The organism is Fictibacillus fluitans, assembly GCF_030418125.1.
GTDB classification, from domain to species: domain Bacteria; phylum Bacillota; class Bacilli; order Bacillales; family Fictibacillaceae; genus Fictibacillus_C; species Fictibacillus_C fluitans.
This window is the reverse complement of record NZ_JAUHTR010000005.1, coordinates 55417-170759: the sequence shown is the minus strand read 5'-3', so window position 1 is coordinate 170759 and position 115343 is coordinate 55417. Positions and strand designations below refer to the sequence as shown.

Annotated in this window: 108 protein-coding genes and 1 riboswitch (2 of these 109 only partly in view); of the genes, 71 read left to right on the top strand and 37 right to left on the bottom strand. The window is 45.3% G+C overall.

Annotation, left to right across the window (positions count from 1 at the left end; genetic code table 11):
* Positions 1-26, bottom strand: partial view of a hypothetical protein gene (locus QYB97_RS11470; RefSeq protein ID WP_301166141.1) — the 5' portion only. It extends 457 nt beyond the left edge of the window; only the first 26 of its 483 coding nucleotides appear in the window; it begins with the start codon at positions 24-26; its stop codon lies off the left edge, out of view.
* Between the two features lie 37 nt (positions 27-63).
* A complete protein-coding gene (locus QYB97_RS11465; protein WP_301166140.1) occupies positions 64-936 on the bottom strand; it encodes a hypothetical protein in 873 nt (290 codons plus the stop codon).
* A gap of 251 nt (positions 937-1187) precedes the next feature.
* Here QYB97_RS11465 and QYB97_RS11460 point away from each other — a divergent pair, with 251 nt between their 5' ends.
* The 4 genes from QYB97_RS11460 to QYB97_RS11445 all read left to right on the top strand — a co-directional run bounded on the left by QYB97_RS11460 (position 1188) and on the right by QYB97_RS11445 (position 7017).
* The gene (locus QYB97_RS11460; RefSeq protein WP_301166139.1) at positions 1188-2369 is read left to right on the top strand and encodes a YecA family protein; all 1182 of its coding nucleotides are present in this window, start codon (positions 1188-1190) and stop codon (positions 2367-2369) included.
* Positions 2370-2515: 146 nt separating this feature from the next.
* Positions 2516-4444 (top strand): BglG family transcription antiterminator, encoded by a 1929-nt coding sequence (locus QYB97_RS11455; protein ID WP_301166138.1) that lies wholly within the window; start codon positions 2516-2518, stop codon positions 4442-4444.
* Positions 4445-4595: 151 nt separating this feature from the next.
* Entirely contained in the window at positions 4596-6524 is a 1929-nt protein-coding gene (locus QYB97_RS11450; RefSeq protein ID WP_301166137.1) for a PTS fructose transporter subunit IIABC, read from the top strand.
* 97 nt (positions 6525-6621) lie between these two features.
* Positions 6622-7017: a VOC family protein gene (locus QYB97_RS11445; RefSeq protein WP_301166136.1), complete on the top strand. Its 396-nt coding sequence runs from the start codon at positions 6622-6624 to the stop codon at positions 7015-7017.
* Between the two features lie 534 nt (positions 7018-7551).
* Here the strand turns inward: QYB97_RS11445 and QYB97_RS11440 are convergent.
* On the bottom strand, positions 7552-8424 hold the full coding sequence (locus QYB97_RS11440) for a LysR family transcriptional regulator (RefSeq protein ID WP_301166263.1): 873 nt from the start codon (positions 8422-8424) through the stop codon (positions 7552-7554).
* 169 nt (positions 8425-8593) lie between these two features.
* On the opposite strand from QYB97_RS11440, the gene QYB97_RS11435 reads away from it, so the two are divergent.
* The 3 genes from QYB97_RS11435 (at position 8594) to QYB97_RS11425 (ending at position 12626) form a co-directional block, all read left to right on the top strand.
* Positions 8594-9823 (top strand): MFS transporter, encoded by a 1230-nt coding sequence (locus QYB97_RS11435; RefSeq protein WP_301166135.1) that lies wholly within the window; start codon positions 8594-8596, stop codon positions 9821-9823.
* Between the two features lie 313 nt (positions 9824-10136).
* Positions 10137-10514 carry a VOC family protein gene (locus tag QYB97_RS11430; RefSeq protein WP_301166134.1) on the top strand — a complete coding sequence of 126 codons (378 nt, stop codon included), beginning with the start codon at positions 10137-10139 and terminating at the stop codon, positions 10512-10514.
* A 210-nt stretch (positions 10515-10724) separates the two neighbouring features.
* Positions 10725-12626, top strand: coding sequence for a hypothetical protein (locus QYB97_RS11425; RefSeq protein ID WP_301166133.1), 1902 nt, complete (start codon positions 10725-10727; stop codon positions 12624-12626).
* 101 nt (positions 12627-12727) lie between these two features.
* Here QYB97_RS11425 and QYB97_RS11420 read toward each other — a convergent pair whose 3' ends face one another.
* Both QYB97_RS11420 and QYB97_RS11415 read right to left on the bottom strand, forming a co-directional pair.
* Entirely contained in the window at positions 12728-14752 is a 2025-nt protein-coding gene (locus QYB97_RS11420) for a Na+/H+ antiporter (protein WP_301166132.1), read from the bottom strand.
* 118 nt (positions 14753-14870) lie between these two features.
* A complete protein-coding gene (locus QYB97_RS11415; protein ID WP_301166131.1) occupies positions 14871-15407 on the bottom strand; it encodes a GNAT family N-acetyltransferase in 537 nt (178 codons plus the stop codon).
* A gap of 287 nt (positions 15408-15694) precedes the next feature.
* On the opposite strand from QYB97_RS11415, the gene QYB97_RS11410 reads away from it, so the two are divergent.
* From QYB97_RS11410 to rbsK, 8 genes are all read left to right on the top strand, one after another.
* Complete coding sequence (locus QYB97_RS11410; protein ID WP_301166130.1) at positions 15695-17104, top strand: sugar porter family MFS transporter; 1410 nt, start codon at positions 15695-15697, stop codon at positions 17102-17104.
* An 87-nt stretch (positions 17105-17191) separates the two neighbouring features.
* The gene (locus QYB97_RS11405) at positions 17192-18031 is read left to right on the top strand and encodes a phytanoyl-CoA dioxygenase family protein (protein ID WP_301166129.1); all 840 of its coding nucleotides are present in this window, start codon (positions 17192-17194) and stop codon (positions 18029-18031) included.
* Positions 18032-18178: 147 nt separating this feature from the next.
* A complete protein-coding gene (locus QYB97_RS11400; protein WP_301166128.1) occupies positions 18179-18709 on the top strand; it encodes a hypothetical protein in 531 nt (176 codons plus the stop codon).
* A gap of 147 nt (positions 18710-18856) precedes the next feature.
* Complete coding sequence (locus QYB97_RS11395; RefSeq protein ID WP_301166127.1) at positions 18857-19360, top strand: GNAT family N-acetyltransferase; 504 nt, start codon at positions 18857-18859, stop codon at positions 19358-19360.
* Between the two features lie 173 nt (positions 19361-19533).
* Positions 19534-20583, top strand: coding sequence for a LacI family DNA-binding transcriptional regulator (locus QYB97_RS11390; RefSeq protein ID WP_301166126.1), 1050 nt, complete (start codon positions 19534-19536; stop codon positions 20581-20583).
* A gap of 93 nt (positions 20584-20676) precedes the next feature.
* Positions 20677-22017 carry an L-fucose:H+ symporter permease gene (gene fucP / locus QYB97_RS11385; RefSeq protein WP_301166125.1) on the top strand — a complete coding sequence of 447 codons (1341 nt, stop codon included), beginning with the start codon at positions 20677-20679 and terminating at the stop codon, positions 22015-22017.
* A 71-nt stretch (positions 22018-22088) separates the two neighbouring features.
* Positions 22089-23102 carry an aldose 1-epimerase family protein gene (locus QYB97_RS11380; RefSeq protein ID WP_301166124.1) on the top strand — a complete coding sequence of 338 codons (1014 nt, stop codon included), beginning with the start codon at positions 22089-22091 and terminating at the stop codon, positions 23100-23102.
* 12 nt (positions 23103-23114) lie between these two features.
* On the top strand, positions 23115-24035 hold the full coding sequence (rbsK, locus tag QYB97_RS11375) for a ribokinase (protein ID WP_301166123.1): 921 nt from the start codon (positions 23115-23117) through the stop codon (positions 24033-24035).
* A 59-nt stretch (positions 24036-24094) separates the two neighbouring features.
* Here the strand turns inward: rbsK and QYB97_RS11370 are convergent, their stop codons facing one another.
* A complete protein-coding gene (locus tag QYB97_RS11370; RefSeq protein ID WP_301166122.1) occupies positions 24095-25120 on the bottom strand; it encodes an LVIVD repeat-containing protein in 1026 nt (341 codons plus the stop codon).
* Positions 25121-25323: 203 nt separating this feature from the next.
* Here QYB97_RS11370 and QYB97_RS11365 point away from each other — a divergent pair, with 203 nt between their 5' ends.
* The gene (locus QYB97_RS11365; protein WP_301166121.1) at positions 25324-26343 is read left to right on the top strand and encodes a LacI family DNA-binding transcriptional regulator; all 1020 of its coding nucleotides are present in this window, start codon (positions 25324-25326) and stop codon (positions 26341-26343) included.
* Between the two features lie 140 nt (positions 26344-26483).
* Here the strand turns inward: QYB97_RS11365 and QYB97_RS11360 are convergent, their stop codons facing one another.
* Complete coding sequence (locus QYB97_RS11360) at positions 26484-27431, bottom strand: homoserine kinase (RefSeq protein WP_301166120.1); 948 nt, start codon at positions 27429-27431, stop codon at positions 26484-26486.
* Between the two features lie 204 nt (positions 27432-27635).
* Here QYB97_RS11360 and QYB97_RS11355 point away from each other — a divergent pair, with 204 nt between their 5' ends.
* The 7 genes from QYB97_RS11355 to QYB97_RS11325 all read left to right on the top strand — a co-directional run bounded on the left by QYB97_RS11355 (position 27636) and on the right by QYB97_RS11325 (position 36318).
* The gene (locus QYB97_RS11355; protein WP_301166119.1) at positions 27636-27941 is read left to right on the top strand and encodes a hypothetical protein; all 306 of its coding nucleotides are present in this window, start codon (positions 27636-27638) and stop codon (positions 27939-27941) included.
* A 143-nt stretch (positions 27942-28084) separates the two neighbouring features.
* Positions 28085-28939 (top strand): amidohydrolase family protein, encoded by an 855-nt coding sequence (locus QYB97_RS11350; RefSeq protein ID WP_301166118.1) that lies wholly within the window; start codon positions 28085-28087, stop codon positions 28937-28939.
* Positions 28936-29763: an SDR family NAD(P)-dependent oxidoreductase gene (locus tag QYB97_RS11345; RefSeq protein ID WP_301166117.1), complete on the top strand. Its 828-nt coding sequence runs from the start codon at positions 28936-28938 to the stop codon at positions 29761-29763. The genes QYB97_RS11350 and QYB97_RS11345 overlap by 4 nt, the downstream gene beginning before the upstream one ends.
* Positions 29756-30181 carry an RbsD/FucU family protein gene (locus QYB97_RS11340; protein WP_301166116.1) on the top strand — a complete coding sequence of 142 codons (426 nt, stop codon included), beginning with the start codon at positions 29756-29758 and terminating at the stop codon, positions 30179-30181. The genes QYB97_RS11345 and QYB97_RS11340 overlap by 8 nt, the downstream gene beginning before the upstream one ends.
* Before the next feature lie 102 nt (positions 30182-30283).
* Positions 30284-31624 carry an L-fucose:H+ symporter permease gene (gene fucP / locus QYB97_RS11335; protein WP_301166115.1) on the top strand — a complete coding sequence of 447 codons (1341 nt, stop codon included), beginning with the start codon at positions 30284-30286 and terminating at the stop codon, positions 31622-31624.
* A 202-nt stretch (positions 31625-31826) separates the two neighbouring features.
* Positions 31827-35243, top strand: coding sequence for a glycoside hydrolase family 2 TIM barrel-domain containing protein (locus QYB97_RS11330; RefSeq protein WP_301166114.1), 3417 nt, complete (start codon positions 31827-31829; stop codon positions 35241-35243).
* 19 nt (positions 35244-35262) lie between these two features.
* A complete protein-coding gene (locus QYB97_RS11325) occupies positions 35263-36318 on the top strand; it encodes an NAD(P)-dependent alcohol dehydrogenase (RefSeq protein WP_301166113.1) in 1056 nt (351 codons plus the stop codon).
* A gap of 118 nt (positions 36319-36436) precedes the next feature.
* On the opposite strand, the gene QYB97_RS11320 is transcribed toward QYB97_RS11325, so the two are convergent.
* Positions 36437-37966, bottom strand: a complete 1530-nt coding sequence (locus QYB97_RS11320) for a malate:quinone oxidoreductase (RefSeq protein ID WP_301166112.1) — start codon at positions 37964-37966, stop codon at positions 36437-36439.
* Between the two features lie 418 nt (positions 37967-38384).
* Between QYB97_RS11320 and QYB97_RS11315 the strand changes: the two genes are divergently transcribed.
* The 6 genes from QYB97_RS11315 to QYB97_RS11290 all read left to right on the top strand — a co-directional run bounded on the left by QYB97_RS11315 (position 38385) and on the right by QYB97_RS11290 (position 46663).
* Positions 38385-39395, top strand: coding sequence for a LacI family DNA-binding transcriptional regulator (locus QYB97_RS11315; protein ID WP_301166111.1), 1011 nt, complete (start codon positions 38385-38387; stop codon positions 39393-39395).
* Positions 39396-39502: 107 nt separating this feature from the next.
* Positions 39503-40816, top strand: coding sequence for an ABC transporter substrate-binding protein (locus tag QYB97_RS11310; protein WP_301166110.1), 1314 nt, complete (start codon positions 39503-39505; stop codon positions 40814-40816).
* Between the two features lie 62 nt (positions 40817-40878).
* Entirely contained in the window at positions 40879-41778 is a 900-nt protein-coding gene (locus QYB97_RS11305; protein ID WP_301166109.1) for a carbohydrate ABC transporter permease, read from the top strand.
* A gap of 132 nt (positions 41779-41910) precedes the next feature.
* A complete protein-coding gene (locus QYB97_RS11300) occupies positions 41911-42687 on the top strand; it encodes a carbohydrate ABC transporter permease (RefSeq protein ID WP_301166262.1) in 777 nt (258 codons plus the stop codon).
* A gap of 15 nt (positions 42688-42702) precedes the next feature.
* Entirely contained in the window at positions 42703-44046 is a 1344-nt protein-coding gene (locus QYB97_RS11295; protein WP_301166108.1) for a GH1 family beta-glucosidase, read from the top strand.
* Between the two features lie 52 nt (positions 44047-44098).
* Positions 44099-46663 carry a carbohydrate binding domain-containing protein gene (locus QYB97_RS11290; protein ID WP_301166107.1) on the top strand — a complete coding sequence of 855 codons (2565 nt, stop codon included), beginning with the start codon at positions 44099-44101 and terminating at the stop codon, positions 46661-46663.
* A 56-nt stretch (positions 46664-46719) separates the two neighbouring features.
* Here QYB97_RS11290 and QYB97_RS11285 read toward each other — a convergent pair whose 3' ends face one another.
* Positions 46720-47178 carry a hypothetical protein gene (locus QYB97_RS11285; RefSeq protein WP_301166106.1) on the bottom strand — a complete coding sequence of 153 codons (459 nt, stop codon included), beginning with the start codon at positions 47176-47178 and terminating at the stop codon, positions 46720-46722.
* Between the two features lie 217 nt (positions 47179-47395).
* Between QYB97_RS11285 and QYB97_RS11280 the strand changes: the two genes are divergently transcribed.
* From QYB97_RS11280 to QYB97_RS11245, 8 genes are all read left to right on the top strand, one after another.
* On the top strand, positions 47396-47875 hold the full coding sequence (locus QYB97_RS11280; RefSeq protein ID WP_301166105.1) for a histidine kinase: 480 nt from the start codon (positions 47396-47398) through the stop codon (positions 47873-47875).
* A complete protein-coding gene (locus tag QYB97_RS11275; protein ID WP_356948178.1) occupies positions 47811-48137 on the top strand; it encodes an ATP-binding protein in 327 nt (108 codons plus the stop codon). Before QYB97_RS11280 ends, QYB97_RS11275 begins: the two co-directional genes overlap by 65 nt.
* Positions 48134-48838 carry a response regulator transcription factor gene (locus tag QYB97_RS11270; protein WP_301166103.1) on the top strand — a complete coding sequence of 235 codons (705 nt, stop codon included), beginning with the start codon at positions 48134-48136 and terminating at the stop codon, positions 48836-48838. The genes QYB97_RS11275 and QYB97_RS11270 overlap by 4 nt, the downstream gene beginning before the upstream one ends.
* On the top strand, positions 48831-50207 hold the full coding sequence (locus QYB97_RS11265) for a hypothetical protein (RefSeq protein ID WP_301166102.1): 1377 nt from the start codon (positions 48831-48833) through the stop codon (positions 50205-50207). Before QYB97_RS11270 ends, QYB97_RS11265 begins: the two co-directional genes overlap by 8 nt.
* Positions 50208-50271: 64 nt before the next feature.
* Positions 50272-51183, top strand: a complete 912-nt coding sequence (locus QYB97_RS11260) for an acetamidase/formamidase family protein (RefSeq protein ID WP_301166101.1) — start codon at positions 50272-50274, stop codon at positions 51181-51183.
* Positions 51184-51188: 5 nt separating this feature from the next.
* On the top strand, positions 51189-52550 hold the full coding sequence (locus QYB97_RS11255) for an APC family permease (protein ID WP_425589793.1): 1362 nt from the start codon (positions 51189-51191) through the stop codon (positions 52548-52550).
* 96 nt (positions 52551-52646) lie between these two features.
* Complete coding sequence (locus QYB97_RS11250; protein WP_301166099.1) at positions 52647-52931, top strand: hypothetical protein; 285 nt, start codon at positions 52647-52649, stop codon at positions 52929-52931.
* A 43-nt stretch (positions 52932-52974) separates the two neighbouring features.
* The gene (locus tag QYB97_RS11245; RefSeq protein ID WP_301166098.1) at positions 52975-53148 is read left to right on the top strand and encodes a hypothetical protein; all 174 of its coding nucleotides are present in this window, start codon (positions 52975-52977) and stop codon (positions 53146-53148) included.
* A gap of 14 nt (positions 53149-53162) precedes the next feature.
* Here QYB97_RS11245 and QYB97_RS11240 read toward each other — a convergent pair whose 3' ends face one another.
* The 5 genes from QYB97_RS11240 to QYB97_RS11220 all read right to left on the bottom strand — a co-directional run bounded on the left by QYB97_RS11240 (position 53163) and on the right by QYB97_RS11220 (position 59956).
* Entirely contained in the window at positions 53163-54041 is an 879-nt protein-coding gene (locus QYB97_RS11240) for a metallophosphoesterase family protein (RefSeq protein ID WP_301166097.1), read from the bottom strand.
* A 102-nt stretch (positions 54042-54143) separates the two neighbouring features.
* The gene (locus QYB97_RS11235) at positions 54144-55658 is read right to left on the bottom strand and encodes a SagB family peptide dehydrogenase (RefSeq protein WP_301166096.1); all 1515 of its coding nucleotides are present in this window, start codon (positions 55656-55658) and stop codon (positions 54144-54146) included.
* A 23-nt stretch (positions 55659-55681) separates the two neighbouring features.
* Positions 55682-57622, bottom strand: a complete 1941-nt coding sequence (locus QYB97_RS11230) for a TOMM precursor leader peptide-binding protein (protein WP_301166095.1) — start codon at positions 57620-57622, stop codon at positions 55682-55684.
* A complete protein-coding gene (locus QYB97_RS11225; protein ID WP_301166094.1) occupies positions 57619-59505 on the bottom strand; it encodes a bacteriocin maturation protein in 1887 nt (628 codons plus the stop codon). The genes QYB97_RS11230 and QYB97_RS11225 overlap by 4 nt, the downstream gene beginning before the upstream one ends.
* 145 nt (positions 59506-59650) lie before the next feature.
* Positions 59651-59956, bottom strand: coding sequence for a hypothetical protein (locus QYB97_RS11220; RefSeq protein WP_301166093.1), 306 nt, complete (start codon positions 59954-59956; stop codon positions 59651-59653).
* Between the two features lie 193 nt (positions 59957-60149).
* On the opposite strand from QYB97_RS11220, the gene QYB97_RS11215 reads away from it, so the two are divergent.
* The gene (locus tag QYB97_RS11215) at positions 60150-60908 is read left to right on the top strand and encodes a ZIP family metal transporter (RefSeq protein ID WP_425589792.1); all 759 of its coding nucleotides are present in this window, start codon (positions 60150-60152) and stop codon (positions 60906-60908) included.
* A 55-nt stretch (positions 60909-60963) separates the two neighbouring features.
* On the opposite strand, the gene QYB97_RS11210 is transcribed toward QYB97_RS11215, so the two are convergent.
* From QYB97_RS11210 to QYB97_RS11200, 3 genes are read right to left on the bottom strand one after another with little or no spacing between them, the layout of a single operon-like run.
* The gene (locus QYB97_RS11210; RefSeq protein WP_301166092.1) at positions 60964-62400 is read right to left on the bottom strand and encodes a M20 family metallopeptidase; all 1437 of its coding nucleotides are present in this window, start codon (positions 62398-62400) and stop codon (positions 60964-60966) included.
* A gap of 13 nt (positions 62401-62413) precedes the next feature.
* Positions 62414-63727: a M20 family metallo-hydrolase gene (locus QYB97_RS11205; RefSeq protein WP_301166091.1), complete on the bottom strand. Its 1314-nt coding sequence runs from the start codon at positions 63725-63727 to the stop codon at positions 62414-62416.
* A gap of 30 nt (positions 63728-63757) precedes the next feature.
* Entirely contained in the window at positions 63758-65299 is a 1542-nt protein-coding gene (locus tag QYB97_RS11200) for an AbgT family transporter (protein WP_301166090.1), read from the bottom strand.
* A gap of 517 nt (positions 65300-65816) precedes the next feature.
* On the opposite strand from QYB97_RS11200, the gene QYB97_RS11195 reads away from it, so the two are divergent.
* Positions 65817-66245, top strand: a complete 429-nt coding sequence (locus QYB97_RS11195) for a cytidine deaminase (RefSeq protein ID WP_301166089.1) — start codon at positions 65817-65819, stop codon at positions 66243-66245.
* 38 nt (positions 66246-66283) lie between these two features.
* Here the strand turns inward: QYB97_RS11195 and QYB97_RS11190 are convergent, their stop codons facing one another.
* A complete protein-coding gene (locus QYB97_RS11190; protein WP_301166088.1) occupies positions 66284-67585 on the bottom strand; it encodes a helix-turn-helix domain-containing protein in 1302 nt (433 codons plus the stop codon).
* Between the two features lie 189 nt (positions 67586-67774).
* Between QYB97_RS11190 and QYB97_RS11185 the strand changes: the two genes are divergently transcribed.
* Positions 67775-68560: an SDR family oxidoreductase gene (locus tag QYB97_RS11185; protein WP_301166087.1), complete on the top strand. Its 786-nt coding sequence runs from the start codon at positions 67775-67777 to the stop codon at positions 68558-68560.
* 128 nt (positions 68561-68688) lie between these two features.
* On the top strand, positions 68689-69438 hold the full coding sequence (locus QYB97_RS11180; RefSeq protein WP_301166086.1) for an SDR family oxidoreductase: 750 nt from the start codon (positions 68689-68691) through the stop codon (positions 69436-69438).
* A gap of 121 nt (positions 69439-69559) precedes the next feature.
* On the opposite strand, the gene QYB97_RS11175 is transcribed toward QYB97_RS11180, so the two are convergent.
* The gene (locus tag QYB97_RS11175; protein WP_301166085.1) at positions 69560-69739 is read right to left on the bottom strand and encodes an anti-repressor SinI family protein; all 180 of its coding nucleotides are present in this window, start codon (positions 69737-69739) and stop codon (positions 69560-69562) included.
* Between the two features lie 264 nt (positions 69740-70003).
* Between QYB97_RS11175 and QYB97_RS11170 the strand changes: the two genes are divergently transcribed.
* Both QYB97_RS11170 and QYB97_RS11165 read left to right on the top strand, forming a co-directional pair.
* The gene (locus QYB97_RS11170; RefSeq protein WP_301166084.1) at positions 70004-71338 is read left to right on the top strand and encodes an MFS transporter; all 1335 of its coding nucleotides are present in this window, start codon (positions 70004-70006) and stop codon (positions 71336-71338) included.
* 12 nt (positions 71339-71350) lie between these two features.
* A complete protein-coding gene (locus tag QYB97_RS11165; RefSeq protein ID WP_301166083.1) occupies positions 71351-72784 on the top strand; it encodes an amidase in 1434 nt (477 codons plus the stop codon).
* 85 nt (positions 72785-72869) lie between these two features.
* Here QYB97_RS11165 and QYB97_RS11160 read toward each other — a convergent pair whose 3' ends face one another.
* Entirely contained in the window at positions 72870-73487 is a 618-nt protein-coding gene (locus tag QYB97_RS11160; protein WP_425589791.1) for a GntR family transcriptional regulator, read from the bottom strand.
* Between the two features lie 208 nt (positions 73488-73695).
* On the opposite strand from QYB97_RS11160, the gene garR reads away from it, so the two are divergent.
* The 3 genes from garR (at position 73696) to QYB97_RS11145 (ending at position 77416) form a co-directional block, all read left to right on the top strand.
* Positions 73696-74622 (top strand): 2-hydroxy-3-oxopropionate reductase, encoded by a 927-nt coding sequence (gene garR / locus QYB97_RS11155; RefSeq protein ID WP_301166082.1) that lies wholly within the window; start codon positions 73696-73698, stop codon positions 74620-74622.
* A complete protein-coding gene (locus QYB97_RS11150; protein WP_301166081.1) occupies positions 74594-76030 on the top strand; it encodes a four-carbon acid sugar kinase family protein in 1437 nt (478 codons plus the stop codon). Before garR ends, QYB97_RS11150 begins: the two co-directional genes overlap by 29 nt.
* 63 nt (positions 76031-76093) lie before the next feature.
* Positions 76094-77416 (top strand): gluconate:H+ symporter, encoded by a 1323-nt coding sequence (locus QYB97_RS11145; protein ID WP_301166080.1) that lies wholly within the window; start codon positions 76094-76096, stop codon positions 77414-77416.
* Positions 77417-77544: 128 nt separating this feature from the next.
* Here the strand turns inward: QYB97_RS11145 and QYB97_RS11140 are convergent, their stop codons facing one another.
* Positions 77545-78705, bottom strand: a complete 1161-nt coding sequence (locus QYB97_RS11140) for an ROK family transcriptional regulator (RefSeq protein ID WP_301166079.1) — start codon at positions 78703-78705, stop codon at positions 77545-77547.
* A 178-nt stretch (positions 78706-78883) separates the two neighbouring features.
* Here QYB97_RS11140 and QYB97_RS11135 point away from each other — a divergent pair, with 178 nt between their 5' ends.
* Entirely contained in the window at positions 78884-79873 is a 990-nt protein-coding gene (locus tag QYB97_RS11135) for a Gfo/Idh/MocA family protein (protein WP_301166078.1), read from the top strand.
* 33 nt (positions 79874-79906) lie between these two features.
* Positions 79907-82057 carry a glycoside hydrolase family 52 protein gene (locus QYB97_RS11130; protein WP_301166077.1) on the top strand — a complete coding sequence of 717 codons (2151 nt, stop codon included), beginning with the start codon at positions 79907-79909 and terminating at the stop codon, positions 82055-82057.
* 45 nt (positions 82058-82102) lie between these two features.
* Here the strand turns inward: QYB97_RS11130 and QYB97_RS11125 are convergent, their stop codons facing one another.
* On the bottom strand, positions 82103-82261 hold the full coding sequence (locus QYB97_RS11125; protein WP_301166076.1) for a hypothetical protein: 159 nt from the start codon (positions 82259-82261) through the stop codon (positions 82103-82105).
* A gap of 2 nt (positions 82262-82263) precedes the next feature.
* Positions 82264-82695 (bottom strand): MarR family winged helix-turn-helix transcriptional regulator, encoded by a 432-nt coding sequence (locus QYB97_RS11120; protein ID WP_301166075.1) that lies wholly within the window; start codon positions 82693-82695, stop codon positions 82264-82266.
* Between the two features lie 308 nt (positions 82696-83003).
* On the opposite strand from QYB97_RS11120, the gene xylA reads away from it, so the two are divergent.
* From xylA to QYB97_RS11055, 13 genes are all read left to right on the top strand, one after another.
* Positions 83004-84335, top strand: a complete 1332-nt coding sequence (gene xylA, locus QYB97_RS11115) for a xylose isomerase (RefSeq protein WP_301166074.1) — start codon at positions 83004-83006, stop codon at positions 84333-84335.
* A 90-nt stretch (positions 84336-84425) separates the two neighbouring features.
* A complete protein-coding gene (gene xylB, locus QYB97_RS11110; RefSeq protein WP_301166073.1) occupies positions 84426-85925 on the top strand; it encodes a xylulokinase in 1500 nt (499 codons plus the stop codon).
* Positions 85926-85979: 54 nt separating this feature from the next.
* Positions 85980-87134 carry a Gfo/Idh/MocA family protein gene (locus tag QYB97_RS11105; RefSeq protein WP_301166072.1) on the top strand — a complete coding sequence of 385 codons (1155 nt, stop codon included), beginning with the start codon at positions 85980-85982 and terminating at the stop codon, positions 87132-87134.
* Between the two features lie 15 nt (positions 87135-87149).
* Positions 87150-88268 carry a Gfo/Idh/MocA family protein gene (locus QYB97_RS11100; RefSeq protein ID WP_301166071.1) on the top strand — a complete coding sequence of 373 codons (1119 nt, stop codon included), beginning with the start codon at positions 87150-87152 and terminating at the stop codon, positions 88266-88268.
* A gap of 2 nt (positions 88269-88270) precedes the next feature.
* Positions 88271-89065, top strand: coding sequence for a Nif3-like dinuclear metal center hexameric protein (locus QYB97_RS11095; protein ID WP_301166070.1), 795 nt, complete (start codon positions 88271-88273; stop codon positions 89063-89065).
* Positions 89066-89281: 216 nt separating this feature from the next.
* Positions 89282-90247 carry an ABC transporter permease gene (locus QYB97_RS11090; protein ID WP_301166069.1) on the top strand — a complete coding sequence of 322 codons (966 nt, stop codon included), beginning with the start codon at positions 89282-89284 and terminating at the stop codon, positions 90245-90247.
* Positions 90248-90262: 15 nt separating this feature from the next.
* Positions 90263-91135: a carbohydrate ABC transporter permease gene (locus QYB97_RS11085; RefSeq protein WP_301166068.1), complete on the top strand. Its 873-nt coding sequence runs from the start codon at positions 90263-90265 to the stop codon at positions 91133-91135.
* Between the two features lie 71 nt (positions 91136-91206).
* Positions 91207-92832, top strand: a complete 1626-nt coding sequence (locus tag QYB97_RS11080; protein WP_301166067.1) for an ABC transporter substrate-binding protein — start codon at positions 91207-91209, stop codon at positions 92830-92832.
* Positions 92833-92923: 91 nt separating this feature from the next.
* Positions 92924-93643, top strand: coding sequence for a YesL family protein (locus QYB97_RS11075; RefSeq protein ID WP_301166066.1), 720 nt, complete (start codon positions 92924-92926; stop codon positions 93641-93643).
* A gap of 55 nt (positions 93644-93698) precedes the next feature.
* Positions 93699-95795 (top strand): alpha-glucuronidase family glycosyl hydrolase, encoded by a 2097-nt coding sequence (locus QYB97_RS11070; RefSeq protein WP_301166065.1) that lies wholly within the window; start codon positions 93699-93701, stop codon positions 95793-95795.
* Between the two features lie 16 nt (positions 95796-95811).
* Positions 95812-97467, top strand: coding sequence for a glycoside hydrolase family 43 protein (locus QYB97_RS11065; protein ID WP_301166064.1), 1656 nt, complete (start codon positions 95812-95814; stop codon positions 97465-97467).
* Positions 97412-98113 (top strand): polysaccharide deacetylase family protein, encoded by a 702-nt coding sequence (locus tag QYB97_RS11060; RefSeq protein WP_301166063.1) that lies wholly within the window; start codon positions 97412-97414, stop codon positions 98111-98113. Before QYB97_RS11065 ends, QYB97_RS11060 begins: the two co-directional genes overlap by 56 nt.
* Before the next feature lie 24 nt (positions 98114-98137).
* Positions 98138-99184, top strand: a complete 1047-nt coding sequence (locus tag QYB97_RS11055) for an aldose epimerase family protein (protein WP_301166062.1) — start codon at positions 98138-98140, stop codon at positions 99182-99184.
* Positions 99185-99220: 36 nt separating this feature from the next.
* Here the strand turns inward: QYB97_RS11055 and QYB97_RS11050 are convergent, their stop codons facing one another.
* Complete coding sequence (locus QYB97_RS11050) at positions 99221-99658, bottom strand: Lrp/AsnC family transcriptional regulator (protein ID WP_301166061.1); 438 nt, start codon at positions 99656-99658, stop codon at positions 99221-99223.
* Between the two features lie 123 nt (positions 99659-99781).
* Here QYB97_RS11050 and QYB97_RS11045 point away from each other — a divergent pair, with 123 nt between their 5' ends.
* Entirely contained in the window at positions 99782-100189 is a 408-nt protein-coding gene (locus QYB97_RS11045; protein WP_301166060.1) for a carboxymuconolactone decarboxylase family protein, read from the top strand.
* A 30-nt stretch (positions 100190-100219) separates the two neighbouring features.
* On the opposite strand, the gene QYB97_RS11040 is transcribed toward QYB97_RS11045, so the two are convergent.
* Positions 100220-100735 carry a DinB family protein gene (locus QYB97_RS11040; protein ID WP_301166059.1) on the bottom strand — a complete coding sequence of 172 codons (516 nt, stop codon included), beginning with the start codon at positions 100733-100735 and terminating at the stop codon, positions 100220-100222.
* 130 nt (positions 100736-100865) lie between these two features.
* On the opposite strand from QYB97_RS11040, the gene QYB97_RS11035 reads away from it, so the two are divergent.
* Positions 100866-101339, top strand: a complete 474-nt coding sequence (locus QYB97_RS11035) for a GNAT family N-acetyltransferase (RefSeq protein WP_301166058.1) — start codon at positions 100866-100868, stop codon at positions 101337-101339.
* Between the two features lie 78 nt (positions 101340-101417).
* Here the strand turns inward: QYB97_RS11035 and QYB97_RS11030 are convergent, their stop codons facing one another.
* The gene (locus tag QYB97_RS11030; protein ID WP_301166057.1) at positions 101418-102221 is read right to left on the bottom strand and encodes an SDR family NAD(P)-dependent oxidoreductase; all 804 of its coding nucleotides are present in this window, start codon (positions 102219-102221) and stop codon (positions 101418-101420) included.
* A 117-nt stretch (positions 102222-102338) separates the two neighbouring features.
* Here QYB97_RS11030 and QYB97_RS11025 point away from each other — a divergent pair, with 117 nt between their 5' ends.
* Entirely contained in the window at positions 102339-102866 is a 528-nt protein-coding gene (locus tag QYB97_RS11025; RefSeq protein WP_425589795.1) for a GNAT family N-acetyltransferase, read from the top strand.
* Between the two features lie 40 nt (positions 102867-102906).
* Here QYB97_RS11025 and QYB97_RS11020 read toward each other — a convergent pair whose 3' ends face one another.
* Positions 102907-103968: a DmpA family aminopeptidase gene (locus tag QYB97_RS11020; RefSeq protein WP_301166055.1), complete on the bottom strand. Its 1062-nt coding sequence runs from the start codon at positions 103966-103968 to the stop codon at positions 102907-102909.
* Between the two features lie 130 nt (positions 103969-104098).
* Between QYB97_RS11020 and QYB97_RS11015 the strand changes: the two genes are divergently transcribed.
* Positions 104099-104554 carry a DinB family protein gene (locus tag QYB97_RS11015; RefSeq protein ID WP_301166054.1) on the top strand — a complete coding sequence of 152 codons (456 nt, stop codon included), beginning with the start codon at positions 104099-104101 and terminating at the stop codon, positions 104552-104554.
* A gap of 60 nt (positions 104555-104614) precedes the next feature.
* The gene (locus QYB97_RS11010) at positions 104615-105013 is read left to right on the top strand and encodes a GNAT family N-acetyltransferase (RefSeq protein ID WP_301166053.1); all 399 of its coding nucleotides are present in this window, start codon (positions 104615-104617) and stop codon (positions 105011-105013) included.
* An 18-nt stretch (positions 105014-105031) separates the two neighbouring features.
* Here QYB97_RS11010 and QYB97_RS11005 read toward each other — a convergent pair whose 3' ends face one another.
* The gene (locus QYB97_RS11005; RefSeq protein ID WP_301166052.1) at positions 105032-105352 is read right to left on the bottom strand and encodes an AbrB/MazE/SpoVT family DNA-binding domain-containing protein; all 321 of its coding nucleotides are present in this window, start codon (positions 105350-105352) and stop codon (positions 105032-105034) included.
* An 844-nt stretch (positions 105353-106196) separates the two neighbouring features.
* Here QYB97_RS11005 and QYB97_RS11000 point away from each other — a divergent pair.
* Positions 106197-107096 carry a DMT family transporter gene (locus QYB97_RS11000; protein ID WP_301166051.1) on the top strand — a complete coding sequence of 300 codons (900 nt, stop codon included), beginning with the start codon at positions 106197-106199 and terminating at the stop codon, positions 107094-107096.
* A 252-nt stretch (positions 107097-107348) separates the two neighbouring features.
* On the opposite strand, the gene QYB97_RS10995 is transcribed toward QYB97_RS11000, so the two are convergent.
* The 7 genes from QYB97_RS10995 to QYB97_RS10970 form a co-directional block, all read right to left on the bottom strand.
* Positions 107349-107930 (bottom strand): LOG family protein, encoded by a 582-nt coding sequence (locus QYB97_RS10995; protein WP_301166050.1) that lies wholly within the window; start codon positions 107928-107930, stop codon positions 107349-107351.
* Positions 107931-107952: 22 nt separating this feature from the next.
* Positions 107953-108333, bottom strand: a complete 381-nt coding sequence (locus tag QYB97_RS10990; RefSeq protein WP_301166049.1) for a VOC family protein — start codon at positions 108331-108333, stop codon at positions 107953-107955.
* 76 nt (positions 108334-108409) lie between these two features.
* Positions 108410-108688, bottom strand: coding sequence for a DUF3784 domain-containing protein (locus QYB97_RS10985; protein WP_301166048.1), 279 nt, complete (start codon positions 108686-108688; stop codon positions 108410-108412).
* 22 nt (positions 108689-108710) lie between these two features.
* Positions 108711-109082, bottom strand: a complete 372-nt coding sequence (locus QYB97_RS10980) for a DUF2178 domain-containing protein (RefSeq protein ID WP_301166047.1) — start codon at positions 109080-109082, stop codon at positions 108711-108713.
* Between the two features lie 22 nt (positions 109083-109104).
* The gene (locus tag QYB97_RS10975) at positions 109105-109317 is read right to left on the bottom strand and encodes a helix-turn-helix transcriptional regulator (RefSeq protein WP_301166046.1); all 213 of its coding nucleotides are present in this window, start codon (positions 109315-109317) and stop codon (positions 109105-109107) included.
* Between the two features lie 92 nt (positions 109318-109409).
* The gene (locus QYB97_RS25200) at positions 109410-109643 is read right to left on the bottom strand and encodes an alpha/beta fold hydrolase (RefSeq protein WP_356948177.1); all 234 of its coding nucleotides are present in this window, start codon (positions 109641-109643) and stop codon (positions 109410-109412) included.
* A 65-nt stretch (positions 109644-109708) separates the two neighbouring features.
* Positions 109709-110188 (bottom strand): DinB family protein, encoded by a 480-nt coding sequence (locus QYB97_RS10970; protein ID WP_301166045.1) that lies wholly within the window; start codon positions 110186-110188, stop codon positions 109709-109711.
* Positions 110189-110330: 142 nt separating this feature from the next.
* On the opposite strand from QYB97_RS10970, the gene QYB97_RS10965 reads away from it, so the two are divergent.
* From QYB97_RS10965 to QYB97_RS10955, 3 genes are all read left to right on the top strand, one after another.
* Positions 110331-111239: a LysR family transcriptional regulator gene (locus QYB97_RS10965; RefSeq protein WP_301166044.1), complete on the top strand. Its 909-nt coding sequence runs from the start codon at positions 110331-110333 to the stop codon at positions 111237-111239.
* A gap of 73 nt (positions 111240-111312) precedes the next feature.
* A riboswitch (Lysine riboswitch) is annotated at positions 111313-111503 on the top strand.
* 95 nt (positions 111504-111598) lie between these two features.
* The gene (locus QYB97_RS10960; RefSeq protein ID WP_301166043.1) at positions 111599-113050 is read left to right on the top strand and encodes an amino acid permease; all 1452 of its coding nucleotides are present in this window, start codon (positions 111599-111601) and stop codon (positions 113048-113050) included.
* A 119-nt stretch (positions 113051-113169) separates the two neighbouring features.
* The gene (locus QYB97_RS10955) at positions 113170-113730 is read left to right on the top strand and encodes an MEDS domain-containing protein (RefSeq protein WP_301166042.1); all 561 of its coding nucleotides are present in this window, start codon (positions 113170-113172) and stop codon (positions 113728-113730) included.
* Between the two features lie 50 nt (positions 113731-113780).
* Here QYB97_RS10955 and QYB97_RS10950 read toward each other — a convergent pair whose 3' ends face one another.
* Together QYB97_RS10950 and QYB97_RS10945 are read right to left on the bottom strand one after the other, a co-directional pair.
* Entirely contained in the window at positions 113781-114317 is a 537-nt protein-coding gene (locus QYB97_RS10950; protein ID WP_301166041.1) for a hypothetical protein, read from the bottom strand.
* Positions 114318-114645: 328 nt separating this feature from the next.
* Positions 114646-114945 (bottom strand): DUF2500 domain-containing protein, encoded by a 300-nt coding sequence (locus tag QYB97_RS10945; RefSeq protein WP_301166040.1) that lies wholly within the window; start codon positions 114943-114945, stop codon positions 114646-114648.
* Positions 114946-115091: 146 nt separating this feature from the next.
* Between QYB97_RS10945 and QYB97_RS10940 the strand changes: the two genes are divergently transcribed.
* Positions 115092-115343, top strand: the 5' portion of a protein-coding gene (locus tag QYB97_RS10940; RefSeq protein WP_301166039.1) for a hypothetical protein. Its footprint extends 201 nt past the window's final position; 252 of the gene's 453 nt are visible here — the first part of the coding sequence; its start codon is at positions 115092-115094; its stop codon lies beyond the right edge, outside the window.

The window sequence follows — 115343 nt, the reverse complement described above, 5'->3', positions numbered from 1 at the left end:
CAAGTACATATTGCTGGATCACACATATTTATTCATCCTTTCATTTTAAGAATCCATTAATATTTATTCTGTACCGCTGCAGTGCTCAGGACATCCGTCAGCATTTCCTTCATTATAGGAGGCGAGCAATTGTTGAATGTCAGAAGCCCCTGGATCATTTTGAGTCGGATTAGTTAAGAAGGTATCCGCATTATTGATATACATGGTAGCAAGAGGACAGCCTGCCCCGTTTAATACGTTTAACTTAGCGGTTAATAGCTGTGTATACAGCTGTTGATATTGTGGTGATGGACCACCTGGGACATTCCCGCTTAAAACACCAATCAGATTTTGAGAGGTCACGGTTAAACTGAATGCCTGGCTGTCAGCACCAAGAACAATTTGGCCTCCGGCTTGGGATAGCAGTTGTTGTGAAACTTCAGGGTGGTTGGCATAGTAACCCCGGGTCAATACACAACTTGGATCATCGGATGGAGGGCAGTTAAATACCGGATCTCCCGTGATAGTAAGAGTATGCTGAGCCGCATCAAAGGTAATGACGATATTTTCTAAGGATAAAAGCGTACAAAAACTAGCAGGGCAGGTTTGGGGGCTGCAGTAATAGCAGGTTTGGGTGCCAATATCGATATTAAACTGGAAGGTAAGAAACGGCGGGAGGGTACAGCCCGCCTGGTCAAAAACGGGGACTTGCAGGATAAACTGCTTTTCGCCAGTGAAGGTAAGTGTATAGACAGTAACAGGGCACGTGATTTCTGAAGCGGGATTACCAGGGCATACCTGAAAAGTTACGGATTGATCACAGGAACCTGATGAACAAGTAATGTTGGCACAGCTAACAAAAATTTCTGGTGTGCCGATCCTGCTTACGCAAGTAGGAACATCAAACGTAATATCAACAGGCTGCAGTGGTGTGTTGTTACAAGGACAAGTAGGCAATAAATCAACTCCTTTCACTAGATTACTAGTATTTTATTCATTCATTTACTTTTGTAATAGGTGAATATAATAGTCATATGGTTATTTTTAACGTTAACTGGAAGAAAGTGATATATTCATAGATTTGGAACGGCAACCAGTCTTAAATAGGTTGTTTTTTTTTTATATCATGGCTTTCAAGATGTATCTATCCCGCAATGTTATAATGGCATCAACAATAAAAGGGACTTGGACAGAAAGAAGGGATACCTATGAACAAAGATCCGGAGAATCTACTAAAGGAGTTAATACAGCACGAAGTAAAAAGAGGAAATGCGATCTGGAAAGAGATCGAGGACACCAGTACGCTGGAAAAGATGCTGGTTGCTTTGACAAAAGCGGAACTGGACGGGATTCGTAAGTTGTATGAATTTAGTGGAATAAGCTCTTTGAACAAAACAAAACTTGCCCATGAACTAGCACAACTGATTCCGGCTCATTTTGACCAAATATTATATAAGTTGGATGAGGAGAGGTACAGTTTTCTGAAAAAATTGCTAAAAAATGGCGGTTCGATTCCGGCAACACCGCCATATGAAATCGATAAACTGATCTCGCTGAAGAAGTATGGATTGGTCTTTCCAATCATGGAAGATGGCGAAAGGTTTATTATTATGCCCGCTGAACTGATGGACCGTTTTCAAGAACTGGATGGAACCGAATTAAAAGCATGTATTCGAAGAAATACGGAGTGGATCACCCTTACTCAAGGCATGCTTTATTATTACGGTGTTATGGAACACAAGGATATTATAAACAGCCTCCGGAAGCTTACAGGTAAAGAAGTGGAAGTTGACGACTACTTTGAGGTTTTGCGTGCTTCAGAGGATTATTATGGCGAAATCGAAATGACGTACTTTGGAATCAAGGACCTTGTGATTGAAGATGCGGATGAAGTGATAAAACAGCAAGAAATGCGTCCCGACCTTGATTACTGCCCTTTTACGAAGCAGCAGCTGTTGAAAGCAGGAGAGCCTGAATATGTAGAATGGACACCTGCGATGAAGGATGTGAAGCAGTTTATACAAAACAATTATGATGTCCCGTCCGACGAAGCGGATGCTATTCTTGGAGATTTTAGCGATCAGATTAAAAGTGGCGGCAGCCTGAACGATATCATTCTTTTTATCCAGGAGGAATTCGAATTTCCGAATGCAGCAGCTTTTCAGGAGATGGTTGATAAAGCTGTGAAACTATACAACACGACACCTCAGTGGGCCTTGAAAGGGTATTCCCCGGCAGGGCTTGGAAAAGGCCAAGAAACATCCGAAGCTGCTCCGGATGTAACGTATGGCTCTAATGTGGTCCCATTTCGTGCTCCTGATAAAACAGGCCGTAATGAACCTTGTCCGTGTGGGAGTGGGAAAAAGTATAAGAAGTGTTGTGGGAAATGATTTATAGATGGTAAGCAGAAAGCATTCAACTACGAATGCTTTTTTCTTTTAAGCAAATATGCAACTGCGTTTGTTGGCGGTGATTTGATTCACACATTAAATATCGTTAAACTAGCTCTATAAGTAAAATGGAGCAGGTGCGGAAGATGAATGCCAGGCAAAAGGAACTACTGAAAATGTTGCTCGTTGAGTATGGAGGTGTACTTCATATTAAGGAGCTGGCCGAACGGTTGGCGTGTTCAGAGAAAACGGTGCGGAACGATCTGGACAAAATAGAAGAGTATTTAGGTGAATATGCGGATTCGCGCTTGATACGGAAGCCTGGCTTAGGCATCGCAATTGAAAGTGCGGAGGAAGATCGTGCTGCGCTTTTAAGCACGCTTCTGTCAGCAGAATCAAAAACGAATGAAGAACGGCTGTTTGAGATTGCTTATGAGCTGTTAACGAGTGAAAAGACGGTTACTCTGCAGCATTTTGCTGATCGCTATTATGTCGCAAAAGCGGCTGTAAAAAAAGATTTGGAAATTATTACAGATTGGCTGCAGCGTTATGAACTGGAACTCGTTTCAAAACCGAGGATTGGCCATGTTATAGAAGGAACCGAATTGAAGAAACGTAATGCGCTCGCCCACTTGTCACAGCTTCATTCGTCGAGACTGGATAGGAAGAATGCGGTGCTCGATCTGTTTCAGCCTTATGAAATCATGTTGGTCAGAAAAGCGCTCCAAAGCATGAGCTTGGAGTTTTCCTTTGCTTTTACGGATGAAACGATGGAAAACCTGCTGGTACATGCCTTGATCATGATCAAACGGACACGGCAGCGATCGCGTGTTTTTGTTCATAAAACGGAGATGGCAGAGACAGCCGACCAGCAGGAATATGAGTATACGAGCTATTTATTTGATCTGCTGAAGAATGAATTCGGCTTGTCCTTTCCAGAAGAGGAACGGGTGTATTTTACATGGCATCTTATGAGCAGTAAACGGTTGGGAGAGGGAGACAGCCCAGACGTGCAAGTGAATCCTGCAACATCAAATCTTGCTGCATCCTTGACTGCAAAGATGGAGAGATTGACTTCTTTTCATTTTAAGGACGATGACATCCTCATGAATGGTCTTGCTCTTCACCTGCATTCAGTGCTGAATCGCCTAAGCTTCGGGTTCCCTATTACAAATCCCCTGCTTACGAATATTAAAAAGATGTATCCTTTTATGTTTCATATGGTCATGCTTGCGCTCGAGGAGATAAAGAAGTCTTTTGACGTTGAGGTTCCGGAGGACGAGGCGGCTTATCTCGTACTTCACTTTCAGGCGGCTGTCCAAAGGCTTGAGCAGAAAAGCGAAACAAAGAAAAAGGTCATCATTGTCTGCCATATGGGGATTGGCATCTCACATCTTCTGGAGGCAAAAATAGAGCAGCAGTATCAGGACATCGAAGTTCTTGCCTGTGTGGGCAGAGGTGAGTTGGACAACTATTTGAAAAAGGAGAAGGCGGACTTTATTATCTCAACCATTCCTCTTGATAAAGCAGCAGTAAAGCACATTGTCGTTTCACCGCTGTTTGGGCAAGAGGATAAGAAAAAGGTAAGCCAGTTTGTTGAAGAGCTGGAACAAAACAAGAGAGATGATCCTGGCCATTCCGCTTTTTCTCCTTTCTTGCACGAGGATCTTGTCTTTTTTAATGTACGAAAAGAACACCGCTATGAGTTGGTAGAATTTTTGGCACAGGGGCTTTATAAACACGGATACGTGAGCAAGGAATATATTCATAGTGCAGTGAACAGAGAACGGAAATCGGCTACCGCTATTGGAGGGGGAGTGGCCATTCCGCACGGAAACCCGGAAACGGTGAAGCGATCGGTGCTTGCTGTGGCCATTCTGGACAAGCCCATGGAATGGGGAAACGAACAGGCATCGCTCATCTTTATGCTGGCTATAGCCAAAAAAGATCATGGAGCAATCCGCGGAATTATGGGAGAGATTGCTGCCTTAAGTGAGAGCCCGATCACAGTCTATGCGTTATCAGGAGCAAGGGATTATCATGAGTTTGCAGGAATACTTGAGAGCGGGAAGTAAGGGGAAAGGCAGGGCGTGCTACCAGCGTGTCCTGCCTTTTTCATGCAATCGGCTCTTTTTACCACAAGCTGCGGTAAAAATTGAAGAGATTAACTCGATATGTAAGCGTTATTATAAAGGTAAGCGATTACAATAAACAGGAGGAAACAGCATGGGGAAAATACTAGCGATTACAGCTTGTCCGGTTGGGATTGCCCATACGTACATGGCCGCCGAAAATCTTCAAAAGGCAGGCGCGGCCCTGGGTGTTGATATAAAGGTTGAGACACAGGGTTCCATCGGAGTAGAAAATGCATTGACTGAACAGGATATTGCCGAAGCGGATGGAATTATTATCGCGGCGGACAAGGAAGTTCCGAAAGACCGTTTTGCTGGAAAACGGGTCATTGTCACTGGGGTTCAGGACGGAATCCGTAAACCTGAAGAACTGATCAAACGCATCCAGAGCGGGGAGGTGCCGGTTTATAAAGCGGAATCGGCGTCAAGCCGGGGTACTAAAAAGACCAATTCAAAGGAAAACCAGATTTATAAGCATCTGATGAACGGGGTTTCGTACATGATACCTTTCATTGTCGTCGGTGGGCTATTGATCGCCATTGCTCTTACACTTGGCGGTGAACAGACACCTGGCGGAATCAAGGTTCCGGACGGGACCATCTGGAAGCAGATTGAAAGTCTTGGCAGCACCGCCTTCATGTTTATGGTTCCAATTCTGGCAGGTTTTATTGCCGTGAGCATTGCGGACCGGCCGGGATTGGTTCCGGGTATGATCGGCGGTTATATTGCTGCTACCGGAAGTTTTTATGGAAGTGATGCCGGAGCAGGATTTATCGGCGGAATTATTGCCGGATTTCTGGCTGGATATGTAGCTCTTGGAATTAAGAAAATCAAGGTGCCAAAAGCGGTTCAGCCCGTTATGCCCATCATTTTTATACCAATATTATCAAGTGCGATTGTCGGCTTACTATTTATTTATGTTATTGGAAAACCAGTTGCCGGTGTGTTTGAAGCCTTAACGGGCTGGCTCTCTGGAATGCAGGGCGGCAGCTCGATTGTATTGGCCATGATTTTGGGTGCGATGATTGCGGTTGATATGGGCGGTCCATTTAACAAGGTTGCGTTCTTGTTCGGATCAGCCATGATTGGAGAAGGAAACTATGAGATTATGGGGCCGATTGCTGCCGCCATCTGCATTCCGCCGATTGGTCTTGGAGTGGCAACGTTAATCAGCAAACGCAAATTTTCACAAATGGAAAGAGAAACAGGAAAAGCTTCCTTCACCATGGGGCTGTTCGGAATTACAGAAGGTGCCATTCCTTTCGCGGCACAGGACCCGCTGCGTGTCATTCCCAGTATAGTTGTCGGTTCCATGACAGGTTCCGTTATTGCCATGTTGGCTGGAGTAGGCGACAGGGTGGCACATGGAGGACCAATCGTAGCTGTACTGGGTGCCGTTGATCATGTAGCGATGTTCTTTGTGGCTGTGATTGCTGGTGTTGCTGTAACTGCTTTACTGGTTACTCTATTGAAGAAAAATGTAGAAGCTGCACCGGTAAATGAAGAGGAAGAAGTTGTTTCACCTGTAAGTGAGAAGGAAGAAGAAACTTCACAAGAGGTTTCCATTCGCCAGTTAACAGATATAACCAACCTGGAATTGATAGAAACGAGTCTGTCAGGCAGTACGCGCGATGATGTAATGGATGAATTGATTAACATGCTTGATGCAGAGGGAATTTTATCCTCGAAGGAAACGTACAGACAAGCCATTTTAAAACGAGAAGCAGAAAGCTCAACGGGATTAGGAATGAACATTGCGCTTCCCCACGGAAAAACCAATGCGGTAACACGGCCGGCGGTAGCCTTCGGGATTAAGCGGGACGGAGTCGACTGGAACAGCCTGGACGGTACAGACGCAAAACTAATCTTTATGATCGCAGTGCCAGAACATGCTGCCGGTGACGCACATTTAAAGATCCTGCAAATGCTGTCACGAAAACTGATGGATGATGGATTTAGAGAGGAACTCATAAAGGTAACCTCCAAGGAAGAGGCATTTAAGCTGCTGGGGACGATTCACTAAAAATCCTGTCCTTCATTTAATCTCGAGCGGATAGGAAAGTATAGAATACCCGCCGAATAAGTACTTGTTTGAAGTCTTTATGAAACGGGAGGGTATTATGGGAAAAGTGGTTCATTTTGAAATTCATGTAAGTGACATGGAACAGGCGAAGAAGTTTTATGGAGAGGTGTTCGGATGGACATTCGAGGACTGGAGCGAATACGCAGGAATGCCTTACTTTGGAGCAACCACAGGCAGCAGTGATGCAATGGGGATCAATGGAGCTTTAATGCAGCGTCAAGGCCCTCCGCCAGAGCAGAATCAGGCGTTGAATGGAATGGTTGGCACCATGGGTGTGGCGGACTATGATTCTACGGAAGCGAAAATTCTGGAGAATGGCGGCAAGGTGGCCATGCCGAAATATGCCCTCCCAGGAATGGCGTGGCAAGGGTACTACCTCGATCCTGAAGGGAATATCTTTGGCATTCATCAACCGGATCAAAATGCGAAATAAAATCATAAAGAAAAACGTAAAGGGAGTTCAGTAAGCTGAACTCCTTTTGTTTTTGGGATTGCCTATCCGGCATATTTGCGTTAAGGTTGCATCCCTAGTATGTGGATAAAATGTAATTATCCGTACATCTTATACTATTGAATGCAGGCGTCTATTAACTTACTATTTCATATCTAAATATGCACTCCTGATAGTTTCTGAACATAGAATAAATCAAGGGGTGATAATAATGTCATTACACCGAAGAAGGTTGGTGAAAGCTAGAAAGCCGGTTAATATTATTAATTTCGGTACAACTTGTGATGAGCAGTGTGAGATAGATGGACGTGCTTGTGGTAGAGCGTGTTGGGGTAACCTAGCTTGCCTCGGAAGGTGTGTTGCTATAACTGATAGATGTCATGAGGAATGTAGTAAAAGGCGCCCAAACAGTAGCTACTAAGTAGGTTGATAAAGAAGAACAATAGAAGAATAAATGAGCACGACATTTGCGTGCTCGTTTTTTACTTTTCGTTTGATATACTAGCCTGGAAATTTTCAGAGCTGCTCCAACACAAACTGCTTAAATTTCTGGGTGGCAGGTGATACATATCTTCCTTCCACCCAGGCGATTCCGATGGTCCGCTGGCAGTGCGGGTTCTGAATAGGGATTTTTACGATCTTGCTTTGATCGGTGCCTTTTAAATTGGGGAGGATGGAGATGCCGAGCCCAGCAGCAACAAGTGCAGCGGCGGTGTCCGCCTCCTCACCTTCGAAGGTGATGTTCGGTGTAAGGCCGGCTTCCTGAAACAGCTGCTCCACCGTAATCCTTAGAGAAAATCCTTCTTTTAAATGGATAAATGATTCGTCTGCGATTTGTTCCAGCGATATGGATTCATGATGTGCATATTTGTGATCTTTTGGAACAATGACATACAATTCCTCATCCCAAAGCGGCTTCCACTTGATGGGGGATCTGCTTTCCATTGAGGCAATGAGGCAAAGGTCAAATTCACCTGCCAGCAGCTTGGCAATGAGCTGGTGGGAAGGACCTTGACCGAGCCGGAAATTTACCTTTGGATACGATTGGCGAAAAGCGGAAAGTAAATCAGGAATTCGTCCGGTGCTTAACGTATGCAAAAATCCAATGGATACTTCTCCTTGATTGGGATCGAGCAGATCTTGAATCTCCTGTTTTCCTTCTTCAAATTCCCGCATGATGTTATCCACGCGTTGTAAAAAGAGCTGTCCATATTTATTTAACCGGATGGATCGCCCTTGGCGTTCGAATAAAGGCACGCCGATTTCTTCCTCAAACCGGGTAATTGAACGGCTGAGGGCAGGCTGGGTAATGGATAACGCTTTTGCTGCACGGGTCACATGCTGCATCTTTGCCAGTGTTCTAAAATATTCAAATTGCTGCCATTCCATGGATAGCACCACATTCCCCTAAATTATATATTACATAAATGCATGAAAAAGATAATTATAATGAATTATACATCATAATTAGGGAGTGCTACTATAGATATAGAAGATAATTTAAAGGGATGATAGAGATGCAACAAGGTGAATGCCATAGTAATGAGATGGTGACAGAATGAGCTACATTCAAAAAGGAACACCGCTTTTTCGGAAAACCAGCATGGCGTTCTTTGCCGCTGGTTTTAATACATTTGCGATACTCTACTGCGTACAGCCTATAATGCCCGAATTCTCCAAGGAATTCAGCATTTCACCAACAACCGCAAGCCTGTCACTTTCCGTAACCACGATTGTGCTTGCCGTCAGCATGTTGATCTTCGGGTCATTGTCAGAAGTATGGGGACGAAAACCGATTATGGTCATTTCCATGCTTGCGGCATCTGTATTTTGTATTCTTACGGCATTCAGTCCTAATTTCCATGTTCTGCTGATTCTACGAACCATGGAAGGAATTGCTCTGGCCGGGCTGCCTTCCATTGCCATGGCGTACCTGGGGGAAGAGATTGAACCAAGAAGTCTTGGGGCAGCAATGGGGCTCTATATTTGCGGTAATTCGATCGGAGCGGTATTTGGCCGGGTCTATTCCGGCTTAATCAGCGATTTCTTTGGCTGGCATATGGCCATAGCGGGAATCGGCATCATCAGCTTAGCCGCCACTCTTATTTTCTGGAAGAGTCTGCCTGCATCCCAAAACTTCAACGCCCGCCAGCTGCAGGTTGGAAAGCTGGGGAAAACGATGGTTGACCATTTGAAAGATCCAGGATTGGTTTGCCTGTTCTTCATGGGATTTTTACTCTTGGGAAGCAATGTGGCGATGTTTAACTATATCGCTTATGTATTGCTTGGCAAGCCCTATTCGCTCAGCCAAACCGTGGTCGGCTGGATCTTTTTGATCATGATCATTGGAATGTTCAGCTCCGTCTGGACAGGAAAATGGGTGGACCGCCACGGAAAACAGCGAATACTCTTTATCAACTTGCTCATTGCGCTGGCCGGAGTGGCGATGACACTGGATTCTCAATTGCTCGTTAAAATCCTCGGGCTCGGATTTTTTACGTACGGTTTCTTCGGCAGTCATGCCATCGCGAGCAGCTGGGTCGGGCAGCGTGCGACTCATGATAAAGCACAGGCCTCATCACTTTATCTGTTTCTCTACTACACTGGTTCAAGCGTGGGAGGAACACTCGCCGGATTCTTCTGGAGCGATTTTGGCTGGGGAGGCGTGATCAGCATGACAGCGGGCTTTCTCGCAATCGGTATGATGCTCTGGGCCGCTGTTTCTAAAATTGCGCATAACGGAAAGAAAGTCAGACGCCATGTCGGCAGCGAAAGTATGCAGCATTAAGCATCCGTTGATTCGGGTGTTTTTTTTATAAAAAATAGCAGCCGTGGCCGTTATTTAAGGGATTTATCTCATTCATGATAATCGCTAAGAAAATCTCTAATGTTTAATTAAAGTATAATATTTCCATTATGTCGAAAATTCTTTTTGGACTAATTTATAAAATAACAAGATTTTAGAGGATTATGACTAAAATTGTTGAATATAGTTTGCAGCAATGTCTGTGGACAAGGGAGGATGGTAAAGGGGAGAATAACTTGTTAATGCACTATTGAATCAGTGTTGGAATGAATATAAAGGGAGAGTGGAAAAGAAGATGTTCAGTAAACTAGGTGAAGTGATGCTGTATGTCAACGACCAGGATCAAGCAGTGAAGTTTTGGACGGAAAAAGCAGGATTCACTGTCATCTCAGAGGGTGAAAGCGGTCCAATGAGATGGATTACAATTGCTCCCAGTAAGAATTCAGAAACCACAATTGCGTTGTTCAACAAGGAAGTTGTAGGAAAAATGTCACCAGAGCTTAACCTCGGTACACCCTCTTTAATGTTCTTCACAGAAAACCTGGATGAACTATACCAGAACTTATCCAGCAAAAACGTACAGGTCGGAGAACTTGTAGAAATGCCTTCAGGCAAGGTGTTTAACTTCGCGGATGATGAAGGGAATTATTTTGCGGTGATGGAGAATGACTAACTAGGGAAATAATTAAGGTTAACGAAAAAAAATGTATTATTGTATTAATAATAAGAGTATTTGGGAAAACACCTATAGTACATGGGTGTTTTTTTTATCGATGAAAGATGTACAATTTATACCAATAGAGTACTTAGTCGGGAGGAGTGGGAAGAAGTATATTAATCTGCAATAAAATTTTTTAGACGTCCCATTAAAGGAGGAATATAGTTGGATTTGTCCATAATTAATATTGGTATTATATTCCCTATCCTATTACTTCCCTTTTTAATACTGCTAAGTCAGCACCCTAATAAGATTATTAGAAGTGTCGTGAAAGTACTTACACTATTAGTAGTGTTTTCGTTAATAGCAGTCATTCCACTATATAGCTTATTTCAAGTAGGAGCTAAAACTCTAATTATTCCATTAATCCCAATAGTTAGTAGATTTGCAGTTTGGATTATAACGAAAACAAAAATATTCAGTTTTAATTTAACAGATATTATATATAATCTTCTTTTATTATCGATAGCCTCTGTAGGATTTAGTTTACTTTCCATTGCTTACGAACAAAAAATTCAATATACATTGCTGGTTATTTTAGCACTGTGGCTCTCCCTATTTGTAGAAACTGGAAAATACATACTTATGGCAAATTTCGCTGGTCTTGTTACCCCGGCTTATTTGATTTCTCGTTCAGCAGATGCAACCGCTTTTTTACTTTTTATATATATTATAGGGATGGTGATTATTAGATTTTTAGATAAAATACTTTCTCTATCAGCGAGAGCTAGAACAAATGTTGAGCGTACCTTAATTGTCATTATTCTTTTAGGCACCTATCCTATAATGATTCAAAGGAATTTTACTTTTCCTTTACAAACTATACTTATACAACTCGTAGTCTTTATAGGGTTGTTTCTTATCTATTTTTTATTAACATACATAATTGAAAAAATTAATATGCATTTTGTTTTTCAGCACTATATACCACCAATTATCTCCGTAATCCTTGTAATATTAATAATGAGTTTTAAAGAAAATGCAAATATTTCCAATACCTTTAGTCTGACTTTTTATTTTTTAGTATTAATCTTTACTTTTTTTGCATGTTTAAGGATATTGTCGCCTATAAGTAAAAAGGGTGAAGATAGGAGTTATTTCAACAATGAAACTATCTTAGAAGGATTCCAATTTTACTTCGGTAAAAATTTCGGAAATAAATTGTTTAGACTTATAATGGGTAGTAATCCTCACTTGATACGACCTGCTTTTTCATATTCTATTTTTGCGATATGTATAAGCGCTGTCTCTTTTGTTTTCTTTAAAAATCATAACTTTAATACTTTGTCTGAAAGTGTCATTAAAAATTATTATTTTTATACATTATTATCTGTCTTAACAGCTGTAAGTTTTGTTAATTCAATATCAAATGTAGTTGAAAAGAAAGATGCAACAGGACTAAAACCAGAAGAGGCAATTAAGTATAGTACATCTATTTCTTTTAATTATCTTTTAATACTTTTACCTTTTTTGTGGATAGAGTATAAAGAATTAAGAGAGTTGAATTTACCCTTGTTATTAATTTGCTTATGCTATGTTTTATTTATAGCTTTAAGTGCAAACTTTTTATTGTTTTTGGATTTTTCAAAAATCCACTTAAACGGTTTAGCCTTAACAAGGGGATTTCTTTCTTTAACTATGATAGCCATTCCTTATATTTCTTTAATGGTTGCATACATACATTTTTTTAATAATGACCTTTTAGAAAGCCTCAAGATTGTATATTTTACTTTATTACCTTTAAGTCTATTTTTAGCCGTGCTATCAAGGCTGTTGTCTTATGATATCTTACTTTTGAGTAAGAAGTCTCAAGTAACCTCGTTAATATTGCTTCTCCTTTCTATTTTAAATCTTCTCTTTAATAAAGCATTCGTACTTGGGACTATGTCCTCTCTAATTTTATTTGGAGTAAAAGAAGATATAGCGATGAAAGTTACTCTGTATTTCCAAATATTTAACATTATGAACGTAATTATTATTATTATTATTATGGTTCCTCTATCAAGAAGACCCAAAAAAAATCTATTAGACTATGCAAAGCAATATAAAGGTGGATTAAGTAAATAAACATATATTTCACTTGAGTTTAAGCACTGTTTTCTATACTAAGTTTTAGTTTTAATAAAGAGAGTAATCATATTAAAACAAATATGATTACTCTCTTTGTATTAATGAAAATGCACACTATTCTCTTCCATCCAATAGGCTTCCCTGATATTAATTTGCCTTCGAATGTCCCGAATCACATCAATCGTCACATCGCCTTTCTCGTACAGGTCCTGGATTTCATCACGCTCGGCCTGGAATGCTGCAATCTGAAGATCGCGCTGCATGCGGGCGAAATGGGTGGATTCCTCGCTCTTTTTGGCGATATTGTATTTTACAATCAGATCGTTATATTCGCCCATGACATCGAGAAAGAGATGACGGTTTTCAGGATTCATATTCGTTTTTAAATAGTGAATGGCTGCTTTGGCCATGTTGACCTTTAAACCAACCAATCGTTTTCTCCGCTTACGAATTTGTTTACGCTGTGCGCTGTTTTTGGGAATGAAAAATTGCAGCAGCACATATGCACTGCGCTTGAAAAGGATCCAAACGAACAGCCGGCGGTATTGCATGCGGTTCGTTTGGGCCAACCGTCTGCGCTGCAGATGTTCCTCAATCAGAATGGCCGTATCCCGGTCAACTTTTCCTGCTTTTTTTAAATTCTTATAATAACGGCTTTCTGCTTCAATCGCCATCAAACGGACCTTGCTTTCAAGGCGTTCGATTCTCTCTGAGCTTTTGGAGCTGATTTCGTTGCGCATGTTGTTGTATGTGCTAATGATGGATACAGCAGCTTCCCGGTTTTCGTCCCTGTAGGAATTCTGAACGGAATGTATAGCCGCCTCAAACATCCGGAGTGTAGCTTTGCGCTTCATCTCATCCTTAACTCCCTGCGAATCTCCCTTCTCGCTTTTAGCCAGAATGGGCAGGAAAATGCTGGCGAGAATTAAGGTCACCAGAATAACACCGGCTGCAATGAAAATGATAAGCGACCGGTCAGGAAAGTTGCCCCCTCCTTCAATGGTAAACGGAATGGTAAATGCACCGGCAAGTGTGACTGCACCCCGCACCCCCGAGAGGGTCAGGAGACCAATGGATCGTAATTTCTCCATGTGTTCCGTACTTTTTTCCCTCCACCCGCGCCAGGTGATTAAGATCCAAAGGAATCGGAGTACCAGGAGGGCAAACGAGATGATAAGAATGTACTGGGTTACTCTCCAGTTATTAAACAAGGGATTCTGGAATATTTCATTAAGCACACCGGGGATCTGCAAGCCGAGAATAACAAACACCAGACCATTTAGGATATAAATGAGGACGGTCCATGTACTCCGCGAAACTATTTCAAGTGATCCAGCGGGCAGGCGGTTACGGTCCTGGCTAATGGCATGGACAATTCCGGCGGCAACTACGGAAAGGATACCTGAGAGGCCCAAATGTTCAATGACAAAATAGATAATAAACGGAGTCAATAGCTGGATCAGCATATGAATCGTAACATCATCCATGCCGAGCCGCCGGATAAAGGTTCGTATTTGAATGATAATTAGAGCCAGAAGGGCACCACCGAGAAAACCGCCCAGCGATATAACAAAGAAACTGCCGCTCGCCTCTGCAATGGAAAAGGCACCAGTTACTGTAGCGGCCACCGCAAATTTAAACGCTACCAATCCGGACGCATCATTCATCAATCCTTCGCCTTCTAGAACATGCATGATATGCTCCGGCATTTTTACCCGGCTGGAAATCGAGCCAACAGCAACCACGTCGGTAGGAGAGAGAATAGCCGCAAGTGCAAAGGCGGCCGCCCAGGGAATGGACGGGATGATCCAATGTATCAGACTGCCGATCACAAATACGGTTAGAAAGACAAGGCCAAGGGCCAGCAGGAGAATCGGTTTACGAAGCTTCCACAGCTCTTCTCTCGAAGCGTGTCGCCCATCATGAAAAAGCAGGGGTGCGATGAAGAGGATGAAAAACAGCTCCGGGTTCATAGGAACTTCTATGCCTAACGGCAGCAGAGAAAGTGTTACACCGAGCGCAATTTGAATCAGTGGAACAGGTATGTATGGAGTAAAATGATTGATAAAACTAGCCAGGCCGATCAGGGCAAGCAGGCTTAAAATAACAAGAAAAAATTCCATGCGTAACTCCTTTCATCTACATTTTGCACCATAATGAAAGATTTAAAAAATATTTTCATCTTTTTAAGAAATACCCTTCAAATAAACCGTGTAACCCCAAGGGAAAACAAAAAAGCACCTAAACAGATGCTTTTTCCCCGAGTTTTTCCCATTCCTCCGCCAAAATGGCGTAATAGTATTCATCCCACCAGCCGTCTCCATGAGGGATGCACTTCTTAAAATAGCCTTCTCTTCGCATTCCCATCTTCTCCATTACACGGTAAGATGCTGGGTTTTCCGGCTGGCAGGTGGCAATAATCCGGTGCAGCTTCAAGGTTTCAAAGCCGTAATCCAAAACGGCTTGTGCGGCCTCGGATGCATACCCCTTATTGTGGTACGCCGGATTGAACACCCAGCCAATCTCGTATGTATGGTTGCCAAAATATCTATGGAACACCATATGGCCGATAAATTCATTCTCTTCCCGCAGCATTACCGCATATTTCTCCGGATTGTCTCCACTGTTCTCCTCGATAAATGCTTTGGCGTCCTCTTCGGTAAAAACCCCCTCCGGAATATATTCCATGACAGCAGGATTGGAGGTATAGTCATAGACTGCTTGCCAATCGTCTGTGGTTAATCTTCTAATCTGAAGCCTCTCTGTCTGAATGTCCATTGTATCCTCCATATAAACTGATCTTCTGTCTCTTCTACATTCAATGAAGGAAACAAATTTCCCTTTTTCAGTTATCTCAAAAAGGTGGTTGAAATAGTAAGTGTAAGCATTTATTATATATATTATTAGAATATTACAAGTTTTATTATAATAAAAATCGTAATAAAGGGAGGCAGAATATAGAGGTATAGCAGGAAAGTTGATTTTGTTTCATTCTACAATTTATAGAATAATGTAACCGCTTTCTATATAAGGTTCATTTACCTTTAAAATGAGGAGGAACGTTCATGGCAATGTCCATAGAGGTTGAATCATCTGCACAAAAGAAATTGGATAAGCATGTCGGAGCCAATGTCCGTTTTATTACACTGGTTTCCATTGTGGTTGCCTTCGGCGGTTTGATGTTTGGGTATGATACGGCTGTGATCTCCGGAGCGATCGGATTTTTGGATCAGCGTTTTGCGCTTAGTCCTTCCATGTCCGGATGGGTTGTTTCCAGTCTGTTGCTGGGTGCTGCGATCGGTACGGCAGCGGGCGGGTATTTAAGTGACCGCTTTGGCCGGAAGAAAACATTGATTTTATCCGGGATTTTATTTGGTATTGGAACGGTCGGTTCTGCATTGCCAAATAGTGTATCCCTTTTGGTCTTAACCCGGATTCTCGGCGGAATCGGTGTGGGGATGTCTGTCTTTATCTCGCCGCTGTATATCGCAGAAACCGCTCCGGCTCATCTTCGCGGCCGTTTGGGGTCCATGTCGCAGCTGGCAATCAGTATCGGGCAATCGTCTGTTTTTATCGTCAACTACATGATTGCCCAAAGCAGTACCGTTCAATGGAACGTGGATGTAGGCTGGCGCTGGATGTTCGCGCTCGGGGCCATTCCGGCTGTCGTTTACGTCATTTTGATGCCGTTTGTGACCGAAACACCAAGGTGGCTGGCAGCGAACGGAAAAAGAAAAGAAGCACTGTCTGTATTAAACAAGATTAACCGGGACGAAGAGGTTTCACGAAAAGAGCTGGAAGAGATCGAAACATCCATCCGGCAGCACAAAGGAACTACTTTTAAAGACGTATTTAAAAAGGAAAACAAAAAAGCGCTCATTGTCGGTGTTGTTATTGCTTTTATGACTCAGTGGGCCGGGATTAACGCGATTATGTATTATGCTCCCGAAATCTTTAAAAAGAGCGGAGCGAGCCTGGGATCATCATTCCTGAACACCGTTTTTATGGGAGTCGTCATTGTTGTGTTTACGTTTGTCGGTCTGTATCTGATGGACAAGGCAGGCAGACGAAAATTGTTCTTGATCGGGTCACTCTTAATGGCATTGGCACTGTTCCTGATCGGCCTCAGCTTTAAGACCGACACATCAGGAACGATGGTTCTCGTCTACACCTTGTTCTATCTGGCGGTATTTATGGCTACAGTCGGCCCGGGAATGTGGGTGCTGTTATCGGAAATCTTCCCGACGAAAATCAGGGGACAAGCCATGGCGGTTTCTACGATCTCACTTTGGATCGGAGATTACCTGGTGGCCCATTCCTTCCCGGTGTTCTTAAAGGAAATTGGCGGAATGCCTACCTTCTGGTTCTTTGCACTAGGTTCTTTCTTGATGTGGCTGTTCACGTATAAATACGTGCCGGAGACAAAAAACCGGTCACTCGAGGAAATTGAGCAGCTGTTCCAGGCAAAATCCTGACTTTCTAAAACTTGAAAGGAGTGATGCGTGCCGCTTTGGGTAGTACCACACAATAACTAAACTTTAATTTTTAGAGGAGGAATAAGAATGAGCACACAAGTGAAAGAAATTCAAAATTATGATGTTGCTGAAATTATGGGTGGATTATACGGAGCAGGAACCATTGCGCAAAAAGGAGCTTTCAGCCGGGAATGGATCGCGCAGCTTGGGGAGGATATTGAAAAGCTGTATGAAGAAGCACTAAAACGTCCTAACGGTGCCATTGGCCGCGGGCCGAAGCGCCATTACGTCGAAATCCATCCGGAAGACCTTCGTGGTTTTGTTGATCTTGTCACACATCCATGGGTTCAGGCAGTATGTGAAGCTGTTCTTGGACCTGACTATAAAGTGGTTGAGATTGGGTTTGACGTTCCGAACCCGGGTGCGGTCAATCAGCCGTGGCACCGTGATTTTCCGTCTCCGGAAGACACGTATAAAGGAAGAAGAATCAATTCATTGGCGTTTAACCTGACAACGGTCGATGTGGACCCTGATATGGGGCCATTCGAGATTGCGCCTGGTACCCAATGGGATGATGGAAGTGATTTTGATCACGAGATGTTCCCGGACAAAGAGAATTACAGCCGTTATGAAGAACGCGCCCAGCGCAAAATGCCAAGCATGGGTGACATCTCTGCCCGGTCTGCGCTTACCATACACCGCGGTACCGCCAATAACTCAAACAAATCACGGCCAACATTGGTGCTGGGAGTGGATGCCCCTACTGCCAATAATGCCGAACGCCACGACCTGCAGCTCACAAAGAAGTTTTACGAAACGCTGCCAGAGTCGTTAAAAAAACATATAAACTGTCGCCTGGTAGATGAACTGGAAGTCATAGAGCAGGCGCATGATATTGAACTGCTTAAAATGGGCGAGGCGGAGTAGGAGAGAATAGAGGGGAGGAAGCTGACTGGTGATCGGTCAGCTTTTTTTTTGTTTATAGGAGTTTCCTGCTGTTATTTCTTGCCCAATCACAAATATAGGGTTGTACATAAACTAGTGTATGTGTATAAACAGCAAAGAGGGGCTCGCATGAAATGTATTGAAAATCAATTAAAAAAAGCTAGACCCGGAACAGTTTTGTCGATCGTCTCCAACGGGATCACTCAAACCATAATATTTGTAAGGAAAACGAACCAATGTGTTATTGGCACAACAATGGATGGGCGCATTGTATCTATTAATATAGCAAGCATCGAATTAATTTTGTTTCCTTTTATCGACACCAATCCTGTTCCTTCTCCTCCTGTATGTAGTCAGTATATAATAGACACAGTTTTTCCTGTTTCTATCGATTGCCAGGGAAGTTTTAGAGTGTCTGCTCGTTGTACTGATACTTCAGACTCTCCACCATTAGCAGGTGTTATTTTTTCTTTTCAAAGCAGTCAACCTTCTGCAATTACTTTTACTCCTAATCCAGCTGTTACGGATGCAACAGGGCTGGCTGTAGGAACAATAAGAAGTACAACCACAGGAAACATATTAATTTCGGGGGAAGCTAATTATAACGGCATAATTAAATCATTTATTTTTGGCCCGGTATCCGTGGTTCAATGTCCTTAGGATTCTTCCATAAGAAGTGCATAAAAGATGTGAAAAGAGGGTTATCGTTAATCTAACCCTCTTTTTCTAATGTAGTCCCCATATAAAAATGATATTCTTTTGGAAGATATATTGTATTGAAAAATCTTTTTCGAAAGGTTGATAACCATGCTAAAACTAAGATCATTCGAAACTTCCGATATTAAGGAACTCCACCGCTGGTCCAACGATTCACGTTCCATCTTAATGGTAGGCAGAACCCCGCTGACATATGAACAGGTCCTTCAGGAAGTAGAAGGGAAGCGGAGGAACAACGATTTATTGCTTGGAATTGAAAATGAAGAACAGCAGCTGGTTGGGTGGGTATTTCTTAAAGATATCGATCATGGCCATGGAAGGGCTAGCATCGGAATTCTGCTAGCTCCGGAAGCAAGAGGGAAGGGCTACGGGAAAGTTGCCATGGAACAGATGATTGATGTCGGCTTCAAGCAGCTTCGACTGAATAAAATCTACTTAACAACGAGGGGAACCAATGAACAAGCCATTGGCCTCTATCAAAAGATTGGTTTTACGGTAGAGGGCCAGCTTAGACAGCACGCGTATGTGGACGGCCAATATCTCGATACATATTTTATGGGAATCCTGGCTTCTGAATGGAGTACGAAGGAGTAGGGAAAGCGTTTTCAAAAAACTCTTGCAAATTCTAATTTTGCATGCTAGATTATATCCAAGAACAAAAATCTAAACGTTTACATTAATTGTTCAAAACCGGCATCAAGGATTTCAGGCATAAATCTATTTTTTTGTAAGAAAATCTAAACGTTTACATTTAGGAGTTTTGTCCAATGGAAGGGAAAGCAAACATTCAGGATGTGGCCAAACGGGCGAATGTATCGATCGCTACTGTCTCTCGGGTCATCAATAACCAGGGCGGTGTGCGCAAGCAGACGGAGGAGCGGATTCTGAAAGCCATTCAGGAGCTGGGCTATATCCGTAATGCGGCGGCACGGACGATGAAAAGCAAGGATACGAAGACAATTGGTGTCATTGTCCCGGACATCAACAACCCGTTCTTTCCTTCCGTAATGGCTGGGATTGAACAGAAGGCCCGGGAAAAAGGCTACTTCGCGATCCTGAGCAGCACGAATGAATCGCCGGTGGTCGAGCAGGAGATTCTGAAGAACTTCATCGAGCGCGGAGTAGACGGGGTCATCATCACGACAGCGAATGAAAACGGCGATCACCTGAAGCAGGTTCTTGAGCAGGGAATACCGATGGTCGCGGTCGACCGGAGCATTCAGTATTATGACGTGGATACAGTGCTTGTTGATAACGTTAAAGGCTCCTACCAGGCGGTTCAGCACATGATTCTTCAGGGCCATGAGAAGATCGCCATCATCTGCGGTCCGCAAAATACAACTCCGGGCCGTGAGCGGTTTATTGGCTACAAAAAGGCGCTTGAGGATTACAACCTGAAGCTGGACGAACGCTACATTTTTCAGGGAGACTTCGGGGAGCGAAGCGGGTACCAGGGGGCTCATCAGCTATATTCGCTTGAAGACCGCCCAACGGCCATTTTTTCATCCAACAACTTAATGACCATCGGATGTGTGAAGGCGATTGGTGATCTCGACTGGAAGCTCGGGGAGGAAATTTCGTTTTTCGGATTTGATGATGTGGACATTGCCACCTTCATAAATCCAAAGCTCAGCGTGGTTTCCCGGCCCATGCACGCGTTAGGGGAGCTGGCCTTTCAGCTTCTGCATGAACGGATCCAATTTAAAGATCCGGTGCCAAAGCGCGAGTACAAGCTGTCTCCGGAGCTCATCATCCGGGAATCCTGCCGGCTGCGCTATCCGAAGAGCTCACCTGACGGACAATCTCTTAAAAAGTAAACAAGGTACAGAACTGGTCATTCTGTACCTCTTCTGGAAAGTATTATGTAAGCGCTTTATTATGAATCTATTTGAAAAAAAGGGGATGTACACATGAAGAACAGCAACCTGATTCAAATGCCGGACGGCTATTTAAACAAAACACCGATTTTTCAATTTATCCTGGTCTCATTGCTTTTTCCATTATGGGCCGTGGCGGCAAGTCTGAACGATATTCTGATTGCTCAATTTAAACATGTGTTTGAACTCAGCGATTTTGCGAGTGCTTTTGTTCAAAGTGCGTTTTACGGCGGTTATTTTATAGTGGCCATACCGGCATCTATGGTCATTAAGAAAATGAGCTACAAGTTTGCGATCATGACAGGGCTTCTCTTTTATATCGTAGGCTGCTCGTTGTTTTACCCTGCGTCAAACATGGGGACGTACACGATGTTCCTGTTCGCGATCTTCGCCATCGCGATTGGCCTGAGCTTTCTTGAAACAGCGGCCAACACTTACAGCTCTATGATTGGACCGAAGAAATACGGCATTCTCCGCCTGAACATTTCCCAGACGTTTTATCCACTGGGGTCTATCGCAGGAATCCTGCTTGGAAAGTACCTTGTGTTCCAGGAGGGAGCAAGCCTTGAGTCCCAAATGGCAAACATGTCTGCGTCGGAAGCTCATGCGTTTGGTTTGAAGATGCTTCAGCATACCCTTCAGCCTTATAAATACATTATTTTCGTTCTGGTCGCCATGTTCATTCTGTTTGCGATTACGAAGTTCCCAATTTGTAAGCCGGTGACCAACCGTGCAAAAAACGGGGAAAAAGCTCCGGGAATCGGCCAGACGCTCAAATACCTGGCAGGCAACAAGCGATTCAAAAAAGGAATCGCGGCCCAGTTTTTATATGTCGGCATGCAGGTGACGGTCTGGTCGTTTACGATCCGTCTTGCACTTGATTTGAACCCGAATTTCAACGAACGTACAGCATCCAATTTCATGGTCTACAGCTTTATTGCCTTTTTCGTTGGAAAATTCATTGCGAACTTTCTGATGACACGCTTCTCGCCGTCCAAGATTCTGTTCAGCTATGCTGTTATCGGATCCGCATTATTGGCGTATGTGGTGCTCGTGCCGAACATGACAGCGGTTTATGCGGCAATTGGGGTAAGCATGCTGTTTGGTCCTTGCTGGCCGACGATTTATGCAGAAACGCTTGAAGTGGTGGACAAGAAGTACACCGAAACCGCAGGAGCGATCCTTGTTATGGCAATTGTCGGCGGTGCCGTAATTCCGGCTCTGCAAGGCTATGCGTCTGATGTGTTCGGATCCATGCAAACGGCATTCCTTGTATCCATGGCATGCTTCGTTTATGTCGGCATCTACTTCTACGGCGAAATGAAAAAGTCAGCGGTGAAAAAAACAGACAAAACAATTGAGTTAGCACAATAAACCATTAAACCTTGTCAGGCAGCCGATCTGGCTGCCTTGATAAGGTTCATCAGCAGAAAGGGATGCTAGACATGAGTGGAATCATTGAACTACAGCGGGAGTTTTTTAAAGAAAACAAAAAAGTGATCTATCGTGACGATGAGTTTACAGCAAGCCTGTTCCGCTATCCTTCTGGAGTGGAAGCGATCGAGCTGACAAACTCGCGGGGTGTGATGGTCGTGCTGCCATATATGGGGCAGATCATCTGGGACCTGGCGTTTGATGGCGTCGATCTGAAAATGAAAAATATGTTTTCACAGCCAAAGAATGTGCGTGAAATTGTGGATACGTACGGATGCTTTTTGTTTCATTCCGGATTGATTGCCAATGGCTGTCCGGGACCGGAGGATGATCACAAGCTGCACGGAGAAATGGCATGTGCCCAAATGGATCGAGCATGGCTTGAAGTTAGCCACCAGGGAATTACGGTAGGCGGCGAATCCGAATACGTAAAAGGATTCGGCCATCACTATCTGGCATCACCGAGTGTTAAAATGGACAGAGGTGAATCATTCATTGAAATCGGAATGACGGTGAAAAACCTTTCTGGTGCCGAGATGCCGCTGCACTACATGTGCCATACCAACTATGCGTATGTGGAAAACGGCGTTATGAATCAGAGTATTCCGGACGATGCCCTAGTTCTTCGGGAATCGATTCCGGCACATGTAAAGCCGACGGAACAATGGCTTGGATATAATAAAAAACTGCTGAGCGGGGAAGAAACACTGACTGTGCTGAACCAGCCGGAGATGTATGATCCGGAGATCGTCTTTTTTGCTGACAGACTGGATCAATACGGAGAAGAAGTGGAATTCGAGATGCAGTCTCCGGACGGTACTGTCTTTTTCACGAAATTTTCTACAGCAGAATTGAACTATGCCACACGCTGGCTTCTGTACAACAGCGATCAGAAGGTGGGCGCGTTCGTATTGCCAGCCACCTGTCGTCCGGAAGGGTTTAAAGCGGCGGAAAAAGCGGGAACGCAGATTAAGCTTGGTGCCGGAGAAGAACGTTCCTTTACCGTTATTACCGGAAAGAAATAGGGAGGAAGAATAATGGATATTGCAGTGATTGGTTCCAACATGGTGGATTTGATTTCATACATTGATAAGATGCCAAAAGAAGGAGAAACGCTTGAAGCGCCGGACTTCGAAATAGGCTGCGGAGGAAAAGGATGCAACCAGGCGGTAGCCGCAGCCAAGCTCGGCTCCGATGTGATGATGGTGACAAAAGTCGGAGATGACCTGTTTGCCGATAACACGATTAATAACCTGGAGAAGTACGGCATTGATACGGAATATACCGTTAAGGTTCCAGGTACGTCCAGCGGTGTCGCACCGATCTTTGTGGATCCGGATTCCAAGAACCGTATTCTGATCATTAAAGGCGCGAACAAGCATCTTTCACCCCAAGATGTGGATGGTGCAGCAGAAAAGCTGAAGCAATGCGGACTGATCGTTTTGCAGCTGGAAGTGCCGCTGCCGACCGTTTACCGCGCAATTGAATTTGGGAACGAGCAAGGCATTCCGGTCATCCTGAATCCAGCACCGGCTTCTAAGGAACTGGACTTCGAGTATGTGTGCAAAAGCGACTTTTTCATACCGAATGAAAGCGAGCTGGAGATTCTAACAGACCTGCCAGTGGAAACCGATGAACAGATTCGCTCGGCAGCCATGACGCTGGTAGAGCGTGGAGTTAAGAATGTCATTGTCACCATGGGCAGCCGCGGAGTGATGTGGGTAACGAAGGACGATGTCCAAACGGTATCCTCACACAAAGTCGATGCGATCGACACAACAGGTGCCGGCGACGCCTTCATCGGCTGCTTCTCCCACTATTACGTAAAGACCGGTGATGTTCTTGAGGCTATGAAAAAGGCAACTGCCTTTGCTGCGCTTAGTGTGACCAAGCGCGGTACGCAGACTTCTTATCCCGAATTGGAAGAAGTGGAAGAGTTTTTGAAAGAGAGAGTATAAAGAAAAAGGAGTGAACAGTCTTAACTTGTCACTCCTTTTTCTTTTAAATAGTATTCTTTTTATAAACTCGGGTAAATTACCATTCCTTCATTAGAAACAGGAATATCACCAATGTTAACAGGATTAGCCGGGTCGGAAATAGCATATATAGCGATTGAAGGGAGAAGATCTCCTCCTACGTAAAGTACAGAGTCAATAGTAGACAGAAAACTTGCTCCGGCTTCTACAGGAATATCGCCGACTTTTTCGGGTGAAATAGGATCAGTAATATCATATATGTGAACATTAGGGCTGCCGTTGTCACTTACATAAAGCACATTTTGGAAAACCGCCATACCTTGTGGATTGGTTACTTCTCCACTTCCAAAAGAAACCATAAAAAGGGGGTGCTCCTTACTAAGGATATCATAGACAATTATTCTGTTATTCTCAGCATCTGATACATATAGATAATCTCCGTTAACAATTTGTCCCGTCGGTAAAAGTGTTTCATTTCCACCGAATAATCCTGCGAAGATAGCCGAGTTTGGATTTGAAATATCCCAAAGAAAAGGAGCAGTATATAGGGTATTACCAGAAACTGCCGATCCGGATATTGAAAAAATGCCAAAGCTTTGATCTCCTAGTCCCATTAATTGAGGATTTAGGGGATCGGATAAATCATAAATTCGTAATACGTTATTATTTTCATCAATTGCATAGAGTGTATTTCCTTGAATGGACATTGAGCGTAACACTGCTCCAGGAGTAGGGATCTCTTTTATTTTTATAGGATTTCTGGGATTGCTTATATCATATATGTTCAGTACAGGAGTTCCTGAATCAGTGCTTGAAACATAGAGGAATCGACTTGGCAAAGCGGGAGGAGCAGGGGGAGAAGCAGAAGGCGCTGGCAAAAAGGTAATAGATCTTATGCTTTCTATCTGTATTGTTACAATGCTTCCGTCTAAACCAGCACCAATTAAACAACTATTATTTTGTTTTAGAAAAATAATAGTTTGACTTATTTCCCCTGTGTTTATTGTTAATAGTGTTCCAGGGGTTATTTTTCTTATTAAACAGTTTATTCGTTCGGTATTTTCCATGGCAAACCTCTCTTTACAGTAAAGCGTTTATATCATTTTATGTAAAAACTAGTAGATACGTTTGGACATTTTAATTAACCGATTTAATAAATAAGAGATTTAAAAGCGAGCAATTTTATTTAGAACTGCTACTTCGGCAGGATGAAAATTTGGTAAACTATCTATAATAGATACAACGGGAAAACAGAAGGCAGGTAAGTAATGTGACGACGATATACGATATTGCCAAACGAGCGAATGTTTCCTCGATGACTGTCTCAAGGGTTATCAACAATAAAGGAAACATCAGTGAAGCTACTAGGAAAAAGGTAGAAGACGCGATCAGGGAATTAAACTATATACCGAATTCTGCTGCGCAAAGCCTGAATTTGAAGAAAACGAAGCTGCTTTCTCTCGTGATTACGGACATCACCAATCCCTTTTTTACCAAAGTGGCGAGAGGGGCTATAGATAAAGCTAACCAGATGGGCTATCAGCTCATTCTTTGCAATACCGATGAAGATTACGAGAAGGAAAGCGAGTACATTGATGCGCTCATTGCCAAGCGGGTGGACGGGGTTATTATTGCGCCAACTGGTGATGCATCGCTTAAAAATTTAAAAAAGCTGATGAAGAACCGAATCCCTTTTACGTTGATTGACCGCAAGATTGAAGATGTACCATGTGATATGGTGCTTGGGGACAATTACGAGGGAACTCGGTTTCTCCTTCAGCACCTAATTAAAAATGGCCACCAGCGAATCGCGATGGTTCATGGACCGTTGAGCATTTCGACGTCGAAGGAACGGTATCAGGCGTATGTGGAGACGCTGAAATTAAATGACCTTACTGTTAATCCTTCCTTTTTGATTGAAGATCATTACAAACAGGAAGATCAATTAGCCGGCATTAATCATCTGCTTGAACTTCCGGAGGACGAGCGCCCTACCGCGTTCTTTGCCGTCAACAACTTTATTGCCATTAAACTCATTAAGCAGCTGCGCCAGGGAGGTCTGCGGGTGCCGGAGGATATGGCTGTCGTGTGCTTCGATGATCTGGAGCTGTTTATCGAGCTCGATCCTTTTTTAACCGTATCCTCGCAGCCTGCCTATGATTTCGGCTATATTGGCACACAGCTCGTCATTGAACGGGTGGAAGGTGACAGTCCCACCGGTTACCGATCCATTAATTTAAAGCCCGAATTGGTGATCAGAAAATCATCAGGAACTTCTATTAAAGAATAGGCAGCAAAATGTTTAAAATCTACACTTTAATATTTTTCCGCTAGGGAAACCCAAGAGATATAGGGTTTCCCTTGATTTAGTTAATTTCTTAAAAAGCTCTTATTCTTCTTTATTTAGCTATACTGTTAAGGTAAGCAGAATCAGGAAAAAAGGGCTTTATAAAAGTTCTCCCTACCTAACTGGTCAAGATAGTCAATCTTTCTTTTTTCATAAAAATCTTCAGCATCTCCTCTTTCAAAAAACCAAATACTATCAATTAAGATGCTCAATTTATATACGTCAAATAAATGTTTTTGTTCGACCTTCCTTAATGGTCTGTTCTTGGTGTATTCTTCTATAATCTTTTTTGCTTCGGTTAAATTAATCACATCGTATTTATCGTATGTCCAAGCCCAGGACTCGATTAATCCAACAAGGTCAAAAAGAAGATAGGTGTAATTCGCATCATCAAAGTCAAGCAAAGCAACCAATTTTTCATTATGATAAAGAATGTTTGAAGAGTGAAAGTCGCAATGGCAAATCCCCATTGGTAAGGATTGAGGAAGCTTTAGTGAAAGCAAACCTTTATTTATCCAATCAAATTTCTTCTTTGAATGCAGGGAGTTACTTCGCTTTGATGCTGATTTCGCTTGTTCCCGGCAAAACTCTACTCCATAATTCCACCGGCTTTCCATGTGAATAGGCAAATAACATTGTGTAATCTTGTGCAACTCGGCAGCCGTTTGAATAACCATTCTTTTTTGTTCTTCGTTTGGCTCTTCGATATGATAGCCTTCTATGTAATAATAAACCGCAAATGGTTTCAGATTATGGATACCTACCAGGCTTCCAGCATTATTAATAGAAGGTGACGTGCAGGGGAAATTGTTCTCCTTTAAAAAATTAAGCAAGTCTACTTCAAATAAAACAGAATTCTTTCTGCGATTTTCATAATATCTGAATACAAAATAGCCTTCCGTTGTTTGAACTTTATAGTTGGTTTGAACGGTCCCTTGTGAAATAGGCTCAGATTTAATGTAATCACCAATATTGTAATTGGCAAAAATATGGTGGAATTCTTCGTTGATAAATACTGTTTTTACAGCCATACCTTACTCCTCGTAATATATTGTGTATTCTATATCTCATTATATAGCATTATCTTTTTGTTGCATTTGGCAACCGGGATTTTGGATAGGCAGCAAATGGAATAGTGAATTAATATCCTTCTTTTTCCAATAAAAGAATTTACGAATGTGTTAAATTACCGTAAAATGGAAGAAGTGTAAAATACATTTTATAGGAGGATAACCTTGGCGCTTTTAATGGTGATTTCACTTACCGTCTTGCTTTTCATTAACTGGATTCCCTATGCTCTGCAAAAAAAGTTTAAAGTCCGCTATTGGGTGTCTGGCATTGTGATTACGTTGATCGGTCCAACCATTGGTTATGTTGCTATCAAAATCTTTTTTCATCTTGTTGCAAATGTTGAAAAACAAGCGTACGATGCTTACTTTGCTGGATTTGGATTAGGGTTACTTTTTACACTTAGCGGTATCGTCTATATTCTTGCTTCCATATTTTCAACAATTGTAAAAAACAGGCGTGTGAGCCAGTAAAAAGCCAGGTGCAAACCTTGGCTTTTTTTCATGTTGTATTACTGGTTATTTAACACTCAATAATTAATTGACAATTCTAAATATTTTTGGTTATATGTAATGTTACCGGTAACAATAAGTATGCAATTTAAGGAGGCACACATATGATTGATAGCCATCAGCATTTTTGGAAGCTGGAGAGAGGCGATTATGGCTGGCTAACGGAAGACATGGAGGTGCTCTATCGGAATTATCTGCCTGAAGACTTGGTTCCAATGCTGGAACAATTCAATATATCCGGAACCATCGTCGTTCAAGCCGCACCTACATACGAAGAAACCCAATTTCTCTTATCCCTGTATGAGCGTTATGAATGGATCAAAGGGGTGGTCGGCTGGCTCGACCTGTCGTCGCCTTCTTTCCCAGAGCAACTGGAAAAATTGTTGAAAAATCCGGGAGTGGTTGGTCTACGTCCGATGCTGCAGGACATTGAGCAAAGTGACTGGATTTTGCAGGAAAAGGTAGTAGAAAATGTGAAGATTCTTCACCAGAAGGGCCTGCTGCTTGATTTGTTGATTAATAAAAAACATATTCCGTTTGTGCTGGAATTGTTGAAAGCGCTTCCCGACTTAAGGGCGGTAGTGGATCATATGGCCAAGCCAAACATTGCGCAGGGTGAGCTGTCTGGCTGGAAGGAAGATATGAAATCCCTCGCCGAATACCCGAATGTTTGGTGTAAAGTCTCGGGATTCATGACAGAGGCGGTTCCGTACGAATGGAGAACAGAGGATTTTAATCCTTACATCCAGCATGTTGCAAAGGTATTTGGTCCGTCCCGACTGCTGTTTGGCTCCGATTGGCCTGTCTGCCTGTCAGCGGGAAGCTATGGAGATACCATTGACATCATCAATAAAAACCTTCCGGATTCTCTCACTACCGACGAGAGAGAACGTATTTTCACCGAGAACGCCAAGAAATTTTACCGTCTAAATACCACCACAGAGGAGAGTTTACGATGAGCAAATTCACCAACCGCACCGCACTTGTCACAGGGGGAAGCCAGGGAATTGGGGCAGCTATTGTAAAGCGGCTTGCCGAAGAAGGAGCTAATGTTGCAATCAACTACTTTTCAACAAGTGACCTTGAAAAAGCGAATGAAGTAAAGCAGTACGTGGAAGAACAATTTGGTGTCCGCGCACTGGTTGTTCAGGGAAATGCCGGCATCAAGCAGGATGTCGACGAAATGATCAGTGAAGTGGAACAGGAACTGGGACCAGTCGATATTTTGGTCAACAACGCCGGAATCGCCCCGTTTGAACCGTTTTTAAGTCTTTCGGAAGAAACGTGGGACCGAACCTACCAGACGAATGTGAAATCGATCTTTCTAACGTCACAGCGGGTGGCGAAATCGATGATTGGAAGAAAGTACGGGAAAATTGTAAATATCGCTTCAACGGCCAGTGTACTGGTCACAAGCCCGGTCGTGCCGCACTATATCTCCTCTAAAGCAGCTGCCAGCCATTTGACTAAAGCACTTGCGATTGAACTCGGCAAATATAACATCAACGTTAATGCCGTTGGTCCAAGCACGACCGCCACACAGATGTGCGAGGAATATCTGGCCGACCCGGAAATACTGGAGAAAGAAATTGAAGCCAACCCGATGAAACGGCTGGGAACAGAAAAGCAAATTGGGGATGCGGTTGTCTTTCTGGCATCAGATGAGGCCATGCAAATTAACGGCCACTTACTGATGGTGGATGGAGGATTAACGGCCAAAGCGGCACAGCCTGAGGATCACATGGATCATGAGCAGGAGGCAGGGGGATTATGCCGTGCTTAAAGGAATACCTTCTATCCTTTCTCCTGAGCTGATCAAGGTCCTGATGGAAATGGGGCATGGTGATGAAATTGTCATTGCTGATGGGAATTTTCCAGCGGCAAGCCACGCCCGCCGGCTGGTTCCCGGCTATGGCCACGGTGTCTGTGACTTTTTGCGTGCCATTTTGGATTTGTTCCCGCTTGATACTTATGTAGAGACTCCGGTTCTTTTGATGGACCCGGTGGAAGGGGACGACAAGAATCCGCCGATTTGGAAGGAATTCGAACAAGTTGCTGAAGCTGCTAGCGGAGAAAAGGTGTCCCTTAAAAAGCTGGAACGGCATGAGTTCTATGAACGGAGCAAGGGGGCATATGCCATTCTGGCGACAAGCGAAAGCGTGCCATATGCCAACATCATTTTGAAAAAAGGTGTTTTATAAACAAAGCGAAGGAAACAGGCACTGAATCGGTCGGTCAGTGCCTTCTCTTAATAGAGCTATGTAAGCCTTTACATTAATTCTTGAACAGAAGGGGAGTTACCCATGAAAAAAGATTCCATTGTTCAGTTGCCTGATGGCTATTTAAACCGCACTCCTGTCTTTCAATTTATTCTTGTGTCGTTACTGTTTCCGATGTGGGCAGTGGCAGCGAGTTTAAATGATATTCTTATTGCCCAATTTAAGCATGTGTTTGAACTCAGCGATTTTGCAACGGCTTTTGTGCAAAGCGCCTTTTATGGCGGCTACTTTCTCATTGCACTTCCCGCTTCCATGATAATTAAAAAGAAAAGTTACAAGTTTGGTATTATTACAGGACTGCTGTTTTATATCGCAGGCTGTTCCTTATTTTATCCTGCCTCACACATGGCGACGTACACGATGTTTTTGCTTGCGATATTTGGGATTGCCGTTGGTCTGGGCTTTCTGGAAACCGCAGCCAATACGTACAGCTCCATGATTGGACCACGTAAACACAGCATCTTACGATTGAACATCTCACAAACTATTTATCCTATTGGAGCGATATCCGGCATCCTTTTGGGCAAATATCTTGTTTTCCAGGAAGGAGCGAGCCTGGAGAGCAGGATGGCCAATATGTCTCCAGCCGAAGCGCAGGCCTTTGGATTAAATATGCTTCAGCACACACTCCAACCCTATAAATATATTATTTTTGTACTGATTGCCATTCTTATTCTATTTATCTTTACAAAGTTTCCTGCGTGTAAGCCAGCTGCTGAGGATAAGACAAATACGGTCGGTTTTAAAGAATCTCTTAAATACCTTGGTGCCAATTCACGCTTCCGCAAAGGGATTGGAGCTCAGCTATTGTATTGCGGCATGCAGACCGCCGTGTGGTCGTTTACCATCCGTCTGGCGCTGGACATGAACTCAGGGATCAATGAGCGGGCAGCTTCCAATTTTATGGTGTACAGCTTTATCTGCTTCTTTGCCGGAAGGTTTATTGCCAACTTTTTGATGGCACGGTTCAAGCCGGCCAAGGTGCTCTTCTGCTATTCTATACTTGGAGCTCTAACGCTCGCTTATGTCGCATTTGTGCCGAACACCACCGCCATTTATGCTGCCATAGGAGTAAGTCTGCTGTTTGGACCATGCTGGCCAACGATTTACGGAAACACGCTGGAAGTAGTCAAGGACAAAAAATATACCGAAACGGCAGGTGGATTTCTCATCATGTCCATTGTGGGAGGAGCCATCATTCCGGCCGTTCAGGGATATGCCTCTGACTTATTCGGTTCCATGCAGACGGCTTTCCTTGTTTCCATGGCTTGCTTTATCTACATTGGCTTCTACTTCTATGGTGAAATGAAGAATCATGAAACGGTTCAGAGAAGCACGAAATCGTCCGTAAAGCTGGCCCGGTAAAAAAGCATCCATTATACAGAATCAAACAGGTTCATTTTTTCTGAGCCTGTTTTTTTGTTATTTTAGTGAGGAACAACTCTTGTAATCTAGCTGAATTTCGAATAGTATGAATACTATAGTTTGTTTAATGAGTAAACATAGTGGTCCGTCACCTAGAGATTTAAACGAATGTTTAACAATAAAAAAGGTGGGTACCTCAAGCATGAATAAGAAAACGCTTTTTAATGATGGTTGGAAATTTGCGAAGAGTCGTTTGGACGCGGAGAGTGCCGAAGGATTGGTGTTCGAACCAGTGGATCTTCCTCATGACTGGCTCATTTATAATACGCTGAATTTGTATGAGAACAGCATTGGCTGGTATCGGAAAACATTTCAGTACAGTAAGGCAGAGGATCAGGTGCTTTTGTACTTTGACGGAGTTTACATGGATTCTGCTCTCTATGTCAATGGGCAGTGGATCGGGGAATGGAAGTACGGCTATTCGTCGTTTGAGCATGATATCACGGGTGCACTTGTCGAAGGGGAAAATGAGATACTCCTGAAGGTCATTCACCAAAGCCCGAACAGCCGGTGGTATTCGGGAGCGGGAATTTACCGGAACGTCTGGCTGAAGCGGCGCGACAAGAACCACATTGTGACTGACGGCGTTTATATTTCAACCAGACAAAACGAAACAGGGTGGGAAGTAGAAGTCGAAACAGAGATCAGTGTTTTCGACGATTTGGAAATCACCCACACCCTGATGTACAAGGAACAAACGGTGGCAGAGGCCAAAGGGAAGGTTTCGGCTTCAAATGACTCGCGCGCTGTAAATACACAAACCCTTTCTGTGGAACAGCCGTTTTTATGGAGCACCGATGAACCTCATCTGTATCAGCTCATCACTCAGGTCCGGCACCAGGATAAACGAATGGAAACTCAGGTACATCATGTCGGCTTCCGAAGCATCATGCTTGATTCTGAAAGTGGTTTCCGTCTGAATGGCCAGAGGATGAAGCTGAATGGCGTGTGCGAGCATCATGACTTGGGGGCATTAGGCGCTGCCTTCAACAAAACGGCGTTGAAGAGGAGATTTGGGCTGTTAAAGGAAATGGGGGTCAACGCGATCCGGACGGCCCACAACATGCCTGCCAAGGAATTAATGAACCTAGCCGATGAAATGGGCTTTCTGGTCGTAACCGAAGCTTTTGACATGTGGGAGCGGTCGAAAACACCGTACGACTATGCGCGGTTTTTCAAGGAATGGGCGCCAACTGATGTTAAGAGCTGGGTAAGAAGGGACCGGAATCATCCGAGCCTGATGATGTGGAGCATCGGCAATGAAATTTACGATACCCATGCGGATGAGAGGGGTCAGGAAATCACGAAAATGCTGAGTGACCTTGTGCAGGAGCATGATCCCAAAAGGAATGGCGCAGTCACCATCGGGTCCAATTACATGCCTTGGGAAAACGCGCAAAAGTGTGCGGATCTCGTGGAAGTCGCAGGCTACAATTATGGAGAAAAATACTATAATCAGCATCACCAGGAGCATCCGGACTGGATCATCTATGGAAGTGAGACGGCCTCTGTTGTGCAAAGCCGTGGCATTTATCATTTTCCATACAACACTTCGATTCTCGCGGATGATGATGAACAATGCTCGTCACTTGGCAACAGCTCCACAAGCTGGGGTGCCAAGTCGGCCGAAGCGTGCATCCTGGCGGAACGGAATACTCCGTTTTCTCCCGGACAGTTTTTATGGACCGGCTTTGATTATATTGGGGAGCCGACACCTTACCATACGAAGAACTCGTACTTCGGGCAGCTGGACACGGCCACGTTCAAGAAGGATTCCTATTATGTCTATCAGGCGGCATGGACCGATTACAAAAAGAGCCCCATGGTGCATATCTTCCCGTATTGGGATTTTAGTGAGGGGCAGCTGATTGATGTGCGGGTTTGCTCCAATGCGCCAAAAATCGAACTGCAACTGAATGGCACAACTGTTGGGACGTATGAGATTGATCATGAAAACGGGACTCAGCTGTCGGGCTGGTGGCAGATTCCGTATCAGGAAGGCGAACTGAAAGCGATAGCCTATGATGAAAATGACGAAATCATTGCGACTGATGTGAAATCATCCTTTAAGGATGCGCATCAAATCCGTTTAAATCCCGATAAAAACGAGCTGATGGCTGACGGACAAGACCTTATTTTTGTGGGAATCAGCATGGAGGATGAAGCTGGCCATCCGGTAGAGAACGCGAATAATCGTGTTCAGGTGGAAGTAACGGGTGCGGGCCGTCTTCTTGGCCTCGATAATGGGGACAGCACCGATTATGATCACTATAAAGGAAAAAGCAGAAGGCTGTTCAGCGGGAAGCTTATGGCCATAATCGGCTCCACACTGGAACCGGGGAACATTAAAGTCGAGGTTTCTTCTCAGGGGATGGAAAGCCAGACGGCCACATTTGCCTCCCACCCTATAAAAAAGGAAGAAGTGGTTAAAGGGATTTCCGCCATGACAAAAAACCAGGAGAGGGAAGTAGTCATGGGGAGTTTAGATGAAATTCCACTCCGGAAAATCGAAATACTCAGTCCCTCCGGTCAAATATTGGACGCAGGAAGAAGGATACTTGATGCAGAAGCAAGACTTTATCCGGAAAACGCTTCTTACCAGGACGTTGAGTGGAGTGTTGTAACCGCAGGCGGCATTCCTTCCAATACTGCGGTCATTGAAGCAAGCGGTTTATCGGCAAAAATTAAAGCCCTGGGGGACGGGGAGTTCCGCGTACGCTGTACAAGCAGCAACGGCACAGAGAAGACGAAACTCATCTCAGAACTCGAGTTTAGTGCCACTGGTTTAGGCACGGCCTATAAAGATCCTTATAAATTTATATCTGCTGGTCTCTATGATTACCACAGGGGAGAAGTAACGAGCGGTAATGAGCGGGGTGTAGCTACCAGCCGGGATGGGGAAACTCAGGTAGGTTTTCGTGATATTGATTTCGGTCCTCATGGCTCAGATACGATTGTACTCCCGATTTTTGCGCTGTCGAGTGAACCCTATGCTCTTCAAATTTGGGAAGGCATGCCGGAGGAAGAGGGCAGCGAGCTGCTGGCGGATGTTATCTATCAAAAGGAATCAAAGTGGAATGTATATCAGGAGGAAACCTATCATCTGTCCAAAAAGCTTCGAGGCATTACATCACTTTGCTTCGTGCTCCGGCAGAAGGTGCACATTAAAGGCTTTTCTTTTGAAAAAACCAGCCGTGCATATGAACAGCTCTTTCCGAATGATTGCGATTCCATTTATGGCGACACTTTTACAAAAGGTGAAACGCGTATCACAGGAATCGGCAACAATGTCTCCCTCGTATTTGAGGAAATGGATTTTACAGGCGAAGGTGCGAAACGGCTTGTGATTAACGGCCAGTCGCCGATCGATAAAAACACCATTCATATCAGGTTCGAGAATGCGAAAGGGGAAAGCCAGCAGATGGTGGAATTCTCAAACTCCAACGAATATGAAGAAAGAGTGTTTGAGCTGGAGAAGGTAACCGGTATGCAAAAGGTGACGTTTGTTTTCCTTCCGGGAAGCAACTTTGATTTTGGATGGTTCCGGTTCCAACAATAATTAAAAGGAGGAGATGGATATGGCAAACGCAACGATGGATGCAGCAGTGCTTACCGAACTGAAAAATATTGAGCTTAAAGAGCTTGGTGTTCCGGCACCAAAAGACAACGAGGTACTGATCCGGGTGAAGGCCGTAGGGTTGTGCGGATCGGATATCCATTACTACGAGCACGGCAGAATCGGAGGCTATGTCGTCGAGAAGCCGATCATTCTCGGTCATGAGGTTTCCGGTGATATTGTGGCCGCAGGGGAGAAGGTACAGAATCTGAAAGAAGGACAGCGCGTGGCAATCGAGCCGGGTGCAACTTGCGGCGAATGCGAACACTGTAAAGCGGGCCGCTATAACCTTTGTCCGGAGGTGGAGTTTCTCGCCACTCCGCCGTATGACGGAGCGTTCTGTGAATATGTGGCGATGCGCGAGGATCTTGTTTTCCCGATTCCTGAGGGGATGAGCTACGAAACCGCAGCGCTCGTTGAGCCGTTTTCTGTAGGTGTTCATGCCATTACAAGAGGAAGGCTTGAGGCGGGCGAGTCCGTGATTATCATGGGGATGGGCCCGATCGGAATGGTGACCGCAGCGGCAGCCAAAATGGCAGGAGCCCGGCAAATTATTGGGGTCGATTTGGAACAAAGCCGCCTGAACACGGCGAAGGAGATGGGAGTTACCCATACGATCAATCTGCGGGATGACGATTTGTCTCTGAAGCTTAATGAATTTACGGACGGCCGGGGTGTGGATCTGGCGATTGAAACAGCAGGCAGCCCGAAAGCCGTTCAGGGAACCATCGCATCTGTCCGCAAAGGCGGAAGAGTGGCAATCGTCGGCATGTCCCCCCAGGATGAAGTACCGATGAACGTGGCACAGATCATTGATAAGGAAATCGACATCATGGGAGTATTCCGTTATCACCACACCTATCCAAAAGCACTCGAGATGCTCTCAGAAGCCGAAATTAATATTGAAAACATCATTACGGACAAATACAGTATGAACCAAACCGCCGATGCGTTTGAAAAGGCGATTCACGACAAAACGAACACACTTAAGATCATGATTTATCCGAATGGAGAATGATTGAAGAAGGCGCTGTCTGTCAGCGGCAGCGCCTCTATTAGTGTTTTGAGTCGATAAAAAAACCTCCAACCCCAAAAGGGATCGAAGGTTTTATGAATCTGCCATTAAACGGTTTCACTTAATAGACTGTTTCGGTTGTTTTTTCGTCATTAAAAGCGGGTTCTTTTTTTTTAAGACCGAGTGACTCGGCCGTAGATTGATGAATTTTTCTCAGCAGATCGGGATTCTCCATCAAGGAAAGACCATAGGATGGAATCATTTCTTTGATCTTCGGCTCCCATTCCTTCTTGCGGTCAGGGAAGCATTTGTTGATGATTTCAAGCATAACGTGAACGGCTGTGGAAGCACCCGGAGATGCACCGAGCAATGCTGCGATGGTTCCGTTGGCACCAGTGACCACTTCTGTACCGAACTGAAGTGTACCTTTGCCGCCAGCTTCTGTATCTTTGATGACCTGTACACGCTGGCCTGCCACAACTAGATCCCAATCTTCAATTTTAGCGTTCGGGATAAATTCACGAAGCTCTTCCATACGCTGTTCTTTGGAAAGCAACACTTGCTGGATCAAATATTTGGTCAGTGACATTTCTTTTACGCCTGCCGCCAGCATCGTTAAGATGTTATCCGGCTTAACGGAAGTGATCAGGTCGAACATGGAGCCGGTTTTCAAGAACTTGGGTGAAAAGCCGGCGAATGGTCCGAACAGCAGTGATTTTTTGTTGTTGATAAATCGTGTGTCCAGATGTGGAACGGACATCGGAGGAGCACCCACCTTGGCTTTTCCGTAAACCTTTGCGTGGTGCTGCTCAATGACTTTCGGGTTGTTACATACCATGAAAATACCGCTTACCGGGAATCCGCCAATATGCTTTCCTTCAGGAATGCCGGACTTTTGCAGCAAGTGAAGGCTTCCGCCGCCCCCGCCGATAAAGACAAACTTTGCTTTATGGCGTTCAACGGTACCGCTGTCATTATTCTTAATTTTCAGTTCCCAGGATCCGTCGCTCGTACGCTTCAGATCATTCACACCATGTCCGTAGAGGACGTCAACATTCTTCGTTTTTAAATGATCAAAAAGAATGCGGGTTAACGCACCAAAGTTAACATCCGTTCCGGTGTCAATCTTGGTAGCCGCAATCGGTTCGTCCATTTTACGGCCTTCCAGGATAAGTGGAATCCATTCCAGAAGCTTCTCCGTATCTTCTGAATACTCCATTCCCTGGAACAAAGGGTTCTTTGACAGCGCTTCAAACCTTTTCTTCAGGAACTCCACATTTTTCTCACCTTGCACCAGGCTCATATGAGGCAATGGCATGATAAATTCTTCGGGTTTCTGAATGAGCTTGCGCTTTACCAGATGGGACCAGAACTGCATGGATACCTGAAACTGTTCATTTATGTTTATTGCTTTACTAATATCAATGGATCCATCGGGCTTTTCAACCGTATAGTTAAGCTCGCACAGTGCAGCGTGTCCTGTTCCCGCATTGTTCCATTCGTTAGAACTTTCCTCGCCTGGTTTTTCGAGCTTTTCAAACACTTTAATATTCCATTCCGGTGCTAATTCCTTCAAGAGAGTTCCTAATGTCGCACTCATGATTCCGGCGCCAATTAAAATGACGTCAGTGTTAGTTTCTCTGTTGCTCATTTATACCAACCTTTTCGCCTAATATTTGCAGAAAAGTTGCAGGTCTCACACCAAGCCAAGGTGCAATCGGATCACACACTTTCCCGTCTTAATGAAAACGATATCATCACGAATTACAATAATTAATGGATTGAACTATCTCTATTATATGACAAATATTAATTATTTGAAAGCTGGTAGAAAGTGAGAAGTGCAAATAATTACAGAAAAACCGATGATTTTTATCGTTTTTTATGAAAAAGTCCGTTTCTATCGTAAAAAAACATTATTTATACTATGCAGTCCATGAAATAATGATCGTTTGCAAAGGCGCAAAAAACTGACAACTTAAAATTTTTAAAAATAACAGCTTGATTGTTAAAATTTCATCGGCTATAATTTGATTAACGAAAGCGCTTTCGATTTAGAGGGGTAGATAATGATTACGATTTATGATGTTGCAAAAAAGGCTGGTGTTTCCAGCACTACCGTATCAAAAGCTTTAAATAACTATCCCGATGTGAGTGAAAAGACACGGAAAGCCATCTTGGATGCTGCGGAAGAAATGGGATACATGCCTAATTCCCATGCTCAATCGTTATCCACTAAAAAGACATGGTCTATTGGAGTCATGTTTACAGAGGACAATGAAGTGGGAATGATGCATCCGTTTTTTAACGCGGTAATCGAGAGTTTCCGTAAGCATGCTGAACAAGAGGGATACGATCTCATCTTTGCCTCAAGAAATTTGAGAAACCGGAATATCAGTTATTTGGAACACTTTTTGTATCGTGGTGTCGATGGCGTTATTATCATATGCTCGGATCAAAAGGATCCTTATGTAGTGGAAATTTTGAACAGCAAGATTCCTCTCGTGGTGATTGACATGAAGGGGATCAACAGCAGCACAGTCTTTTCGGATAACGAGGCTGGAGGAGAGCTGGCTGTGGACCATTTCTATTCACTTGGGCATCGTAAAATTGCTCATATCGCTGGATCTTCTGACTCCTTTGCAGGAAGAGCAAGAATCACAGGCTTTATGAATGGAATCAAAAAGCACAATCTGCCGCTCCCTGATGGGTACCTGGTTGATGGAGGAATGTTTTCCATTATTGAAGGCCAGCATGCGATGGAGAAGCTTTTGGATCTGGAAGATCGCCCTACAGCGGTATTTGTGGCGGGAGACCAAATGGCGATTGGAGCTATGGAAGCGGTCAGGAACAAAGGACTTAAAATACCTGAAGACATATCGATTATCGGTTTCGATGACATCGAGATGGCGAAATATGTGACTCCGGGATTAACCACCATTAAGCAGGATACGGAAGCGCTTGGAAAGCAGGCTGGACAGTTATTGGTCAGCCAGATGGTTCAAAAAAAGAAAAAAATCAAGTCGGAGATTGTTCCAGTAACGTTAGTTGATCGAAATTCGTGCCAACGCTTAATTTAAATTTTTTTCGGGCTTTCCGAAAGCGGTTTCGTTAACAAGTGCAATTTTTTTTAGTGAAAATCGAAACCGCTTTCGAAAAAATAAAATATGAAACTAGGGGAGTAAAGATGAAAAAGATAACCAGTGTTCTTTTATCATTTATTTTACTGTTAGGGGTTCTTGCCGGCTGTTCTGGTTCGCAAAGTGCGAATGGATCAAAGGATGGTAAGAAGGTGGATTTACGGATTTGGTCGTTCACGGACGAATTGAAAAAACCAATTAAAACCTATGAAAAAAAGAATGGATTAAATGTTGAACTAACGATTGTACCGATCGCGGATTATCCTACCAAGCTTAAACCGGTACTGGAGAGCGGGGTAGGCGCACCGGATGTATTCACGGGTGAGCTTGCGTTTATCAAACAATGGGTGGATGCCGGGTACTGGGAGAACCTGTCGAAGTCTCCTTACAACGCCGACAAGCTGTCCGATAAATATGTGCCTTATGTGTTTGATTTAGGTAAAGACAAGGACGGAAATGTGAGAGCGCTTTCCTGGCAGACGACTCCTGGAGGCATCTACTATAAGCGAAGTATGGCAAAGGAAGTGCTTGGAACAGATGATCCACAAAAGGTTGGCGAAATGATGTCATCCATGGATAAGGTTTTCCAAGTGGCTGATAAGATGAAAGCGAAGGGCTATCGTATGTTCCCTGATGAAGGATCCATTCGCTGGTTCTCACAAGGTGATTCTCCTGAGCCATGGGTGAATGCCGAGAATGAGCTGAAGCTGACAGATAAAAAGATTGAATTTATGGATTATGCGAAAAAGATGAAGAAAGACGGATATACAGCAAATGCGGCAGAGTGGTCTCCTTCATGGTTCGAGTCCATGGACAAGCCGGTCAAAGTGAAGGAAAACGGAAAAGTAACGGAAACGAAGGTATTCTCTTATGTTCTTCCTACATGGGGATTACATAGTGTATTGAAAACCAATGTGAAGAAATCCGTTGGGGACTGGGCGGTAACAAGCGGACCAAGCCCTTACTTCTGGGGCGGGACATGGCTTGGAGTCTACAGTAAGTCCAAGAACAAAAAAGCGGCATATGACTTCGTGAAGATGATGACCCAGGATGATAAATTCTTGAAAAGCTGGGCTAAAGAGACGGGGGATGTTCTGTCCTATCAGCCTGTGACGAATGCGATCAAAGATGATTTCAGCGACAAGTTCCTTGGCGGGCAAAACAATTATCAATTTTTCCTGGATCAGGCTCATAGCATCAAGCCGGGCATTGTAACCAAATACGATCAGCAGCTCGATACGTTTTATGGAAATGCGGTTAAGCAATATACAGATGGCAAAAAGTCCAAAAAAGCGGCAGTTGCCGAGTTTTATCAAAAAGCGAAAAACGCCTATCCGGAATTAAACGTACCAAAAGAATAGAGAGTGGTTTACGAGCGGCGTAATTCCCATTATGCCGCTTGATTACAAAGAGGGGGAGTAAGGTGAAGAACTTAAACAAGTACGGTTACTTCTTTATCGCGCCGTTTTGGATTGTCTTCCTGGTTTTCAGTATTTATCCCGTGGCATTGACCTTTTATTACAGCTTCACTAATTATTCTGGAACGGGATCAGCTGTGGTCGTAGGGCTGTCCAACTATAAACGGCTGTTAACGGACAACTATTTTGTGGATGCATTTTTTAATACATGGAAAATATGGGGGATCAATTTTGCTCTTCAGATCGGAATCGCGTTGATTTTGGCAGCCATCTTTTCAGACATGAGAATGAAAATGAAGGGACAGGCTTTTTTCCGGGCGATATTCTATCTGCCTAACCTTATCACAGTAAGTTCCGTTGCTTTATTATTTGGTATTTTACTGGATTGGCAGCACGGATCATTAAATGTTGTATTAATGAACTTAGGATTCATAAACGATCCCATCGATTGGCTGAATAAACCGGCAACCGCTCAAATTTCGGTCTCGCTCATCTTGACCTGGATGTGGTTTGGACACTCCTTCATTGTCATCATGGCAGGAATTTCAGGAATATCCAAGGATTATTATGAGGCCGCTCTTATTGATGGCGCGAACCGCTGGCAAACATTGACGAAGATCACCCTTCCATTGCTAAAGCCGATTTTATTGTACATCATGATCACTTCACTTATTGGAGGTCTTCAATTGTTTGATCTTCCTATGCTGCTGACGGATGGCATCGGTTCACCGGACGGCTCGTTAAATACGATGGTTCTGTATTTATACAACCAGGCTTTCAAGTACAACAATTATGGGTACGCATCGGCAGTAGCTTACGGGCTGTTTATCATTACGGTAATTTTTTCTGCGATTGTTTTTAAATCGATGTATGGAAACCAAAGAAAACAAGCGGGGCAGGTGTAAAAAATGAATTCGAGAGTAGAACCGAATAAAAGCATAAGTGCCAGTTGGAAGGCCAAGCCTCTTCCGATCCCTGCCTCCCGGAACAGGAAAGGCAAAGTGATAAAAGGGCTCATTTATACTGTACTCACTCTTATGGCAGTCGTTTGTTTTGTTCCGTTTCTAATGATGCTCATTAATGCCACTCGCTCCAATGAAGCCATTTTGACCGGGTTCACCCTGGTTCCGGGCACTTCCCTTTTGGAGAACTATCGAACGATGATGGAGTATGTGAACATTTGGAACGGGTTTAAAAATAGTCTTTTTATTTCTGTGCTTGTTACTGTTCTGTCAGGATACTTTTCAGCTCTGACGGCGTATGGATTTGCTTTCTATACGTTTAAAGGAAAAAACGTCCTCTTTGTATTTATGCTGGTCATGATGATGGTCCCTGGACAGTTGGGGCTGATCGGGTTTTATGAATTATCGAAAACACTCGGTATTCTTGATACTTACATTCCATTGATTGTTCCATCCATTGCCAGCCCGTTTGTTGTGTTCTTTTTACGGCAGTATGTACAGACCACACTTCATCCGAGCTTAATTGAATCAGCAAGAATTGACGGAGCGAGTGAGTGGAGGATCTTCCACACCATCGGCATTCCCATGATGATGCCAGCGGTTGCCACCATGTCCATTTTTACGTTCATAGGCTCGTGGAACAACTACATCATGCCATTGGTTTTGATTTTTTCACCAGAGAAATATACGCTGCCTGTTTTAATGGGCTTTTTAAAAGGATCGCAGGTCGCTCAGAACCTCGGTTCCATGTACCTGGGAATTGCAATCTCTGTTGTGCCGATCATGATCGCCTTTCTATTCCTATCAAAATATATCATTAACAGTATTTCAGCAGGAGCCATTAAAGAATAAGGAGCAGATTACTCAATGAAATTTACAAAAGATTTTGTCTTCGGAACCGCTACATCATCCTACCAGATTGAAGGTGCTCATCAGCAGGATGGAAGAACCCCATCGATATGGGATTTATTTTGCAAGACGCCCGGGAAGGTGTTTGAACAGCACAATGGCAATATCGCTTGTGACCATTACAACCGTTTCGAGGAAGATATTCAGATCATTAAAGAACTCGGCGTGGATTCCTACCGCTTTTCAATCGCCTGGCCGCGCATTTTCCCGAGAGAAGGAGAGTATAACCCTGAAGGCATGGCATTTTACATAAATCTTGCCGAGCGCTTGAGAGAGGAAGGGATCAAGCCTGCTGTAACCCTGTATCACTGGGATTTACCTCTGTGGGCTCATGAAAAAGGGGGATGGACGAACAGAGAGAGCGTTCAATGGTTCCTTGATTATGCAAAAGCTTGCTTTACTGCTTTGGACCATGTCGTTGATTCATGGATCACCCATAATGAACCATGGTGTGCAGGATTTCTGGGATATCATCAAGGGGTGCATGCGCCAGGGCATACCAATCTGGAAGAAGCTCTTAAAGCGGTTCACCATATCCTTCTTTCTCACGGAGAGGCAGTCACAATGCTGAAGTCGGATTTCTCCTCGGCTACGCCAATAGGAATTACCCTGAATCTTTCACCCGTATACGCCATGACCGATTCAGTCAACGATCAGCTTGCGGCCAACAATGCAGATGGGTACTCGAATCGCTGGTTCCTGGACCCTGTATTTAAAGGGGAGTATCCCGCCGATATGATGAATTTGTTTGCAAAGTATGTTCATTCGTATGATTTTATCCATAACGGGGACCTGGCGGCTATTTCTGTTCCATGCGACTTTTTCGGCATTAACTATTACAGCCGTGCACTTGTGGAATTCAGTGCAGCCACTGATTTTATGTACAAAGGGGCTTACTCTGATTATGAAAAAACAGGGATGGGCTGGGATATTGCACTCAACGAATTTAAGGATTTGATTGTCAGACTTCGCAGGGAATATACCGACCTTCCTATCTACATTACTGAAAATGGAGCGGCATATGACGATCAGGTAGAAGAAGGAAAAGTCCGTGATGCCCTGCGGACACAGTACGTCGAGCAGCATTTACAGGCGGTTTCTGAGCTGAATGAGCAAGGGATGAACATTCAAGGGTATTATTTGTGGTCCTTGCTCGATAATTTTGAATGGAGCTTTGGCTACGATAAACGGTTTGGGATCATTTATGTAGACTTTGAGACACAGGAACGGATTTGGAAAGACAGTGCCTATCGCTATGCAGAGATTATAAAAAACAAAGCGATATTACCGGTTAATTCATAATAAACAAGACACCTTAGTCAGTCACTCGAAGAAAATCCATGGAGGTTATCGAATGCAGAAATTTTGGATGATCGTTCTGACAGGATTGATGATGATGGGGATGTCCGGAACCGTTTATGCCACAAAAGCAGAGGCATCTGCGTCGTTTCATCCGGCTGCCATAAAAGGCAAAGATCAGGGTACCACCCGGATTTATGTGCCATTTAAATTGTCACAGCAGCAGCACTTAGCTGCGAAAATATCGAACAAGCCTTTTGCAAAAGTGAAAAAAGGGGATGCTGTTCCTGCAGACCGAACGGTAAGCAACCCGTATCGGCCAGGTGCCAGCCTTTCTGGTGTTGATGCGAAAATCAACAAATACGTTGGCATTTATCTGCTGAACTCATCCAACAAAGTAGAAGATTTCAAACAAATTATCTTGAAGAAAAGCCAGATCAAGAACGAACACTGGAATTTGGTATGGCAGGATGAGTTTAATGACAAGGTCATAGATGAGAAGAAGTGGAACTTTGTTCAAGGCGGAGGCGGATACGGGAACAATGAGCTTCAGCATTATACGAACCGGCCGGAAAACGCACGCCTTGAAAATGGTTCTCTTGTTATTGAAGCACGAAAGGAATCATTTGGAGGCAACGATTACACGTCGGCAAAGCTGACTACTCAGAACAAGGGCGACTGGACCTATGGCCGTTACGAGATCCGGGCTAAGCTTCCTAAAGGCCAGGGGATGTGGCCTGCCATCTGGATGATGCCGACGGATTATGATCTTTATTCAGGCTGGCCGGCCAGTGGCGAAATTGACATTATGGAAATGCTGGGTCATGCGCCCAACCAGGTTCATGGCACTCTGCATTATGGCATGCCATGGAAGTATACAGGACAAGACTATACGCTTCCTGAGGGAGTAAAGGACTTTTCAGAAGACTATCATACGTTCACCCTGGATTGGGAGCCCGGTGAAATCAGCTGGTATGTGGACGGTATTCTTTATGCGAAACAAAATGACTGGTACAGCAAAAATGAGAATGCTGCAGCACCTTATACGTATCCTGCTCCTTTTGACAGGGATTTCTACATGCAGCTGAATTTGGCGGTTGGAGGGAATTGGCCGGGATATCCGGATCAATCCACAGAGTTTCCCAACAGGATGCTGGTAGACTATGTTCGAGTCTATGATTTGGATGGAAAATACAGAGAACCCGGGGAACGCCCGGTGACGGAAGATCCGGCTGTTGAGCTGCGCCCTCCTCTTGATGATGGGAACTATATATATAATGGAGATTTTACTACTTCACTCGATGATTGGAAGTTTCAGCCTTTTGAACCGTCCGATTTGTTTGGTGGAGAAGGAAATGCTGCCGTTGATAACGGTTCAGCCAAAATCAGTATTACTAAACCAGGGGACGCTGTGCATGCTGTCCAATTCGTTCAGCCGGACATGCCGATTGAACGGGGTGAACGGTACAGACTGAGTTTTGACGCGCGTTCAGAAGGTAACCGCACGGCGGTTATTAATATTTCGGGGCCCGAACGTAATTACTCCAGATACCTATCTGATCAAACGCTCTCACTGACCAACTCTATGAAGTCCTTTTCCTATGAATTCTCGATGGAAAATGAAACGGATCCGCATGCCCGTTTGGAATTTAATCTAGGACAGGCGTCAGCACTTCCTGTCTGGATTGACAACGTCAAGCTGGTCAAACTTCCAAAGGACCCAAATGCTCCGAAAAAAATACTGCCAAACGGAAACTACATTTATAATGGTACATTTGACCAGGGTACAGACCGTCAGGAGTTCTGGGAATTCGCAACTGAACGAGGGGCAAAAGCAAAAACGGAGGTAGGGGCAGCGGTTTCAGAAAGAAAACTTAATGTGAAGATCAAAAATGCCGGAAAAAGTGCGGATGCTATCCGATTGAGCCAGGACAAGCTCAATCTTGAAAAGGAAGCAGCCTATTTGCTCACCTTTGACGCGAAAGCCGACTCAGAAAGAAACATCGGGTTCAGAGTTGCGAATGAAACGAGAGACACGTTCTATACGAAAACTACTGATATTAAGCTCTCATCGGAAATGAAAAACTATCAAGTCCTGATTCATCCGTCGGAAAGCCAACAAAAGAGTGTCATAGAATTCCTATTGGGCGGAAACAAAGCAAATGTCACGATGGATAACATTCAAATGAAAAGGATTGCTGCTCCGGTTGTACTTGATTCAACCCATCAAACGATTGAAGCCGAACATTATCAGGACATGTTTGGTGTGCAATCAGGGGAATCCAGTGTGGGCTGGATCGACGAAGGGGATTGGATGCAGTATGCTGTCGATGTTAAAGAAGCAGGGGACTATACAGTAACCTACCGGGTGGCTTCCGGCAGAGATGGAGGAAGCATTACTCTCTTGACGAAGAAAGGAAACCAGTTTAGCGGGGATCTTCCAGCAGGTGAAATTAATGTGGTGAATGCTGATGACCACTCTACTATAAAGGTACCTCAAACTGGAGGGTGGGATTCTTGGCAGACTGTAACAAGTACTATCAGATTGGAAAAGGGGATACAAACGCTACAAGTCTATGCCCCAAATGTGAATCTGGATTGGATGAAATTTAATCAATAGACTGGTCTTTAAAACCTTGTAAGCTGCGGCTTGCAAGGTTTTATATGGTTAAGGAGTCATCTCTTTGTACGACTTGCCAACACGTTTGATGCGGACAAACTGGCAAGGAATAAAACAAGTCCGGGTAACAAAACATTTTGAGTGGTAAAGTGATCAGTAAGATAAAAAGCGACTGTGCTAAATAGGAAAATGAGATAGGCGTAAAACAAGGCTGTTTTTGTGTATTTGTAGTACAAGGGAGAAGATGGTTTGATTGTATTAGAACCAGTGTTTGGTTCAATCTTGCGGTTTATAAGAGCAGGCAACAGGGTAAATCCTGCAACTAGTAAAAGAATCCCAAGCAGCATGACTGTAGTAAACTGAAAAAGGTCAACCAAATTAAGGGTGTAAATACCAAAAACAAAGAGGATATATGCCCAAAACAAACCGCCCATTGCCGCTTTCTGTCTCTCTTTTAAAGACAGTTCATATTCCGATAGATCTTCTGTAGAAACCGATTCGCTTTTACGTCCCATGGTTTAATCCCCCTAAAAAGAGATAAGATATCTTCTTACAAAGTACCACTAAAAGGTAATAAGTTAACCTTTAATTATCATAATTGGTAATAAATTACTAAAAACCTTCTATTTGATTTCAAGAGAGCTGCCCATGCAGCTCTTTGTTTTATATTCCAGGCAATCTATACGATACAATAGAAGATAAAAAGACCCTATGCGGGAGGAGGGGGAGCTTATGAGCGAAGCGGTTTTTACACTATTGATATTAGGTGGAATCGGCTTGCCGGTGGCTGCTTATGTAACGCTGCTGCTGCTGGATTTCTTTGAAAAGGAGCTGGATTATCTCCAAATCCAGAACAAGCGGATTGAGATGGAGAAGGAGCTTCAGCGTGTGGAGTACCTGCAGCTTAACCAGCAGATTCAGCCGCATTTCATGTTTAATTCGCTGAACGCCATGCTGTCGCTGAGCCGTCTTGGCCGGACGAAGGACGTCAGCCACGCGCTTGAGGAGTTCTCCCAGTTTCTCCGCTATAAATATGTGAATAAGGAATCGCTGGTCGCTTTTGAAGAAGAGCTGGCCTATACCTCGCACTATCTTTCCATTCAGAAAATCCGTTTTGGCAAACAGTTAAACATTCGTTTAACCATCGATGATCAGGCGAAGCGCACACCTGCCGCCTTATGTGCTGCAAACGCTGGTAGAGAACGCTTTTAAACACGGGCTGGAAAAGAAAAGAGGAGAAAAGGAGCTAAGCATTGCATTGGAACGCATGGGAAGCTGGGTGGAGCTCCGGGTAAGCGATAACGGCCCGGGTCCGGCTGATCCAGTGAGCCAGAACGATGGCATGGGCTTGGAGAATATCAGAAAACGGCTTTCTTTAATCTACGATCTTCATACCGAAGTCAGCTTATTAAGAAGAATGGAGGACACTGTCGTGCGGGCAGTGTGGCCATATACACCGGAGGGAGAAAGATGAACGTTCTCATTGTGGACGACGAACCATTGGAAATTGAACAGCTGCATTATTTGATCCAGGAGCAGTATCCTGCGTGGAATCTGTATGGGGCGGAAGATGCGGCGCAGGCCAAAAGGATGCTTGAGGAGCATTCCATCGACCTGGCGCTTCTCGACATCCACCTGCCCGGGGAATCGGGGCTGGATTTATGTGTCTATATTAAAGAGCAGTACGAAACCGAATGCATCATGGTAACGGCCTTTGAAGATTTTCAGTATGCCAAACAGGCTCTTCAGCTTCATGTCTTTGACTATATCGTCAAGCCTGTCATCAGCAGGGAGTTCTATCTGGCGCTGGAGAAATTCGTGAAAACATTTGGGTATTTAGAGAAGGTTTCGCCTTCGATCGAGAAGGTCATCCAACTGATCCATAACGGGTATGAAACGAAGCTGAACCTGAAAGAACTGGCCGATAAAGTGCACATGGCACCGAATTACCTCAGCCGGAAGTTTTCGGAGGAAGTAGGGATGAACTTTCAGGAGTATGTGATTTCCTACCGAATCACCAAAGCAAAATCATTGTTAAAGCAGCAGCCCGGCTGGTCAATTCATCAGGTTTCCGAGAAATCCGGCTTCACCAGTCTGCATCATTTTAGCTCTACATTTAAAAAGATCGTTCAGCTTTCACCAAGCCAGTACCGGGAGAGCCTGCAGCATGATTGAGTGGTATGTTCCTTTGTCCATTGCCGCAGCGGTGATCATTTTCAATCTGAACCACGTGGCTGAACACTCTACACCCGGCGATTATTTCTTGAGCAGGCAGGAGCTGGGGCTAAAGCGAGGCACGGTTTTGTTATGGATGAGCTTTTTTGGCGGGTTTTCCCTGGTTGCTCCCGTGTTTGTGATCTATTATTTTGGCTGGCCTGCCGGTGTGGGCTACGGCCTTTTTCTGCTGCTTTTTCTTTACATTCTATTATCCTGGCTTTTCCGGCAGGTTGGGAATGATCCATTTCAGTCTGCAGGTCTGCTTGGACACTATCAGGCCAGACTGACAAAGAAAGGGTATGCCTTCCTTCTGCCCCTCGTTATTTTGGCCAACATGGAGGGACTGCTGCTTCAGCTTGGACTGGCACAGAAGGTGTTTACACTTTGGTTTCCCGACCTGTCAAAGGGGGCATTTTTGGCTATCCTCCTCGGTTTTTGTTTTGTGATTGCCGGTCTCGGCGGCATGCTTGCGATTTTCAGGGCGGGCTATAGCCTCCTTTTGGTCTGCGGCTTGTCCTTTTTGTTCATACCGCTCTATTCCTATTTGGGGGATGGAATTCAAGCTGTGTTTCATTCCTATCAATTTTTTCTAAAGATGAGGGAAGCACAGCCGGTCGAAATGGTTTTTCTGCTGATTGTTGTTCCGTTTGCGCTGATGGGAATTCTTATGACCCATTTGTTTCAATGGCAGGTCATTCAGTCGATTAAACCGCAGTACCGATCCCAGGTGCGGAAGCTTTCGGTTGCCTGTTTTTCCTCCATTCCGATTTCGATTGGTATTTATGCGATCTATATGTTGAGTAAGCATCCGGCATTCACTTTTATAGAATTTGTGCAGCACATTGTTGAGGTACCTGGCCCTCTGATTGCCATGCTGATTGTGGTGTGCTGGCTGGCGAGTGTGGTCCACTCTGTGTTCATTTCCATTTTTTCGATGGCCGTTCTGTTTATGAAAAGCATTCCGGGGCAGCGGTCTCCCAGAAACAGAATCCGGAGTCTCTATTTGCGTTCCGGAATTCTCTTGTGTCTTGTCTTTTGTTTTCATGTCTGGTTCATGCAGAATGTGCAGTTTCTTTTTATGGCCTATGTGCTTCTTTACTTGATCGTCTCCACCCCGCTGGTATTTATCGCTAAAAGCAGGGGGAGAGTATCTGGATGGACTACCGGCAGCCTGCTCCTGTTTTGGATGCTGGGCCAGATTCTATATGGGGTAACCTCTCAGCCTTATTGGCCCATGGCCCTTTGTGCATTGATTTCTTTTCTGACTGGCGGATCTGTTTATCTCAAGAATAAGAAAAAGAGTGAATATTTCGCAAAAAGAGGTTAGTAAATCGCAAATCCATTTATCTGAATACTTGTACAATTAGTAAAAATGGATGGGGGGAATACAAATGCCAGAAACATTGACAAAGCAATCCTTTATTTATGAAATGAGCAAGGAGCATAAACCTTCTTTAGTCGTGAAATCAGGAAGTCAAGTCACGATTGAGACGTACGATTGTTTCCTGAACCAGATTACTTCGGATGCGACAGAGTATTCATCCATTGATTGGAACCAGATCAATCCGGCAACAGGTCCAGTGTATGTGGAAGAAGCGGAGCCGGGGGACATCCTCGCGGTAACCATTAATAAAATTGAGCTTGAAGACCAGGGCGTGATGGTCACAGGACCCGGACTTGGCGTGATGGGTGAACGGATATCCGAGTTTTCGGTTAAAGTGGTTCCCATTAAAGACAATAAGGCGATTTTTAACGAAAATGTCCAGCTGCCGTTAAATCCAATGATCGGAGTCATTGGTGTCGCACCTGAAGATGGCGCGGTCTCCTGTGGGACGCCCGGCAATCACGGCGGAAACATGGATACAGTGTTGATTACGGAAAATGCCACGGTGTATTTCCCTGTGTTTCATAAAGGTGCTCTCTTTTCACTAGGAGACCTGCATGCGGCCATGGGTGATGGTGAAATAGGCGTTTCCGGCATTGAAATCCCTGCCAGGGTACATGTGACGCTGAAGGTGATGAAAGGTGAATCCATTCGGACACCGGTAGTTGAAAATGAGGATGGAATGGCTTTTCTCGTTTCCAAAGAAACGCTGGATGAAGCGGCAGATAAAGCGGTGGAAGAAATGGTGGATTATTTGCTTGGCAGAACAGATCTCTCTCTTGAAGAAATTACAATGCTGCTAAGTGCGGCTGGCCAGGTGCAGATCAGCCAGATTGTTGATCCGCTCAAAACGGCACGCTGCTATTTATCAAAAGAAGTGCTGAAAAGTCTGGGCATTACGTCTGTGTTTGAGGGGTGATGGGTATGGAACCGAGTACAGCTGCAAAGGCAGATATCCAGACGCCTTACCGCCAGGAACTGAAGCGGTCCCTGTCCTTTTGGGATCTGTTGATTTACGGCATGGTGTTCATGGTGCCGATCGCACCGTTCGGAATTTACGGTTCAGTCGTTCAAGGCTCCAACGGCATGATTGCCCTTGCGTATCTGATCGGAATGGTGGGCATGATCTTTACAGCATTAAGCTACGCCCGCATGTCCGAGGCCTTTCCCATTGCCGGATCGGTTTATTCCTATGCACAGCGTGGAATCAACGACTCTGTCGGATTCATTGCGGGATGGCTGATCCTGCTGGATTATATTTTTATCCCGGCGCTTCTTTACCTGGTGAGCGCGTCGGCTCTTCACGATATGGTGCCGCAGATCCCTTTGTTCGTCTGGTCCCTTATTTTTATCGTAATCAACTCGGTGATCAACATCCGGGGAATTGAATTTACGGCGAAGGCCAACAAGATCATCGTGGTTCTTGAGCTGATTATACTGGCTATCTTCCTGCTGGTGGGAGTCATGGCCATCGCCAAAGGTGTAAACGGGGCTGAGCTGACGGTCAAGCCATTGTACGATAAAAACCACTTCAGTCTGGGAGTCGTCATGGGAGCTGTTTCCATTGCGGTCTTGAGTTTCCTTGGGTTTGATGGAATCTCCACCCTGGCCGAGGAAACGAAGGATGGAAGCAAATCCATCGGTAAAGCCTGTATTTATGCGCTGCTCACGGTAGGTGCGCTGTTCATTATCCAAACATGGGTAGCGGCGCTCATCTGGCCGGACTTTAAAAGCTTCAGCAACCCGGATGTGGCTTTCTATCAAATCGCCGAGGTGGCTGGCGGAACATGGCTCAAGTATTTGACCATTCTGGCAACCGCCCTTTCATGGGGAATCGCCAATTCACTCGTTGCGCAGGCGGCCATCTCACGCATCCTGTTCAGTATGGCCCGTGACCGTAAGCTGCCGTCATTCCTGGCCAAAATCCATCCGAAGTACCAGACGCCTTATCTTGGGACGATCGCCATTGCTGCTATTTCCATTGTGGTGACAGCATTCTTTGCCTCCAAAATTGGCATGCTGTCTTCCGTTGTGAACTTCGGGGCGCTGTCGTCCTTCTTGTTCCTGCATCTATCGGTCATCAACTATTTCATCAGGAAAAAGAAGAGCACCGATTATGTCCGGCATCTCATCCTGCCAATCGTAGGATTTGTTGTTATCGGCTATGTGTGGATTAATCTGGACCTGCTTTCCAAGAAGCTCGGCTTCATCTGGCTGGGGATTGGAATAGTCTACTTAATTGCCTTAAAGCTGATGAAGAGAGATACAGGATTAAAGCTGGAATAATAGAAAAGGAGCATCTCCAGATTAATAGGGGATGCTCCTTTTTGGTTTAACATTAGTTTATTATGGTAATATTTAGAAAAACGAGAGGGGATATTGATGGGTACCTTCTTTCAGAAAGACAAAAATCCTGGGTCAAAGGTTTATTCAAGGTTTGCTGGCGTCGCGTGTCTCGCCGCTCTCTTTTTCTTTATTATTGGATGGTTTAATGAAGGTTATGATACACCAATCATGAATGCAATTGGAACTGCCTGTTTAGGAGTTGCTTTTTTGTTTTTCGCTTTATGGTACAAATCCAAGGGAGATAAAATGAATGTTTATCTCTTTATATTTACTTCACTCATTTGGTTTTGGTTAGCGGCTGACCGCATTTTTGAGGGTTAAGATGTATATAATTTAAAGAAGGTTCAAGAAGGAGGCTGGGACTATGTGGCTATTAATCTTGCTGGTGGTCATCATCGGGTTTGCTATTTTAATAGACTGGAAACGCAAAAGAAATAGCAACCACCCACAGCCGCCGACGCATCCTGGTGGCAAGCCGGGAGACAGCTCGAATTATATGTTGGGGGATAATAAGTATACAGATGGCGGGGGTTCTTAACCCGCCATCTTTTTTTATAAACCCGGCACCCTGACAGGAACAAAACTGAAGGTAGGGTTTGAGGTGTTTAATCGGTCGTAGGTGACCACGTAGTAGTTCGGACAGGCTGGGCTGCTCGTGACATTTCCGCCACAGCCGGTAATGAGGTATGGAATCGTTGCGGTCATCCCGCCGAGATTCCGCTGGATCGTGTACCGGTAGGAGGTGTGGCGATGATGATTAAAGATGGCTTTAACACTTGGCCTGATGACATTGAAAAAGGCGTTGGTCTGCGTGGTGGAAAGCACATAATGGTTGTTTTCCGGAAAGCTTCGGTTCTGGCCGACACGCAGATCGGCGTGGAAATCCACGAGAATGCGGCTGGATGCCTGTGTTCTCTGACGGAGCCAGGTCAGGTCTGCGGGCCGGAAGTAAGGAGGGCCCGTTAAGCCGTTAAAAAAAGTGGGAAGCTGGATGAGATGCACATTCGCACCGTGAATCCGGATATCAGAACGTATATTGCCAATGTATTGTTCAAATAAGCGCGGAGTGATCACACCGCCTTCACGTGCAAAATCGTGGTTGCCGATCGTCACAAAGATGGGAAGGTTCGCTGGAAAGAGAATCCCGCTGGAAACAGAAACAAAGGCTTTAAAGTTATTCTCCTTGTTTCCCTCTCCGATCGCATCTCCCCCATGCAGGACGAAGGATGCGACATTTCTGTAATTGGTGACAATGTGCCGTAATATTCTTCGGTATCTTTCGCCAGCCGTATCAAGTATATATCTCCCCTGAGCCGCGTTATACCCTGTTGTTCGCAAATGACTGTCTCCGAGAACGATAAATGTCAGCCGGCTGCTGGAGATGGGCTTGGCATTTAGAATACGGAGAGAGTCGGTATTTAATCTTGCCATGTCTTGACCTCGCTTATGTTGGTAAGTCTTATTGATATATCCTATGTCCGCTTTTGTTGAGGCGCATGGGACAAATGTTGTTCTCTGCGAGAAAAGACATCTCTAAAGACGGCCTTGCAGCCTCGGCAGGGGATGGCTGCTGCCCACCGGGAGGAACAGCAGGCTTGTTTTTTTCTCTTCCTTCAGTTGAAAAAGATCATCATAAGTATTCACATCAAAGCCGAGAAGCGGATGTCCGCAAAGATCAAGTGCAGAAGCGGCAAGCAGCAGCTGCTGGGACAGAATTCCGGCTTCCATATGCTGAATCCGGTGGCCTCTGTATCCATAATCGGCCCTGTAGTGGTCACTGGAACCAGCAATGACAAAATGCAGAGGGACTTGGGCGAGGTTGACCGTGTCCGCCAGCAATCCGTCTTGCAGCTCAGTGCGGAAGTCACCTTCCTCAATGATGGTTAGGTCTTGTTTTGAATCATCATAAGAATAAAAGCCGTTCGGCAAACCTTCCACGTTATAGGTGTAGCAGTACAGCGATACACAAGGTACATCCACATCAGTTTGATGCACCGTTCCTGAGAAGGTTTCGTTTAGAAGAGCCATTAAGGTATCTTTACTTACCGGTTTTTGATAAAAGTCGAGCCCGGGAGAATGCCGCTTTTCGCACACTTTATAAAAATCGTACGATAACCTTTTTGCTTGAGAAGGCTGTGTTGACACTTCGGTTTTCTCCTTTTTCAATGGTAACGAGTCCAGCATACACGCTTCGTTCATTTTTAGTAATACCGGGTATTCCCTGATTACTTTTGAACGCACGAAATGAGAATGGGACAGCGGGACTAATTCGCCTGATAATGAAGAAGCAGTGATGGCATCTTCAACATTATCTTTCCTGGACCAATTTATAGCGGGATCAACGGAAAGGGGAAGTACCGCATATACGCTTTCTTCTTGCTGGGATATTCCTAAAAGATGGTTCATAGCGCGGTCCAGAAACTGATAATAAACACTGGTTTTAAACTCGAGCCGCCTGCCTGTTTCAAGCAGCTGGCCGATTACAAATCCGGTGTCCAGTCCTTGCAGCCGGTAGGAAAAATTGTGGTACTTGAAAAAGTTTTTCCAGAAAAAGACCGAAAGAAAGACCATGCCAAAGGTGGAGGAAACATCACAGCGGCTGCCGAGAGCCCGCTGAAGGTAGCGATCAAAATTCCCTTCCCTCAAAGCAACCAGCCGGTGGTGTGCGGCATCATAGTGATAAATGCCGTGCGGAAGGTCCTCCATTTTTAAATAAAGATACAGTTCGCTTGGATAAAGGGCGCCGCCCGAAGGGGCAAAGCGCCGGTATGTGGTATATTCTCCTGTTGGATCATCCGCTGGCAGCGTCTGGCTGAGCTGGGTGAGGCCAAACGTGAATTTTAAGAATTGGCCGAGATCTTCCAGAGAGGGTGTGGATGTTTTTTTCTCTTTGAAATGGAATGGAGGAGAAACGGGCAAATCCACTGACGGCAATCCACAGTACAGTTTATAGGGAAGGGGGGCGTCGTCCCAGTTCACCACCCAGTCCCCAGGCTTCACTTTGTCTGTCTCGTAATGAAGCTTATATACAAACTCATCGAGGTGCATTTCTGTTCCTCCTTTGGGACGGATTATGGAAACGGATGAGGATAAGGATTCAAGTCGCTGACGTTCAGGGGTTTTTTGGCATACCCCAGTTTCGCGGGCACATTCAGTACGCGGTCCAATCCTTTCAGGCGGGTCAGATGGTGCCCGAATGTCATGGGAATCATGCCCGGAATGATGACTTTGACACAGTGAAGTCCGTTTCGCTTCAATTCAGGACTGGTCTGATCCACGACGATGACTTCCAACTGAAGGCGGCGGAAAATGCTCAGGATATCTTTTAAATCGTCAAGCAGATCCGGCTGCTGGCGGGGCGGTTCGAAAGCTTCGTCAAAGCGGTTTACGGGTGGTTGGTCCAGCAAAAACGACAGGCGTTCTTCGGTTTCCTTTAAGCCAAACAGCATGGAGTGGTCTTCCATCTGCTGGACGAGATAGGAATCGTGATACATATTGACGTATTTTTCACGGTTGTGTTCCAGCTTTTCATCCAGGTTCAGCAGCATGCCGGCAATCTCCTGAACGGCTCCTTTTACCGCTCTCATTGGGTCAATATGGGCTCCGGCAGCACAAATGACGTTCATGCCTGTGGATTTTGTGCTTTTGGCAATGGCCCAGACACTTGGAATATTGTTCTCGGTTGTTGAATTATACAGGCTGACTTCATAGCCGGCCACGGTACGTATCCGCTCAATCATAAGCCGGAATTCCTTATCATCGATTGATGCAGGATCAAAGCAAGGAAGAGGAAGCTGGCCGTACCATGTCATCAGGAACGAATCACGCTCCACGATTTCAAATATCCCGTAGAGAATGGCTTCTTCAAGGCTGCCGCCAAGCGCACAGCCGTTGGAGGTTTCATAGACAAATCCTCCGCCGCACCCCAGACTGTAATACGCAAAGGTCTCCGGTACCAATAATGGCCGCTCCTGTGTAAGCGAATAGCCCCACACCCAATGGATGGACCGTTCAGGTGTGAGCGGCTGAAAAGGAAAATGGGGGCGGTTATATTGTTCCTCTGTATGAAGGCCTACTGACTCTGGATCAAGGGCTTGATCTTCTACCTCAGAATAAGGCGCATAAACCATTGTGCGTTTTCCTTTTGAAGCATAGCCGCAGTATCTTTCGAGTCCTTCCAGGATGGCGCCCTGTTCACTTTGAATATAGGATTGGGTTCGCCCTGCACATAATTCATTGCCAGTCAGCAGGGGCAGATTCACGACCGTATCAGCGAACGGCGAGGTGAGGTCGTAGTGTTTTTGATTCAGAAGACCTGTTCGAGGGTCTACGTAACTTCTGCCAAGAACCTTCTCAAGCTCTCCCAAAGAGCGGCAGCGGAAGCTATTGGTGGAAGTTTTGGGGCTTGGTTTCAATTGAATTGTTGCTCTCTCTGCGGTATCCTCCGGAAGATTTCCGCATACCGGACAGTACGGATCAGGCAAAACGTGGTGACGGGACAGCCGGAGTGTATTTAAATGCAAAAGGAAGACATGTTCATCGGTAGGACTCTCTTCTCCCGTCATGATTCGGTGAACCTCCTCCTGAATGAGAAGGGAAGCCTGCTTTAGCCCGAGAGTTGAGGCCCATGGATCATTTTCTTTTTGAGGATGGTCTATCATGTATTCCTTCAGCTGGAAATGTTCTCTCCGGTTGGAGCCCGCCATAAAAAGGCGCTGGTCCGCGCAGTCGGAACAGCCCTCCTGATCAGGCTGAACAAGCGGGCCGATGCAGGCTTCACCAAAAGCGACATATCCACGGAGCCAGGGAATGCCGGATGACCGGAAGACTTCATCGGCTTTCCGGTGCTCCGCAGGAACCCAGGAATCGTGAAGCACGAGCGCCAGCGCCTGTTGATCCAAATCTGCTTCTTCTACCGTATTTGCCCTTGATAATGGATAATGTCCATTCAACTCTCCACATACCTGTTCCGCCAACATTCCACTTCCAATAATCACGATGGATTGGCTCATGTCTGTTCCACCCCGCTTAACGCCACGCCATAAATGTCTCTCGTATGTTCGTTGAAAAAGGATTCCGCCTGCAGCTCATAAAATTGAGCCTTCTTGTTTAGCTGATCTGTAGCGGACAATAAGGTTTCTTTCCATGTTTCTTCTTTAAAAGAGAACTCAGGCTGTTTCTCTTTATGGAAGGCAACTGAAGAAGCGGTAACCCCATAGGGGCAATGACAGATATCCTCATTTTGGGCAGTTACCAAAGCCGTTTGCAGTGCCCGATTTACAGCCATCTTCAGATTGAGACCCACACTTCCATGCCATTTTTCATCGTCTTTAACCCAAACGACCGGAAAACCGAGCAGGGTTTCTCCAGAAAAGAGCTGCGAATCCGGTTTGAGGGTTCTTAGGGACTTCCATAAAAATTGGCACCGATCATCATCTCTTGATGACAGGTCCAGCGGCGCTTCGCTGACACTGTAATCTTTCTTTTTTAGAAACATGTCATGAAGGGCATTTTGCAGTGCTCTGCCCATTCCTTCCTCTGCCGTTTGGCCAACGCCTGCTCCCCAATAAAGGGGACGGGTTTTGCCAAAGAACTCTTGCTCATAGCTGCTGACATATCGCTCGAGGCCCAACATACCGGCTTCAAGGCGGGCTTCTTCATGGGTGAGCCCGGAACAAATGAGCTCAGGAAAAAGTTTGGCCGGACCTTCCGAATTCGGATCGGCAACCTGGACTTTACATTGTGACAGCGGGAGCTGGAGCAAATCTGCTTCCTCCCAGACATGAAAGATACCCGCTTCCCTGGATGTGATTTGCATGAAAAGGGGATGCAGGTTTGTGGGCTGATGAGAGTGGGCTTCAATGAATTCAGCCGGGTTTTCAACAGGCTCTGCAGAAACACGGCCACTTACCAATGGATGGGGTAAAAACAGCTGCCAGGTTCCTTCAAGCGTTTCAAGGTTAAGCAGGTAGAACGAGGTATCCGTTCGATCTTCATACATGCCGGTAATTTCTTTAAACCATTCAAACACGGCAACGTTCGCCAGCAGAGCACAGGCTGTTTGCGACGGGGAAGAATGGATAGATTGATCCTGGCGCTGATGAATGCGCCGGAATGCAGATTCCCAGCAGCCATCCGATTTGGCAGTGACGAGCGGTCCGGCGAAGGCGAGACCGTCTGACAGGGTAACCGGAAGAAAGGTTTTTCGTTCTTTCTTGCAAAGGGAGTGAAGGGTGCGAAGTTCCGTTACATCATTGCTGCTGGAACCATAAAGGATAGAATCATAGGGTTTTAGCCATGTGCTCCAATCATTTTTGGGCAATTGCATAATCATAACTTTGGTCTCGGAATCTTTTTTTACAGCTTCTTCTACCATTTCGTTCAGACGCAGCTGGAGGGATTGCTGCGAATCGGAAAGAAAGACGGTAAAGCGAGAGAGACCGGATTGAAGGAGCGATTGAACAAGAGAGGGAAGAAGTGAGTCACAGCTTATGACTGCGGCCTTTGTCTGGCGGTAACCCTGGAAGCGGTATGCCCCTGATCCCCTGATTTGATCCAAATACTCAATTTGCGAAGCGTATTGGTTAAGAACGTCATCAGACAGCTGGTGGGGGAGGTTCTGGCTTACATCCCGGGCAAATCCGTTTTCATACAGAATTTGTACGATTTTATAGACCTGTTCCTGAAAAGCCTCCGGCAGTCCTTTAGTGATTGCCTGAAGTGTATGTGTTCCGTCAAGCATCGGTGTGAGCCTTTCCAGCCAGCGGTCGATGGTGCTGCCATCCATCCGTAACGATTTTTCATTATTTCTGATAAATACTCCCTGATTGGAATCAGGGAAAACAAACGTATCCCTGTTTATCTTCAAACACATTGACGCATTAACCTTTTGCATGATGGCCCTCCTTTTCAGAAAGCTCGCATTGACATCGTTTAACTGTATGGATAACTGATTGTACATTATGTCTGTCTGCATAAAGAAAAGCCCTGCATTTCGAAAGGATGCAAGACTTTTCTTGTGTAGCAGCTATTTCTATTACTTAGCGGTGACCTCCGCAGCCTCCGCAACGGCCGCCACAACCGCCGCAGCGTCCGCCACAGCCACCACAGCCTGCACAGCGTGCACAGCCGACGCATCCTGCACAGCGAGCACAGCCGACGCAACCGCCACAGCCGCCACATCCTCCGCACGGCCCGATACAGGTCCCAACCACACAGACACCAACAACCACACACTGTCGTGCGGGATCATTCATATCCTGGTACTGGGGATAGTTCGGCTGTACATTGCTGACATTGACATCTTCCGTGTTTAATCCCTCAAGATTCCACTTGAATTCATCCAATACGATAACCTCCTTTACTAAAAAGGTTGAACAAACTAGAGACAACGCAAGGGGCGTCCTGTCTTCCCGACAAATACCCTCACCATAAAGTATGGATAGTACTTGTACCAAGTTACGGTCAGGAGCGGAAACAAACACTTATGGGCTAAAGACTTATTGGGATTTTGTCTTTAATGAGAGGGTTGTACATATAATGATTCATCAGGTGATAATAGGGGGGGATATTGTGGAGATTAACCTGGGAATCTTTCTTAGTGCTTTAGGTACGGTTTTCGGAGCTATACCGGCGCTGTTAATCCGTAATGTATCTCACCGTGTGAAAGATAATCTGCTGGCCTACAGTGCAGGGATTATGGTGGCAGCCTCTGCCTATGCTTTAATCCCATCTACTTTAAAGCTTTCAAATATGTTTGTCTTGACCTTTGGAATCCTGGTCGGGACGGCTGTCCTTACCCTGCTGGAGATATTCCTGCCCCATCAGGATGCGGGTCATGGAGCAGATTCGTCTTCTCATATTCGCCCGCTTCTCATTATCGCGGCAATGGCCATACATAATATTCCTGAAGGGATTTCCGTCGGGGTGAGCTATGCCAGCCAGTTTTCCGAATTAGGGTCTTTGGTTTCTTTTTCGATCGGCCTGCAAAATATACCGGAAGGATTTCTGGTATGCCTTTTTCTTGTCACGAACAAGATTCCACGGCTACAGGCCTTTTTATATACCGCTTTTACAGGTGTAATCGAATTGGTGTCTTCCCTCATTGGGCTGCAGCTGTCCGATGCATTCTTTGGCATCGTTCCTTATGGACTGGCTTTTGCCGCGGGTGCCATGCTGTTTGTTGTGTACAAAGAACTGATTCCAGAAAGCCATGGGGATGGCAATGAACGTTCAGCAACCTTCTCGTTTGTCATTGGGTTAATTTCAATGATCTATCTTACCAACTTATCTTTATAGAAAATTAAAAAGGCAGTTCTCCGAATCGGAGAGCTGCCTTCTATAAAATGATTTATTAAAGCGGAGAAGGTGTAATTCCTTCGGGTATCGGGCACTCGTATGCTTGCCCTTCTGTTTGGCTGGCGAGTTCGTCCTTGGCCCGCTCAACAATTTCAGGATCCTGCAGAATCTCCCATGCGGTGCCGGCCAACACTTTTGCTGCCTGCAGCATGCCTTTGTGGGCAAGGGAGGTAGCACCCTGGCTGACGAGCTGCCAGGTGTGGAGCGGCGTTCCAAAAACAAAGCAGGAACCGAAGAACTGGGCGGTCGGTACCGTCCAGCTGACATCGCCCACATCAGTAGAGCCGAACATCATCTCATTGGTTTCTTCAAATGGAAGGACGTTTTTGAGGAAAGTTCCGGTGACGTTTTTCAGCCGGTTGGTCGGCGTCAGCTTGTTGATTTCCTGGATCGTATTTTGAATATCTTCCGCTGTAATCTGCTGGTGAATGTCTCTAGCAAACTCCATCTCATCCTCGTCATATTCAGGAGTGCCATAGATTTCGAGCTGCTTGTGCATCACATTTCCAAGCGAAGAGTTCGGCAAATAGTTGGAGCATGCTTTATCGAGCCGTACTTCGACCTCGGTTTCTGTCATAAGTGCTGCGCCTTTGGCGATGTTCAGCACCCGGTTATAAATGCTTTTCACATCGCTCATTTGCGGTCCGCGGACAAGATACAGCACCTCAGCTTCCGGCTGGACGACGTTCGGTGACAGTCCGCCCGTATTGGTGATCGCGTAGTGAATGCGCGCTTCCGGGATGATATGCTCGCGCAGGTAATTGACACCAACGTTCATCAGCTCCACCGCATCCAGTGCGCTTCGCCCGAGTTGGGGAGAGTTGGCAGCGTGGGACGCTTTTCCTTTGAATGTAAATGCAACCTGATAGTTTGCGAGAGATGAGAATGAAAAGATGCCGCTGTAGGAGCCGGGGTGCCAGGTAAGGGCACAATCGGCATCCTGGAAGAGTCCTTCTCTTATCATGAAGGTCTTTCCTGAACCGCCTTCTTCCCCAGGACAGCCGTAGTATTTAATCGTTCCTTTTACGCCCTCTGCTTCCATCTGTTTTTTTAAAGCAATGGCAGCCGCTAGAGGGGCGGTTCCAAGAAGGTTATGTCCGCATCCGTGACCATTGCCGTTAGGAGATACAGGGTCTGGTGAAGCTGTCTTTGCGTGCTGGCTTAACCTGGGAAGGGCATCATATTCACCCAGAAGGGCAACGACGGGCTTGCCCTGTCCATATGTGGCGATAAAGGCGGTTTCAATTCCGCCAACGCCCCGTTCCACGGTAAATCCTTCTTTTTCAAGCGTACCGGCAAGAAGGTCATAAGATTGGTATTCTTGAAATCTCGTTTCTGCGAAACCCCAGATGGTGTCGCTGAGATTGATATATGCATCGCGGTTTTCTTCAATGAGCTTATCGATTTGAGAGACAGACTCTGCTGTTTTCATAGTTTAACACCGCCTATTTAAGAGTGATATTCCCAACATGTGACACGAGCTTCTCCAGGGAGGCAACCGCAATTTTCATGGCTGATTCATCGATATCGAATTTCTCGTGATGATGTCCGGCTGCAAGCGTTGTTCCAAAGATCAGATACGTGGCATAGCCGCCACGCTCTTTGACTCGTTCGAGCATATAGGTCGCATCCTCGGAGCCCGAGCCAAACGGAGAATCGCCGATCACTGATTCTACACCTTCGATATCCTTGACGGTTTCTTCCACGTACGCTTTTAGCTCGGGGCTGGAGTCACTGGTCTTGGCTTCTCCGACAACATCCGTTTTGACTTCCACATCATGCATGACGGCAGCTCCGTTGATAATATTCAGCGCTTGTTTGAGGATATACTGATTGATCTCGGTTGTTTCGCCCCGTGTTTCCGCTTTTAAATGAGCGGAAGAAGGAATGATGTTTCGACCGGTTCCTGCTTCAAAGACGCCGACGTTGATTCTGGATTGGCCTGCACTGTGCCGGCTGATGCCATACAGATTCAGTACAGCCGTTGAGGCGGCGAGAAGTGCGTTCTTTCCCTCTTCCGGATTGCTTCCGGCATGTGCAGCCTTCCCTGTATAGTCCACATTGATTTTTGTGGTGGACAGGAATCCATTGGCTCCGCTCACAATCTGTCCGAGCGGAATGCCCACCCCGATATGGGAGGCAAAAAAGACATCCACGTCATCCACCACACCTGCCGCGACCATCGACTTGGCCCCGCGGACGCCTTCTTCAGCAGGCTGAAAGATGAATTTAATTCTTCCGGTCAGTTCATTCTTGTTCTCAGATAAAAGCTTGGCCAGACCGAGGCCGATCGACGTGTGGGCGTCATGGCCACAGGCGTGCATCATGTTGTGGTTTCGGGATTGAAAGCCTTCCCTTACCGGGACATGGGAGGCATCAGAGGACTCTTTTAAATCGAGTGCGTCCATGTCAAAACGAAGGCCAACCGTTGGTCCGGGTTTGCCGGTATCCAGAAGTCCGACGACTCCGGTAAATCCGCCCGATAAAGAAGGAAGCCATTTTGGATCGGCACCCTGGGAAAGAGCGCGTTCCTCCTGGTCTTTTAAAAAGGATGCGGAAGGCACACCCATGCGGGACGCTTCATCCACCACTTCTTTTCCGGCTTTCACTTCATAGCCCCACTCTTCCAGACGGGAGGCTACAAGTGAAGCTGTACGGAATTCAACCCAGCCTGATTCGGCGTGCTGGTGAAAATCTCTTCGCCATTCTACAATTTGCGGATATAAATCATGAACAGAACTTGTTTTCGTTGTTGTCATTTGTAATCACTCTCCAGGATGTTCGAAGTTTTAGTTAATGTACATGCCTACTCCCGGCCCAACCGGAATACCGAGAAGTCCAAAGGCAAGAAGCAGGATAATCCAAACGATTAAAAACACAATGGTATACGGAATCATTAACGACATCAGGGTTCCGATTCCCGCTTTTTTGTCATACTCATTCATGAAGGTCAGCAGGATCGCAAAATACGGATTTAGGGGTGTGACCATGTTTGTGGAAGACTCACCGATCCGGTACGCCACCTGAATGAACGCCGGGTTGTAATTCAGCAGCATGAGCATCGGCATGAATACCGGAGCTTCAAGTGCCCATAATGCTGATCCGCTGATGATGAACAGGCTCAGGAAGGCAGAGACAAGGACAAAGCCAACAATAACCGGAAGCCCGGTCATATGAATGGAACTCAAGCCATCTGCCGTATTAACCGCGATCCATGTGGCAAGATTGCTCCAGTTAAAGTAGGCGATGAACTGGGCGATGGCAAACACGAGGACAATATAGCCGGCCATGTCCCGGATCGAATCGGTCATCAGTGCAGGCACGTCGCTGGTCTTTTTGATTTTCTTCATTGTGACCCCAAATGTGACGCCAACGGTAATGAAAAAGAGCAGGATGATTGGAACGATTCCGTCCAAAAATGGGGAAGGGATGATCGTTCCGCCTTCTCCCCTCAGCGGGGAGTTCGGGATAAACAGCACAAGAGCCACAAGCCCGATGTAAAGGATGGCAGCTATCAAGGTGTTGCGCAGCGCCTTGTTCTCAAGCGCATTGCTCGTGAAATCTAGCTCCTTTTTTCCTGTTTCTCCTTTATAGGCACCTAGGCGGGGTTCTATGAATTTCTCTGTTACCAGTCCTCCGACGATTGTCAGGACAATGGTGGATACGCTCATAAAATACCAATTATCCACCGGAGACACCGATGCGTTCGCATCAATCGTGTGAGCTACCTCGGTGGAAATGCCGGAAAGAAGCGCATCTGTTCCAGCGATTAAAATATTGGCGGTAAATCCAATTCCCGAACTGGCAAAACCAGCAGCCAGTCCGGCAATCGGGTTGCGGCCGATGGAGTAGAAAACTACAGCAGCGAGCGGCGGAATGATAACAAAAGCGGCGTCGGACGCAATGTTGGCCATGATACCGATGAAAAACACAGTATAGGTAATGACCGATTTGTGTGCTTTAATGATCGTCTTTGTGATCACGCTCTCGAACAAGCCAACGCGCTGGGTCAGCCCGATTCCCAGCACCATCGCCAAAACAAGGCCGAGCGGTTTAAAGCCGGTAAAGTTTTCAAGCATGGATGTAAGCATGAATTTCAGGCCTTCGCCGGAGATCAGGCTTTTAACTTTCAGTGTTTCTTTGGTGGCAGGATGCACAACAGATACATCAAATAAGCTGACAATTGCAGATAAAACAATCATGAAAAATGCCAGATACACAAAAAGCATAAAAGGATGGGGAAGACGGTTCCCGAGCCGTTCGATTGTATTCAAAAAACCTGAAATGCCCCTTGCACTTCTTTTTTGAACACTGGCTGATAGTTCTGCCATTTCAAAATCACCTTCTTTTGCAGTTTTTTATTAACGGAAATTGTCCGTTAATATTCCGTTAACAAAGTATTCAGCATAGTCTGACAAAATCCTTCTTCTTTTTCAAGAAAAATTTTAAAAGATGTTAAGTTTCCTAACATGAGTTTTTGATTGCGTTCTTTTCCATTCATAAAGGAGTTTCCGCAATGGAAGTGAATAAACTTTTTAAAAGGGTTTTATGGAGAAAGGAGAGATATTTCGAATCTATTTGACTTTATGTCAAGGCGCATATCGGTATACACAGCTCTTGACCAAGACACCTATTTTAAAGTGGCTCAAGCCTTCCAAAGCGAGGGGCTGAGCTACAAGGTCAAACGAATCAACCAGGGCAGTTCGGGGATAGGCTCGAATTACAGTGCCAATGATTTTTCGGCATCGACATTCTACGAATTCTTTGTGAAGAAGGAATCGCAGCACAGGGCCCGGAAGATCCTATTAAACGTATAAATCTATGCAGAACTGAAGGAGAGGGAACACAATGCTTAATGTTAAGCCGTTGGATGAAAGAGATTATGAACTGATTAAGGCAGCGGAAAAGGTTATTGGAAAGAACTATAGATATGAACGTCATCATATTGGTGCTGCAGTGAGATCAAGAACAGGAAAGATATTTGCAGCAGTTCATGTGGAAGGCAGTATAGGAAGAACAACGGTGTGCGGGGAGGCAATGGCTCTTGGAAAATCAATTTCAGAGGGAGAGCATGAATTTGAGACGATCGTCGCTGTTGCCCATCCTCATCCTCATGAAGATACTGAAACGTGCTGGGTGGTCGCGCCATGCGGCATGTGCCGGGAGCTAATTAGCGATTATGGCAAAGAGACGGAGGTTATTCTCCCTTATAATGGAGAGATCATAAAGTGCAATGTCATGGAGCTGCTTCCTGAAAAATACCGGTCCGAATATTAAATAAGAATGAACGAAAAAGCCCTCCATTAAGGAGGGTTTTACAGTTTTAATTTATAGATTTTACGCGGACGGCCGCGGTATCCGGACTGCTCTTCACCGGTGACCTCAGCCAGATTCAATTTTTCGAGTTCCGTTAAGATGCGCCTGGCGTTCCGTTCGGTTCCTTTTAGCCATTGCGATACTTCAAGAGCAGTAACGGTGTTCTTTTTATAACGCTGGGCGAACGATTGGATTTTCCCGACCACCGCCGGACTGATGTTGGCGTTCTTTAACGTTTCCTTCCACTGATCCCCGAGGGAGCGTCCGTTATAGGAGACTTGTTCGTTGGTTTGCAGGTTTTCAGTTACAGTTTTGTCCTCATTCACCTGGATGATGACCGGTTTGTCGTACCGGCGGGCAAACCGGAAGGCGAGTCTGACGTTTTGCTCGGCCTCGAGCGCGGTTAACCCGTAACCAAGGCCAATGTTAATCTGCAGGTTGCTGTGAAGCTTTGTATCTTCGATTAATTGGTGCAGTGAATTGTCTCCGAAGTGGAGGTCCATTTCGCCGCGTGTGGTGTAGATATAAAAATGGTCGTCGCCGATCTGCTGAAACGAGCCGTGGACCAGTTCCGCGTAATGAAGCAGAATCCGCTGCAGCTCAAGCTCCTGTTGTCGTCGCTTGTATGTATAATATGATTCGTCAGTTGAGGACGGAGAATCGAATACGGTAATGCCGAGAATGGCCGTCTGGGCTTTTTTGTACCATTGTGACAGGCTGTACTCTTTTAAATACTGCAGCATGAGCCGTATGGAAGGAATGCCGGGGGTCACCCGGTAACAAGGAATGCCAAGAGCCTTCAGCTCAAAATAAACCTCCTGGATAAACGTGATGGCCACTTCCGTTTTGCCTTCTCTGTACAGCTGGACATGAAAACCGATCAGGTCTTCTGGAGGAAGATAGCCCGTATAAGGAAGTGTATAGAGCTGAAAGGCTGGGATCGTTTCGCCGATATCCTTCAATTCATCTTCCTGAATACTGTCCACGCTCATGGTCGAAAAAATTTTGTTTTCTTTCACCTGGGCTTCGAGCAGAGTTTTATACAGGCTGATGCCGTTTACGGGTGCATAGCTGCCTTCCTTTTCTTCAATGATTCCTTTGGCCAGAGCATAATGATACGGGGCCTGCCCGGAAAAAAACCACTGATCAACCCGGTGTTTGTTTTCCTCGATCAACGCTACTGTTTCCTCGAGCCTTTTATAAACAAAAGGGAGGATATCGATCGTATCAAAATACTCTGCTGCTTTTTTGACCAATTCTATTGAATCGGAGGGACCGATCACACCTAACTGAATTCTCATAAAAAACGTCCTTTTGGGAGAACTGGATCCTTTTTATCCGTGCCAGAAGCTCCTCATTTACTGGATAACTCTTCTTCTATCATAAAACAGGATGGGAATCGTTTTCAAATCTTCCATTGAGTTTTAGCTGAGTCGCGAAAAGGGAAGGGAAGAAGTGGAAGAGTAAATGATCAGGAGGCGTTAAACTGCATGTCAAAAACTATTTTTATTACAGGTGCCGGAAGCGGACTGGGAAGAGGAACGGCTATAGGACTCGCCCAAAACGGGCATAAGGTGATTGCAACGACGGAGCTTACGTCCCAGCAGAGTGATCTGATGAAGGAAGTGCAGGAAAAGAATCTCGATATTGAAGTCTTTAAGCTGGATATCACCAACGAGCGGGACCGCGAGAAAATCAAGGAACATGACTTTGATATCTTTTTGGCTAATGCTGCGATCAATGAAGGCGGACCGCTGGCGGAGGTTCCTTTGGACCGCTTTCGGGGGCTGTTTGAAGTGAACGTGTTTGCCACGCTTGAAACTGTACAGCTGGCAGCCGCCAAGCTGGTGGAAAAAGGGTTCGGGAAAATTGTGTTTATGAGTTCCATTGCCGGGATTTCGGCTACCCCGTATGTTGGTCCGTATACGGCAACAAAACATGCGATTGAAGGCATTGCACAGACGCTGAGAAAGGAATTGGCGGAGTTCGATGTTCAAGTGGCGACGATCAACCCGGGCCCATTCGCAACGGGATTCAACGACCGGAGTGCCGAGGAGAAGTACAAATGGTTTGAAAAAGGAAAGAATTTCACACGGATTGAGGACATGAAAAAACAAGAGGAAAGTCTGAAGGATCAGTACGATCCGGAAGACATGATCCGCAAAATGGTGGAAATCATTCCGATGGAGCATCATCCATTCCGTACCGCCTATCCAGAGGAAACCGAAAAGAAAATGAAGGACTCAGAAAAAGAAAATTGGGAACTGGAAATATAAGCGTCAGCCTTGTAAAGCACCCACACCGGGTGCTTTTTATTATGCATTTACACAGGGAGAAAGCTTCGCTACACTTATAGACAGACAATTCAGCCAATATATACTCATAAACAGAAGGAGAGTTGTTCATGTTTTCACTGGAAGGTAGGGTTGCGGCAATCACTGGTGCAACGAGGGGAATTGGCCGCGAAATGGCGCTTGCGCTGGCAGAGGCTGGTGCTGATATTGCACTTCTGCAGCGCAACACTGCCGATGATGCAGTAAAAAAAGAAATAGAGGCTCTCGGGCAGCGTGCAATGATTGTGCACTGCAATCTGGAAGAACAGACCCATGTCCGGGATGCAATTCCAACTGTGGTAAAGGAGTTTGGAAAGATCGATATTCTCGTGAATAATGCAGGCATCCAGCGCCGGTCTCCATCGGTATCTTTCTCGGAAACGGATTGGGATAATGTTATCAATGTCAACTTGAAATGCGTATGGCTGTTATGCCAGGAGGCAGGGAAGTTCATGGTCCGGCAGCAGTCCGGAAAAATTATTAACATGGCTTCGCTCTTGTCCTTTCAGGGCGGCTTGACTGTCCCGGCATATGCAGCAGCAAAAGGGGGCGTCGCTCAATTAACAAAAGCCCTGTCCAATGAATGGGCGAAGGAGAATGTGAACGTCAATGCCATTGTTCCGGGGTACATCGCTACGGATATGAACTCGGCGTTGATCGCGGACGAAACGAGAAACCGCCAAATTCTCGAACGGATTCCGGCAGGACGATGGGGATCAGCTGAAGACTTTAAAGGCACCGTAGTATTCCTTGCATCAGATGCGTCAAATTACATTCATGGCCATTTGCTGGCAGTGGACGGAGGCTGGTTGGGCAGGTAAGAGAAAAAAGGCAGCAATCCTGTTCGAAACAGAGCTGCTGCCTTTTTTTATGAATAGAGGTGTATATGTGTTGTGATTGTTAGTAGGATGTTAAGTACCATAAGTGGAACGGTTGCTGGGATTAATACTGCGACTTTTTCTCACGCAGGAACTGTGTAAATTGCTCTTTTGATATGCTGGAATCCATGGCTTCTTCTACAAGTTTCAACCATTCTGGGTCTGTTAGTTCGTCTTTTGCTGGAGATTGTGCGTTAATCGTTTCTGGACGGGGTACTTTTAAAATCTTGAACGTTTTATACATTATATACACACTCCTATCTAACTAAATAGTAATCGATTTGTAAACCCAAAGAAGAGTGGCAAATTGCAACATATGTAATTAATGTTAAAAATAAATGGTGTTTTTATAAGATTCGTTAACTCCTGACCGTTTTAAAACCGTCACAAAAAATAATTCTGAGCTGTCATATAAAATATTTATTTCACTATGTGTATTATTGCAGGTTGAATTGTTACAGAAAGGGAATAGATTAAATGTTTTACATAAGGAAGGGAGAGAGTCGGAATGAGAGAAAAGTACCGGTATTTTATCATCGGCATGATTGTATTTATGACCGTGGTGAATTACATTGACCGGGGCGCCATCTCCTATGCGCAGGAGGCGATCATCGGAGAATTTGGATTGAACCCGAAGACGTGGGGCCAAATTCTTGGTTATTTTGGCTACGGTTACATGTTTGGAGCTCTGTTTGGAGGAGCTTTGGCGGATAAAAAAGGGCCGAAGTTTGTTTGGATCGTTGTCGGGATTGCCTGGTCGATTTTTGAAATGGGCACCGCTTTTGCCGGTGAAATTGGTCTTGCCTTGTTTGGCGGCTCGGCCATTGCCGGTTTTGCTGTTTTCCGTATTCTTTTTGGCTTTGCAGAAGGTCCGACGTTTTCCACGATTAACCGGACAATGGCAAACTGGGCGGCACCAAAAGAAAGGGGCTTTGCTGCTTCGCTTGGACTATTGGGAACGCCGCTCGGTGCTCTTCTGACAGCTCCTATCGCAGTTGCACTATTATCGTTTACCAGCTGGAAAGTAATGTTTATTATTCTTGGTGTAATAGGCTTGATTTGGATTTTCATCTGGATGAAGGTGTTTACGGACCAGCCGGAGGACAACCCGAAGGTATCCAAAGAGGAACTGGCAGAAATCCGGAATGAAAAGGAGCTGTTAAGTTCAGAGAAACTCGTGGACGAAAAAGAGGAAGAACAGGTGCCATGGCATCACTTTTTCCGTAATCCGACGCTGATAATGAATGCGATCGGTTATTTCGCGTTTCAGTATGTGAATTTCCTGATCTTAACCTGGACACCGAAGTATTTGCAGGATACTTTTGATTTTAAGCTGGCCTCCCTCTGGTATCTTGGGATGATTCCCTGGGCCGGTGCCTGTGTGACCGTGCTGCTTGGAGGGAAAATTTCCGATGCTCTCCGAAGGAAGACAGGAAGTCTGCGCATTGCCCGCTCAGGTCTTGCGGTTGTATCCCTTCTGTTGACGGCGATCTGTTTTATCCTTATTCCTACTGTACACAGCGTGACCGCGGTGCTTACACTCATGACGATCGGGAATGCATTCAACTTCTTGCCAAACTCTGTGTATTGGACCGTCATCATTGATACGGAGCCGTCCAAGGCAGGTACGTTTGGCGGAGTCACCCACTTCTTCACCAATATAGCCACCATTGTGGCACCGACATTAACGGGAGCCCTGGTGGCCATGAGCGGTTATGGCGCCATGTTTGTCGCTGCTGCCATTGCTTCTGCTGTGGGTATGGTGGCCATGATCTTTGTCAAACCGGGAAGCTCTAAACGCACCATTAAACAATCACCAACAGCCAACCGGCCGTCTGTTTAAGGAGAGGAATCAATGAATAAGAATACGGTTTTACAATTAAGTCTTTCGGCACTATCTGAAGAAATCAAAACAAAAGAAATTTCGCCTGTTGAAGTTGTACGTGAATTGTTGGATAGGATTCAAGAGGTTAATCCTGTCGTGAATGCTTTTATAACGGTACTTGAGGAGCAGGCGTTGAAAGAAGCCCGGCAGGCAGAAGGGGAAATCATGGCGGGAAACTGCCGGGGGCGGCTTCATGGTGTTCCAGTCGGATTGAAGGATCTGATTTACACAAAGGGAATCCGGACAACAATGGGTTCTAAAATCTTTCAAGACTTTATTCCGGACCGTGACGCGGTGGTGGTCCAGAAGCTGAGAAAAGCCGGAGCCATCCTGATCGGCAAATGCAACACACAGGAATTCGCATACGGGCCTACAGGAGATGCTTCGTATTTTGGACCGGCACGAAATCCGTATAATCCGGCAAAAATGACCGGGGGTTCGAGCAGCGGATCGGGAGCCGCAGTCGCCTCTGGCCTGTGCTTTGGTGCCCTGGGAACAGATACGGGGGGATCCATCCGTATCCCTGCTTCAGCCACAGGAATTGTAGGAATGAAACCCACCTTTGGGAGGGTAAGCAAAACGGGTATTTATCCGCTTGGAAAGACACTCGACCATGTAGGGCCGATGACCCGCAGTATCCGTGATAATGCGTTGCTGCTTGGCGTGCTCGCTGGATTTGACCATGAGGATCCGTTCTCCCATAACCTTGGGAACGAAGACTTCACCCTCTGTATTGGTGAATCCATCTCTGGAAAGGTAATTGGAATTCCAACCAGCTTCTACTTTGACCGGGTGGACGAAGAAGTGAAGGAAAAGGTAAAGAAAGCGATTCACGTGCTTGAGGGCTTGGGAGCGGTGATCCGGGATATAGAAATTCCTGTATTATCAAAGGTTTCCTATACCCAGCTTAAAACCCTTCAAAGTGAAGCCTACGCCCTTCATGAAGAACACGTTCTCTCCCGTCCGCAGGATTATCAGCCGCCGGTGCTGGAACGGCTGAAGCAAAGTGCGGAAGCCCGTGGGTATGAATATGTAAAAGCCCAGGAAATCCGCCAGGAAGCGAGAGAAGCTTTCAACAACGTGTTTGAACAGGTGGATGTCGTTGCTGCGCCAACAGTCGCCATTTTGCCGCCGGATATCGGGCAGACGGAGATTACCGTAGGCGGGCAGGCGGAGCAGGTCCGTTCAGCACTTTTGCGGTTGACGGAACCCGCCTGTGTTACCGGTCTTCCAAGCTTGTCGGTCCCATGCGGATTCTCAAGTGATGGACTTCCGGTCGGTCTGCAGCTGATCGGCAAGCCGTTTAGTGAAGCCCGGCTGTATCAGGTTGGAGCAGCCTTTGAGCAGGAAGCATCCTTGTCCACACTAAAGTGGGATGTACAGCCGCTTATGCAGCGATCTTAAGGTTTATGTCTTTAAGCATCTGAGAAATCAGGTGCTTTTTTTGCGCAAAAAAACATCCTCCAAAAACTGAAGGATGCTAAAATGATCAGCCGATGATATGCAGGCAGAAATCAAGATCCGCCTGGAGGTGCCTTTTCATCAGGTCTGCAGCTTTTTCTCCGTCGCGTGCTTTAATGGCTTCGTAAATTTGTTCATGTTCATCAATGAGATGAGGACGCTGATTGAGAACAACGGTTTTTCGAAACAGATAAATGAGCGACTGCATACGGTCAATGGTGTCAATCATGACAGAATTATTGCTGGCCCGTACGATGATTTCATGAAACCGCTCATTGGCGTCCATGATTTCTTCGGTCGTTCCTTTTCTTCCGATCTCCACGCATTCATACAGCGCCTGTAAATCCTTTTCAGGAAGAAAGGAAGCAGCACATTGAGCAGCATACCCTTCGAGCAGAATCCTCATCTGAAAGTTATTCCGTAAATCCTTTTCCGTTGGTTTGACAACCCGTTTATTGACAATGAGTCCTTCGTATTCCAGCTTCCGAATGGATTCCCTGATGGGCGTCCGGCTGAAACCCAGTTCGGAGGCTATTTTTTCTTCCACGATCTTGGTGCCCCCTGGAAGTTCGCCATTTAAAATCCTGTCCCTTAGAACGGCATAGGATTGATGGGTGGCAGAGCGTGAACGATCCGTTTCCAACACAATTTTCACCTCAAGTTTCTTCAACAGTCTATCTATATCTTACCAAAATCATTGCGAAAAAAATATAAGTAGGTGTATTCAAAGTGTCTTTTGTATACAAAATAATAAAAAATGTATACAAAAATAATAAAAGCGTGTACAATTGCAACTGTAAACAAGACTGAAAGCGATTGCAGATCGATTTCACCAAACTCAAGGAGGAATATCGATGAAACAGAAGGTTGGTTTTATAGGACTTGGAATCATGGGAAAACCCATGTCATTAAATTTGATAAATGCAGGATATTCATTAACTGTTTTTGATTTAAATCTGGAAAGTGTAAACGCTGTCGTAAGTGCGGGTGCAGCTTCTGCCGGTTCGCCAAAGGAAGTAGCGGAGCAAAGCGATGTCATTATTACCATGCTTCCCGCATCCACGCACGTCCAGCAGGTCGTTTTGGGAGAGAACGGAGTTTTGGAAGGTGCGAAAGAAGGCGCCGTGATTATTGATATGAGCTCCATTACACCCGACGTAGCCCGCGAGCTGGCAAAGCAGGCAGAAAAACAAGGCGTTGAGATGCTTGATGCACCTGTCAGCGGGGGAGAGCCAAAAGCAATCGATGGAACGCTTGCCATCATGGCTGGCGGAAAAGAGGATGTGTTTGAGAGCGTCCAGCCGGTTTTGTCCGGAATGGGGAAAGACATCACATTGGTCGGCGGAAACGGCTGTGGAGTCACCGCGAAATTGGCGAATCAAATTATTGTAAACCTTAACATTGCGGCGATGTCAGAGGCATTGGTACTGGCCGCTAAAGCAGGCATCGATGTGGAGAAAATGTACAAGGCGATCAGGGGAGGACTTGCTGGAAGTGCTGTACTTGATGCGAAAGTTCCGATGATTCTTGACCGGAACTTCGTCGCCGGAGGCAGCATAGGCATCAACATGAAGGATATTGGCAATGTGATGGATACCGCTCACGATATTGGGGTTCCACTGCCGCTCTCCAGCCAGCTGCTTGAAATCTTCCACACATTAAAAGTCGACGGAAAAATCAACGATGATCATGGAAGCATTGTGCGGTATTACGAAAAACTTGCTCAGATCGAAGTGAAGAGGGGGATTAACGATGATGAAAAATCAGAGAGTCTCCGCTAATCTTCTCGAAACTCTTCCGGTGCTTGATAAAAATAAAGCGGACAACCTTGTAGAGGAAGCTCTCAGGACTTTTAATAAAAAAATCATCGTGCTTGATGACGATCCGACGGGCGTTCAAACGGTGCATGACATTTCGGTATTCACCGACTGGTCTGTCGAGAGCATCGAAAAAGGATTTTTGGAAGAGCAGTCCATGTTCTTTATCCTGACGAACTCCAGAGGATTTACCGAGGAAGAAACGGCGAGGGAGCATATCAAAATCGCAGAAAACATCCTTGCCGTATCCAGGAAACTGAACCGGGATTTTCTGATCATCAGCCGAGGCGATTCCACATTGAGGGGGCATTACCCGCTGGAAACGAACGTGCTGAAGGAAACCATTGAATCTGCTTCTGAAAAGAAGATCGATGGAGAAGTCATTCTTCCTTTCTTCAAAGAAGGAGGGCGGTTCACCATTAACAATATTCACTACGTTCAGGATGGTGGGGAACTTGTGCCGGCGGGCGAGACCGAGTTCGCAAAGGACCGTACATTCGGCTATACCAAGTCCGACCTGGGTGAATGGATCGAGGAAAAATCAAAGGGTGAATATGAAGCAGCGAATACGCTTTATGTTTCGATTGAGACCCTGCGCTCCATGGATGTCGACGGTATTGCACGGCAGCTGATGGAGGTCAGTGACTTCAACAAAGTCGTCGTGAATGCGGTGGAGGAGGGAGACGTGAAAATCTTTACAGCCGCACTCATTCAAGCGATCAATACAGGAAAGAATTTTTTGTTCCGAAGTGCTGCGGCGCTGCCGAAAGTTATTGGCGGTGTCCAGGATAAGGCATTGCTTACAAGAAACGAAATGATTCAGGAAGATACCGGACACGGAGGGCTGATCATCATCGGTTCTCATGTAAAGAAAACAACGGAACAATTGGAACAGCTGAAGGAAATCAAAGAAATTGAGTTTATTGAATTTAACAGCCATCTTGTTTTGGAGCCGGAACGCTTTAAGCAGGAAACGGACCGTGTCATTGAAACGACAGAATCTCTCGTCCGATCTGGCAAAACGGTGGCGGTTTATACGAGCAGGGAACGGCTCGATCTTGGCGAGAACAAGAAAGAAGAAGAGCTTAAACTATCCGTCGCCATTTCCGATGCGGTCACAAGCATTGTGACAAGACTTGAGGTAAAGCCGAACTTCCTTATTGCCAAAGGCGGGATCACGTCAAGTGATGTAGGAACAAAAGGTCTGAAGGTCAAACGGGCAACAGTGGCCGGGCAGGTCCGGCCGGGAATCCCGGTTTGGCGGACGGGTGACGAAAGCAAGTACCCGGGAATGTCCTATGTAATTTTTCCCGGAAATGTCGGTACTAAAGCTGACTTAAAAGAAGTAACAGAAATGCTTATTCATCCTTAGAATTTATGGGGATGCCCGAAAGAATGGTGCATCCCCGATTACAAAAGAAAAGAGGTAGAAAACATGCCAATTGTATATATTTGCATAGGGATTGCCCTATTGTTGCTGCTCATGGTGGTCTTTAAGTTAAACGCTTTCATCTCTTTAATTATTGTTGGTTTGCTTGTCGGGATTATGGAAGGCATGACCCCGGCGGAAGCGATGACGTCCGTAACAAACGGTCTGGGCGGGACGCTGGGAGGTCTGGCTCTCGTCATCGGATTTGGTGGCATGCTCGGTAAATTGATGGCAGACTCGGGCGGTGCCCAGCGGATCGCAACCACATTGATCCGGGTCTTCGGGAGAAACCGGGTTCAGTTTGCCGCTGTTCTTACAGCTATTATTGTTGGAATCGCTTTATTTTTTGAAACAGGCGTAGTTGTCCTTATTCCGCTCGTGTTTGTTATCGCAGCGGAAGCCAGTGTACCTATTCTATATATCGGAATGCCAGTCATTGCGGCGCTGATTACGATGCACGGATTTGTTCCGCCGCATCCGGGTCCGACGGCAGTTGCCGGAATCTTTCATGCCAATCTTGGTGTGACCCTGCTGTATGGGATTATCATCGCCATTCCGGCCGTTATTCTGAGCGGGCCGATGTACACCCGACTTTTTAAGAAAGAAGATCTGGAAGTCGAGATCCCAAAAGGCTTGTTTACACCGAAGCACTTTGAAGAAGACGAGATGCCCGGATTTGGCATAAGCGTGTTTACGGCCCTTATTCCTATCATTTTGATCGCTTTCCAGGCGGTCGTGGAAATTGCCATGCCAAAATCCTCGTTGGTCCCAACGGCTCAGTTCCTTGGAAATCCGGGAGTTGCCCTTTTGATCGCAGTTATCGTTGCTATTTTCACATTTGGGTTAAACCGTGGAAAGAAAATGTCTGAACTGATGAATTCCGTCTCCGAATCGGTTGCAAGTATCGCCATGATCCTGTTGATCATTGGCGGAGGGGGTGCCTTCAAGCAGGTGCTGATCGACAGCCATGTGGACAAATATGTGGCAAATCTCATGGAAGGCTCGTCCATGTCGCCGTTGCTGCTGGCCTGGCTGATCGCAGCGATCCTCAGGGTTGTTCTGGGATCGGCTACTGTTGCCGGGATGACGGCCGCAGGGATTGCAGCTCCATTGGTCGCCGCCACTCATGTGAGTCCCGAACTTATGGTTTTGGCTACAGGAGCAGGAAGTATGACCTTCTCCCATGTTAACGATGCCGGGTTCTGGATTTACAAAGAATTCTTCAACCTGACCATTGGAAAAACCATCAAAACCTGGTCCGTCATGGTCACCATTGCCTCCCTTGTTGGTCTGGCAGGCGTCTTGATTATTAATGCGCTGATCAGTTAAGGGCTTTTATCATTGATGTTCTTTGTTTAAGAATTAGGAGCATTGAACGGAACGGAAATCAACTACCTCAAAGGAATTAAATAAAAAACACCGGTGTCAGGTATGTTCCTGAACCGGTGTTTTGCTGTTTAGAGGGCAGTGGCGCCATCGCGGATGAAGTTTTCAACAACAAAAGCAGAAACGCCAAGTGCGGCTGAATGAACTGAAAGCTGTGAGAACTGCAGCTGCACTTCTTTTCGGTGAAACGGAAGGGTATGGGATTGGATGGTTTCCAAAATAGGTCCCTGAAGCCATTGTTTGGCGACTACAAGCCGGTTTCCGATAATGACCTGATCAGGATTAAAGGCATTAATAATGTTGTTCACGCCGATTCCGATCCATTTTCCGATCTTTTCAAACAGCTCGATGGCTTCCGGGTCATTTTGTTCTGCCAGCGCAACCAGAGATTCCAGCGTGGCATCTTTTTGGGGTGCCATTTCAAGAAGTGCGTTTTCAGAAGCATAAACCTCCCAGCATCCCTGGCTGCCGCAGCTGCATTTTTTACCGTTAGCCTGAATGATGACATGGCCAAGCTCACCGGAGTACCCGTTCCTGCCCTGGTATAATTCTCCATTAAGAATGATGCCTGCACCAATACCGATGCCGGCGCTGACATAAATAATGTCCAGAAAGCTTTGCCCGGCTCCCAGTTGTTTTTCACCGTATGCGCCTGCATTGGCTTCATTTTCAATAAGGACCGGCAGCTGGAATTCTTCTTCAATATGCTGTTTCAGCGAAATATTGCTCCAGTTCAGGTTGGGAGCAAACAGAACCGTTCCTTTTTTATCAACAATGCCGGGAACGCCAATGCCAATCCCGACCACCCCATAGGAGCTTTTTGGCATTTCGAGGATCAGGGAGCGGATCATTTCACTGACAACGCCTGTGACAGCTTCAAAGGCAACATCCTTGATGGACTGGTTTTTTTCGACGATGATGTTTCCTTTTAAATCCGTAAGAATGCTCAGTACATAATTGACTCCGATATCGATCCCGATTGCATATCCGGCGGTCTTGTTGAAGTGAAGAAGCACCGGCCGGCGGCCTCCGCTCGATTCTCCAGGACCGGATTCGAAAATCAGATTCTCTTCCAGGATATCGTTTACAAGTGAGGATACCGTCGCTTTGTTCAGCCCGGTAGTCTGGGCGATGTCAGCGCGTGAAAGGGGTTCTTTTTCAATAATCGTCTGTAATACAAGTGATTTATTGTTTCTTTTTACAACTTGCTGGTTCCAGGTAATGGGTTGCATAGTATTCTCCTAACCTTTGTGCGTTTATATTAGTATAAACTTAGTTTGTCCAATATACAAACTTAGTTATTCATGCTAAGATAAAATAAATCCTATTACTAGTAATTATAAAACAATTAAAAATGGAAGACCATGCTGTAAAGTCAGACTATGACACTTTTAAAATGGAGGACAAAACATGAAAAAAGTCCGATGGGGTGTATTAAGTACGGCAACGATTGGTTTAAATCAAGGCATACCGGCCATACAGCGTTCGGAAAATGCGGAGCTTGTTGCCCTGGCGAGCAGGGGAGAAAAAGGAAGAGCGAAGGCTGAAGAACTGTCGATCCCGAAGTACTATGACAGCTATGAGAAGCTTCTGGCTGATCCTGGAATTGAATCCGTTTACATTCCGCTCCCGAACCATCTGCATTTGGAATGGGCAGTGAAAGCAGCCCGCCAAGGAAAGCATGTTCTTTGCGAAAAGCCCGCATTTCTTCATGCCGAAGATACGAAGAAAATGGTGGAGGCATGCCGTGAACACGGTGTTTATTTTATGGAAGCCTTTATGTATCAGTTTCATCCGCAGCACGATCGCGTGAAAGAAATTATTGATTCAGGTGAGATCGGTGAGGTGAAACTCATGCGTTCAAGTTTCTCGTTTTATATACAGGACCGTGTTGAAAATATCCGGTTGAGCAAGGAAAAGGGCGGCGGAAGCATTTATGATGTCGGCTGTTATTCCATCCATGCTGCACGGTCAATCCTGCAATCCGAACCAATCGAGGTTCAGGCATTCTCAGATCTGGATCCTGACACTGGAGTGGATCTTTCTTCCATCGTCCATATGAAACTCGAAAATGGGATTCCTGTGGTGTTTGATTGCAGTTTTGATATGGCCAACAGGGAAGAGTACGAAGTGGTAGGAACACAAGGAACGATTACGGTAAACAGAGCCTTCCGTCCTGATGTGTATGGCGGCGAGGGGCTGATTTTGATTCAAACAAAAGAGGGACAGCGGGAAGAAAAAGTGACCGGTGACCAGTATCGCAGCCAGATTGAACATTTTTCGTCCTGTATTCTCGAAGGAAAAGAACCGTCTTATACATTGGAAGAAACCTATCAAAATATGCAGGCTATTGATGCCTGCTACGAATCCATCGCAAAACGCCAGCTCGTAAGCCTTTGACTACATCGTATAAAAGAAAGCGGGGAAGTAAAAATGGATAAAAATATCTTTTTCAATGCACACCATTCACCATTGGGAGCCTTTTCAAGCTTTACCCTTGGATTTCATGGCAATGGAGGAGGACTCGATCTTGAACTTGGCCGCCCTCCAAAACAAAACGTATTTATTGGGGTAGAATCGAAAGACTTGCATGGAAAATATGAGGCTCTTCCTTTTTTTGAAGTGGCAGAGGATGAAAGCAAGCGGTACGACATTGAAAATATGGATCCCGATCCGGATAAACCAAAGATTGTTTTTCCTTTTGCCAAGGAAAACGTTACACGGGATTTTCAATTGGGAACTGATACCTGGAAAGCGGGAGATATCGAATTCACCATTTATTCACAGGCGCAAAGCGTTCCTGACCCTGCCACTGCTTCAGCTGATGAATTGAAACAGGCAATCATTCCGGCCGTATGGGCAGAACTGACCATTGATAACACGAAGGGAACAGCCAGCCGCCGTGCGTTCTTTGGCTATCAGGGAAGTGATCCGTACAGCTCCATGCGCCGCCTGGATGATACATGTGAAGGGTTGGCAGGTGTGGGACAAGGCCGGTTAACTGGAATCGTCAGCAATCACCCGGACGTGCAGTCTGCAATGCATTTCAGCCTTGAAAATATCCTGACTGCTACACTAAAAGAAAACTGGGCCTTCGGACTCGGACCTGTCGGAGCCCTTGTCATGGATGTGCCGGCGGGAGAAAAGCGCTCCTATCCGTTTGCCATCTGTTTCCACCGTTCGGGCTATGTGACAGCAGGCATGGATGCTTCCTATTACTATACAAAGTTTTATCCCAACATTGAAGCTGTAGCCGGGTATGCCATGGAAAACTATGAATTTTTCACCGGCCGGGCGAAGGAAGCGAACAAGCTTGCGGAAGATGCTTCTCTTTCAGAGGACCAAACGTTTATGCTGATCCATTCCATCCGCAGCTACTATGGCTGCACCCAGCTGCTTGAGGCTGACGGCAAGCCATTCTGGATTGTGAATGAAGGCGAATACCGTATGATGAATACTTTTGACCTTACTGTTGACCAGCTTTTCTTTGAGCTGAAGATGAACCCGTGGACCGTAAAAAATGAACTGGATATGTTCATCAGCCGGTTCAGCTATGAGGATGAAGTCCGCTTTCCGGGAGAAGAGAAAACGTATCCGGGCGGCATCAGCTTTACGCATGACATGGGTGTGGCAAATACGGTGTCCAGACCAAATTACTCATCGTATGAGGTATACGGAATTGATGGCTGCTTCTCTCACATGACTCATGAACAGCTCGTGAACTGGGTGCTGACCGCCTCTGTTTACGTTGAGCAGACAGGTGACGTTATATGGCTTCAGGACAATATGGAGATCTTTGAACGCTGCCTGGAAAGCATGGTAAACCGTGACCACCCTGAAGCGGATCAGCGCAACGGCATTATGGGGCTCGATTCCACGAGGGTCATGGGCGGTGCGGAAATCACAACATACGACAGTCTTGATGTTTCCCTTGGACAGGCAAGAAACAATATCTACCTTGCCGGAAAGTGCTGGGCATCTTATGTGGCACTTGAAAAATTGTTTGCACAGCATGGAAAGGAAAGCTTGTCACGGCTTGCGGGCGAACAAGCGGATAAGTGTGCTGCCACCATCGTCAGCCATGTGACACCGGATGGCTATATTCCCGCTGTCATCAAGGAAGGAAATGATTCCAAAATTATTCCGGCTATCGAGGGTCTGATTTTCCCTTACTATACGAACAATCATGAAGCACTGGATGAGAATGGCCGTTTTGGTGATTATATTCAGGCATTGAACAAACACCTGGAAACCGTTTTGGTAGAAGGGGTATGTTTGTTTGAAAATGGCGGCTGGAAAATTTCATCAACAAGCAACAACTCCTGGCTGAGCAAAATCTATCTGTGCCAGTTTATTGCAAGAGAAATTCTTGGTCTTTCGTGGGATGAACAAGGTGCTAAAGCAGACCGTGCCCACGTGGAATGGCTGACGCATCCCACGCTTTCCATATGGAGCTGGAGCGACCAGATCATCTCAGGTGAAATTGCAGGAAGCAAATATTACCCGCGTGGTGTAACAAGCATTCTCTGGCTGGACGAAACCAGAAAAACAGCACCGAATGAAGCGGAAACCGCAACCGTATAAAAGTTTAAGCTGCCTGGTGTGATATCCAGGCAGCTTTTTTTGACCTTATGCTTTCTTCGTACGGCGGCCTAGCATAATGGTAATGACTGAGGCAGCGATGACGCCGGTAATCAGGCATTTGTACATATCCTTAAAAATCAGGCCCATGACCACGCCTGTTACAACACCTGCAGTAATGATGGATATTCGTTCTCTCTGGCTCATTTTTATCCCTCCATTTTTGTTAATAGCACATTCACTTTATGAAGTGCGAATTGCAAATCCCGTTGCTCTTCGTCGTTTAATTTCGAGAGGTTATGGGTGAACCGGTTGTAAATTTCTGACCATTTCTTTTCCTGAATCTCTTTGCCTTTCGGGGCCAGAGCAATCAAAACGGCCCGTTTGTCTTTGGGATCAGGTTTCTTAACTACATAGCCATGCACTTCTAGATCGCTGACAACATTGGTCAGCTGCTGTTTGGCAATATCAAGGCCAGCGCTGATTTCCTTAAGGTTTAAAGGGCGTTGCAGCATGGACAAGTACTCTATGACATGGTTCTGCATATGGCTTAACGCTGTTGCATTTTTATTTACTTCACTAAAGCTGCCAAAAAGGTTGGGAATCAGTGCAATATATTCTTTTGCGAGTTCTTCCTTCATTAGGGATCTCCTTTTAGTTATGTTAGTAAATATATTATTACTAAATAAAAGAAATTACAATAATAAACAGCGTAAAAAGTAAATATTTATTTACTAAATTACTTTTTCTAAGAATATCAGTACATTGAGCATAATCAGCTGCAATGAGGAATCCAAAAAATAGTTCAAATTAATTAGTTTGTTTGATAGACAAACAAAGTTATCTGATGTTATAATCGGTGTAACAAATCAGCTGCGATCCTATTAAGCCACATATGTAAGCGGCTACATTATAGGATCTGACAGCATCCAAGGGGGAAGTACATACTATGGCATATTTCGAAGGCGTTAAACAGGTTCAATTTGAAGGAGCGGATTCCAATAATCCTTTGGCGTTTCGTTATTACAATCCCGCTGAAGTCATCAATGGAAAAACAGCGGAAGAGTGGCTTCGTTTTTCTGTGGCTTACTGGCACACGTTTACAGCAGACGGGACTGACCCGTTCGGTGTAGGAACTGCCATCCGTCCATGGGATCAATTTAAAGGCATGGACCTTGCCAAAGCGCGTGTGGACGCTGCTTTTGAACTGTTTGAAAAACTCGATGTTCCGTTTTTCTGCTTCCATGACGTAGATATTGCACCAGAAGGAAGCACACTGAAAGAAACCAATGAAAATCAGGACGTTATTGTAAATATGATTCAGGAATATATGAAGACCAGCAAGGTAAAATTGCTTTGGAACACTGCCAACATGTTCACTCATCCGCGTTATGTGCATGGCGCTGCTACAACCAACAATGCTGATGTGTTCGCTTATTCAGCGGCGAAGGTAAAAAAAGGGCTGGAAGTGGGCAAGCAGCTTGGTGCCGAAAACTATGTGTTCTGGGGCGGTCGTGAAGGATATGAAACCCTCTTGAACACCGACATGAAGCTTGAGCAGGATAACCTGGCGCGCTTCTTCCATATGGCAAAGGATTATGCCAAGGAAATCGGCTTTAACGGACAATTCCTTATCGAGCCAAAGCCGAAGGAGCCAACGAAGCATCAATATGACTTTGATGTGGCAACTGGCCTTGCGTTCCTGCAAAAATACGATCTTCAGGATACGTTCAAATTCAACGTGGAAGCAAACCATGCGACGCTTGCCGGCCATACGTTTGAACACGAACTCCGAGTGGCGCGCATCAACGGCATGCTTGGATCTGTCGATGCGAACCAGGGTGATACGCTTCTTGGCTGGGATACTGACGAATTTCCGACTGACTTGTATTCTGCTACACTGGCCATGTACGAAATCCTTAAAAATGACGGCCTTGGAAGCGGTGGCTTAAACTTTGATGCGAAGGTCCGCAGGGGATCTTTTGAACCGGAAGATTTGTTCCATGCCCACATTGCAGGTATGGATTGCTTTGCGATCGGCTTGAAGGTAGCAAACAAGTTAATTGAAGACCGTGTGCTCGATGCCTTCATTGAAGACCGCTACAGCAGCTATACAAGAGGAATCGGCCTTGACATTGTAGATGGAAAAACGGATTTCCATGCTCTCGAGGCTTATGCGCTTCAATTGGGCGACATCAAGAACCAATCCGGACGCCAGGAGCGCCTGAAAGCAACAGTCAACCGTTACATCATTGAAACACTGTCCAGCGTGACTGTGTAAGAAAAGAATACGATTTACTAAAAGCCAAAAGTGCTGGACATCAAAAGTTGCCCAGCACTTTTTTATAAAGAGAAAAAGGAATGATTAACCATGAAGTATGTTATCGGTGTGGATTTAGGTACAAGTGCAGTGAAAATTTTGCTCGTCAACCAGAAGGGTGAGGTATGCCAGGAGGTTTCCAAATCGTATCCTCTCATTCAGGAGAAATTTGGCTACAGTGAGCAGGATCCGGAACAATGGGTGAACCAGACCACTGAGGGTTTGATGGAACTGGTTGCCCAATTTGGCGGAAATCCGGAAGATATTGAAGGAATCAGTTTCTCCGGACAGATGCACGGACTCGTTTTGCTTGATGAAACCAACCAGGTGCTCCGTAATGCCATTCTTTGGAACGACACCCGTACGACTCCGCAATGCCGGAAAATCGTTGAAACGATTGGCGAACAACAGCTGTTGAAAATCACCAAAAATCCGGCGCTGGAGGGCTTTACCCTGCCCAAGATTCTGTGGGTGAAGGAGTATGAGCCGGAGATTTTTGAAAAGGCAGCTGTCTTTCTTTTGCCAAAGGATTATTTAAGATACCGTATGACCGGCAGCCTGAACAGTGAGTATTCCGATGCGGCCGGAACCCTGCTTCTCGATGTCAGCGGGAAAACGTGGAGTGAGGAAATGTGCAGTGCATTCGGCATTGATTCAAGTCTTTGTCCTCCGCTTGTGGAGTCGCATGCATCTGTTGGGAAAATTACGGAAGAATTTGCCCAGGCGACCGGTCTCGCTTCTTCGACTGCCGTTTTTGCCGGGGGAGCAGATAATGCGTGTGGTGCAATAGGTGCCGGAATTCTTTCTGAAGGCAAGACGCTGTGCAGCATCGGGACATCCGGTGTGGTGCTGTCGTATGAGGAAAGAAAGGACCAGGACTTTGAAGGCAAGGTCCACTATTTTAATCACGGCGAGGAAAACGCCTATTACACGATGGGTGTAACATTGGCAGCGGGCTACAGCTTGAGTTGGTTTAAGGAACGCTTTGCTGCTGATGAATCGTTTGAAGCATTTTTGCAGGACATCGATACAGTGCCGGCGGGCTCCAACGGTCTTCTGTTCACACCTTATTTGGTCGGGGAGCGGACTCCGCATGCCGATTCCAGCATCCGCTCAAGCTTTATTGGCATGGATGCCTCTCATGAACGCAAGCATTTTATCCGTGCGGTACTTGAAGGAATCACCTTCTCGCTGAATGAGTCGATTGAAATCTTCAGGGATCATGGAAAAACGATTGATACCATCATTTCAATTGGCGGAGGCGCAAAGAATGAGACATGGCTGCAGATGCAGGCGGATATTTTCAATGCCAGAATCGTCAAGCTTTCCAGCGAGCAGGGCCCTGGTATGGGGGCTGCCATGCTTGCCGCGTATGGCTCAGGCTGGTTCTCATCCTTAAAGGAATGTGCAGAATCCTTTATCGATTCAGCTAAAACGTATCAGCCAACCAACGAAAATGTCGAACGCTATAAAAAAATGTTCGGAATCTATCAGCAGGTTTATTCGCAAACAAAGGAAATGAACCAGCAGCTGATGGAGTTAAGAAACTAGTCCGCTTTGCAGAGATTGCCAGTTACATAGACTGAACAAGGGAGCGATTGTTAGATGATAAAGGTTGCTATCATCGGTACAGGGGCCATAGCATCTGCCCACATCAAAGCCTATCAGCAGTTTGCCGATCGCTGTGAAATTATTGCGTTATGTGATCTATATGTAGAAAAGGCAAAGAGTACTGTAGAAGAGTTCCATCTGAATGCTCATATTTATACAAAATGTGATGAATTGCTGCAGGATACAGATATCGATTTGATTTCGATCTGTACTCCGCCCTACACGCATGCGGAAATTGCCGTGGCAGCACTGAATGCCGGAAAGCATGTTTTGGTGGAAAAACCAATGGCTGCCTCATTGGAAGAATGCGATGCCATGAATGATGCCCAGCAAAAAAGCGGCAGAGTTTTATCCGTCATTTCACAGAATCGGTTTACAAACCCGATGATGAAGCTGAAGTCCATTCTGGAAACCGGCTTAATGGGCCCTATCGTTCACACGCAAGTCGATTCGTTCTGGTGGCGTGGACACAGCTATTACGATTTGTGGTGGCGTGGAACGTGGGAAAAGGAAGGCGGCGGCTGCACGCTGAACCATGCCGTCCATCATATTGACATTTTTCACTGGATGAACGGGATGCCGTCAGAAGTGACGGCCGTTACAACCAACACCTCTCATGACAATGCAGAAGTTGAGGATTTGTCGGTGGCTATTTGCTCTTATCCAAATGGCAGCCTTGGACAGATTACAAGTTCCGTGGTGCACCATGGGGAGGAACAGCAGCTGATATTCCAGGGGAAAAACGCCCGAGTATCGGTTCCATGGAAGGTCAGAGCTTCAAAATCAAAAGAAAATGGTTTTCCAGAGCGGGATCATGAGCTGGAGCAAAAAATTCAGCAGCATTATGAAGCGGTGACGGATTTATCCTATGAAGGGCATGCGGCACAGGTGGATGACGTGCTTTGTGCGATAGAAGGGAAGAAGTCCGTGCTTGTGGACGGTCATGCCGGCCGCCGAACGCTGGAACTGATTACAGCCATTTACCAGTCTGCCAATACGCGTCAAAGTGCATCGCTGCCTCTGAATGAGAGCAGTCCATTTTACACAAGAAAAGGCATCCTGGAAAACGCCAGGCATTTTTATGAAAAAACAGCCTCAGTGAAGAACTTCAGCGAGAATGTGATTACGACCGGAGGAAAATATGAGTAGGAAGGGGAGCAATACATGGACCGGAGAGATGGAATGAACTACGCCCCAAAAGGGCTGGTGAAAAAGGCTGTCGTTGAGCCGGGAGAATTTAAATTTGCGGCGATGGGACTTGACCACGGCCATATTTATGGAATGTGCCACGGTTTAATGGAGGCTGGCGGCGAGCTTGTGTCTGTGTATGATCCTGATCGTCAAAAAGCGGAGGTTTTTGCTGAGAAATTTCCGGGTATCCGTATCGCGTCAACCAAAGAAGATATTCTGGGTCATCCTGAAATTCAACTGGTGGCAAGCGCCAATATTCCGTCGGAGCGGGGACCGCTGGGTATTGAGGTATTGGATCATGGCAAGCATTATTTTACAGACAAGCCCGCATTTACCACGCTTGAGCAGGTCAAAATTGCAAGAAAAAAGGTAGCAGAGACTGGACTCAAATGGGGCATTTATTATGGGGAGAGGCTCCATTCCGAAGGCTCCATCTTTGCCGGACAGCTGATTGAGGAAGGGGCGATTGGCCGTGTCGTGCAGGTAATCGGAACCGGGCCGCACCGGGCGAATGTCAGCCACCGGCCGGACTGGTTCTTTGATCCGCAGTATTACGGCGGCATTTTATGTGATATCGGCAGCCATCAGATTGAGCAGTTCCTGCACTTTACAGGCGCACAGAACGCGGAGGTCCTTCACAGCAAAATTGCCAACTACCACTTTAAAGAGTATCCAAAATTCCAGGACTTTGGCGATGCCACACTTGTTGCGGATAACGGAGCTACCTTTTATTTCCGTTTGGACTGGTTCACTCCTGACGGCCTTGGAACGTGGGGAGACGGAAGAGTATTGATTCTTGGCACGGAAGGTTACATTGAGGTGCGCAAATACATTGATATTGCCAGAGATAACAAGGGGGATCACCTGTATTTGGTGAACCAGCAGGGCGAACAGCACTTTGAATGCTCAGGAAAGGTAGGCTGTCCGTACTTCGGTGAGCTTATTTTGGATTGCCTGAATGGTACTGAGCATGCCATGACACAGGAACATACCTTCAGAGCCGCAGAGCTCTGTATCGAAGCTCAGGAAAAAGCCATCTGGATCGAAACGGCGGAAAGGACATTTGCCGGGTCGGCATCAAACAGGAGTTGAGCATGATGCCAACCATCCAGGAGGTTATGAATGCATTGATAAAGCCGGTCGGAGAGGTTCCGGAAACCGTTGATACGTTGAAGACCGGCAACCCGGAGGAGAGAGTAAAAGGAATAGCTGTCAGCTTTATGCCGACTCATTCTGTGATTGAAAAGGCAGCGGGACTTGGGGCGAACCTCCTAATCACCCATGAACCCCTTTTTTACAATCACAGGGACGATCCGGCAGGGCTTGGAGATGATCCTGTTTATCTTCAAAAGGCCCAAATGATAAAGGACGCAGGAATCTCCGTCTTCCGTTTCCATGATTATTGGCACCGTTACAAACCGGATGGCATCATGGCCGGACTTCTTCAGGCCCTTGATTGGCAGGATATTGTGGAAGAGCATCGGACGGCTGCTACCTTCGTAAACCTCCCGGGCATGACGGTTGCGGAAGTCGCAGCACATGTGAAGCAAAGCCTTGGGATTTCATTTGTAAGGGTAACGGGCAATGAATCCGCCATTTGCCAAAGAGCTGCCCTTTTGGCTGGTTACAGAGGCGGAGGAGCACATTGCCTTCCGCTCTTTAACGAGGAGAATGTAGATTTAATATTGTACGGGGAGGGCCCGGAATGGGAAACTCCGGAATATGTCAGGGATGCGGTATACCAGGGGAAACAGAAGGCGCTGCTTGTTCTGGGGCATGCCGAAAGTGAGGAACCCGGGATGAGGCATCTCGCCGGGCAGATCAGAAAGCTGTTTCCTGAGGTACCTGTTCATTTTGTGGAAGAGAAGCCGGTGTTCCGGCTTCTCTAATCCTCGTTTTCAGGGTGTAGTTATTAGAAAAATTAAAAAAGTTTTAATGAAACCGTTTACAACTAATGAAAGAGTTGATATTATAAAACTACATTGTTTGTATGATAAACAAACTATCTAATGTTAGAGCAATTTCCTAAGAACGGAAATTAACCACTCCAAAAGCTGCAAGGTTACACCAAATAGCTATTCAAAATTAAAAAAGGAGGCGAACGAATGGAACAAGTGGTTGACACACAAGCACAAGGGGCAGCGGTGGCTTCAGACACGAAAACCAAAAACAAATTAAGTTTGAAAGTCATTAAAAAAGACTGGCAGCTGTACTCCTTGCTTGTATTGCCAATGGTTTATCTGATTATTTTCAAATACGTTCCAATGGCCGGCAACATCATTGCTTTCAGGAAGTTTATTCCTGGGGGAAGCATCTTTGGGGAAGAGTGGGTAGGTCTTCATTACATCCAAATGTTCATTATGGATGCTGCATTCTGGCATGTTTTTAAGAACACCCTGCTCATCAGCACGTACACATTGCTCTTTTGTTTTCCGGCACCGATTATCTTTGCCTTGCTGCTGAATGAGCTTACTTCCAAGAGATTCAAGAAGTTTGTTCAGACCGCTTCTTACCTTCCGCACTTTCTGTCTGTCGTAATTGTCAGCGGAATGGTGCTGCAGCTCACAGCCGGAAATGGGGCGATTAATTCTATCGTTCACTATCTTACCGGAGAAAAAATCTTTTTTATTCAGGAAGCCAGCTGGTTCCGATCCATTTACGTTGGTTCTGAAATGTGGCAGGGCATGGGATGGGGAGCCATTCTGTATCTCGCGGCATTAACCAACATCGACCAATCCCTTTATGAGGCGGCAAAAATAGACGGAGCAAACCGCTGGAAGCAGACCATTCATATTACGATTCCCGGCATCCTTCCAACTATTATCACACTTCTAATTTTAAATATTGGACAGCTTATGGCTGTTGGTTTTGAAAAGATATTATTGCTTTATAATCCACTTAACTACGATACATCAGACGTCATTTCAACCTACCTCTATCGAATCGGACTCGAATCCAGCAACTTCAGCTATGCTACTGCTATTGGGTTGTTTGAAGCCCTTATCGGTTTAACGTTAGTCTTTTCTGCAAACTACTTATCTCGAAAACTTACAAATAACAGCTTGTGGTAGAAGGGAGGCAGGAATATGAAAGAATCGACATCCTATAAAGTATTTAAAGTCTTAAATGTTATCATTCTGCTGCTGATTGTATACATCACGCTGTTCCCATTCCTGAATGTTGTAGCCCAATCCTTCAGCGGTGAGGCACAAATTAATGCAGGGAAGGTAAATCTTATTCCCCAGGGTTTTAATCTCGAAACCTATGAAACGGTACTCACAGATAAAACCTTTTGGAACAGTTATAAAAATACAGTGGTGTATACCGTAGTGGCAACCGCCATTTCCATGGTTATGACCACAATGTTCGCCTATGCGCTTTCCAAAAAAAGGCTGGCAGGCCGCAAGTTTTTCACAACATTCGCTGTTTTCACTATGTTTTTTAACGGAGGACTTATTCCAAACTATATCCTTATCCAATCCCTTGGCTTTGCCAATACCATGTGGGCGATTGTTGTCCCCGGTGCAATCAGCGTGTTTAATATGCTGATCATGAAATCATTTTTTGAAAACATGCCGGAGGAACTGGAGGAAGCGGCGTCCATTGACGGATCGTCCACATACGGAACGCTCTTCCGCATCATTCTGCCTCTTTCCAAGCCTATTCTTGCAACCATGGTCTTGTTCTATGCGGTAGCCAACTGGAACTCCTGGTTCAGTGCGTTCCTGTATCTTGATAAAAAGGATTTGTTCCCGGTTACCCTCTATTTAAGGAACCTGATCAAGGGGGCAACGGGCGGGCTTTCAACAGGTGCGACCAGTGCGGATAACCTCACACAGATTGCTGCCAACATTAAATCGGTCACGATGGTATTGACCGTTTTGCCAATCATTATGGTCTACCCATTTATCCAAAAATACTTTGTTACGGGAATTATGCTGGGCTCAGTAAAGCAATAAAAAGGATGCAGCTTATTGTAAGGATAAGTTCATTATAAAACTTAATAAAAGCGCAGGGGGGATTTTAGAGTATGGTAAAGGTATTTAAGAAGTTAGTGCTTCTGGTGGCAGTGTTGACGGTCGTTGCCACAATCTTATCGGCTTGCAGCAATGACAAGAAAACGGAAGCAAATGTGGAAAAGAGCAAAACTTCCATGGACGGCTACAAAGTGGGGGACACATTCAAAGCCAAGAAACCGGTGAAGTTCTCTATCCTTTACAGTGATCATCCAAATTATCCATACAAAAAGGATTGGCTGCTTTGGAAGGAAATGAAGAAGAGAACCAATGTTACGCTAAAACCGACGATTGTTCCGATGAGTGACTATGAACAAAAAAGAAGCTTGCTGATCAGCTCCGGAGATGCACCGCTGATTATTCCAAAAACCTATCCTGGCCAGGAGGCGGCTTTTGTTTCATCAGGTGCTATCCTGCCTGTGAGTGACTACATTGACAAGATGCCGAACTTCAAGGAAAAGGTAAAGAAATGGAACATGCAGGCAGACCTGGATACATTACGACAGGAAGACGGCAAGTTCTATGTCCTTCCCGGACTTCATGAAGAAATTTGGCCGGACTATTCTCTGGCTGTACGCACCGATATTTTCAAGAAAAATAACATTGCCATTCCAAAGACGTGGGCAGAGCTTCAATCTGCGCTTAAGAAATTAAAGGAAGTTTACCCGGACGTTACACCGTTCTCTGACCGCTGGCAGATGAACAGCACGCTGAACATTGCGGCTACTTCGTTTGGAACGGTTGCGGGCTGGGGAACCACAAGCGGCATGCAGTACGACGAATCCAAAGACAAGTATGTATTTTCTGGAGCAACCAAAGAGTACAAGGATATGGTGACCTATTTCCATAGTCTTGTGGAGCAAGGGCTGCTTGATAAAGAAAGCCTGACCCAGGATGACCAGCAGGCGATCCAGAAGTTCGTTTCCGGCAAATCCTTTGTGATTGGCGCCAATGCACAGGAACTGGTGGCTTATCGTACAAGCATGGACAAGAACCTTGGAAAAGGAAAATACTCCATTCAGAAGATTATGGTGCCGGGCGGACCGGCTGGCCAGGTGATGGCTGGTTCACGCCTCGAGAATGGAATCATGATTAACGCTAAAGCGAAAGACGATCCGAATTTTGATACGATGCTTCAGTTTATCGACTGGCTGTGGTACAGCGATGAAGGAGAAGAATTCGCGAAGTGGGGTGTTGAAGGAACAACTTACACGAAAGAAAACGGCAAGCGCAAGCTGGCAAAAGACGTTAACTATGTAGGATTGAATCCGTCAGGAACCAAAGCGCTTAATACCGATTTCGGCTTCTCCGGCGGTGTCTTCGCTTACGGTGGTACTACTGAATTGCTTCAATCCACGTTCAGTGATGAAGAGCTGAAATTCCAGAAGGAAATGGCCGATACCAAGACGCCGTTAAAAGCCAATCCTCCATATCCATTATCTGAAGGGGATCGTGAACAGGCAACATTGCTGAGCACACCGCTAAAAGACATGACATCACAGAATACGCTGCGCTTCATCAATGGATCACGTCCGCTTTCTGAATGGGATAAATATGTAAGTGAATTGAAAGCAAAAGGCATGGACAAGTACAGTGATCTTATCAATAAAGCGTACAAGGATTTTAAAAAGAAAAACTAGCAGTTTGTCAGATGTGAGAATATAAAAAGCTGCCTGTGCACGATGGTGAAGCACAGGCAGCTTTCACATTAGATGCCGGAGGAGGATTTGAATGCAGAAAAGAAAAGAGTTCGGCACCGGATTTTTATATGTATTGATGAACCATATTTATGCGTTAATGTTGACCAATATTTGCTTCATTCTCAGCAATGTAATTTTTCTGTTTTTCTTTATGACACTCGAACCGAGCTTTACGAACATTACCCTTTATTTTTTGGCGCTCATTCCAGCCGGCCCATCCATTTCGGCCCTTTTTTATTCCATTGGAAAACTCATCCGAGAGCAGGAACTGTCCCCGCTTAGAGACTATTTGCACGGATATAAAATAAATGTCAAAGATACGCTCAAGTTTTGGACGCCATATCTTATGGTGCTGTATATCCTGTTTATCGATTTTCAATATTATAATACCAACCTTTCTTTTAAAAATTCAGTACTGTCCGTGGTGATTTTGGCAGGGATTGCCCTGCTTATGGTGGTGTCACTGAATGCGTTTTTCATCAATTCAGGATTTTCCTTCCGAACGAGAGACGTATGGCGGCTCTCGATATATTACGGATTTAAGAAGCCGAAAATCACCTTTGGAAATGCGGGGATTGTAATCATTGCCCTCTTTATGACCATGGTAACGAACAGCTTTTTTATGGTTTTTACAGCGAGCCTGATCACATACTTGTTCATGCTCAACAGCAAAACACTCCTGGAAGATCTCAAGGAAAACTTTTGCAAACAAGAAACTATCAGTCATCAAGAAGTGGCTGTGTCCAAATAAGCTCCGAATGCTTCGGAGCTCTCACTTACATAGAAAAAATTGATGGAGGATTCCTATGAAAAGCACGGTTGAACCCTTTGAACATCTTACCGGACAATTGAAAAAAGAACACAAGAAAAGCTATGATGCCTGGCTTCAATATGAGCCAGTTATGGACAAGAGCCTCTCGGGCCAGTATCAGCAGTATGCACGGTCGGTGGAAGCGATGGAAACGTCCTCCATCATACAGTCCGCAAAACAAGAGCTTCACCATGCTTTTACTTCCATGTTCGAAAACACAGCAGGACATGATGATGGGGCTGAACGCTGTGGAATTGTGCTTACTACAGTGGAATCTGTAGAGGGGCCGCTGAAAGTTGAGGCCGCACGATTGTCGCGTGATGGCTACCAGATTAAATCTGTGCTAACAAGTGAAGGACCTCGAATTTACCTGATTGGGATGGAAGAACAAGGAGTGCTTTACGCGGCGTTTCATCTTCTGCGAATTATGCAAAACGGTAGCCTGGTTGATTCCCTTAATATCACTGAGAATCCAACAAATCAACTCAGGATGATCAATCAGTGGGATAACATGGACGGCAGCATTGAACGAGGGTACGCCGGAGCATCCATCTTTTATGATAAAAATGGGTTTACCGGTGATCTTGAACGGATCAAGGATTACGCGAGACTGCTTTCTTCAGTAGGCATCAATGGCATTTCGATTAACAACGTAAATGTGCATCACGTGGAAACCAACCTTATTACGGAAAGCCTTCTGCCCAAAGTAGCTGACGTGGCGGCTGTTTTCAGGGCTTATGGTATCAAGACCTACCTTAGCGTGAATTATGCCAGTCCGCTCCAGTTGGGGGGATTATCCACGGCAGATCCCCTTGATCCTGGCGTACGGGCATGGTGGAAAGAAAAAACGAAAGAAATCTATCAGTATATTCCCGACTTTGGAGGATTTGTTGTAAAAGCGGACTCTGAACACCGCCCCGGTCCGTTTACGTACAACCGCACGCATGCGGATGGCGCCAACATGCTGGGAGAGGCGCTTGAGCCTTTTGCGGGGTTAGTGTTCTGGCGCTGTTTCGTGTATAACTGTCTTCAGGATTGGCGCGATCGGTCCACAGACCGGGCGAGAGCCGCGTATGACCATTTTAAACCGCTCGACGGGCAATTCCATTCCAATGTCATCCTCCAGATCAAGAACGGACCGATGGACTTTCAGGTCCGCGAAGCGGTTTCCCCTCTGTTTGGAGCCATGGAACACACCAACCAAATGCTGGAGCTGCAGGTGACCCAGGAATATACCGGGCAGCAGCGGCATCTGTGCTATCTTGTGCCGCAGTGGAAAGAGATTTTGGATTTTGATACTTATGCCAAAGGAAAGGGTTCCGAGGTAAAGCGGGTGGTTGACGGATCGCTGTATCAGCCAGCCTATGCGGGAATCACGGCGGTATCCAACATCGGAAATGATTACAACTGGACCGGCCATACATTGGCACAGGCAAATTTGTATGGCTATGGACGGCTCACCTGGAATCCGGATCTATCCTCAGAGGAAATCACTGCGGAATGGATTGCCAGGACGTTCGGTAAGGATGAAGTGGTTCATGAACAGGTACGTTCCATGCTTTTGGATTCCTGGAGCATTTACGAAAATTATACGTCGCCGCTCGGGGTTGGCTGGATGGTGAATCCGAACCATCATTATGGCCCGAATCCGGATGGCTATGAATATTCCTTGTGGGGAACTTATCATTTTGCTGACTGGCAGGGAATAGGTGTAGATCGTACGGTTGCGAGCGGAACAGGATACACCTCTCAATATTTAAAAGAAAATAAGGAGATGTATGAGTCTCTGCAAACGTGTCCGGATGAATTGCTGCTGTTTTTTCATCACGTACCCTATACACATGAACTAAAAAGCGGAAAAACGGTCATCCAGCATATTTACGATACCCATTTTGCAGGTGCCGAACAGGCAGAAAACCTGAAAACTATGTGGGAAATGCTTGAAGGAAGAATGGATGGGGAACGGTATCGCGACGTCCTGAGCAGGCTGGTCGAGCAGGCGGAACATGCCAAAGAATGGCGGGACATCATCAACACCTATTTTTACAGAAAATCAGGAATTAAGGATCAACAAAACAGAAAAATTTATTAAGAACGGAGGAACAACGATGTCGGAAATTATCAATCCCATTTTGCGCGGCTTTAATCCGGATCCATCCATCATAAGGGTGGAAGACGATTATTATATTGCAACGTCCACCTTCGAATGGTTTCCTGGAGTACAGATTCATCATTCAAAGGATTTAAGAAACTGGGAGCTGCTGCCGCATCCATTAACGCGCCAAAGCCAGCTTGATATGCTCGGCAATCCGAGTTCTGGCGGTGTTTGGGCGCCCTGCCTAAGTTATCACGATGGCTTTTTCTATCTTATTTATACGGATGTGAAAAGCCATATCGGGGCGTTCAAGGATACACACAACTACCTGGTGACCGCCACGGATATCGGGGGGCCCTGGTCCGAGCCCGTCTATTTGAACAGCAGCGGCTTTGATCCTTCTCTGTTCCATGATGATGACGGCAAGAAATGGCTCGTGAACATGGTTTGGGATCACCGCAAAAATAAAAATTCGTTTGGCGGCATTCTGCTTCAGGAGTATTCCCCGCAGGAAGAAAAGCTGATCGGTCCGATCCGCAATATTTTTAGGGGAACAAGCCTCGGGCTTACGGAAGCACCTCATCTTTATAAAAAGAACGGCTATTACTATCTGGTGACGGCTGAAGGGGGAACCCGGTATAACCATGCCGTAACCGTAGCCCGCTCACAGAGTCTTTTTGGTCCGTATGAAGTGGATCCCAAAGGGCCTGTCCTCACATCAAAAGGGAAACCGGAATTAACGCTGCAAAAGGCAGGACACGCGAGCATTGTTGAAACCCGGGACAATGAGGTGTATATGGTGCATCTGACCGGACGTCCGCTGCCCGGCTCGGAAAACTGTAACCTTGGCCGTGAAACCGCGATTCAGAAAGCGGTATGGACCGATGATCACTGGCTGGGACTGGTTGATGGGGGTAACAGTCCTCATGAAAGAGTGGAGGCACCATCCCTTCCTGAGTTTAAGGTAAGACCAGTGCCTGAAACTGACGATTTTAATGAAGAAGAATTGAGCATTCATTTTAATTCCCTGCGCGAACCGATGAGCGAGGAATGGGTGTCCGTAAAGGAACGGCCAGGCTATCTAAGGCTGCGGGGGAGAGAATCCATGAATTCTAACCACAGGCAAAGCCTGATTGCGAGAAGGCAGCAGGCTTTCTCTGTAATAGCGGAAACAGAAGTAGAATGCCGTCCTCAGAACTTTCAGCATATGGCGGGGCTGATCTATTATTACAACAACCGAAACTATTATTATCTCTGCATCAGCAGGGATGAGGAAGCGGGCAAGTGCCTGTATATTATGAACAATGACCAGAGTGATTATAACGAACCGCTGGATGCTCCTATTTCCATTGAAGGATGGGAAAAGGTGTACTTAAAAGCGGAGATCGACTATCATGATCTTCAATTCTATTATTCTCCCGATGGTGAAAATTGGACAGCGGCTGGTCCTGTTCTGGATGCAGGGAAAATTTCGGATGACCATGCGGAAGTGAAAAAAGGCGGAACCTTGCTCGACCAGGGATTCACGGGCGCATTTATTGGCCTGTGCAGCCAGGATTTAAGCGGCCGTGACTTTTATGCGGATTTTGATTATTTTACATACGTGGAGCGGGATGATCAGGCGCAGAGCGGCTATCAAACAGAAAAATTCCGTTATGTCAGCCGATAACCGCATGGAAAATCGATTTGGTAAGAACAAAGATGTGTATTTAACTTTTGATGATGGACCGAACGGGGAAATGGATAGCATTCTGGATATTCTCAAAACCAAGAAGGTGAAGGGTACATTCTTTTTGGTAGAACCAAATATAAAAGAATATCCGGAAGCTGTTCTTCGTTTAATAGAAGAGGGACATTACCCGGCACTGCATAGTGTTACTCATGATAAAAAGATGCTTTATGAAGGAAATCCGCTGAATGTTGCAGAAGAGATGAGGCAAACCCAAAAAACGCTGTATGAGTTAACGGGTGTGACTTCTCACTTGACGAGAGCTCCATTTGGCAGCCATCCTTATATGAATGAAGACTTGCGCAACGGGCTTGTTCAATACAACATGAAGATGTGGGACTGGAATGCCGATACTGTTGACTGGAAGCATCAGGAGACGGAACCCGAAAAGATTATTGAAAACGCGGTCAAAGGCATGGATGCTCTTGAAGAGGGACCGGTTGTCATCCTTCTTCACGTAACCAAAGGAACAGCCTCCGTTTTATCCAGGCTCATTGACCGGATCAACAGGGAGGGCGTTTCATTTCGCGCCTATGATCCGGAACAGCATTTTACCATGAATTTTTGGCATGACAAAAGGCTTTAACAGGCATAGAGAAAGGTGATGGACATGGAAGTCATTCAAGAGAACTTTGGTACAACACAAGACCAGGACATTGTGGCTTATACACTGGTAAACAGCAAGGGCATGGAAGTATCCGCCATTAATTACGGAGCGATCATTACCTGCATCATGGCACCGGACAAAGAGGGAATCCTGGAGGATGTTGTGCTTGGCCACGATACACTTGAGGATTACCTGAAGGACACCAATTACCTTGGAGCCATCGCCGGAAGGGTGGCCGGACGGATTCAGGGCGGTTCCTTTGAACTCGATGGACAGGAATATACCCTTGCCAAAAATGATGGGAACAACCACCTTCACGGGGGAAATAAGGGATTCAATGCCGTGGTATGGGATGCAGAGGTCATTGAAGAGGAAGAGCATTGCGGTGTGAAGTTTTCCTATGTCAGTGCTGATGGTGAAGAAGGCTACCCCGGCAAAGTGGAGGTTATGGTTACCTATCTGTTAAATGATGAAAACAGGTTAAGCATTTCCTACTCTGCCAAAAGCGATAAAAAGACACTGCTGAACCTTACCAATCATTCATACTTTAACTTAAGTGGAAACCTGAAACGTGATATTCAGGATCATACGCTCCAGCTCAAGAGCGATCAGTTCCTGGAACTTAATCAAGAGCTGATTCCCACAGGCCGGGCGGTGAATGTACAGGATACACCGTTTGATTTGCGTGAAGGACAAAAGGTGAAAACAGGAACAACTGCAGATTACGAGCAGAACAAGCTGGCAGGCGGGGGATATGACCATCCGTTCTTGCTCAATACTAACCAAAATAAAGAAATCGTGCTGAAAGATGAAACCAGCGGAAGAACCTTAACGGTTGAGACCGATCAGAAATGCGTGGTCGTCTATTCAGGAAACATGCTCGATTCCAATGGGGATTTCCGTGATGTGCCATCAAGAAAGCATCTCGGCATTTGCCTGGAAACACAGGGTGTGCCGGACGCCATCCACCATTCACAGTTTCCATCGGTGGTTCTGGGTGCCGATGAAGAATATCGAGCCCATACGACGTACACATTTGGAGTGGAATAACCATGAAGCAGGAGCCGGAGTGCGGTTCCTGCTTTTTTAATGGCTCAACACAGGCACAGTGTTCACCTGTGAAAAAATAAAATGGGTCACTGTGTGGGCATAAGGGCTCGTATCTTCGATGAACTTTTCTGCTTCAGAAAAGGTGGCGAACTGCAGCTTCAGCATAAAGCAGGCATTTCCCGCAATTCTGTAGCAAAATTCTACGTTAGGCAGGCGTTCGATGTAATGCTTAAAGGCCTGATAATCTCCATTCTTTACCGTAGCCTCCACAATACATTGGATCGGCTGGCCCAATTTCTCATAATCCACTTCTAGTGTGTATTTCCTGATGATGCCAAACGATTCCATTCTTCGCACACGTTCGGTAACTGAGGGGGACGAAAGGTTGATTTTTCTCCCAAGCTCACTCATGGACAGCCGGCTGTTCTCCCGCAGCTCATCAATAATTTTTCTGTCAATATCGTCGATTTTCATAATTTAATGTTATGCTCCTTAACTCATTCAATTTAAAAAGAAAATTAAAAGAATGGATTTAATCACAAGTGGAAGAAGTGATGTTCTCTTAGTACCATTAAAGGGTACAAGGAGGAATGGTTAATGGCAAGAATAAAGAAATCAGCATACGGGGACTCTCCCTTTCAGCAGCTGCTTGGACATAATCCCGAGATCATGAACAAATGGAATGATCTCGGCAGTTTGCTGGCGGAAGAAGGTGAACTTTCTTCCATGCTTAAGGAGCAGGTGAGGAGAACACTGGCCCAGGGCAATGGCTGTGAATACTGCAAGGCGAAGGGAAGGCCAGAACCTCATTTGTTTGATGAAAAAACCTCCATCGCTGTGGGTTTAGCAGACGTTTTTTTGAAGGTGAAAGGAGATATTCCTGACTCTGTTTTCATGGTGCTAAAAGAAATCTTTTCTGACGAGGAAATCAGTGAACTTTGCGCGTTTATCGCCTTTGCAACAGCCTCACAATATTTCGGGGCAATGACGGGATTGAAAGCATAAAAAAATGACCAAGGGAAAAGTTTCCCCTGGTCATTTTAAATAACGGTCTTTAATGATATTACGGTGATGTAGCTCATGGCCGGCAATAATAAAAGCAAGGGCCCTTGCTGTTACTTCTTCATTGTTCGCCGCTCCTCTTCGTTTTAACACATCGTAACTCAACGTGTTCAAAAGTGAGACAGTAGCCTGGCGGATACTTGTGTAATGCTGAATCAAGTCCGTTAATGAGTGATCGTTAAACGCTGCAGCTTTTACATACAGCTCATCATCGTATCCCGGCAAGGATACGGTTTCCCCTCTGGCAATGCAAAGCATCCTGTAGTTCATGATCCATTCAGTATCCGCCATATGTCCAAGGACTTCTTTAAGGCTCCATTTATTCGGCGCATAGCGGTATTCACCATCTTTCTCAGATAACGAGTTTAGCAGAGAAGCCGTTTCCTTGATTTGCTGTTTCAGTGTTTCTAAAAGGTCTCCTTCAGGCACCAGCTGGACGTAAGATTCAAAGTTCTCGGCATATTCATCAGGTCTTGGCCGTTCAGTCATTGTTATCCCCCTTTTCAGTCATTGATCCAATCACATAGCTATATTCCTTAAACCACCTTGTGTATCCTGCTGTAACAGGAAATCTGTATTCACGGAGCGAAGATAAATAAAAATACATAAAAGGGGTTCAATGATGAGATTAATAGTAACACCAATCAACCAAGAATTCGCACTGGAGATTTTAAATTGGAATTATGAAGCACCATATGACTTTTACAATATGGATACAAGCAATGATTCCATGAATGAACTTCTTGAAAATTCCTATACCGTTGTGCTGGATGAAAAGGATAATCTGACAGGCTTTTTTTGCACCGGAACGGCTGCCCAGGTTCCGGCTGGAGAGCAGGTAGGGGCTTATAAGAAAGATGCACTGGATATCGGACTGGGAATGAATCCGGAATTAACCGGCCAGGGCAATGGTTCTTTGTTTTTATCTTTCATACTGGAATATCTTGAGGGACAATCCAGGGACAGGGCATTTCGTTTAACCGTGGCTTCCTTTAATAAGCGGGCCATTCGTTTATATGAGAAATTCGGTTTTCGTGAAATCTTCGCTTTTCACAGGGGAGAAGCGGAATTTATTGTGATGGTCAGAGATTAAATGGCGGTTTAGCCGACAGGGACCTAGATAAAAAAAGAAAAGGCAGGACCTTGTAGTGCCTTGCCTTCTGGCTTGTTTCTAAAGCACATTTCCTCCGGAGATCTTGACCGCTTCTCCGATAATGTTTTCGGCAGCCCCGGTAAGGAGAAAGACAATTGTATTCGCCACTTCTTTTGGAGTGCTGATCCGCCCGGAAGGTATCCCGGCCTCTGCTTTTTCCAGCTGCTCCTCATAGCTTCTGCCGAATTTCTTTCCCTTTCGGGCGATACTGTCACGGCCCATTTTCGTATCGACATACCCTGGGCATACGGCATTAACCTGGATGCCGCGCTCAGCCGCTTCCACCGCCAATGACTGGGTAAAGCCAATGAGTGCAAACTTGGACCCCGCATAAGCACTGTTTCCGGATGTTCCCCTTAGGCCTGAGAGGGAGGAAACATTCACGATGGCCCCTTTTTCCGGATTCGTCTCAAGCATGTTCCGATAGACCAATTGGGTGAAAAGGACGGTTGAAAAAAAGTTCAGCTCCATTATTCTTCTTAATTCGTTTTCCTTTAGCTCTTCAAGTACACCGCCGCCAGCAATTCCCGCCGCGTTTACGAGACCCGTTACCGGCCCGATTTCGTCAAGGGCCCCTGTCAGCAGGCTTTCCCGTTCTTCATGCGTATCAAGGTCGGCACTGAACAGATGAACGGAAATATCGGAATTCAGTTCCTCACACTTTCCTTTGAGTGTAACGAGCTTATCTTCGTTACGTCCCGTAATGGTTATATTTGCGCCTGCCGCTGCACACGCTTTGGCCGTTTCCCAGCCGATGCCGCCTGTCGCACCTGTGATGATGATGTGCTGCCCTTTTAGCGCGTCTTTTGAAAAAATCGTCATCTGTTTGCCTCCTTGTCGTACTGTTACTAATTTACATTTTCCCTATCTTGGTGGACTAAAAACTTCTTATATAAGAGGGGTGGAACCTATATTATGGAGAACTGCAGCGTGAATAAAATGGATATCAGAAGACCGTCAAAGGAAGATCAAGAAGAACTGAATCAGTTTTTTGCATCGGTCATTAAACATACGTTTAAAAAGGAAGGACTGTCTCATCTGACAGAGGAGATGGAAGAGGAACTAAGACAGAAGAAGGGTTTTCTGGAGAGCGATCTGATCAGTAAGGGAAAGAAGTATTACTTTCTGGTTGCCGCTGATGTCATCAGCAGCCAAATCATTGGAACAATTGCCTGCGGACCGGCTAATGCACTGATCATCCGCTGTGCTAACGGAGCGTTGAAAGATTGGAAGGAGATTGGGACCGTTTACGTCCATCCGGACTATCAAAAACAGGGAGTGGGGTCTGCCTTACTGAATCATCTGCTAGCTGATATGAAGAGAAAGGGGATCACACATTATTGCCTGGACAGCGGCTATAAACAAGCCCAGGCCGTATGGAAAAAGAAACTGGGAGAGCCAGAGTATTTAATGAAGAATTATTGGGGGGAAGGAAGTCATCATATGATTTGGAGCGCAACCATTTAACTTCCTCATCTTTTGCAGGATGAGGAAGTTTTTATGGTCATCATAATTCGATATGAAATTGATCCAATAAATCTTTAAAAGCCGGTCGTTCGTTGCCGTCCCTGCCTTTGACATGGGCAGCGGTTACCAGTGAATTCAGCACCGCTTCCTCCACGGCTTCTCCAACTGCACGGAAGGCCGTATCCAGATCTTCTTCATGTATCACTGGGATGGTTAAACATTCGGCAGGCTTTGTATGCGGAATGGTTACAGCGGTTGAAAATCCGATCGCGATTTCACCGCTGCCGTGCGTGATAATGGACCCTGTTCGTGAGAGTCCTGCAACAGACCGCTTAATGATCCGGTTTAGCTGCCGGTCCGAAACAGGCAAGTCGGTGGCAATGATGATCATGATGGACCCTTTGTCCTTTTCCTCCCACGATTGCAGCAAGGTTTCTTTTAATTCCTGGCCGATCATCCGTCCGTTGATCATAAGATCGCTTAATATTCCAAAGTTGGACAGCACCAGAGCCCCCAGCGTATATTTGCCATGACTCAGCTGAAACTGGCGGGAGGAGGTGCCGATGCCTCCTTTCAAGGAATAACAAAGCATACCGGTACCTGCGCCGACACTGCCCTCCTCAATCGCTGTTGAAGCTTTATGAATCGCTTGAAGCACATGCTCCTTTGTTACGTATTGAGCACGTACGTCGTTCAGCAGCATATCATTGCATTCGCCGATGACAGGATTTACTGTTCCCGTGGTACGCCCAATTTCAGGGTTATGCTCCATCGTGTATTGAATGACCGCATCTGCAGCCGTTCCAATACTAAGGGTATTGGTTAAAACAATCGGAGTTTCAATCACGCCTAATTCCTGCATCTGAATGGCGCCCATCGTTTTTCCAAAGCCATTGATTACATGGCTTGACGCAATCAGTTTTTCTTTAAAAAGGTTGCCGGGATGGGGAAGAATCGCAGTAACCCCGGTCTGCATGTTTCCTTCACTGAGTGTTACATGGCCCACTCTGACTCCTTCCACATCCGTAATGGCATTATGCTGTCCTGTTTCGAACCGTCCAATTTGAATTCCATAATCGCGTATCCGCTTTTGATGCTGCATGCCAGTTGCCACCCTTCATCATCTAATTCTTTCTATTATCTATTATAAAGTTCTTTTTGTTTAAAAAGGAATTGCTTCAAGCGCAAAGAAGTTATAATGCGTTGCTGTTCATTAAAAGGAGGGTTCATGGATGTCACAAATTATTATTAACCAATTCAGCATGGCCAGAAACTGGACGATTGAACTGGCAGAAGATTTGACGGAGGAAATAGCCAATATGCAACCGGAGGGCTTTAACAATACAATCAAGTGGCAGTTGGGGCATATCATTGGCGCTGCCGAGTACTTTATGCGCATTCTGCCCGGGAACCAAGCAGAATTGCCTGTGCTTTATCAGGAACTTTTTTCTCCGGGCACTCGTCCATCGGAATGGAAAAGTGAACCGCCTCATTTGAGCGAAATAACAATTGAATTAAAAAAACAACTGGAACGAATCAATAAAATTTCTCCTGAACAGCTTAAAGAAACCCTGAAGGAACCTGTCCATCATTTTAATACAGTGGCAGACAGTGCGTCGTTTTGTGTGTTGCATGAGTCTGTTCATGTGGGACAAATCCAAATTATGAAGCAGTTTTTCAAGGTATAGACCATAGACAGTAAAAAAGGAAATAGGATGAAAGCAATGTTTTCTTAAGTGAGGGATACGATGAATGTGATGATTAACATGCCTTTATATAATTATGAAGTTCCTGACTTGAGAGAGGCCATCGGTTGGGCTAGACGGGATCAGGATTATCCTGTGCTGCTTAAACGATGTAACTTTTGGGCTGGCGCGAGAGATGAGGCAAACCGGCTCATTGCCTTTGGCTATGTTTGTGGAATGGGGCTTGAGCATGGGTACATGGAAGACATTATGGTTCACCCCAATTATCAAAAACAAGGCCTTGGGGCAGCTGTTGTAAAAGAATTATTGAGTGAATCCGAGCGCTTTGGCCTCGAAATCGTGACGGTTAGTTACGCAAGTGAAAACCAGGCATTTTATAAAGCTTGCGGATTTACTCATGGATCCGGCGGCGTTTGGCAAGCCAAGGATTTAATAACATGAGAAAAGAGCAGCCTGCACTTATAAGCTGCTCTTTTCTTGCGTCACAGGAACAACCAAAAAGGAATGCTCGTCCTGGTTGATGTATAGCTGGTGCAGGCGGCAATCCAGTTCATCATCGATGATTTTTGGAATGGTGATGACGCCTTTTTTATTCATTTTAACGTATTTCAGGGTAAAGCCAGTGGCAGGTGTTTTCTTTGTGATAATAATCCGATTGTTTTCTTTATGTACAGACAATAGGTCATTTTCTGAGATGTTAAATTCTTCCCGCCATTGTATAGGTAACAGCAATACGCGGTTTTTGCGGGGCATATAGTATTTATCACATTCTACGATCAATTGTCATGCTCCTTTGTCAGGATATGTTATATAAACTTTACCATATTTTTCGAATATTCAAAAGGAATAAAAACGTTTCACTTAGCCGCATTGATTTTACGTCACAAGTATTAATATAGTGTTTAATCCCCAAATAACGAAGATAAAACAGCAGGTCTGATGTATAGTAATGGTAAATTTCATATAGCAAGGTGGTAGAATGCCAGTGAGAGTACTGTTGGAAATGATTCGTATTTTGGTAATTATATTTTTTCTTGGGGCGATTATGGAAGGATTATTGACTTTTATTTATGGTGCCATTGGTGTTAACGTTAAGAATACCTGGAGGATGGCTGGTCGGGATTGCGATTTACATCCACGAACAACTTTTTAATGATGCATATAAGCCATTAGTTACCATCCCCGGATTTCAGCTGAACTTCTGGAGGTATTACATTTACGGAATAGGAAGAAAATACATTTTTACTTCTTATTCGCACGAAATGCTAGATTTTACATACTATATTGAGAGAATTGAAGATTCATATCTTCGTCTCGATTTGAGAGTAAGGAGGTGATTTTAATGTCATTCCTCCAGCACCATCATTCTTGTGGATGTTCGTCTCATAAAAAGAAATCAAAACGTTCTTCCAGTTCCTCCAGCTCTTCAAGCTCTTCTTCAGAGTACGTTCTTAAATGTAAGAAGGTAAAAAAAGAGAAGAAGAAAAAGAACAGCTGCCATAGTCATAAGAGCTTATTTTAATTTAAAGACAAGTCGCCTGGCGGGCGGCTTTTTTAATGTGAAAAAAGGAGTACACTACATAAAAGAGAAAGAATACATTGAACTGATATGAAGGTGAAATGAATGAACGCAAAAGCTTTAAGCATGGCACTGATAACGATCATTATTTGGGGATCTACATTTGCTGCTATCCGGTACAGCCTGCATGGCGGCTACTCAGCGGGACATCTGGTGCTTGTCCGGTATTTGATTGCATCCCTGGCATTTATTTTATATGCGATTATGCCAGGTGCCCGGTTCCGATTTCCGAGAAAACAAGACGTTTTGCGGCTGCTCCTGCTCGGATGGGTGGGAATCAGCATCTATCATATTGGAGTCACGTTTGGTGAACAGACTATTTCAGCCGGAACGGCGGGCATGCTGATTGGGGCTGCTCCCATATTTACTGCACTATTTGCGGTTATCGTATTGAAGGAGCACCTTGGAGTATCAGGCTGGACGGGTTTGGCTATTGGTCTTACCGGAATTGTGCTGATTACAGTGGGAAGTTCGGGATCATCATTGACCATTTCAGGTGGTGCCCTGCTCGTGTTAATGGCTGCAGTGGCGACTTCTGTCTTTTTCGTATATCAAAAGCCTTTTTTAAAACGCTATTCTCCCATTGAGCTTACGGCTTATGTGACATGGGCAGGGACGCTGCCTTTTTTCTGGTTTGCTCCCGGGCTTTTTGATTCAATCAGGCATGCGACAATGGAAGCCCATATTTCCACCCTGTATGTGGGTATTTTTCCGGCTGCGATTGCCTATGTGACGTGGGCCATTGCTTTATCGTCAGGAAAAGCGAGCGCGGTGGCCAGCATGATGTATTTGGAACCGGGAGTCGCCATCCTGACTGCCTGGGTCTGGCTAAAGGAGTGGCCAAGCACTTTGTCTCTAATTGGGGGATTGGTTGCTGTTGTGGGTGTGCTTGTCGTGAATGGTTTGGGAAGAAAACGAACGGCAGTTGAAAAGAAATCAGCCTAAAGGAAAGGCAGCTGATCGGATCAGCTGCCTTTTACTGTTTATACAGGGGGGATTATAGGAGAGGAAATCCGTTACTTGCGCTAATGAGAGATTTAGTTGCGGTTCGACACGAAATACTTGCGGTTTGACACGATTTACTTGCGCTAACTTGCCCGTTACTTGCGGTTCGACAAGAAATAGTTGCATATCACGTCATTTTCATAAATCCGCACGAAAAAAAGAGGCCGTATCATGCGGGCGGCCTCATCTTAACTATGTACGATTCTCTGTCAGGTAGCTTTCAACAGCTGGCGGGGAGTAGGAGATGAATTGATCGATCAAATCCTTGGGTTGGGCGGATGAAAGCACCATTTTACGGTGTTTCTCCTCCATAAAATTTTCGCCAGCCATATGGTTGAACAGGGAGAGGAGCGGGTCATAATAGCCATTGGTGTTAAGCAAACCGACCGGCTTTTCGTGCAGCCCCAGCTGGGCCCATGTAAAGATCTCGAAAAATTCTTCAAGCGTTCCGGCACCGCCAGGAAGAACCATGAAGCCGTCTGCCAGCTCAGCCATTTTTGCCTTGCGTTCATGCATGGAATCCACGACAACCAGCTGAGTCAGGCTTTTATGAGCGATCTCCCGCTTTTCGAGAAATTCGGGCATGATGCCAATAACCCGGCCGCCGTTCGCCATAACAGCGTCCGCGACTGCTCCCATGACGCCTGCACTCGATCCGCCATATACGAGGCCAATGCCGCGGTCGGCCAGTTCTTTTCCAAGTTTAGCTGCTTCTTTCACATATACATCTGATTTGCCGCTTCTCGATCCACAAAATACAGCAATATGCTTCATGGTAAAATTCCTCCCTTACTTTTTAACAATTGCAGATCATAAGTACATTGCCGTCCTCATCCTCAAAATTAAAAAAGGCAACTTCCCCAATACGTTCAATTTCCCTGACAATGGTGATGTTGTTATCTTTCATGAACCGGTAAGTTTCATCCACATCGGTGACCAGGAAATTAAACACGGGGTGCTTTGAAGGGCTGAAAACAAAGGCCGGGTCAAATGCGTGGTTGTCCAGGGTTAAGCCCGTATCACCCGTAACCGGAAGATTGTATACCGGAGACTCCACCTGTTTTGGGGCAGGCAGTCCAAGAAGCTTGCTGTACCACTCTGCGGCCCTTTTTAAATCTGTAACATGAATAAATACGTTATTTACTTTACATGAGACGGGGGATAGAACTTCGGTCATTTTTAAGTACTCCTTTCACATCATTCATGTATCTATTTGACAGGAGTACTGAAAGTCCTTTTACAGCGGAATATTCCTATTCAACCATTCTTGTATTTACATACCCAAGCAGTATGATGAATCCAATGAGAACGATGGGCATTAATATCAAAGCCTCCAGATTTTCAATAAAGGCAGCGGCAACTAATACAAGGCCGGCGATTAAGTCGTAGCCACCGATCAGTCTGGCCAATTTGTCCTGATCCCGTACCCGTTTTTGATTAAATCCGGATAAAAGCCACGTTTGTTTTTTTACGCCAACGAAATATGCAAGCACCAAAAATATGATTCCGAAAATCAATAAATTCTGATCCATGTTATACCCTCCATTGTTTGTTTTATCTTTTTCTTGCGATCAACGGAACGAGATAAAATGCGATGAGGAACGTAATGACGAGGTAAATCATTAGATAATCGACCTGTATCATTCGTTTGTTCAAAAGCTGGTGGACAACCAGCAAATAAATGAATAGAAGAAGGTTAGAAAACGAGAAAATCTGAAGCGAGGTTTGTTTAATGTTATCATTGATCCTCTCGTCATACTCAATTTCATCCCGGGCTTTTTGTTTTTCGATTCTCAGCCATTTAAAGCCGGCCGTTATAATCAGTAAAGCAGTTAAAAATCCCCATTGAAATTGACCGGTGATAAGGGTCATGGCACCTAAGCCAACAATTGCACCGATGATCACAGTCATCACATTGACCTGCATTTGCATCAACTCCCTGGTAAGTTTAGTCTTCGATCCAGAACAGTTCATCCAGCGGACGTTCCAGGTATTTACTGATCAAGAGGCAAACCCGTATGGTTGGATTGTATTTTTGAGCTTCGATCAGGTTCATGGTCTGCCGTGTAACACCAACCAGTTTGGCAAATTCCCCCTGTGTCAGTCCGCCTTTTTCAATACGTGCTATTTTTATCTTGTTACGTACAGTGAAGTCCTTCACTTTTGCCGCTCCTTATTTTCCTTATACTTCCATTGTAATATATATTTTACTTTTTACAACTATAGTTTACAAAAAAAGGCATGCGCCTTCTTTTAAAAGACGCATGCCGAACCCTCTATTTCTTTAAAAAAATGCAGAATATCGGAATTAAGGCGCTTATGATGTGTGACAAACAAGCCGTGAGCTGCTCCTTTATAAATGATAAATCGGTTGTTTTTCACAAGACCTGCAGATTTCATACCACACCCATGAAGGGGAGTATTTTGGTCCTGATCTCCTTGTATCAGTAAAACGGGAGAGGAAGATGAGGAGTTTCCCTTTTCCATAGTCTTGGTAAAATAAACGGACGCTATATTTTGTTTGTAAATAAGGCATCTTTTAACTCCTTTCGTCAAGCTTGCCTGGAATAGGTGATCGATTGTAATAACGATGAAATGGTAGAGAAGTGCATGGCCTCATGAATGGTCACGAAGTTGAAAAGCTCACCTGAGGTTTCAAACGTTAAAGGCCCCAATTCCATTACTGGTGTTAGTCTATTTTCAAAAACATCTGGTGAAATATGATCCAAGTGGAGGGATTGTTCGGATAATTTTGAGACGAGCTCTTCTTTGGCGGGAGGAGCCACGGACCATTGATCGGGATTGGTACCTGTATTAAATAATTGTTCATAGTGAGCGGGAAGTGCAGGACTTTTTGAAAAAGCAATTGAAAGTAAATAATCATGGACAAAAACGATGTGACCAACGTTCCAGCGAATAGTATTATTAAAGAGTGCGGGCTTAGTGTCTAATAACACTTCGGGAACCGCTTTTACTTGTTGAAGGACCATGCTTCTAACTGATTTTGCCGATTTCAGTAATGTATGAGACATATGATCATTCCTCCGTTTTCTTTTTTTGAAAGCGTATCTTTTACAGTTTCAGTATAGGAAGGTATTAAAATCCCATCAATATCGCGTTTCTTATGATCATGATTGGTTTCAGTTATGATGTAAAACAGGGAGGGGGTATCCTATGGAATTAAGGCAACTGGAGTATTTTATGGTAATTTGTGAGGAGCTTCATTTTTCGAGAGCAGCAGAAAAAATCCTGGTATCGCAGCCGAATCTAAGCCAGCAAATCAAATTGCTTGAGAATGAACTGGGAATGCCTTTGTTTCATCGAACAGGCAAAAAGATTTCCCTCACTGAAGCAGGGGGAATTCTTCATGAGCAATGTCTGCATATTTTCTCCCATATTAAACAAGCTCAAGACAGCATTGCGGACCTGAAAGTAGGGAAAGGCGGTTCTCTGAAGATCGGTGTTTTGCCTGGGGATGCTGATCTTGTATTTGATGCCCTTCTTCTCGATTTTCACAGAGTTCATCCGGATACCTCGGTTTCATTAATTGAAACGATGGATGTTACCGAACAAGTCCTAGGCGGGGGAATCGACATTGGCATCACCGTTTGCCCTGATCCTGATGGGCGGCTTGTTGAAATCCCGCTGTTTGAGGAGACGTTTTCCCTGGCGGTTCATACGGATACACTTTATGCGCATAAGAAGTCTCTTTCTTTTAGAGATATACAAAAAATGAAATTGGTCATGTTTCCAGGTTATCATCAATGCCGTAAATTGATTGACCGATATTGTCTGGAAGCAGGATTTAAAATAAAACCGTCAATGGAGACAACGACGTTATCCTCTTTGATCGCCATGGTGGAAAAAGAAATCGGGGCTGCCATTCTCCCTACTCTTCTTTTGGAAAATCTTAAGCACCCTATGATTAAAACAGTAGCGCTGATCACCCCGGTTCCCAGTCAGAAGATTTCCCTCATCTATAGAAAGGATAAGTTCCTGGGCTATACGGCTAAGGCGTTTATAGAAAAGGTTCAGACTTACATTCATGCGGCAAAAGAGACCTTGGAAACAAAAAACAGTTGAACAGTTAATGTTCGTGTTTTATAATAGCAACTAGCGTTAACTAACTGGATAAATCAAAAAATCCTCATCAATCCGATGAGGTAGAGGTCGCGGCTTTTATAAGTAGGACGTACGAGATGCAGAAAAGACATCATAGACTCCGTGTGAAAGGAAAAGCTGCCGAAATTTATACTTATCTCTGGAAGTATGAATTGGGGCTGTTTTCGAACAGAAACAGCACTGTCACGCTCACATTACCGGTGGGTGGGATGCGCTATCTTACGGAAGGCATGATGCGGGTAGAATAGAACTGCCGCCAAACTGCGTTTTGGCGGCTTTTTTTATTTCCCACTCCTTCCAAAACGAAAAGGAGTTTTTTTATGCAAAACACAGCAAAGAATACAGCACCAGCCGGTTCAGGCGAATTACAGCGAAAACTGAAGTCCCGGCACTTAACGATGATTTCGCTCGGCGGAACCATCGGAACCGGACTGTTTCTGGCCAGCGGAGGCTCCATTCATACGGCCGGACCCGGAGGCACGCTTTTATCATTCGTAGTCATCGGTATCATGGTGTTCTTCTTGATGACAAGCCTGGCGGAAATGGCAGCCTACATGCCAGTGGCAGGATCGTTCAGCACCTATGCCACAAAATTTGTGGATCCTTCCCTTGGATTTGCTCTGGGATGGAACTATTGGTACAACTGGGCGATTACGATTGCTGCAGAGCTTGCGGCGGTTACGCTCATTATGAAATTTTGGTTTCCTGATACGCCTTCCTACATTTGGAGTGCGCTGTTTTTAGCCATTATGTTCTTATTGAACTATTTATCTGTTAAAGGGTTTGGAGAGTCAGAATACTGGTTTTCTCTGATTAAAGTGGTTGCGGTTATTATCTTTTTAGTTCTCGGTACACTAATGATTTTTGGAATTCTCGGTGGGGAAGCAATCGGCTTTAAAAACTTCACCATTGGTGATGCTCCGTTCAATGGCGGATTCTTTACCACGCTTGGCGTCTTTATGGCTGCAGGGTTTTCCTTTCAGGGAACCGAATTGCTTGGTGTTGCAGCGGGTGAGACGGAGGATCCGAAGAAGAACATTCCAAAAGCGGTCAAGAGTGTGTTCTGGCGCATTCTACTGTTCTATATTCTTGCGATTTTAGTGATCAGCTTAATCATTCCTTATACGGACAGCAGGCTGGCAAGAAGTGATATCACCGTGAGTCCGTTTACCCTGGTATTTGATAAAGCAGGAATTGCATTTGCGGCGTCTGTCATGAATGCGATCATTTTAACCGCTGTTCTTTCTGCCGGCAACTCCGGTATGTATGCTTCCACCCGTATGCTGTGGGACCTGGCACGTGACGGAAAAGCACCAAAGTTTCTGTCAAAGCTTGATTCCCGCGGTGTGCCGGTTCCGGCGCTCATTGTGACGGCCGCGGTTGGAGCAGTAGCCTTTCTAGCTTCCTTGTTTGGTGACGGAGCCATTTATACATGGCTGCTGAACGCCTCGGGAATGTCAGGATTTATCGCCTGGCTTGGTATAGCGATCAGCCATTACCGCTTCCGAAAGGCGTATGCCGCTCAAGGCAGGGATCTTCGTGAACTTCCGTACCGGGCAAAATGGTTCCCGATTGGACCGATCTTCGCCTTTCTGCTTTGTTTTGTCGTTATTCTCGGACAAAATTATTCCGCGTTTACCGGTGATACGGTCGATTGGCAAGGCGCGCTCGTTTCTTATATTGGTATACCCATTTTCCTGGCGGTATGGCTCGGATATAAGTTTAAACACAAAACAAAAGTTGTTCCTCTTAAAGAGTGCGATTTTGAATAAAGTTATGGCAGGAGCCCATTGGGTTCCTGTGTGTTTTTTTACAAAAAATAAAGGATATTTTTCTTTTGCGAAGAATTATCGTATTAACATTTACGTCAGGTGGAAAAGGGGATACATAATTGAACAAAAAACTTGCGCATTTCACTCAACCCGAGCCCTTGAAAGACGAGGGGATTCACATCTTTTATTATTCTGATAGAGTAGAGGATTATGTTCAAAACGCGGTATCCTACATTATCGCGGGGATTGAACAAGAGGAATACATATTATTTTTGGAAAATGAGCGCATTATTCCAATGATTCAAAAGGAATTAGAAAATGCATTAACCCCGGAGCAGTTAAAGAACGTGCATTTCATCAATAATTTTGATTTTTACTTCTGGAATGGCAATTTTTATCCAGAGACGATTTTATCTAATTTCTCTAAAATTGTTACTCCTTTAATTGAAACAGATAAGGCGGTCCGGACATGGGGCCATGTGGAATGGGGTTCACAGGAGGAGTTTGAAGAAACGCTTGAAAAATTTGAAATCGAAGTGGATCAAATGCTCAAAAATGTAAGGGTCATTACGGTATGTGCCTACAATGCTGAACGGGTTTCCGACGATCTCAAGGACAAGCTGATGAGATACCATGATTATTTTATGACCGATGAGGATGTCAGGCCGGTAAAGCATTAATAACTACTATAGAAAAAGAGACACGTTTTTGTATTAAGCGTGTCTCTTTCTCATTGTTCGTGATAAAACAGCAGCCCTAGCACCTGAGGATAATGGTAGACCGGGTTATGCATAAACCCACGCCGTTTCATATTGCCCTTCCGATCGGATTTAAACAGGTTTTGTTTTCCGGTATAGAAACAGATGTACCAGATTTTCACCATTTGATAAAACTCATAATAGGCTCTGTCAGACAGGGTAAGATCCCTTGGAAACCCGATCTCATACAGGCACTCCATAAAAAAGGCTTCAGCGACCCGGTCGGTGTCGTCTGAAATTTTTCCGCGTTGTACGTGATACCCCCGATTCTCCAGGTAGTGGCTGAAGCCATTCAGCGTATTTCCGCGGCACAGAAGAAGTTCTTCATCCTTTTGCACATTTAGTTTTTTCAAAAGAGACATGATATGCTCTTCTTTGGACGTCCTGTCCGCTGTTTCCTGCGGAAGCGGGATATAAACCGCTGCATGCTCTCCTGTTTCCATTCGTCTTGCCGCAAATACTTCTCCCAGAATCGGACACCCGTTTCCGGCATCATCAACTTCGATCATTAAAAACTCTCCCGTTGTCAGAATATCGTTGTCAGTTGACCTCAACTCTATTATACATAATCCCACGATTAAAAAAATGAGCGGTCTACAAATACTTCAAAAAAATCCCAATACCAGGGCTTAAAAACTTAAAAAAACCCTCTTCTTGATAGTATAGTTAATTGGACCACATTTTAGAATGGAGGACATGCTCATGGAACCATTAAGGGATGTGGGTATGTGGTAAACAGCAAGAGGCCGATTGCCTCTAAACGCGCAATCCGGCCTCTTTGTTCATAATAATAAGGTTCTGCTGAATCCGAGGTATCGCGCACCATGAAAGCTCAGCTCACCGGGCATCTCCTTCAACAAGCATTCCGAATTCTTCCCCCGAAACTTTAAATTCCAGCCGTTCCCCATTTTCCAATTGAAAGGTCACATAATACCTATTATACGCCCTTGATTCCCCGCCGCCATGAACCGCAGTTCGTTTCGTTACTACCATTGCTTTTTCTGGCGGAGATTGGTTGTTTTTATTCCCTTTTGCAGTGTCTATTATTACGGAAACGACAATGGCCGCAATGATAAAAATCGTAACAGCTCCAATGAGGAATGGAAAGGCTCCAACTCCAAACGGATCATCCAGCAAGGGTATTCCTCCTTTTTTCACTTCTGGTTATTTGTCCCGAAAAGAAATATAAAATTTTGGATTAAAATGAAACTTTTTGTTATCCTTACCGTATATGATAATGGACAAGTTTTTTAGACTATAAAATGGAAGAGGGAATATACAATATGTTGAAGAAGATTATTGCGGCTACTCTGGTCATGACCTTTGTATTTATGCCAGTAAAAGACATTGTGTTTCATGACCATGCCCAAACTGTAAGTGCGAAAGGCTATCGTTCGGGGGTTAAATCCTTCAATACGAATAAAGGAAGCGGAAATTCATTTTTCAAAAATAAAGGCACTCAGCAAAATAAGCAGCAAAACAGTATTTTCAGCAAAAATAAGAGCACAGCAGCCAAATCCCAAAAAGGCGGATTT

What these genes read in the sequence shown, in the direction of transcription:
- QYB97_RS11270 (WP_301166103.1), top strand. Translation starts at nt 48,134, where the DNA reads ATGAACGTTCTCATTGTGGACGACGAACCATTGGAAATTGAACAGCTG.
- QYB97_RS11235 (WP_301166096.1), bottom strand. Translation starts at nt 55,658, where the DNA reads ATGCACCTCGATGAGTTTGTATATAAGCTTCATTACGAGACAGACAAA.
- QYB97_RS11080 (WP_301166067.1), top strand. Translation starts at nt 91,207, where the DNA reads ATGGTAAAGGTATTTAAGAAGTTAGTGCTTCTGGTGGCAGTGTTGACG.
- QYB97_RS11150 (WP_301166081.1), top strand. Translation starts at nt 74,594, where the DNA reads ATGATGAAAAATCAGAGAGTCTCCGCTAATCTTCTCGAAACTCTTCCG.
- QYB97_RS11410 (WP_301166130.1), top strand. Translation starts at nt 15,695, where the DNA reads ATGGCAATGTCCATAGAGGTTGAATCATCTGCACAAAAGAAATTGGAT.
- QYB97_RS11440 (WP_301166263.1), bottom strand. Translation starts at nt 8,424, where the DNA reads ATGGAATGGCAGCAATTTGAATATTTTAGAACACTGGCAAAGATGCAG.
- QYB97_RS11170 (WP_301166084.1), top strand. Translation starts at nt 70,004, where the DNA reads ATGAGAGAAAAGTACCGGTATTTTATCATCGGCATGATTGTATTTATG.
- rbsK (WP_301166123.1), top strand. Translation starts at nt 23,115, where the DNA reads ATGGATATTGCAGTGATTGGTTCCAACATGGTGGATTTGATTTCATAC.
- QYB97_RS11070 (WP_301166065.1), top strand. Translation starts at nt 93,699, where the DNA reads ATGAAAAGCACGGTTGAACCCTTTGAACATCTTACCGGACAATTGAAA.
- QYB97_RS11230 (WP_301166095.1), bottom strand. Translation starts at nt 57,622, where the DNA reads ATGAGCCAATCCATCGTGATTATTGGAAGTGGAATGTTGGCGGAACAG.
- QYB97_RS11210 (WP_301166092.1), bottom strand. Translation starts at nt 62,400, where the DNA reads ATGAAAACAGCAGAGTCTGTCTCTCAAATCGATAAGCTCATTGAAGAA.
- QYB97_RS11450 (WP_301166137.1), top strand. Translation starts at nt 4,596, where the DNA reads ATGGGGAAAATACTAGCGATTACAGCTTGTCCGGTTGGGATTGCCCAT.
- QYB97_RS11435 (WP_301166135.1), top strand. Translation starts at nt 8,594, where the DNA reads ATGAGCTACATTCAAAAAGGAACACCGCTTTTTCGGAAAACCAGCATG.
- QYB97_RS11345 (WP_301166117.1), top strand. Translation starts at nt 28,936, where the DNA reads ATGAGCAAATTCACCAACCGCACCGCACTTGTCACAGGGGGAAGCCAG.
- QYB97_RS11285 (WP_301166106.1), bottom strand. Translation starts at nt 47,178, where the DNA reads ATGGGACGTAAAAGCGAATCGGTTTCTACAGAAGATCTATCGGAATAT.
- QYB97_RS11215 (WP_425589792.1), top strand. Translation starts at nt 60,150, where the DNA reads ATGATTCATCAGGTGATAATAGGGGGGGATATTGTGGAGATTAACCTG.
- QYB97_RS11120 (WP_301166075.1), bottom strand. Translation starts at nt 82,695, where the DNA reads ATGAAGGAAGAACTCGCAAAAGAATATATTGCACTGATTCCCAACCTT.
- QYB97_RS11000 (WP_301166051.1), top strand. Translation starts at nt 106,197, where the DNA reads ATGAACGCAAAAGCTTTAAGCATGGCACTGATAACGATCATTATTTGG.
- QYB97_RS11065 (WP_301166064.1), top strand. Translation starts at nt 95,812, where the DNA reads ATGTCGGAAATTATCAATCCCATTTTGCGCGGCTTTAATCCGGATCCA.
- garR (WP_301166082.1), top strand. Translation starts at nt 73,696, where the DNA reads ATGAAACAGAAGGTTGGTTTTATAGGACTTGGAATCATGGGAAAACCC.
- QYB97_RS11140 (WP_301166079.1), bottom strand. Translation starts at nt 78,705, where the DNA reads ATGCAACCCATTACCTGGAACCAGCAAGTTGTAAAAAGAAACAATAAA.
- QYB97_RS10965 (WP_301166044.1), top strand. Translation starts at nt 110,331, where the DNA reads ATGGAATTAAGGCAACTGGAGTATTTTATGGTAATTTGTGAGGAGCTT.
- QYB97_RS11010 (WP_301166053.1), top strand. Translation starts at nt 104,615, where the DNA reads ATGAATGTGATGATTAACATGCCTTTATATAATTATGAAGTTCCTGAC.
- QYB97_RS11275 (WP_356948178.1), top strand. Translation starts at nt 47,811, where the DNA reads ATGATCAGGCGAAGCGCACACCTGCCGCCTTATGTGCTGCAAACGCTG.
- QYB97_RS11085 (WP_301166068.1), top strand. Translation starts at nt 90,263, where the DNA reads ATGAAAGAATCGACATCCTATAAAGTATTTAAAGTCTTAAATGTTATC.
- QYB97_RS11195 (WP_301166089.1), top strand. Translation starts at nt 65,817, where the DNA reads ATGCTTAATGTTAAGCCGTTGGATGAAAGAGATTATGAACTGATTAAG.
- QYB97_RS11075 (WP_301166066.1), top strand. Translation starts at nt 92,924, where the DNA reads ATGCAGAAAAGAAAAGAGTTCGGCACCGGATTTTTATATGTATTGATG.
- QYB97_RS11395 (WP_301166127.1), top strand. Translation starts at nt 18,857, where the DNA reads ATGCTAAAACTAAGATCATTCGAAACTTCCGATATTAAGGAACTCCAC.
- QYB97_RS11165 (WP_301166083.1), top strand. Translation starts at nt 71,351, where the DNA reads ATGAATAAGAATACGGTTTTACAATTAAGTCTTTCGGCACTATCTGAA.
- xylA (WP_301166074.1), top strand. Translation starts at nt 83,004, where the DNA reads ATGGCATATTTCGAAGGCGTTAAACAGGTTCAATTTGAAGGAGCGGAT.
- QYB97_RS10990 (WP_301166049.1), bottom strand. Translation starts at nt 108,333, where the DNA reads ATGACCGAAGTTCTATCCCCCGTCTCATGTAAAGTAAATAACGTATTT.
- QYB97_RS11380 (WP_301166124.1), top strand. Translation starts at nt 22,089, where the DNA reads ATGAGTGGAATCATTGAACTACAGCGGGAGTTTTTTAAAGAAAACAAA.
- QYB97_RS11240 (WP_301166097.1), bottom strand. Translation starts at nt 54,041, where the DNA reads ATGGCAAGATTAAATACCGACTCTCTCCGTATTCTAAATGCCAAGCCC.
- QYB97_RS11350 (WP_301166118.1), top strand. Translation starts at nt 28,085, where the DNA reads ATGATTGATAGCCATCAGCATTTTTGGAAGCTGGAGAGAGGCGATTAT.
- QYB97_RS25200 (WP_356948177.1), bottom strand. Translation starts at nt 109,643, where the DNA reads ATGGAAAAGGGAAACTCCTCATCTTCCTCTCCCGTTTTACTGATACAA.
- QYB97_RS11130 (WP_301166077.1), top strand. Translation starts at nt 79,907, where the DNA reads ATGGATAAAAATATCTTTTTCAATGCACACCATTCACCATTGGGAGCC.
- QYB97_RS10995 (WP_301166050.1), bottom strand. Translation starts at nt 107,930, where the DNA reads ATGAAGCATATTGCTGTATTTTGTGGATCGAGAAGCGGCAAATCAGAT.
- QYB97_RS11225 (WP_301166094.1), bottom strand. Translation starts at nt 59,505, where the DNA reads ATGCAAAAGGTTAATGCGTCAATGTGTTTGAAGATAAACAGGGATACG.
- QYB97_RS11135 (WP_301166078.1), top strand. Translation starts at nt 78,884, where the DNA reads ATGAAAAAAGTCCGATGGGGTGTATTAAGTACGGCAACGATTGGTTTA.
- QYB97_RS10960 (WP_301166043.1), top strand. Translation starts at nt 111,599, where the DNA reads ATGCAAAACACAGCAAAGAATACAGCACCAGCCGGTTCAGGCGAATTA.
- QYB97_RS11185 (WP_301166087.1), top strand. Translation starts at nt 67,775, where the DNA reads ATGTCAAAAACTATTTTTATTACAGGTGCCGGAAGCGGACTGGGAAGA.
- xylB (WP_301166073.1), top strand. Translation starts at nt 84,426, where the DNA reads ATGAAGTATGTTATCGGTGTGGATTTAGGTACAAGTGCAGTGAAAATT.
- QYB97_RS11125 (WP_301166076.1), bottom strand. Translation starts at nt 82,261, where the DNA reads ATGAGCCAGAGAGAACGAATATCCATCATTACTGCAGGTGTTGTAACA.
- QYB97_RS11145 (WP_301166080.1), top strand. Translation starts at nt 76,094, where the DNA reads ATGCCAATTGTATATATTTGCATAGGGATTGCCCTATTGTTGCTGCTC.
- QYB97_RS11105 (WP_301166072.1), top strand. Translation starts at nt 85,980, where the DNA reads ATGATAAAGGTTGCTATCATCGGTACAGGGGCCATAGCATCTGCCCAC.
- QYB97_RS11095 (WP_301166070.1), top strand. Translation starts at nt 88,271, where the DNA reads ATGATGCCAACCATCCAGGAGGTTATGAATGCATTGATAAAGCCGGTC.
- QYB97_RS11055 (WP_301166062.1), top strand. Translation starts at nt 98,138, where the DNA reads ATGGAAGTCATTCAAGAGAACTTTGGTACAACACAAGACCAGGACATT.
- QYB97_RS11060 (WP_301166063.1), top strand. Translation starts at nt 97,412, where the DNA reads ATGATCAGGCGCAGAGCGGCTATCAAACAGAAAAATTCCGTTATGTCA.
- QYB97_RS11190 (WP_301166088.1), bottom strand. Translation starts at nt 67,585, where the DNA reads ATGAGAATTCAGTTAGGTGTGATCGGTCCCTCCGATTCAATAGAATTG.
- QYB97_RS11250 (WP_301166099.1), top strand. Translation starts at nt 52,647, where the DNA reads ATGGGTACCTTCTTTCAGAAAGACAAAAATCCTGGGTCAAAGGTTTAT.
- QYB97_RS11205 (WP_301166091.1), bottom strand. Translation starts at nt 63,727, where the DNA reads ATGACAACAACGAAAACAAGTTCTGTTCATGATTTATATCCGCAAATT.
- QYB97_RS11020 (WP_301166055.1), bottom strand. Translation starts at nt 103,968, where the DNA reads ATGCAGCATCAAAAGCGGATACGCGATTATGGAATTCAAATTGGACGG.
- QYB97_RS11360 (WP_301166120.1), bottom strand. Translation starts at nt 27,431, where the DNA reads ATGGCTGTAAAAACAGTATTTATCAACGAAGAATTCCACCATATTTTT.
- QYB97_RS11175 (WP_301166085.1), bottom strand. Translation starts at nt 69,739, where the DNA reads ATGTATAAAACGTTCAAGATTTTAAAAGTACCCCGTCCAGAAACGATT.
- QYB97_RS10970 (WP_301166045.1), bottom strand. Translation starts at nt 110,188, where the DNA reads ATGTCTCATACATTACTGAAATCGGCAAAATCAGTTAGAAGCATGGTC.
- QYB97_RS11180 (WP_301166086.1), top strand. Translation starts at nt 68,689, where the DNA reads ATGTTTTCACTGGAAGGTAGGGTTGCGGCAATCACTGGTGCAACGAGG.
- QYB97_RS11320 (WP_301166112.1), bottom strand. Translation starts at nt 37,966, where the DNA reads ATGAGCAACAGAGAAACTAACACTGACGTCATTTTAATTGGCGCCGGA.
- QYB97_RS11295 (WP_301166108.1), top strand. Translation starts at nt 42,703, where the DNA reads ATGAAATTTACAAAAGATTTTGTCTTCGGAACCGCTACATCATCCTAC.
- QYB97_RS11015 (WP_301166054.1), top strand. Translation starts at nt 104,099, where the DNA reads ATGTCACAAATTATTATTAACCAATTCAGCATGGCCAGAAACTGGACG.
- QYB97_RS11090 (WP_301166069.1), top strand. Translation starts at nt 89,282, where the DNA reads ATGGAACAAGTGGTTGACACACAAGCACAAGGGGCAGCGGTGGCTTCA.
- QYB97_RS11430 (WP_301166134.1), top strand. Translation starts at nt 10,137, where the DNA reads ATGTTCAGTAAACTAGGTGAAGTGATGCTGTATGTCAACGACCAGGAT.
- QYB97_RS10950 (WP_301166041.1), bottom strand. Translation starts at nt 114,317, where the DNA reads ATGATCGAAGTTGATGATGCCGGAAACGGGTGTCCGATTCTGGGAGAA.
- QYB97_RS11415 (WP_301166131.1), bottom strand. Translation starts at nt 15,407, where the DNA reads ATGGACATTCAGACAGAGAGGCTTCAGATTAGAAGATTAACCACAGAC.
- QYB97_RS11325 (WP_301166113.1), top strand. Translation starts at nt 35,263, where the DNA reads ATGGCAAACGCAACGATGGATGCAGCAGTGCTTACCGAACTGAAAAAT.
- QYB97_RS11370 (WP_301166122.1), bottom strand. Translation starts at nt 25,120, where the DNA reads ATGGAAAATACCGAACGAATAAACTGTTTAATAAGAAAAATAACCCCT.
- QYB97_RS11035 (WP_301166058.1), top strand. Translation starts at nt 100,866, where the DNA reads ATGATGAGATTAATAGTAACACCAATCAACCAAGAATTCGCACTGGAG.
- QYB97_RS11030 (WP_301166057.1), bottom strand. Translation starts at nt 102,221, where the DNA reads ATGACGATTTTTTCAAAAGACGCGCTAAAAGGGCAGCACATCATCATC.
- QYB97_RS11420 (WP_301166132.1), bottom strand. Translation starts at nt 14,752, where the DNA reads ATGGAATTTTTTCTTGTTATTTTAAGCCTGCTTGCCCTGATCGGCCTG.
- QYB97_RS11100 (WP_301166071.1), top strand. Translation starts at nt 87,150, where the DNA reads ATGGACCGGAGAGATGGAATGAACTACGCCCCAAAAGGGCTGGTGAAA.
- fucP (WP_301166115.1), top strand. Translation starts at nt 30,284, where the DNA reads ATGAAAAAAGATTCCATTGTTCAGTTGCCTGATGGCTATTTAAACCGC.
- QYB97_RS11330 (WP_301166114.1), top strand. Translation starts at nt 31,827, where the DNA reads ATGAATAAGAAAACGCTTTTTAATGATGGTTGGAAATTTGCGAAGAGT.
- QYB97_RS11045 (WP_301166060.1), top strand. Translation starts at nt 99,782, where the DNA reads ATGGCAAGAATAAAGAAATCAGCATACGGGGACTCTCCCTTTCAGCAG.
- QYB97_RS11260 (WP_301166101.1), top strand. Translation starts at nt 50,272, where the DNA reads ATGCCAGAAACATTGACAAAGCAATCCTTTATTTATGAAATGAGCAAG.
- QYB97_RS11200 (WP_301166090.1), bottom strand. Translation starts at nt 65,299, where the DNA reads ATGGCAGAACTATCAGCCAGTGTTCAAAAAAGAAGTGCAAGGGGCATT.
- QYB97_RS11290 (WP_301166107.1), top strand. Translation starts at nt 44,099, where the DNA reads ATGCAGAAATTTTGGATGATCGTTCTGACAGGATTGATGATGATGGGG.
- QYB97_RS11400 (WP_301166128.1), top strand. Translation starts at nt 18,179, where the DNA reads ATGAAATGTATTGAAAATCAATTAAAAAAAGCTAGACCCGGAACAGTT.
- QYB97_RS11040 (WP_301166059.1), bottom strand. Translation starts at nt 100,735, where the DNA reads ATGACTGAACGGCCAAGACCTGATGAATATGCCGAGAACTTTGAATCT.
- QYB97_RS11255 (WP_425589793.1), top strand. Translation starts at nt 51,189, where the DNA reads ATGGAACCGAGTACAGCTGCAAAGGCAGATATCCAGACGCCTTACCGC.
- QYB97_RS11280 (WP_301166105.1), top strand. Translation starts at nt 47,396, where the DNA reads ATGAGCGAAGCGGTTTTTACACTATTGATATTAGGTGGAATCGGCTTG.
- QYB97_RS10980 (WP_301166047.1), bottom strand. Translation starts at nt 109,082, where the DNA reads ATGCAGGTCAATGTGATGACTGTGATCATCGGTGCAATTGTTGGCTTA.
- QYB97_RS11315 (WP_301166111.1), top strand. Translation starts at nt 38,385, where the DNA reads ATGATTACGATTTATGATGTTGCAAAAAAGGCTGGTGTTTCCAGCACT.
- QYB97_RS11050 (WP_301166061.1), bottom strand. Translation starts at nt 99,658, where the DNA reads ATGAAAATCGACGATATTGACAGAAAAATTATTGATGAGCTGCGGGAG.
- QYB97_RS11245 (WP_301166098.1), top strand. Translation starts at nt 52,975, where the DNA reads ATGTGGCTATTAATCTTGCTGGTGGTCATCATCGGGTTTGCTATTTTA.
- QYB97_RS11025 (WP_425589795.1), top strand. Translation starts at nt 102,339, where the DNA reads ATGGATATCAGAAGACCGTCAAAGGAAGATCAAGAAGAACTGAATCAG.
- QYB97_RS10985 (WP_301166048.1), bottom strand. Translation starts at nt 108,688, where the DNA reads ATGGATCAGAATTTATTGATTTTCGGAATCATATTTTTGGTGCTTGCA.
- QYB97_RS11445 (WP_301166136.1), top strand. Translation starts at nt 6,622, where the DNA reads ATGGGAAAAGTGGTTCATTTTGAAATTCATGTAAGTGACATGGAACAG.
- QYB97_RS11300 (WP_301166262.1), top strand. Translation starts at nt 41,911, where the DNA reads ATGGCAGTCGTTTGTTTTGTTCCGTTTCTAATGATGCTCATTAATGCC.
- QYB97_RS11310 (WP_301166110.1), top strand. Translation starts at nt 39,503, where the DNA reads ATGAAAAAGATAACCAGTGTTCTTTTATCATTTATTTTACTGTTAGGG.
- fucP (WP_301166125.1), top strand. Translation starts at nt 20,677, where the DNA reads ATGAAGAACAGCAACCTGATTCAAATGCCGGACGGCTATTTAAACAAA.
- QYB97_RS11460 (WP_301166139.1), top strand. Translation starts at nt 1,188, where the DNA reads ATGAACAAAGATCCGGAGAATCTACTAAAGGAGTTAATACAGCACGAA.
- QYB97_RS11455 (WP_301166138.1), top strand. Translation starts at nt 2,516, where the DNA reads ATGAATGCCAGGCAAAAGGAACTACTGAAAATGTTGCTCGTTGAGTAT.
- QYB97_RS11265 (WP_301166102.1), top strand. Translation starts at nt 48,831, where the DNA reads ATGATTGAGTGGTATGTTCCTTTGTCCATTGCCGCAGCGGTGATCATT.
- QYB97_RS11390 (WP_301166126.1), top strand. Translation starts at nt 19,534, where the DNA reads ATGGAAGGGAAAGCAAACATTCAGGATGTGGCCAAACGGGCGAATGTA.
- QYB97_RS11405 (WP_301166129.1), top strand. Translation starts at nt 17,192, where the DNA reads ATGAGCACACAAGTGAAAGAAATTCAAAATTATGATGTTGCTGAAATT.